Source organism: Vagococcus sp. AM17-17 (assembly GCF_003471765.1).
GTDB lineage: Bacteria > Bacillota > Bacilli > Lactobacillales > Vagococcaceae > Vagococcus > Vagococcus teuberi.
In genome coordinates this window covers 1-81,624 of the sequence record NZ_QRJY01000005.1, presented here as the reverse complement: position 1 = coordinate 81,624, position 81,624 = coordinate 1, and the positions used below count along the sequence as shown (strand labels likewise).

At 34.1% G+C, this 81,624-nt stretch carries 78 protein-coding genes, 1 tRNA gene, 1 pseudogene and 2 riboswitches; of the genes and pseudogenes, 21 read left to right on the top strand and 59 right to left on the bottom strand.

All coding sequences use genetic code 11. The annotated features are described in order from the left end of the window. Positions 1-661, top strand: a 661-nt coding sequence (locus DW196_RS07935; protein WP_147408679.1) for a transposase, incomplete at its 5' end; no start/stop codon positions are given. 158 nt (positions 662-819) lie between these two features. On the opposite strand, the gene DW196_RS07930 is transcribed toward DW196_RS07935, so the two are convergent. From DW196_RS07930 to DW196_RS07895, 8 genes are all read right to left on the bottom strand, one after another. Continuing rightward, positions 820-1,635, bottom strand: coding sequence for an MBL fold metallo-hydrolase (locus DW196_RS07930; protein ID WP_071456173.1), 816 nt, complete (start codon positions 1,633-1,635; stop codon positions 820-822). A gap of 12 nt (positions 1,636-1,647) precedes the next feature. Next, positions 1,648-2,481 (bottom strand): two-component system regulatory protein YycI, encoded by an 834-nt coding sequence (locus DW196_RS07925; protein WP_118250877.1) that lies wholly within the window; start codon positions 2,479-2,481, stop codon positions 1,648-1,650. Further along, entirely contained in the window at positions 2,481-3,776 is a 1,296-nt protein-coding gene (locus DW196_RS07920) for a YycH family regulatory protein (RefSeq protein ID WP_158563548.1), read from the bottom strand. The genes DW196_RS07925 and DW196_RS07920 overlap by 1 nt, the downstream gene beginning before the upstream one ends. Beyond that, on the bottom strand, positions 3,773-5,599 hold the full coding sequence (walK, locus tag DW196_RS07915; protein ID WP_071456170.1) for a cell wall metabolism sensor histidine kinase WalK: 1,827 nt from the start codon (positions 5,597-5,599) through the stop codon (positions 3,773-3,775). The genes DW196_RS07920 and walK overlap by 4 nt, the downstream gene beginning before the upstream one ends. Before the next feature lie 12 nt (positions 5,600-5,611). Next, the gene (gene yycF, locus DW196_RS07910; RefSeq protein ID WP_071456169.1) at positions 5,612-6,316 is read right to left on the bottom strand and encodes a response regulator YycF; all 705 of its coding nucleotides are present in this window, start codon (positions 6,314-6,316) and stop codon (positions 5,612-5,614) included. A gap of 437 nt (positions 6,317-6,753) precedes the next feature. Beyond that, positions 6,754-7,062, bottom strand: a complete 309-nt coding sequence (locus DW196_RS07905) for a hypothetical protein (protein WP_071456168.1) — start codon at positions 7,060-7,062, stop codon at positions 6,754-6,756. Between the two features lie 174 nt (positions 7,063-7,236). Next, a tRNA-Lys gene (locus DW196_RS07900) sits at positions 7,237-7,309 on the bottom strand. A 56-nt stretch (positions 7,310-7,365) separates the two neighbouring features. Continuing rightward, on the bottom strand, positions 7,366-7,953 hold the full coding sequence (locus DW196_RS07895; RefSeq protein WP_071456167.1) for a hypothetical protein: 588 nt from the start codon (positions 7,951-7,953) through the stop codon (positions 7,366-7,368). A gap of 400 nt (positions 7,954-8,353) precedes the next feature. Between DW196_RS07895 and nrdH the strand changes: the two genes are divergently transcribed. The 4 genes from nrdH to nrdF are packed head-to-tail and all read left to right on the top strand — an operon-like array spanning position 8,354 to position 12,095. Further along, on the top strand, positions 8,354-8,587 hold the full coding sequence (nrdH, locus tag DW196_RS07890; RefSeq protein ID WP_071456166.1) for a glutaredoxin-like protein NrdH: 234 nt from the start codon (positions 8,354-8,356) through the stop codon (positions 8,585-8,587). Positions 8,588-8,589: 2 nt separating this feature from the next. Beyond that, entirely contained in the window at positions 8,590-8,970 is a 381-nt protein-coding gene (nrdI, locus tag DW196_RS07885) for a class Ib ribonucleoside-diphosphate reductase assembly flavoprotein NrdI (RefSeq protein ID WP_118250875.1), read from the top strand. Further along, positions 8,948-11,110: a class 1b ribonucleoside-diphosphate reductase subunit alpha gene (gene nrdE, locus DW196_RS07880; RefSeq protein ID WP_071457802.1), complete on the top strand. Its 2,163-nt coding sequence runs from the start codon at positions 8,948-8,950 to the stop codon at positions 11,108-11,110. Before nrdI ends, nrdE begins: the two co-directional genes overlap by 23 nt. Positions 11,111-11,123: 13 nt before the next feature. Continuing rightward, on the top strand, positions 11,124-12,095 hold the full coding sequence (nrdF, locus tag DW196_RS07875) for a class 1b ribonucleoside-diphosphate reductase subunit beta (protein ID WP_118250874.1): 972 nt from the start codon (positions 11,124-11,126) through the stop codon (positions 12,093-12,095). A gap of 43 nt (positions 12,096-12,138) precedes the next feature. Here nrdF and DW196_RS11715 read toward each other — a convergent pair whose 3' ends face one another. From DW196_RS11715 to DW196_RS07865, 3 genes are all read right to left on the bottom strand, one after another. Then, positions 12,139-12,267, bottom strand: coding sequence for a hypothetical protein (locus DW196_RS11715; protein WP_255415115.1), 129 nt, complete (start codon positions 12,265-12,267; stop codon positions 12,139-12,141). A 173-nt stretch (positions 12,268-12,440) separates the two neighbouring features. Then, positions 12,441-13,001, bottom strand: a complete 561-nt coding sequence (gene thiT / locus DW196_RS07870) for an energy-coupled thiamine transporter ThiT (RefSeq protein ID WP_118250873.1) — start codon at positions 12,999-13,001, stop codon at positions 12,441-12,443. Positions 13,002-13,063: 62 nt separating this feature from the next. Further along, a riboswitch (TPP riboswitch) is annotated at positions 13,064-13,165 on the bottom strand. 82 nt (positions 13,166-13,247) lie between these two features. Continuing rightward, positions 13,248-14,147, bottom strand: coding sequence for an Rgg/GadR/MutR family transcriptional regulator (locus tag DW196_RS07865; RefSeq protein ID WP_118250872.1), 900 nt, complete (start codon positions 14,145-14,147; stop codon positions 13,248-13,250). 89 nt (positions 14,148-14,236) lie between these two features. Here DW196_RS07865 and DW196_RS07860 point away from each other — a divergent pair, with 89 nt between their 5' ends. Then, positions 14,237-15,133, top strand: coding sequence for an MFS transporter (locus DW196_RS07860; RefSeq protein WP_118250871.1), 897 nt, complete (start codon positions 14,237-14,239; stop codon positions 15,131-15,133). 126 nt (positions 15,134-15,259) lie between these two features. Here the strand turns inward: DW196_RS07860 and DW196_RS07855 are convergent, their stop codons facing one another. Together DW196_RS07855 and DW196_RS07850 are read right to left on the bottom strand one after the other, a co-directional pair. After that, the gene (locus tag DW196_RS07855) at positions 15,260-15,676 is read right to left on the bottom strand and encodes a cytidine deaminase (RefSeq protein WP_199566566.1); all 417 of its coding nucleotides are present in this window, start codon (positions 15,674-15,676) and stop codon (positions 15,260-15,262) included. Between the two features lie 13 nt (positions 15,677-15,689). Then, positions 15,690-16,349: a CPBP family intramembrane glutamic endopeptidase gene (locus tag DW196_RS07850; protein WP_118250869.1), complete on the bottom strand. Its 660-nt coding sequence runs from the start codon at positions 16,347-16,349 to the stop codon at positions 15,690-15,692. 283 nt (positions 16,350-16,632) lie between these two features. Between DW196_RS07850 and DW196_RS11485 the strand changes: the two genes are divergently transcribed. After that, on the top strand, positions 16,633-18,033 hold the full coding sequence (locus DW196_RS11485) for a DUF6056 family protein (protein WP_187363591.1): 1,401 nt from the start codon (positions 16,633-16,635) through the stop codon (positions 18,031-18,033). 90 nt (positions 18,034-18,123) lie between these two features. Here the strand turns inward: DW196_RS11485 and DW196_RS07840 are convergent, their stop codons facing one another. From DW196_RS07840 to DW196_RS07805, 8 genes are all read right to left on the bottom strand, one after another. Continuing rightward, on the bottom strand, positions 18,124-18,432 hold the full coding sequence (locus DW196_RS07840; protein ID WP_118250868.1) for a PTS sugar transporter subunit IIB: 309 nt from the start codon (positions 18,430-18,432) through the stop codon (positions 18,124-18,126). A 12-nt stretch (positions 18,433-18,444) separates the two neighbouring features. Beyond that, entirely contained in the window at positions 18,445-19,449 is a 1,005-nt protein-coding gene (iolG, locus tag DW196_RS07835) for an inositol 2-dehydrogenase (RefSeq protein WP_118250867.1), read from the bottom strand. A gap of 21 nt (positions 19,450-19,470) precedes the next feature. Continuing rightward, positions 19,471-21,066, bottom strand: coding sequence for a solute:sodium symporter family transporter (locus DW196_RS07830; protein ID WP_118250866.1), 1,596 nt, complete (start codon positions 21,064-21,066; stop codon positions 19,471-19,473). A gap of 15 nt (positions 21,067-21,081) precedes the next feature. After that, positions 21,082-21,969 (bottom strand): myo-inosose-2 dehydratase, encoded by an 888-nt coding sequence (gene iolE / locus DW196_RS07825; protein ID WP_118250865.1) that lies wholly within the window; start codon positions 21,967-21,969, stop codon positions 21,082-21,084. 89 nt (positions 21,970-22,058) lie between these two features. Next, on the bottom strand, positions 22,059-23,972 hold the full coding sequence (gene iolD, locus DW196_RS07820) for a 3D-(3,5/4)-trihydroxycyclohexane-1,2-dione acylhydrolase (decyclizing) (RefSeq protein ID WP_118250864.1): 1,914 nt from the start codon (positions 23,970-23,972) through the stop codon (positions 22,059-22,061). A gap of 14 nt (positions 23,973-23,986) precedes the next feature. Further along, positions 23,987-24,949: a 5-dehydro-2-deoxygluconokinase gene (iolC, locus tag DW196_RS07815; protein ID WP_199500926.1), complete on the bottom strand. Its 963-nt coding sequence runs from the start codon at positions 24,947-24,949 to the stop codon at positions 23,987-23,989. 14 nt (positions 24,950-24,963) lie between these two features. Continuing rightward, positions 24,964-25,782, bottom strand: coding sequence for a 5-deoxy-glucuronate isomerase (iolB, locus tag DW196_RS07810; RefSeq protein WP_118250863.1), 819 nt, complete (start codon positions 25,780-25,782; stop codon positions 24,964-24,966). Positions 25,783-25,796: 14 nt separating this feature from the next. Further along, entirely contained in the window at positions 25,797-27,254 is a 1,458-nt protein-coding gene (locus tag DW196_RS07805; protein WP_199566565.1) for a CoA-acylating methylmalonate-semialdehyde dehydrogenase, read from the bottom strand. Positions 27,255-27,477: 223 nt separating this feature from the next. Between DW196_RS07805 and DW196_RS07800 the strand changes: the two genes are divergently transcribed. Then, a complete protein-coding gene (locus DW196_RS07800) occupies positions 27,478-28,236 on the top strand; it encodes a DeoR/GlpR family DNA-binding transcription regulator (protein ID WP_117973543.1) in 759 nt (252 codons plus the stop codon). Positions 28,237-28,277: 41 nt separating this feature from the next. Here DW196_RS07800 and ftsY read toward each other — a convergent pair whose 3' ends face one another. From ftsY to aspS, 11 genes are all read right to left on the bottom strand, one after another. After that, on the bottom strand, positions 28,278-29,522 hold the full coding sequence (gene ftsY, locus DW196_RS07795; protein ID WP_118250861.1) for a signal recognition particle-docking protein FtsY: 1,245 nt from the start codon (positions 29,520-29,522) through the stop codon (positions 28,278-28,280). Positions 29,523-29,536: 14 nt separating this feature from the next. Beyond that, positions 29,537-30,352 carry a Cof-type HAD-IIB family hydrolase gene (locus DW196_RS07790; protein ID WP_118250860.1) on the bottom strand — a complete coding sequence of 272 codons (816 nt, stop codon included), beginning with the start codon at positions 30,350-30,352 and terminating at the stop codon, positions 29,537-29,539. Between the two features lie 15 nt (positions 30,353-30,367). After that, positions 30,368-33,940 carry a chromosome segregation protein SMC gene (gene smc / locus DW196_RS07785; RefSeq protein ID WP_118250881.1) on the bottom strand — a complete coding sequence of 1,191 codons (3,573 nt, stop codon included), beginning with the start codon at positions 33,938-33,940 and terminating at the stop codon, positions 30,368-30,370. Between the two features lie 18 nt (positions 33,941-33,958). Continuing rightward, on the bottom strand, positions 33,959-34,660 hold the full coding sequence (gene rnc / locus DW196_RS07780; protein WP_071456147.1) for a ribonuclease III: 702 nt from the start codon (positions 34,658-34,660) through the stop codon (positions 33,959-33,961). A gap of 113 nt (positions 34,661-34,773) precedes the next feature. After that, the gene (locus DW196_RS07775) at positions 34,774-36,558 is read right to left on the bottom strand and encodes an oligopeptide ABC transporter substrate-binding protein (protein WP_118250859.1); all 1,785 of its coding nucleotides are present in this window, start codon (positions 36,556-36,558) and stop codon (positions 34,774-34,776) included. A gap of 23 nt (positions 36,559-36,581) precedes the next feature. Continuing rightward, positions 36,582-37,484 (bottom strand): ABC transporter permease, encoded by a 903-nt coding sequence (locus DW196_RS07770; RefSeq protein ID WP_071456145.1) that lies wholly within the window; start codon positions 37,482-37,484, stop codon positions 36,582-36,584. Positions 37,485-37,514: 30 nt separating this feature from the next. Continuing rightward, positions 37,515-38,477, bottom strand: a complete 963-nt coding sequence (gene opp4B, locus DW196_RS07765; RefSeq protein WP_071456144.1) for an oligopeptide ABC transporter permease — start codon at positions 38,475-38,477, stop codon at positions 37,515-37,517. Between the two features lies 1 nt (position 38,478). Further along, positions 38,479-39,429: an ATP-binding cassette domain-containing protein gene (locus DW196_RS07760; protein ID WP_118250858.1), complete on the bottom strand. Its 951-nt coding sequence runs from the start codon at positions 39,427-39,429 to the stop codon at positions 38,479-38,481. Next, positions 39,426-40,430 carry an ABC transporter ATP-binding protein gene (locus tag DW196_RS07755; RefSeq protein WP_071456142.1) on the bottom strand — a complete coding sequence of 335 codons (1,005 nt, stop codon included), beginning with the start codon at positions 40,428-40,430 and terminating at the stop codon, positions 39,426-39,428. The genes DW196_RS07760 and DW196_RS07755 overlap by 4 nt, the downstream gene beginning before the upstream one ends. A gap of 373 nt (positions 40,431-40,803) precedes the next feature. Further along, a complete protein-coding gene (locus DW196_RS07750; RefSeq protein ID WP_118250880.1) occupies positions 40,804-41,658 on the bottom strand; it encodes a YitT family protein in 855 nt (284 codons plus the stop codon). 74 nt (positions 41,659-41,732) lie between these two features. Further along, positions 41,733-43,499: an aspartate--tRNA ligase gene (aspS, locus tag DW196_RS07745; RefSeq protein ID WP_118250857.1), complete on the bottom strand. Its 1,767-nt coding sequence runs from the start codon at positions 43,497-43,499 to the stop codon at positions 41,733-41,735. Positions 43,500-43,872: 373 nt separating this feature from the next. On the opposite strand from aspS, the gene DW196_RS07740 reads away from it, so the two are divergent. Then, on the top strand, positions 43,873-45,189 hold the full coding sequence (locus DW196_RS07740; RefSeq protein WP_118250856.1) for an N-acetylmuramoyl-L-alanine amidase: 1,317 nt from the start codon (positions 43,873-43,875) through the stop codon (positions 45,187-45,189). Between the two features lie 50 nt (positions 45,190-45,239). Here the strand turns inward: DW196_RS07740 and DW196_RS07735 are convergent, their stop codons facing one another. Continuing rightward, positions 45,240-46,322 (bottom strand): 3D domain-containing protein, encoded by a 1,083-nt coding sequence (locus DW196_RS07735; protein WP_147408678.1) that lies wholly within the window; start codon positions 46,320-46,322, stop codon positions 45,240-45,242. A 149-nt stretch (positions 46,323-46,471) separates the two neighbouring features. Between DW196_RS07735 and DW196_RS07730 the strand changes: the two genes are divergently transcribed. The 3 genes from DW196_RS07730 (at position 46,472) to DW196_RS07720 (ending at position 50,476) form a co-directional block, all read left to right on the top strand. Then, a complete protein-coding gene (locus DW196_RS07730; RefSeq protein ID WP_071456137.1) occupies positions 46,472-46,948 on the top strand; it encodes a nucleoside 2-deoxyribosyltransferase in 477 nt (158 codons plus the stop codon). Between the two features lie 84 nt (positions 46,949-47,032). After that, entirely contained in the window at positions 47,033-48,742 is a 1,710-nt protein-coding gene (locus DW196_RS07725; RefSeq protein WP_233541938.1) for an ABC transporter ATP-binding protein, read from the top strand. After that, a complete protein-coding gene (locus tag DW196_RS07720) occupies positions 48,743-50,476 on the top strand; it encodes an ABC transporter ATP-binding protein (protein WP_118250854.1) in 1,734 nt (577 codons plus the stop codon). Between the two features lie 57 nt (positions 50,477-50,533). On the opposite strand, the gene DW196_RS07715 is transcribed toward DW196_RS07720, so the two are convergent. From DW196_RS07715 to mgsA, 4 genes are all read right to left on the bottom strand, one after another. Next, the gene (locus DW196_RS07715) at positions 50,534-51,025 is read right to left on the bottom strand and encodes a hypothetical protein (protein WP_071456134.1); all 492 of its coding nucleotides are present in this window, start codon (positions 51,023-51,025) and stop codon (positions 50,534-50,536) included. Between the two features lie 72 nt (positions 51,026-51,097). Next, positions 51,098-51,778, bottom strand: coding sequence for a YjjG family noncanonical pyrimidine nucleotidase (locus DW196_RS07710; RefSeq protein WP_071456133.1), 681 nt, complete (start codon positions 51,776-51,778; stop codon positions 51,098-51,100). Between the two features lie 88 nt (positions 51,779-51,866). Then, positions 51,867-52,391 (bottom strand): folate family ECF transporter S component, encoded by a 525-nt coding sequence (locus DW196_RS07705; RefSeq protein ID WP_071456132.1) that lies wholly within the window; start codon positions 52,389-52,391, stop codon positions 51,867-51,869. 40 nt (positions 52,392-52,431) lie between these two features. After that, positions 52,432-52,536: riboswitch (THF riboswitch) on the bottom strand. A gap of 61 nt (positions 52,537-52,597) precedes the next feature. Further along, positions 52,598-52,975, bottom strand: a complete 378-nt coding sequence (gene mgsA, locus DW196_RS07700) for a methylglyoxal synthase (RefSeq protein WP_118250853.1) — start codon at positions 52,973-52,975, stop codon at positions 52,598-52,600. A 117-nt stretch (positions 52,976-53,092) separates the two neighbouring features. On the opposite strand from mgsA, the gene DW196_RS07695 reads away from it, so the two are divergent. Continuing rightward, positions 53,093-54,199 (top strand): ABC transporter ATP-binding protein, encoded by a 1,107-nt coding sequence (locus tag DW196_RS07695; protein WP_118250852.1) that lies wholly within the window; start codon positions 53,093-53,095, stop codon positions 54,197-54,199. A 49-nt stretch (positions 54,200-54,248) separates the two neighbouring features. On the opposite strand, the gene DW196_RS07690 is transcribed toward DW196_RS07695, so the two are convergent. From DW196_RS07690 to DW196_RS07665, 6 genes are all read right to left on the bottom strand, one after another. Next, positions 54,249-54,815 carry a hypothetical protein gene (locus DW196_RS07690; RefSeq protein WP_118250851.1) on the bottom strand — a complete coding sequence of 189 codons (567 nt, stop codon included), beginning with the start codon at positions 54,813-54,815 and terminating at the stop codon, positions 54,249-54,251. Between the two features lie 83 nt (positions 54,816-54,898). Next, positions 54,899-55,783, bottom strand: coding sequence for a 16S rRNA (adenine(1518)-N(6)/adenine(1519)-N(6))-dimethyltransferase RsmA (gene rsmA / locus DW196_RS07685; RefSeq protein WP_118250850.1), 885 nt, complete (start codon positions 55,781-55,783; stop codon positions 54,899-54,901). Beyond that, positions 55,776-56,351: a ribonuclease M5 gene (gene rnmV / locus DW196_RS07680; RefSeq protein ID WP_118250849.1), complete on the bottom strand. Its 576-nt coding sequence runs from the start codon at positions 56,349-56,351 to the stop codon at positions 55,776-55,778. Before rnmV ends, rsmA begins: the two co-directional genes overlap by 8 nt. Then, on the bottom strand, positions 56,344-57,120 hold the full coding sequence (locus DW196_RS07675; protein WP_118250848.1) for a TatD family hydrolase: 777 nt from the start codon (positions 57,118-57,120) through the stop codon (positions 56,344-56,346). Before DW196_RS07675 ends, rnmV begins: the two co-directional genes overlap by 8 nt. 78 nt (positions 57,121-57,198) lie before the next feature. Continuing rightward, entirely contained in the window at positions 57,199-59,205 is a 2,007-nt protein-coding gene (metG, locus tag DW196_RS07670) for a methionine--tRNA ligase (protein ID WP_118250847.1), read from the bottom strand. A 126-nt stretch (positions 59,206-59,331) separates the two neighbouring features. Continuing rightward, complete coding sequence (locus tag DW196_RS07665) at positions 59,332-59,952, bottom strand: DUF1054 family protein (RefSeq protein WP_338115229.1); 621 nt, start codon at positions 59,950-59,952, stop codon at positions 59,332-59,334. 869 nt (positions 59,953-60,821) lie between these two features. Here DW196_RS07665 and DW196_RS07660 point away from each other — a divergent pair. The 7 genes from DW196_RS07660 to DW196_RS07630 all read left to right on the top strand — a co-directional run bounded on the left by DW196_RS07660 (position 60,822) and on the right by DW196_RS07630 (position 66,959). Beyond that, entirely contained in the window at positions 60,822-61,418 is a 597-nt protein-coding gene (locus tag DW196_RS07660) for a TetR/AcrR family transcriptional regulator (RefSeq protein ID WP_071456125.1), read from the top strand. Positions 61,419-61,431: 13 nt separating this feature from the next. Then, positions 61,432-61,836 (top strand): DUF2871 domain-containing protein, encoded by a 405-nt coding sequence (locus tag DW196_RS07655; protein ID WP_071456124.1) that lies wholly within the window; start codon positions 61,432-61,434, stop codon positions 61,834-61,836. A gap of 62 nt (positions 61,837-61,898) precedes the next feature. After that, complete coding sequence (locus DW196_RS07650) at positions 61,899-62,966, top strand: ABC transporter permease (RefSeq protein WP_118250846.1); 1,068 nt, start codon at positions 61,899-61,901, stop codon at positions 62,964-62,966. Between the two features lie 5 nt (positions 62,967-62,971). Next, on the top strand, positions 62,972-63,652 hold the full coding sequence (locus DW196_RS07645) for an ABC transporter ATP-binding protein (RefSeq protein ID WP_071456122.1): 681 nt from the start codon (positions 62,972-62,974) through the stop codon (positions 63,650-63,652). 139 nt (positions 63,653-63,791) lie between these two features. Beyond that, positions 63,792-64,745 carry a glycosyltransferase family 2 protein gene (locus tag DW196_RS07640; protein ID WP_118250845.1) on the top strand — a complete coding sequence of 318 codons (954 nt, stop codon included), beginning with the start codon at positions 63,792-63,794 and terminating at the stop codon, positions 64,743-64,745. A gap of 2 nt (positions 64,746-64,747) precedes the next feature. Then, entirely contained in the window at positions 64,748-66,526 is a 1,779-nt protein-coding gene (locus DW196_RS07635) for a hypothetical protein (RefSeq protein ID WP_118250844.1), read from the top strand. Next, on the top strand, positions 66,519-66,959 hold the full coding sequence (locus DW196_RS07630) for a GtrA family protein (RefSeq protein ID WP_118250843.1): 441 nt from the start codon (positions 66,519-66,521) through the stop codon (positions 66,957-66,959). Before DW196_RS07635 ends, DW196_RS07630 begins: the two co-directional genes overlap by 8 nt. A 25-nt stretch (positions 66,960-66,984) precedes the next feature. Here DW196_RS07630 and DW196_RS07625 read toward each other — a convergent pair whose 3' ends face one another. The 13 genes from DW196_RS07625 to DW196_RS07565 all read right to left on the bottom strand — a co-directional run bounded on the left by DW196_RS07625 (position 66,985) and on the right by DW196_RS07565 (position 77,955). Further along, positions 66,985-67,851: a MurR/RpiR family transcriptional regulator gene (locus DW196_RS07625; RefSeq protein ID WP_071456118.1), complete on the bottom strand. Its 867-nt coding sequence runs from the start codon at positions 67,849-67,851 to the stop codon at positions 66,985-66,987. Between the two features lie 31 nt (positions 67,852-67,882). Then, the gene (gene anmK, locus DW196_RS07620; protein ID WP_118250842.1) at positions 67,883-69,001 is read right to left on the bottom strand and encodes an anhydro-N-acetylmuramic acid kinase AnmK; all 1,119 of its coding nucleotides are present in this window, start codon (positions 68,999-69,001) and stop codon (positions 67,883-67,885) included. Next, positions 68,986-69,909, bottom strand: coding sequence for a BadF/BadG/BcrA/BcrD ATPase family protein (locus DW196_RS07615; RefSeq protein ID WP_118250841.1), 924 nt, complete (start codon positions 69,907-69,909; stop codon positions 68,986-68,988). Before DW196_RS07615 ends, anmK begins: the two co-directional genes overlap by 16 nt. A gap of 79 nt (positions 69,910-69,988) precedes the next feature. Further along, positions 69,989-70,303 (bottom strand): PTS lactose/cellobiose transporter subunit IIA, encoded by a 315-nt coding sequence (locus DW196_RS07610; protein WP_118250840.1) that lies wholly within the window; start codon positions 70,301-70,303, stop codon positions 69,989-69,991. Then, positions 70,303-71,034: an alpha/beta hydrolase family protein gene (locus DW196_RS07605; RefSeq protein WP_118250839.1), complete on the bottom strand. Its 732-nt coding sequence runs from the start codon at positions 71,032-71,034 to the stop codon at positions 70,303-70,305. The genes DW196_RS07610 and DW196_RS07605 overlap by 1 nt, the downstream gene beginning before the upstream one ends. Next, a complete protein-coding gene (locus DW196_RS07600; protein ID WP_118250838.1) occupies positions 71,031-72,125 on the bottom strand; it encodes a DUF871 domain-containing protein in 1,095 nt (364 codons plus the stop codon). Before DW196_RS07600 ends, DW196_RS07605 begins: the two co-directional genes overlap by 4 nt. A 14-nt stretch (positions 72,126-72,139) precedes the next feature. Beyond that, the gene (locus DW196_RS07595; RefSeq protein WP_071456112.1) at positions 72,140-72,436 is read right to left on the bottom strand and encodes a hypothetical protein; all 297 of its coding nucleotides are present in this window, start codon (positions 72,434-72,436) and stop codon (positions 72,140-72,142) included. A gap of 66 nt (positions 72,437-72,502) precedes the next feature. Next, the gene (locus tag DW196_RS07590) at positions 72,503-73,801 is read right to left on the bottom strand and encodes a PTS sugar transporter subunit IIC (protein ID WP_118250837.1); all 1,299 of its coding nucleotides are present in this window, start codon (positions 73,799-73,801) and stop codon (positions 72,503-72,505) included. A 21-nt stretch (positions 73,802-73,822) separates the two neighbouring features. Further along, the gene (locus DW196_RS07585) at positions 73,823-74,128 is read right to left on the bottom strand and encodes a PTS sugar transporter subunit IIB (RefSeq protein WP_071456110.1); all 306 of its coding nucleotides are present in this window, start codon (positions 74,126-74,128) and stop codon (positions 73,823-73,825) included. Positions 74,129-74,321: 193 nt separating this feature from the next. Continuing rightward, positions 74,322-75,281, bottom strand: a complete 960-nt coding sequence (locus tag DW196_RS07580; protein ID WP_118250836.1) for a siderophore ABC transporter substrate-binding protein — start codon at positions 75,279-75,281, stop codon at positions 74,322-74,324. Positions 75,282-75,299: 18 nt separating this feature from the next. Beyond that, the gene (locus DW196_RS07575; protein ID WP_118250835.1) at positions 75,300-76,058 is read right to left on the bottom strand and encodes an ABC transporter ATP-binding protein; all 759 of its coding nucleotides are present in this window, start codon (positions 76,056-76,058) and stop codon (positions 75,300-75,302) included. Further along, complete coding sequence (locus tag DW196_RS07570; RefSeq protein WP_118250834.1) at positions 76,055-77,011, bottom strand: iron chelate uptake ABC transporter family permease subunit; 957 nt, start codon at positions 77,009-77,011, stop codon at positions 76,055-76,057. The genes DW196_RS07575 and DW196_RS07570 overlap by 4 nt, the downstream gene beginning before the upstream one ends. Further along, positions 77,008-77,955 carry an ABC transporter permease gene (locus tag DW196_RS07565; protein ID WP_118250833.1) on the bottom strand — a complete coding sequence of 316 codons (948 nt, stop codon included), beginning with the start codon at positions 77,953-77,955 and terminating at the stop codon, positions 77,008-77,010. Before DW196_RS07565 ends, DW196_RS07570 begins: the two co-directional genes overlap by 4 nt. Before the next feature lie 143 nt (positions 77,956-78,098). Here DW196_RS07565 and DW196_RS07560 point away from each other — a divergent pair, with 143 nt between their 5' ends. After that, complete coding sequence (locus DW196_RS07560; RefSeq protein WP_118250832.1) at positions 78,099-78,563, top strand: DUF1694 domain-containing protein; 465 nt, start codon at positions 78,099-78,101, stop codon at positions 78,561-78,563. Positions 78,564-78,595: 32 nt separating this feature from the next. Here the strand turns inward: DW196_RS07560 and DW196_RS07555 are convergent, their stop codons facing one another. From DW196_RS07555 to DW196_RS07545, 3 genes and pseudogenes are all read right to left on the bottom strand, one after another. Further along, a complete protein-coding gene (locus DW196_RS07555; protein ID WP_118250831.1) occupies positions 78,596-79,972 on the bottom strand; it encodes an aldehyde dehydrogenase in 1,377 nt (458 codons plus the stop codon). Between the two features lie 98 nt (positions 79,973-80,070). Next, complete coding sequence (locus DW196_RS07550) at positions 80,071-80,913, bottom strand: Cof-type HAD-IIB family hydrolase (RefSeq protein WP_071456103.1); 843 nt, start codon at positions 80,911-80,913, stop codon at positions 80,071-80,073. Positions 80,914-80,995: 82 nt separating this feature from the next. Then, positions 80,996-81,241, bottom strand: a pseudogene (locus DW196_RS07545) (family 1 glycosylhydrolase); the annotation flags it as partial. Between the last annotated feature and the right edge of the window lie 383 nt (positions 81,242-81,624).

Below are 81,624 nucleotides of genomic sequence, written 5' to 3'. Positions count from 1 at the left end.
TTTGGAGGAACGAAAAAAAGTAAAGTTTTTAGTCACTGATATGAATGCTGCTTATTTTCAATTAACTAAAAGAGTCTTTCCAACTGCTAATATCATCATCGATCTATTCCATGTTATAAAGCATTTAAATACTGCTTTTAATGAATTTAGGGTACGGGAAATGAAAGTATTGATTCGCCAAAAGAAAAAATCAGAGGCTAATAAACTGAAATCAAATTGGAAATTCCTTTTAAAAAATCAACAAAATATCTCTATTTCTAAATTTAAAACCTGGAGAAGTGTCCCTTCTCAAAAGTACCCTCTTTTAACGGAATCAATGATGATTGATCGACTACTCTCATTCTCTGCGAATCTAAAAGAGGCTTATGATATTTTCCAACTACTAACGTATCATTTTAGAAATAAAGACGGTCAATCGTTTTTTGACCTGTTAAAAAACTTACCTAATAACTTAGATAAGCTATTTAAAGACAAATTAGAGTACTTACTTACCTATGAAATAGGTATTCGTAATGCCCTTCTTTATGATTTTTACAATGGAAAAATTAAAGCCAAGAATCCTCATATAAATACACTAAAACGAGTGGCATACGGATTCAAATCATTTCACAATATGAGAATAAGGATTTTCTTGATAAGCGGCCTTATAAAAATAAAATAACTAAAAAAGATGATAAATATGAGATTACTCTCACAATCATCATCTTACCAATTTAACTCATCAGTCCTATTTGATAAAGAGCTAATTAATTCTATTTCATTTTTGAGACTTTTTCATCAATATTATTGTCCATCAACACGATTTGATATAGAGCCTTTTTATATCGCAAACAAATCACATGCTTTATCTGGATCGGTATCCATAATTTTTACTTGTCCGCCCGCATCAATATCATGCTGCTGTAAAATTCCTGTGACTGTCATATTAGCTAATTCTTTCATATTATTCTCTTTACTTAAATGCCCAAGATAAATATGTTTCGTCCGATCACCAATGATTTCTGTAGCAGTTAACGCACCATCTTCATTAGACAAATGCCCTTTATCCCCTAGTATACGCTGCTTAGTATTCCATGGGTATCGGCCCATACGCAACATATTTGGATCATGATTACTTTCTAATAAATACGCGTCTGCATTTTTTATCACACCTTTAACTTGTTCACTACAATAGCCAGTATCTGTTAAAATTACAAATGATTTATTACCTTTGTAAAAACGATAAAACTGTGGAGCTATGGCATCATGTGATACACCAAAACTTTCGATATCCATATCTCCTAAAGTCATGACTTTACCCATATCAAAAATATTTCGTTGTTCAAATGGTACATTCCCAATATTTTTTTCCATTGCTTGCCAAGTTAATTCATTCGCATAAATATCTAGATTATATTTTCTAGCTAATACTCCCACCCCATGAATGTGATCTCTATGTTCATGTGTCACTAGTATCGCATCTAAATCTTCTGGTGAACGGTTTATGGAAGCTAATAAACTGGTGATTTTTTTTCCACTAAGACCTGCATCAACTAAGATTTTTCGTTGAGCAGTCTCAATATATAATGAATTTCCGGTACTCCCACTAGCAAGTACACTGATATTAAAACTTGTTTCTGACACTACGACATGCATCCTTCCTACTGACTACTTATTAATCACCTCAGACACAGATGAAGAAATTATCGCATTCGTAAATGCATTAATTCGTTCTGTTTGTGTCACGTTTTTACTACTTTCAACTGAAACAAACCACGCTGGAATATACACATTTTTCCCTCTAACAGTAAAAATACGCGTGTAACCTAGATGTAGCCACTTCACTTTATCACCTGATTGGATACGGTTATTTGTATACAAACTAATAATCGCATCTCTTTCAGAAATCACACTCTGTACTTCTCTTAATGGTTCAATTCGGCTGATATGAGTTTGTTTATAGCTTGTTATTTGATTACTATCTGACTTTTCTTGTGATATAACAATAGATAACTGGGAAGTTTCATCATAAAATGGAATTCCCTCATATGTTTGATTATAGATATAATTTTTAAAAGGAATGGTTTCTTCTTTATTTAATACATAATCTTTTCCATATAATACATTAGATGATCCTCTAATAAATTGATTAACAGATTCCATATCTTTTGATTTTCTCACAATCGTATCAGGTTGCACTAAGACCTGACTCGTTAATTGATGATTATTCACTTGCCAAGATTGGTCTTTTAATTGTTCACGTGCATCATCAACTAACTCATCTTCTTCAGCTGATAAATAGTACCCCTCTTTCTTTACTTTTGACAAATTATCAGGAACTTCTATGTGATCAGCTTTTAAACGTTCTTCTAAATTTTCGGAAATACTTCCTGTTGAAATATAGTCTTGTGTATCTCTACCTTCTTGGTAAATATAATATAAAAACATATTTAAAAATAAAAATACAATGAAAAAGATGCCTTCAACTCGTCTAAAATCCATTAAGAATGGCCTCCTTTAACCAATATGCTCTCCAACTTTTCTTGTGTCATCCACATATTGTCATAATTCACATACCAAGAAGGGACCAAATCAATGGCTTGCTGTGTTTCTTTATTTTGTTGCCATTTATATCCAATCTGAATATCGGATACTTTTGACATATCCACACCCTTATTAATTAAGCTATCTACCACTTCTTGCGTAGGTACAAGTGTCACAGAATCATCTGAAGGTAGCGGTATCTGTAAAGTATCTTGATTTGCTTTAATAAATACGTTTTTGTTTTGTACCGTCGCAGCCATGCTACCTTTCATATTATCGCCAAATACTGGAAATCCCTCAACATAATTTCGATAGATTACTTCATTCCCTGTATCAGAAAAATATCGCAAATTCCCTAAAGAGGAACCCATATCTTCTACATATTGAAAAGTTTCATAATACAATTCGTTAATACTTTCTGAATGATCTTGTTTTAGTTTACCGAAATAATTCACCTCACCAGTCTTACTATCAATTGTCAAAGACTCGCCCTCACTATTGGATAAACTTAAATTTTCTCCTTCATTTGAAAATAGATCATTAGGTTGATTAAAGAATCCACGAGAAAACGTTGTAAATGACTGAGTTGCGATAATATAACTATACGTTTTAAGTTTCGTACTGTCTGCTAAATAATAAATACCAGCATAATTTAGCTCATCTGTTGGTAAAATAGCAGTAACATAATTATTACTCTCAGCATCTAGTATAGAGGCTATACTTGCTATATTCCCTTTAATATCAAATTCAATACCCGTTTTATTCTTATAATCAACAAAGTACAATTTATTATCATCTAATGACATCACCAACCAATTAAACAGAAAATTCTTACTATCATGGGGTAAAGTCGCTGACACGTTATTCATATTAATAAACAACGATATTGGTATTGGACTAGGATATACCAAATTAAATAAATCCCGTTTTGTTGTCAAATTAGTTATCTCTGCTGTTGATAACACTTTTGATGAGCCAAATCCTAATGAGACAATTTTCTCATGTAAACTCTTCATAGTTGATTCTTTATTAGTATATAGAAAGTGATCACCACTTCCATGATGATAGAATAACTTAGTTGGCATATAGACTTCTGTCATCTCTTTTTTCTGGATAACGGCTTTTACTTTATCTGTTCTGTCTTGAAACTGACGATTAGCAGGTTTTGTCCATATCTTCCAAGACAAAAACAAACTGAGCAGCACCATTAAAATGACACTAATTTTTAACAGATTCTCTCCTAATTTACTCATTCCCATAGATCCTCCTCGTAAGGTTCATAAGGTAGTGAAATAAAGAATGTCGAACCTTTATTCTCTTCACTTTCTGCCCAAATATTTCCACCATGCGCTAGTATTGATTCTTTTGATATAGCCAGTCCTAAACCAGAACCACCCATTGCACGGGAGCGCGCTTTATCAACACGGAAAAAGCGATCAAACACTCTGCCAAGATTTTGTTTTGGAATACCTAATCCTTCATCAGAAATACTTAATACGACATTTTTGTGTGTTTCAAGTAAGCGACAAGTAATCGTTCCCCCATCTGGCGAATATTTCATGGCATTATTTAAAATATTATCTAGTACTTGAATCATTCTATCTGTGTCAATATCTACCCAAATGGCACGCTGAGTAAATTCTCGTTTAATCACATAATTCTTTTCACTATCTTTAATGACCATATCAAAACGATCTAGCACGTAATTAAACATCTCGTTTAAGTTGACTAATTCTTTTTGTAACTCAATTTTGTTAGCATCCATTCGGGATAATTGCAGTAAGTCATTAATCATGCGAATCATGCGGTTTGTCTCTTCTTGTGTGACTTTTAAAAATTGTGGAGCAACTTCTGGCTCTTGCCACGCACCATCTAATAAAGCTTCAATGTAACTCTTCATACTTGTCAATGGTGTTCTTAATTCGTGTGATACATTTGATACAAATTGACGGCGTTCTTCTTCATCTTTTTCTTTTTTGGTTACGTCATGTAGTACACACACCAAACCACTAATGAAACCAGACTCTCGGCGAATCATCGAAAATTCAGCACGTATCAAGGTTGTTTCTTGAAAATCTTCACTAAAGTCTAGTAATACATCTTCTTGAACTTCTAGTAAATCTCTAAAACTATATTCATCACCTAATTTTAAAAGGTCTAAAATGGATTGGTTAATCACATCTTCTGTCCCAATTCGAAGTAAGTTCAGTGCGGTATCATTGATCAAAATGATATTCCCTCGCCTATCAGTCCCAATAACACCATCTGACATATGAGTCAGTACGCTATCTAACCTTCGGCGTTCCGCATCCATCGTTTCTTGCGTTTCTTTAACACGATAAGACAGTTCATTAAAAGTTTCACCTAATTGGCCTAACTCATCTTTCCCATAGACTTCTACTTGACCGGAATAGTCACCATTAGCAATGCGATCTGCTTGCTGTTTCATCTCACCAATTGGCTTTGTAATAGTTCGAGACACAAGTAGTGCGATAATCAAAGTAAAAACTAATGCAATCATGGAAGCATAGAAGAAAATCAACGTGATGTCACTGACTTGTTGATACTTACTTTCAATATTACTTTTGACATAAAGCGAACCAATAACGGTATCTCCAGTCGGCGAGTAAATTTGTTCAATATTAATAAACACTCGTTGCCCTGTTTGAGGATCTGTCCGCTCTTCTTTTTTCTGATTAAATGAATTAAACAATTCGTAATCATTTTTCTTTCCGACATCCCCTTGAAGATTCGGGTCACTTGTTGCAATTACAATCCCTTTGTCATCTACTAAACGAACTTCCAAAATATCATTTTTAGAAAATTCATCCAATATTCGCTTTAAATTTGATTCTTGTTGTGAATCATCTTTTTTGCTGATTTCAGAACTCAGATTCGTCGCTAGAGTCTCCACTTGATTGGTGACATTTTCTTCAAACGTTTGAATGGTTGATGTTTCTAGTACACGAATAAAAATTGCTCCGATAATCTCAATTGAAATCATCAACAAAAGCACAAAAACTAAAGCAATTTTAAAGTGAACAGATGAAAAAAAGGGCGTTCTCTTTTTTTTCATTATACGATTCACCTAATCTTGTTCTGGATTTCTAAGGTAGTAACCAACACCGCGTCGTGTAATCAACCAATTTGGGTGACTTGCATTGTCTTCGATTTTTTCTCTTAAACGTCTCACTGTCACGTCTACTGTACGCACATCACCAAAATAATCATAGCCCCAAACTGTTTGAAGCAAATGTTCACGTGTCATAACTTGACCAATGTGTTTAGCCAAATAATGTAATAATTCAAATTCACGATGAGTCAACTCAATTGTTTCACCACGTTTTGAAACAACATACGCATCTGGATGAATGGTTAATACACCAATCGTCAACTCATTATTTGGCGTATATTCTAATTTAGCTGTCGTGTTGTCATGACGACGTAAATTTGCTTTTACACGTGCCACTAGTTCACGATTAGAAAATGGTTTGGTTACATAATCGTCAGCTCCAAGCTCTAAGCCTAATACTTTATCAATTTCAGAGTCCTTGGCTGTTACCATAATTATCGGCGTATCATATTTTTTACGGACATCACGACATACCTCTAGACCATCTTTTTTAGGTAACATCAAATCTAAAATAATTAAATCAGGTGTCACTTCATCCACCATCTCTACGGCTTCTTCACCATCAAATGCGGTGAATACTTCATATCCTTCTTTTGTTAAATTAAATTTTACTATATCTGAAATTGGCTTCTCATCATCTACAACTAATATTTTTTTCACTATCCGTCACCATCCTTTATTTTTCTTCATTTCTATAAAGTCGTCTTTTTTATTATACAACATTTTGAATACTTAAAAAACATTTGAGATTTTCTGATTTTTTTCATACTTTTATGATTATTTTCAGTAAATATCACTTATTTAATTTCGGTATTTTGCATATGTATAAGAAAAAAATGATAAGTCTAGATTGGTTGATTTATCAATGTTTATAAACATTATAATCTGTGTTATTTATCTATCTTCTCCTTTTTCATTGTTACTTTCCTACATATGACTTAAAATTAATGTATAAATTAATTCATTTAATTTATTCGGCTAACAATTGACGTTAGACTAGGTTTCCCCTTCCCTTACAAAGTCTAGTCTTACTGAAGCAAAAAAAGTTGAGATCATTCTCAACTTTTTTTGTGTTCTCTGTTATTTTAATTGTTTTATTATGATTTGTTATGAGATTTTATTGCATCTATTTTTGATTTTAAGTAAGACTCAATATGACGATCTGTTGGCTCTGTTTCTAAACGTTCGAAGACGTTTACCATTGTTTTTAACTCATCATCATCTAAATCATCTACAATAGCTAAAAGATTTTGATTATCCTGTAATTTATCTTTTACTAGTAATCTATACTTCAAACGATTCACAGACTCTGATGTTTTTTCAATTCCTTTTTTTGTTAATTTAGTTATCACGATAACACTAGCGATACCAGTTGCTGCCATGACACATTTTGTTGATTTCTTCATGCTCATCATCCTCCATCTCTTTACAACCTATTATACCATTAAAGACTTCTTTCACGTACTAAAAACCTTTTTCTATTATTTGTATCTCATTTCCTTACTCTCTTAATAAAATAAAAAAACGCTGATAGACCAGCATTTTAACAAATGCATATATCAACGTTTTTCTTCTAAAAATGGGCTGTAGGGGGTTCGAACCCATGACCCACGGATTAAGAGTCCGTTGCTCTACCAACTGAGCTAACAGCCCTAAGAAATGAACAAAATTATTATATCACTAGTTATTTTTTCTCGCAAGAATTTATACTATATTCTACGTGTCTTTATAGGCACAATGCGTTGAGAACGAGCATCTTTTTCTTGAATAGCCTCAGCTAATTTATATAAGAAATCAATATCATCTAAACTACTTGTATCAAGTCCCAACTCCTCACCTAGTGATAATAAATTCTCTTCTGGTGAATGACGCAATAATGAATCTACTTCTACTAATATCATATCGGACAATCCTTTCGTTTTTTTAGCAAGAGATAATCCTTGAGGGTATTGTTCGTGATAGTGTAAAAATTCAAAAAACTTGACTAATACAATGACAGCTTTCTCAAAAAATTTTGGTCCAGCCACAATTTCATGAGGAAAAATATCTAGTAAAATATCTTGTAAAGCTACTTCATCCCACTCACTAAGTGTCTGAAAATGGTAATCAAACATGTACTCACTAATATACAGTATCGTTTGTCGTGATATCATTTGCTCTGAATAGCTTAATTGTCTATACCAAAATGTCTTTTCAAATGTATTTATTTTATTAGTTGATTCCTTCATCGCTTCTTCAAATAAACGATTTGCTTCTTCTAAATGTTCATTTATCATTGCCCCACCATCTCTTCTCATTTTATTCACTCCTCTTTGTAAAAAATGAGGGATAAACATCTTGTTCATTTAATATAACGTATGTATTTTAAAATGTCTACTATTTATAGAAAACGTTTATCCTATCTAATATTATATAGATAACATAATGTGCCCTGATTATGAGTTTCGTCCGACCACACGACAAAATTGCCATTTTTTCGATGTTTTTCCTATTTACTTTTGTTATGTCTATGTCTATACTAGAGACTGTTGTCGTAGATAGATTGTAGATGAACGAAAAAATATACCCGTCCTAAAACACAATAACTAGTGGCTTTCAATAATTTAAACACAATATCTAGTGTTTAATTATTGACTTTTTTTTATTTCAAGCTATACTTGTATTTATATTATGGGAACAAATTAGGAGGAAATACTCATGAATACAATCACACTGTACACAAAAAATAACTGCCCTCAATGTTTAATGACTAAAAAATTCTTAGCACAAAAAAATGTAGAATTTAACGAAATCAACATTGACAATGAACCCCAATATATTGATTCACTAAAAAAACAAGGATTCCAAAGCGTGCCTGTTTTAAAAACAATGGATGACAACGTGACAATCGTTGGGTTTAGACCTGACCAACTTAGAACGTTGGCGGTTTAATCATGAAGCTAGTCTTTTTTTCTTTAACCGGACAGACAAGACGTTTTATTAATAAGCTAGATTTTCCATTTTATGAAATAGACACAACAAATCCTTTTCATGAGATGAATGAAGATTACCTATTGATCGTTCCTACTTATGACAAAGAAGTCACAGAAGTAGTGAACGATTTTATTGAGTATAAAACTAACCAAGAGCACTTACTAGGTGTCGCTGGTGGTGGCAATCTAAACTTTGGAGACTTATTTGTGTTTACTGCAAAAGATATCGCCAAAGATTACAACATTCCTCTCGTCTTTTCTTTTGAGTTTAGTGGAACTGATGAAGATGTAAAAAATTTTAAGAAAGTAGTGAATGAATTTGAGTCTAAAAGACCTAACTGATGTAACGTATTTCGAACTTAACAACGAAATCAACCGCCCCGTAAACGATCAAATTCCCTTATATAAAGATAAAGAAGCCCTAGATGCATTCTTTAAAGAAAATGTAGAACCAAATACCAAACAGTTTTCTTCTATAGAAGAGAAGTTATCTTTTTTAACTGAACACGATTATTTAGAAGAAGACTTTTTAAGCAATTATTCGATTGAATTTATTGAGTCTTTATACGCTTACTTAGAATCACAAAACTTTACATTTAAGTCATTTATGGCTGCCTATAAATTTTATTCTCAATATGCCTTAAAAACAAATGACGGCACACAATATTTAGAGCGTTATGAAGATCGTGTAGCATTTAATGCTTTGTATTTTGCTGATGGCAATGAAGAATTAGCTATGAGTTTAGCAGATGAAATGATTCATCAACGTTACCAACCAGCGACACCCTCATTTTTAAATGCTGGCCGTAAGCGTCGTGGTGAGTTAGTTTCTTGTTTCTTAGTCCAAGTGACTGACGATATGAACAGTATCGGTCGCTCAATCAATAGTGCGCTACAATTATCACGTATTGGTGGTGGTGTTGGTATCACACTATCAAACTTACGTGAAGCAGGGGCTCCAATCAAAGGATTTGAAGGTGCTGCAAGTGGTGTCGTTCCTGTTATGAAATTATTCGAAGATAGCTTTAGTTATAGTAACCAACTTGGCCAACGTCAAGGTGCTGGTGTGGTTTACTTAAACGTTTTCCATCCAGATATTGAAATGTTCTTATCAACAAAAAAAGAAAATGCGGACGAAAAAATTCGTGTTAAAACATTATCACTGGGATTGTTAGTTCCGGATAAATTTTACGAATTAGCTCGCAACAATGAAGACATGTACTTATTCAGTCCATATAGTGTGGAAAAAGAATACGGCGTACCGTTTTCTTACATTGATATCACTGAGGAATATGACAATTTAGTGGCGAATCCTCGCATTAGAAAGCAAAAAATTGACGCTCGTTACTTAGAAAATGAAATTAGTAAATTACAACAAGAATCTGGTTATCCTTATATCATCAACATTGACACTGCCAACCGTGCGAATCCTGTTGATGGCAAAATCATTATGAGTAACTTGTGTTCTGAAATCTTACAGGTCCAAAGACCATCTGTCATTAATGATCGTCAAGAATATGACGTCCTTGGAACAGATATTTCTTGTAACTTAGGCTCTACAAATATCGTTAACTTAATGGATAGTCCAGACTTTGGAAAATCTGTTAAAACAATGACAAGAGCTTTAACTTATATCACAGACGCTTCTGATATCGAAGTGGTTCCATCAATCCAAAACGGTAATCGACTAAATCATACAATTGGTTTAGGCGCCATGGGATTACATACTTACTTTGCTAAAAATCAAATGGAGTATGGTTCAGAGGAATCATTAGAATTTACAGATGTGTATTTCATGTTATTAAACTATTGGACTTTAGTTGAAAGTAACAATATTGCAAAAGAACGTAATGAATCATTCGATAACTTTGAAAACTCAAAATACGCTACTGGCGAGTACTTTGATCTATATATTAATGAAGAAATTAAACCATCTTCTGATAAAGTTAAAGAATTGTTCGATGGTATTTTTATTCCAACAGCAAAAGACTGGGAAGAATTGAAACAATCTATTAAAGAATTTGGTTTATACCATCAAAACCGTTTAGCTGTAGCACCAAATGGCTCAATTTCTTATATTAATGATACAAGTGCCAGCATCCACCCAATCACTCGTTTGATTGAAGAACGTCAAGAAAAGAAAATTGGTAAAATCTATTACCCAGCACCCTTCTTATCAAATGACACTATGCCTTATTACACGTCTGCTTATGATATGGATATGCGTAAAGTCATTGACGTGTATGCGACAGCTCAAAAACACATCGACCAAGGAATGAGCTTGACTCTATTTATGCGCTCAGATATACCTGAAGGCTTGTATGAATGGAAAACTAATACAACAAAACAAACAACGCGTGACTTAAACATTTTACGTCACTATGCTTTCCATAAAGGTGTTAAATCAATTTACTACGTTCGTACGTATACTGATGACGAGGAAGAAATTGGAAGTAATCAATGTGAAAGCTGTGTTATTTAAGGAGGAGCAATAAATGACTGCGTTAGACAATAGTTATTACCAAGCAATTAACTGGAACGCTGTTGAAGACATTATTGATAAGTCAACTTGGGAAAAATTGACTGAACAATTTTGGTTAGATACACGTATTCCATTATCAAATGATTTAGATGACTGGCGTAATTTTAATGACGCTCAAAAAGAAAATATTGGCTTAGTTTTCGGTGGTTTAACACTACTTGATACGATTCAGTCAGAAAGTGCCATTGAAGCCTTAAGAAAAGATATCCGTACGCCCCATGAAGAAGCAGTCTTAAATAATATTCAGTTCATGGAATCGGTTCACGCAAAAAGTTACTCATCCATCTTCAGTACATTAAATACTAAAGCTGAGATTGAAGAAATTTTTGAGTGGACAAATACCAATGCTCAGCTACAAAAAAAGGCTGAGATTATTAATGAAATTTATTTAAATGGCTCTCCTTTACAAAAAAAAGTAGCAAACGTTTATGCTGAAACATTCCTATTCTACTCTGGTTTTTATGCACCTTTATACTACTTAGGAAACAATAAATTAGCAAACGTAGCTGAAATCATTAAATTGATCATTCGTGACGAGTCAGTTCATGGTACTTACATTGGGTATAAATTCCAATTAGGTTTTAATGAACTACGTCAAGATGAACAAGAAAAAATGAAAGAATGGATGTATGACCTACTATTCACTCTTTATGAAAATGAAGAAGTGTACACTGAATTGTTGTATGACAAATTAGGTTGGACTGAAGAAGTAAAAACATTCCTACGTTATAATGCCAATAAAGCGTTGATGAATTTAGGTATGGACCCACTATTCCCAGATACAGCAAGTGACGTGAATCCAATCGTCATGAATGGTCTATCAACAGGAACAAGCAACCATGACTTTTTCTCTCAAGTAGGAAATGGTTACTTACTTGGTACCGTTGAGGCAATGGATGACAATGATTATTTAATCGGTATGTAAAAAAAGACTGATGAATCAAAATTTGATTCATCAGTCTTTTAAATTATAGAGCCACATTATCCAAACACACAGTACAGTTTAAAACAGTGCTAATAACCGACACAATATAAATCGTACTTCCAAAACTTGAGAATAGTTGACTCGCTAAAAGTTTATTAAATTGTTTTGTCATTATACTTCCTACTTTCACTTAGGTGAATAATTTTCATCACCTTTTTACTTATTTACACTAAGTGAAATGGTCTGAATCCGTCTCATAAAATGCTTCCTCTATAATATTTCGTTTAAGTAAAACACTTTTTCAAACAAAAAAAATATCCTTTAAAAAGAATCTTTTTATCATAGTTAGTTATCTTTTGGCATAAATAAGCTTTTGTTTTTGTTTAATATGAGTAACAACACAATGACTGTTGCTAACCCTGTTAGGAAACCACTAATCCCGTTTGCTACTAATGAGTAAGTCACTGGTGATAATCCCCAAATGGCATATTTACCCCAGAAAATAAATCCGGCAATAAAGTGGAAAATATAGCGTATCAAGGTACCAAAAAATGTACCTGAAACAACGTACTTCCATGCACTTGATGGATTAGTTTTTAAAGCTGTTTGTAGCTTTGTACTAAACACACCTGAAAAACCTGCTGCTGCAAAAGCGAATATGTATTCAATAATAACTTGTGATACTGTCAAGAAGTAAACTTGCCCCATTAAAAAGTGCAATAATCCCCAAATAAGACCAGCGTAAACTCCTGGTACAGTTCCACGGCGTAATGCATAGAGAGTAAGTGGAATCATACCTAAAGAAACAGAAAATCCTGTTCCTATATTTAACGGGATAAACGATAATGCCATAGATAGCGCAGCTACAATCGTCCCCTCTAAAATAATTCGTGACCTTTTCGACATAAAAAAACTCCTCCTATTATTGATTAATACGTGACCAATCAACAAAAGAGCAGTGCTTACTTGCTACCACTTCACACAATTCCTACGCTTGAATTAACAATATCAGGTTCGAGGGTTTAGAGTTTTCACTCATTCTCAGCTTTGAAGCTCCCCTTTGTGACGGCTATGTATTTAATTTATTTCATCTATAAGTATGGCATGTACCCGCTTAAGAGTCAAATGAATGAGACATTTCTTACTAATCAACTAGTTATTTAATTGATTAGATACGATATTCTCACAAAATTCAATGGTATGAGTCATGCCTTGCGCTAAACGATGGTAGTCGCTACCGAGTAAGTAACACATCTCTTCTATCTTTTTTGCATTTAACAAAAACGTCTGATCTTTTGTCATAACATAATCATATAAATTAAAATCAAATACGCATAGTATGCGTTGAAATCCCTCTTCAGTGTTTTTTGTCACCTCATAAAAATCCTGTCTATAATTATTAATGTTAGCCCAATCTTTATTTTCCAAAGCTGTGCTTAAAAAATTAACGAATAAGTAGCTTTTTATCTTAACTACATCTGGATAATTGTTATACTGTCTTAATTGTTTTAATGCAAACTCCGTCAAAATCTGATAAGTCCCATAATCAAAGTGATGCCCATTATTTAGAAAAAAAGCGAATTCTTTTAATGTCCATGATTCGACAGACATCAGATGATTTTTTAGTATATCAACATCTTCTTTTTTATAAACAGCTGGTTCAATATGTTTTTTGCCTGACTCCTCATAAGAATAAATTAACAGATTTAATCTCGCCTTTAATACCTCATCCTCTTTAGTTTTCGGTGTATCATAATAAGCTCGTAGTTTTCTTAGTGTCTCAATGTCCCCTCTATTGGTTGCGACTGCTATTAACACGTTGCTAGTTATTTCTTCTGATGATTGATAACCATTGGCAATAAATTCAAATTCACCAAGTTTCATCTCTAACCTAGCTAAGACATCCATGAACTTTGTAACGGACATATCATGCAGTCCTTTTTCAAAATCTATAGCGTAAGTTTTAGAGACAATCCCAGAATATAAGTATTTTTGTGAGTATCCTTTGTTTAGTCGTATGTCGCGAACTACTTTTCCATAATCTGACTCCATCAAACCCCTCCTTTTTGGTCAACTATACTTTACCATTTATTCGTTCATAAAACGAATCATTCTATACTATAAAAAAGGAGGAATCACTTATGTCTATTATCAAAAAATACCCACTCTATCAAAAGATTATTCTGAACAACTTTATATCAACTCTTGGAGATTCAATGTACTATATTGCTCTTATGACATACGCAGCACAATTTACCAATTCATCTCTTGCCATCACGATTGTGTCATTATCTGAAAGCATTCCCTTTATTTTTGCTTCCCCGTTAGGCAGTTTGGCTGATATGAGCGAAAACAAAGCCACAAAAATATTTTACTCTGGATTAATACGTGGTGTGCTGTACCTATCAGTTGGGTCTTTAATCGGTTTTCAACAAAGTATGATGTTATTAGTTGGCATTAGTTTGATTAATTTTATTTCTGACAATGTTGGAAAATTTTCAAACAGTTTATTTTATCCTTTTGTCCCATTAATTGTAGAACAAGATGATTTAGAAGAAGCTCAAGGTTTAAATGGAGCGATTAGTAATATTGTGGCGATTATTGCGCAATTTGTTGGTGCCTATTTATTAGGACTGTTTTCTTATCAGCTACTTGCTGTCATTAATAGTATGACCTTTTTTGCGACAGCTTTGATTGTTTTATCAATGAAAAAAAGCCTAGATACCTTAGAAAAAGAACATCTAGACAAACATGAGTCAATCTCACTATCTGCTATTTGGAAACAGATGGTATTCGCTATTAAAGAAACAACAAAGAATAAACAATTTTTTAAATTAATTTTAGTTTTTGCTGGATTAAATGGCTTATCTTCTGCTATTTCACCTCTTTTATCAATCATTTTAGCAAAAGACTCAGCTCTCATTATTGATAGTTTTTCATTTACCTTTGCTCTTATTCAAGGTTTAACATCTATTGGGGTGATACTTGGTAGTTTATTTGGAACAAAATTATTTAAAAAGTTAGAATCAGCTAAGTAAAACGTCTGTTTTTTTAATACAACAGGTGTACAATTCAAATGATGACGTAAATAATCTAATTCTATTGGCATTGCACAAATAATTCCTATTTTCATAAAAGCACCTCATCCATCTTTTCTTTAGCTGTTATCCTCTTATATCTCCCCACCATTTTGGTAACAATTCTTCTAATATGACAATCTCTCTTGATTCATAATCAACCATAATTTGAGTTTCTTTGTTTTTAGGAGAAAACTGCATCAATGTTTCACGGCAAATACCACAAGGCATACCTCCATGATTTGTTGGAGGAGTATCTCTAAAAGCAATAATTCTTTTAACTTGAGTTTCTCCACTTGCTTGATACATATTAATTAAAGCCATTCTTTCGGCACACAAATTGATTGTGCCACCTGTTCCTTCAATACAGTACCCTGTAAAAATCTGTCCACTCTTACTTTCTAACGCACATACCACATGATTCGTATAGATAAAACTATTTACTTCTGTAGGGTGATAATACTCTTTCGCTCGTAAATACAATTCTTCCCAAATATCTACCATAATAACCCTCTTTCTACCCATAAAACATAGTATTAATAAGATTCCATGTCATATGTAATAACATTGGCACAAAAATATTTTTACTTTTCATAAACGACCAACTAAATAAAATGCCAAGAATAAACACCTGAATAAATCCACCAGAAGAAATAATACCATTCAACGTTCCTGTATATATCCATGTTGGAAAATGAATAAAAACAAATAAAATAGATGACAGGATCACCGCATTCCACTTTGAAACTTTTGTCAGTAACGAATTAAGTATCCATCCTCTAAAAACCAACTCTTCTGTTATACCGACAAATAAAACAGTATTGATTAAAGAAATAGGTCGGAAACTCGCTCTTATGGCTATATTGCCATATTGTATATAAGACATAATGAGTAGGTAGACAACTATTGCTAAAGCAACAAGGAACCATCTACTCCACTTCGTTTTTTGCTGAAATAAATCAGGGTAGTGTATTGCAATCCCTTCATTCTTTTTAATTAATAGGAAACTTGGAACCGTCCATACTCCTATTTTAATAACTGATTGAATCAATGTACCTATAATTGATGGAAAATTCATCATAATTGGTGGTTTTACCACAAACTCATACACATTCCATACGAAAAAGAAAAAAATAATATAAATAATTAATTGATTAAATGATTTTTTCTGTGACATCGTCGTCTCCTTTCATTTATAGACCTTTATTTACCTAAATTAATCTATTATGTAGTATAATAACAGAAAACGATAAGGAGTGATACATTATGGAATGGATAACTATCATCACAGATTTTATAGCCAATGTATTCACTGATATTAGTTTTAAACATATTGGAAAAAAAGATTAACTGTCATTTTGATAAATATGAAAAAGAAAGCACTGTTTTTAGGTGCTTTCTTTTTATTTTGTAGATTTTTAATTGAAGTCCATATATAATAAAGCAGGGTTGAATTGTTCATGTTAACAACATTAATAAACACAAAAGATTATACGATTATGACAAGAAGAAAACATTCAAAAAAAAAGCACAGCCGTTTAAACAGCAAAAAGGAAAACACATACATAAAATGGCTCGTTTTAATCATCACTTTTATCACAATTTTTACATTAAATCAATTAACATACTATACATCTGATGATTATACTTACCATTATGTCTACAAAGGACATATGCCAACAACTGATATTGAGAAAATAGATGGGATAGGCTCCATCGTTACTTCACAAATCAATCATTACCATTTGTGGAATGGACGATATTTAGCCCATAGTATCGTTCAATTTTTTCTTCAATATGACAAAATTATTTTTAATATATTTAACACATTCGCATTTATCCTATTGATGTATTTAATCTATGCAATTATAGAAACTAGGTCAAGTATTAAGAAACCAGGCATGCTTTTAGCGCAAATAGCGATGTTACTTTGGTTAATGATTCCAAGTTTTGGTCAAACAGTGCTGTGGGTATCTGGGGCAGGAAACTATCTTTGGACCTCACTCTTTTACACTGGTTTTTTATTGCTATATTTAAAAAATCTAGACGATCATCTTTTTGTGATTTTGGGGTCTATCTTCTTAGGATTTTTGACAGGTGTAACAAATGAAAATTCTGGTCCAGCTACGATATTGGTAGCCGTATGCATCTTTTTATTAAATATTATCATCAATAAAAAAATAAAAATTTATCAGATTACAGGTGTTTTATTCTCCGTTTTAGGCTTTATCTCCATGATGTCCTCAGCTGGATCACAAAAACGTGGCCATATTGATTTATCAGTAGAAGTCTTATCACGAAATCTAACTAACATTTTCATCAATAGCATGATTCATTTTTATTTTTTCTATCTATTAATTCTTGTTCTGATACTTATTTTATCATTACAGAAAGCTATAAAAGCAAAAGATATCTACTTCATCATTCTTTTACTTATAGGGCATTTTGCTTGTATTTATAGTCTGATTCTTGTTTCTGAACAACCCTTACGTGTATTATTTGGGGCATCTGTTTATCTCGTAATAGTTACCACATATTTACTCAATCGTTTGCGTAAATTAAAAAAATCCCAATTTATTTTAACTGTTGGGCTATTACTTTTTTCAGCCTATCATTACTATAATGCCATACAAGACAATCGTACAACATATTCTCAAGTAATGGAACAAGTTGCTTTACTAAAAAATGCAAGTCCAGATGAGGATGTCACTTTGCCTATGATTACTTATCCTAAAACTAATTATAATGCCTATAAAGGGACTGCCAATGTGACACAGGATAGGGAAGCTTGGTTCAATAAATGGATGGCTCAGTACTATAATGTGAAATCAATTACCGGCATACCACAACTAAATAAGTAAACAACGAATAAACCGTTAATATGAAAAAACTAGTTACGCCAAACCTTTCTATGATTTGAAATAACTAGTTTTTATTTAGTGTATAAGTTTCTATCTAATTCGCTCTAATATCCGCTCAATATTCATCGTCACAAACTCATCATCTTGAATCCCGCTCACATATGATTCATGTGATTTTTCTTCAAGTAAACTTCTTAATTCTTTTTCATAACGTTTAATTTGTGGTGCAAGTAAAATCACATCATAATGTTGTTGTGACAATTTTGTTTCCACACGTTGAACTGGTGCATAATCCACATCATAATTCAAACCATGTTCTCTTAAACTTTCTAACATTTTTGAAACAAATAGCGAGGCACTAATACCTGACTCACAGATAAATAAAATACTTTTTTCCATGTCATTCACCTTTTATAATTTTTTAACTTTAACAGGCTGACCAGTTTTCAATGATTCATTTGCAGCAAATGCTAAACGTTGTGCCATGATACCATCTTCATATGTCACAACAGTGTCTGTGTCATCTTTAATTGCTGTCAAGAATTCTTCGACTTCTTTAATATACGCATCATTGTAACGTTCTAAGAAAAAGTGAAGTGGTTTTTGGCTATGAACACCGGACTCATCTGATAACACAACTTGATTTACTCGTTCATTTTCTGCTTGAGACGCACCTTTTGAACCAAATGCTTCTAAACGTTGGTCATAACCATACACTGCTTGACGACTGTTACTAATCACACCTAAACAACCATTTTCAAAGGTTAATGTCACAATTGCTGTGTCAACATCGATTCCTTCAAGTTCAGGATTAACCAATGCATCCCCTGTAGCATAAACTTCTTTTACTTCACTACCTGTGATAAAACGGGCCATATCAAAGTCATGTATCATCATATCAAAAAATAGACCGCCTGACGACTTAACATAAGATAAAGGTGGTGCTTCTGGATCACGTGAATCAATACGTAATAATTGGATATCTCCAATTGATCCATCTTGAACATGTTTTTTTACTTGTGCAAAATTACGGTCGAAACGACGGTTAACACCTAGTTGGAATTTCACCCCTGCTTCTTTCACAATATGATAGGTTTCAACTGTTTCTTCATCAGAAAAACTAATTGGTTTTTCACAGAAGATATGTTTTTTCGCTGCCGCTGCTTTTTTGATTAATTCAGCATGTGTGTCCGTTGGTGTACAAATAAATACCACATCAATCTCATCATCATTAAAGATGGCATCAAAATCCGATACTAATGGTACACCATATTCTGCTTCAAATGTTGGCATGTTATCTGCAAAAATATCCGCGACCGCTTTTACTTTAACACCTGGCATTTGTACCAAGTTTTTCGTGTGAAGTTTTCCAATACGTCCGCCGCCAATTACACCTACAACTAATTCTTTTGTCATATCATTCATCCCCTAATTTTTTTATCTAGCAATCCCCACTGGAGAAAACATTAAATATGTTAAAACAACTACTAAAACGGTAATCACACTCACTAATTTTGTATGTTTCCAAGGTGTGATATCTACTTTTGTATTAAAGACTTTCAATTCAAAATCACCATCTGGTTTCAGTTTTGAAACCACAAACATAACAAGCATATCTAAGAAAAATAGCACACTTAACACATATAGAAAATGCACATCTTTTAACACAACTTTTGATAACGCATACAAGATAATATGTAAGTAAATCGTTACTTTTGCTGCAAAGGCTGTTGCTTTTTTAGAGTAAAATGCTAATAGAATAATTACCAATAATGGCATATTATACAATCCATTGAATTCTTGCACGAATTGATACAACCCTGCTGGTGCAAATGAAATCAATGGTGAGATAAAGATAGATAACAACCCGATCGCAACGGTAATCCGTTTACCAAAACGCGTGATATCATGATCGGTTGCTTGTTTATTGAAAACAGGCTTATAAAAATCAAGCGATAATAATGTTGAGGTCGCGTTTAACGCTCCTGAGAATGACGATAAAATCGCCCCAAAAATAACTGCTGCAAACACGCCATAAATCATCTCTGGTAAAACATGTGTCACAAGTGTTGGGTACGCCTCATCAGGCATCCCCATTAATGCATCACCAAAAATATTTCTCGCTACAATTCCTGGAAATACTAAAAATAATGCACCAAATACTTTAAAGAACCCAACAATAAATACGCCTTTTTGCGCTTCAGCTAAGTTTTTTCCAGCTAACGCTTTTTGAACAATCATCTGATTGGTACACCAGAAATATAAATTATTAAACATCATACCTGTTAATAGTGTTGGCCAAGGAACAATCGCTGAATCAATTGAACCAACAGAATTTAGTAACCAAGGTGTGTTATCCACAATGTGATCAATTCCTGCAATGAAACTACCATCACCAAGCATTGTAACGCCAATTGTCGGAATCAGTAGACCACAAGCTAATAAACCAAAGCCATACACTGTATCGCTGTAAGCACTTAGACGTAATCCCCCAATAAGTAGGTACAAAATTCCAATGACACCAATAGCTAGTGAAACGACAATGATTGACGTAATAGGACGAATACCCAACAGTTCATCAATCCGAAAAATCTTATTAAATACTAATGATCCTGAATATAATACCACAGGTAAAAAAGATGTGATGTAAGTAATAATAAATAATGCTGAAATAATTCTCTTAATTTGTGTATCATAACGTATTTCAATAAAATCAGATACGGTATTAATCCCATATTTTAAATACTTTGGTAAGAAAACGGACGCTAACATAACGATTGCGATGGCTGATGTGACTTCCCATGCCATAACTTCCATTCCTGCGACATAACTTTGTCCATTTTGGCCCACAATTTGCTCTGTTGATAAATTCGTCATAATAATCGAACCAGCAATCGGTAGGGCAGTCAAACTTCGACCACCCATAAAGAATCCTTCTGCCCCATCAACATTGACGCCACGTGAGCGTTTATAAGCAAATAACCACACACAACTAATAATGACAACAAAACTTAAAATAGAAAATAGATTCATGACCGTCTCCCTTTATTACAGTTTCGTAACTGATTTGATGTATTCACGAGCATTTTTTGCATAAATAAATGGATTAGCTTTTGCTGGATCTTGTTCTGCTTCTACGACAATCCATCCTTCATAACCATCTTTTTCAATCTCTTCCCAAATTGGTGTAAAATCAATCATGCCATCTCCTGGAACAGTGAACACGCCTTCTTTAACGCCTTTTAAGAAACTAAATGTGTTTGTTTTGACTTCTTCCATTTTTTCTTTACGGATATCTTTAAAGTGAATATGTTTAATACGGTCTTTGTGTGTTTGATACACTTCAATCGGATCTTCACCAGAGAAAACTAAGTGACCAGTATCATATAATAGTGACACTTTTTTAGGATCTGTCTCAGCCATCAAACGATTGATTTCATCAGTTGTTTGGACACCTGTCCCCATATGGTGGTGGTAAACAATAGACATGTCTTTTTCATTTGCCAACTCGCCTAATTTATCTAACCCACTTGTTAATTTTTCCCATTCATCTTCACTGAATTCTGGTTTTTTATCAAAAACAGGTGTCTCCATTTGACCTTGTACACTGTGTCCTTGTTCTGATACAACGATGACTTTTGCACCCATTGCATGTAAAAAGTCACGATGTAACATAAAAGCCTCTTCTGTTTCTTCAAATGGTTTGGTTGTTAAAAAAGCACTAAACCATGCACTAGCTACTGATAACCCACGTGGTTCTAAGTAGCTTTTTAATTCTTCTGGATTTTTCGGATATTTGTTTCCAATTTCTGTTCCTGTGTACCCTGCTAATGCCATTTCACTGATACATTGTTCAAACGTATTTTCCTTACCTAATTCCGGCATATCATCATTTGTCCAAGCGATTGGTGCAATCCCTAACTTAATAATTGTCATAGTATCCTCCTAGCTCAAAAAGAGCGCTTTCTTTGTTTTTAAAAGAAATATAGCTAACACCTTTATTTAGCTAGCTATATTCCCAAACCTTAATACTTCCACGCTTTTTCTAACTTCTGTTCTCTTTGTTTCCATGCTTGTGTCACATTAGGATTATCTGATACTTCTGATACTCCAACATTCCACCAACCACCATATCCATCAGTCATGGTTTTTGGCAATACTTTAATGTCAATCAATGTTGACACTGTTTGTTTTTTTGCATCTTCTAATGCGTCAACAAGTTCCTCACGTGTGTTAACACGATACACTTTTGCTCCATATCCTTTTGCAACCATTGCATAATCAATTGCCATAATCTGATTATCAACATCACGTAATTCACAGTTGAAACTTCCACCACCATTAGACATTTGCAAATTATTGATACAGCCATATCCAGCGTTATCAAACAAACACACATTAATTTTTTGTTTGTACTGAAGTGCTGTCACAAGTTCTGTATGTAACATCAAGAAACTACCATCACCTAATACGGCATATACTTCTTGATTTGGATTAGCTAATTTTGCTCCTAACGCTCCTGCTACTTCATACCCCATACATGAATACCCATACTCTAAATGATATGTATTGACTGTGTCCGTTTCCCATAAACGTTGGACATCACCTGGTAAAGAACCCGCTGAAGCAACGACAACACTGTCATCTGCTACTGTATCATTTAACGTGATGAGTGCATTAGTTTGAGTAAATTCAGTTTGCAGCACATCAGCATAGTCATTCATGATTTCTTGTGAAAAATGATCCGCAATTTCTGCTTTAAATGTTTCTCTATTAAAGACAATATTATGTAAACGTTGGCGTTCTTCTTGCCATTCTTTTTGCCATTCTTCTAACTCATGACCATAACTGGCTTTATAATTACCAAGATGTTGACTAAACCATTCTAAAATAGCCTTCGCATCACCCACTACTTGTAAGGCATCAAATTTATAAGCTTGCACTCGGCTCACATTGATATTAATAAATCGTGTTTTATCATAATCAAATGCTGTCTTTGATGACGTGGTAAAATCGGTATAACGAGTTCCAATTCCTATCACTAAATCAGCAGACTCAATCGCTTTATTAGCAGCTGATGTCCCCAAGATACCTGTACCACCTAAGTTATAAGCAAAACTATTTGGAACAGTTGATTTTCCAGCATGCGTTTCAACTAATGGGATATTATGTTGCGTTGCAATCTGTTGGATTACCTCGCCAGCACCAGAATATCTCGCACCACCACCCACAATCATCACTGGACGTTTGCTTTCTTTGATTCTATCTAGTGCGTCATTCAAGGCTCTTTCAACAGGACTTGTACGATCTAAATAGTGAACACGTTTTTTAAAAAATGACGCATCGAAATCAAATGCTTCCCCTTCAGTATCTTGCGGTAAACAAATCGTTGCTGGTCCAGCTGTTGCCGGATTTGTCATCACTTCAAATGCTCGAATTAACGCTGACATTAACTGTTCAGGACGTGTTACACGGTCCCAATATCGTGATACTGCTTTGAACGCATCATTTGTTGTTAGTGAAATACTAGATTCATGCTCTAGTTGTTGCAACACTGGATCTGGTTGACGTGTCGCAAAAGTATCTGCTGGTAAAAATAAAACAGGAATATTATTTGCATGCGCTGTTGCGGCTGCTGTAATCATGTTTGCTGAACCAGGTCCAGCTGAAGCTGTCACAGCATAAATTTTTTGTCGTTTCATTTGTTTGGCATAAGCAATCGCAGCATGCGCCATCCCTTGTTCGTTTTTACCTTGCATTATCTTTAAATGCCCTGGATTTTCTTCTAGAGCATGACCTAGGCCCAAGACATTACCATGTCCAAAAATATTAAATACTCCCTCAACAAAAGGTGTTTCTACACCATCAACATAGATATATTGTTGATTTAAAAACTTAACTAATGCTTGTGCTGTTGTTAATCGAATTGTTTCTCTCATTAGCTTACTTCCTTTTAGTTTGATTGTTCTTCCATTAACGCTTCAATTTGTTCTACTGTTGGCATGGCTTCAGATGAGCTATGTTTACTTACCACGATGGCTGCTGAGGCACTACCATATTGCAATGCTTCTTGAATTGTTTTCCCTTTAGTTAAGGCATATAAAAAGGCTGCAGCGTAAGAGTCTCCTGCTCCAAATGTTTTTAATACATTTGATTTATACGCTTTACCACGGAATGTTTCGCCCTCTTTTGTATAAGCATATGACCCTTCAACACCATGTTTAATCACGATTAATTCAGGCTCATGTTGGAATAAATACGCGACTGTTTTATCGTTATTTCCTTCTACTACATTCTCCAACATATTAAATTCATCACGTGTTCCAATCACGACATCTGATTGTTCAGCTACGATTGAGTAGTAAACAGATACTTCTTCAGCATTTTTCCATGTATAAGGACGATAGTCTAATTCAAACACCACTTTGACATTATTTTTTCGTGCTAATGCAACTGACTTTAATACGGCTTCACGGCTAGGACTTTGTGCTAAACCTGTTCCTGATACAACTAACATTTTCGCTTGTTTGATGTAGTCTTCACTGACTTCATTTGGCTCTAAATATAAATCAGCCACATCATCACGGTACATTAAAATACTACATTCTGACGGACTAAGAATTTCAGTAAAAGCCAACCCTGCTTTATGTCCATCTTTATCTATTGCCATTTGGCTTGTATCAATTCCAACTTCTGACATGTAATTTGAGATAAATCTTCCGTGTTGATCATCAGGAATTTTCCCAATAAATCCACAAGATAATCCTAATTTTGATGCACCAATTGCAATATTGGCTGGAGATCCTCCAACGTATTTACTAAATGTTTCTGTTTCTTCCATTGGACGATTGTACTCCACTGCATTTAAATCAATACACGCTCGGCCAACAGCAATTAAATCATAAGTTGTCATAATTAAACTCCTTTTTATTAGTCTCTATTTAAAATCCATTCGTGATCTTTGTCATTATGAAACTGCCATTTTTTGATTGGCCCTGCCATAATATTTAAATAATAACCATCGTATCCATCAGGGACTGATACTGGATGATAACCTTTTGGTACTAACACCACATTTTCATGTTCTACAGTCATGGTTTCATCTAATGAACGATCATCTGTGTATACACGTTGGAATACAAAGCCTTTTTTAGGGTTCATTTCATGATAATAAGTTTCTTCCAAGAAGGATTCATGTGGTAAATTATTTTGATCGTGTTTATGAGGGGGATAGCTAGACCAGTTACCACTATCTGTATACACTTCAACCACAATTAATTTATCTGAAATGGGACTTTGATCATCCATAATATTGTGAACAGTACGTTTGTTTTGATATTTTCCACGATGTTCTACTGAATTATCAGATGCTTTAATTAAAGTCGTTGGTAATGTTTTATTACTTGGAGCATAGGCAATTAATACTCTAGCATCCTCATTGGTCGTAATATCGAACGTTTTACCACTTGAAACATAAACACTATCCGTTGGAACTCTATCAAAGACATCTTGACGATTCCCAATTTGTTTAAATGAGTCTTCCCCAACTATTACATCAATTTTCCCTGTCATCACGACAATGCACGCTTCTAAATTCGTTAATTCTTCTGTGTAAATACCACCTTTAGATAGGTTTAACACGCGCATTTCAATATAGCGTAATCCGTCCGCCTCACGCGTCACGTGATGGCATTCCACCACGTGTTCAGAAAGTTCTTTTTTATATGGACGTCGTTTTAGCTCAACCATTTTGTTTCCTCCCTTTACACATCACTACGTGCGTAACGTGCTGTTACGACTTTATTACGTGTATAGAAATCTACTCCAGCTTTCCCATTTGCTGGTAATGTCCCGTAGAATGATGATTTCCATCCTGAAAACGGGAACATTGCCATTGGAGCAGGAACGCCTAAGTTAATACCTAACATTCCAGCATCAATGTTTTCTCTAAAGAAGCGAATAGCCGAAGCATTATTCGTAAAGAGGCAAGCACCGTTAGCAAACTCTGATGCATTTGCAATAGAAATCCCTTCTTGTAAATCCTTAATTTTCATAATAGATAACACTGGAGCAAATAATTCATCTTTCCAAATAGTCATGTCTGTTGTCACACCTTCAAAAATAGTTGGTCCAACAAAGAATCCCGCCTCATCTAGTTGCTCACGACCGTCACAGATTAAATTAGCACCTGCTTCAACGCCTTGCTCGATATAGTTTAGTGTACGATCTAAGTTTTCTTGACGAATAACTGGGCCCAAGAACACGCCATCATCTAATCCATTGCCCATCTTGATATCTTTTGTGGCTTTTGTTAATTCAGCCATGAATTCATCATAGATACCTTCTTCTACTGTTACCACTGCAGCTGCCATACAACGCTCACCAGCTGAACCAAACGCGGCACTTACAATAGCAGGAATACTGTCTTTAAGATTGGCATCATTTAAAACAATCGTGTGGTTTTTAGCTCCTGTTAGTGATTGAACACGTTTTAAGTTTTTAGAACCTTCTGTATAAACATATTGTCCAACTGGTTGTGACCCAACAAATGAAATCGCTTTGATATCTGGGTGTTGTAATAAACCGTTTACAACATCATGTGCTCCAAAAACTACATTAAATACTCCTTTAGGTAAACCAGCTTCTTCTAATAAGCTCACCACTTTTTCCATTAACATTGGCGCTTTTTCAGATGGCTTCAATACTACTGTGTTTCCTGTAGCAATGGCCATGGGGAACATCCAAAACGGTACCATCATCGGAAAGTTGAATGGCGTTATTCCACCAACTACTCCGATTGGGTATTTATAAACACTTGCTTCAACATCTGTTGCGATAGAAGATAAATTATCCCCCATCATTAAAGTTGGTGCTCCAGCAGCAAATTCTACATTTTCAATACCACGTTGAACTTCACCATATGATTCAGATAAAGCCTTTCCATTTTCTAACGTAACTAATTTTGCTAACTCATCTTTGTTTTCAATTAATAATTGATGAAACTTATATAAAATTCGTGCACGTCTTGGTACAGCAACTTCTTTCCATGTTTGAAATGCTTCTTGTGCTACTGTTGCTGCATGATCTAAATCCTCACAGGTTGATAACGGAACCTCACACATTACTTCTTTTGTTGCAGGATTCACTACTGTTTCGTATGTGGTTGTTTGGCTTTCTACCCACTCACCATTTATATAATTTTTTAATTTTCTAATTGACATTCATACCCCTCCATAGATTTACTTAAAACATACCATTTAAATTGTTACATCTTGGTTGTTTTGGTTAACTTTGATTTAATATTACCTTTGATTTAATCAACAGTCAATATTTTTTGTTAATTTTATAAAAATAACTGGTAATTAAAACATAATTTGATTAACTATTGATAAACTTATGTATAGGTGATATGATGAAAAAAATGACAGAAAGTGGAGAATACTTATGAAAGAGAAACGATTTGAATTAATGAAACAATATATTTTAGATCACAGCCATGTGAGCTTAAAAGAATTGGAAGAGGAATTCAACGTATCCATGAATACTATTAGACGAGATGTTAATAAGATACTCAAAGACTCACGTTTTGAAAAAGTTTACGGCGGTGTTAGTGTAAAAGAGGGGACTCTTGTTGATTTTGAGTATCGAAACGTTGAAAATAAGGAAGATAAAAAAGCCATCGCACAAAAAGCGGCTTCTTTTATTGAGTCAGATGACTTAATCTATATTGATTCTGGTACTACAACGAAATATATCCTAGATTATGTAGATGAAAACATTCCTCTTACGATTATTACCAATAGTTTAGATGTTGTATTAAAAGCTGAAAAATTAAGAAAAGCAAATATTTTTCTGATTGGTCATATTTTTAAGAAGCCTACCCGTTCATTTGTTGGAGTAGAAAATGACGAATTATCTGTTAAATACAATATTACAAAAGCATTTATGGCAGCAACAGCTGTTTCTATCAATAGTGGCTTAATGAATTCTGACATTATGGAATACGAGATCAAGCGACAAGTCATTGATAAAGCGGATAAAATCTTTTTACTAGCTGATGAAACAAAATTTGATCATTCGACTTTATTAACTTATGCAGATTTGAGTGCTGTCGATCTATTAATTACAAATAAGAAATTTACTGATCCATACTCTTCTTATTTTGTTGAGCATAATATTGACGTTTTACATTCATATAAATAATAAAAAACGATAAAACCTATCAAGGCTTTATCGTTTTTTATTTACCCATCATAATCTTCCATTAAATCTTTAAACAATCCGTAAACAAATTGATTTGGATTAAAGGCTTCTAAATCAGTGATTTTCTCTCCTAATCCAACTAATTTTACTGGTAAATGTAATTCATTTCTAATAGCTAAGACAATCCCACCTTTAGCTGTTCCATCTAGCTTAGTTAAAACTATCCCTGTCACATCAGTGGTATTTTTGAATTCTTTTGCTTGAATCAACGCATTTTGTCCAGTCGTTGCATCAACAACTAATAACACTTCATGAGGAGCTGAAGGGTATTCACGTTCGATGATACGCTTCATCTTTTCTAATTCTTTCATCAAGTTTACTTTGTTTTGCAAACGTCCTGCTGTATCCACTAATAAAATATCATAATGCTCATTTTTCATTTTCTCAACAGCATCATACACGACTGCAGCTGGATCTCCACCGGCATTATGTCTAACCACATCCACACCAGCACGTTCTCCCCAAACAACCAATTGATCAATTGCTCCGGCTCTAAAGGTATCCGCAGCAGCTAACAAGACTTTCTTACCCTCATCCTTGTAACGTTTGGCTAATTTACCAATACTTGTTGTTTTACCAACACCATTCACACCAACAAATAGCATAATAGTCGGACTATCAGTTTGGATGTTTAACTCATTATTTTCTTCAATACCTTCTGCTTCATAAATTTCAACTAATTTTTCGATAATCGTTGCTTGAACATCTTTTTTCTTCTTCACATTTTTTAATTTAACTTCTTCTTGTAACTCATCAGAAATACGCATTGCCGTTTCAAATCCAACATCGGCAGAAATCAACGCTTCTTCTAAGTCTTCAAAGAACTCATCATCAACCATTCTGAAATTAGCAAATAATTCATTCATATACTGACCAAATGAACGTCTTGATTTCTCTAATCCTTTATCATATTTTTTAATGGTTTCTTCTTTTTTCTCTTCGACTACCGGTGGTTCTGGTACCTTAACTGGCTTTTTAACTTCTGGCACTTCTTCAACTTTTATTTCCTCTTTAGGTTGTTCTGGCTCACTCACTTCAACTAATTCTTCAACAATCGTTTCTTCTTTTTCTTCTGGTTCTTCCGTTACGACAACTGTGTCATGATTTTCTTCTTGAGAGAGTTCTTCGACCGTTTCCTCTAATTCTTCAACTAGTTCTTCTTTTGGTGCTTCTTCAACTTTTTTCTCACCTAAAACGGCTTTTTTTATCTTATCAAAAAATCCCATTTAACTTCCTCCTACTATTTTGTCAGCACAAATGTTTCAACCGCATGTGCGACTCCATCTTCTTCATTACTTTTCGTGATAAATTGGGCGATGTCTTTGACTTCTTGACTTCCATTATCCATCACGACTCCCATTCCTGCATACTCAATCATCGAAAAATCGTTGGCTTCATCACCAATTGCCATCACTTCAGATTGTTTAATGCCTAAATAGTTAGCTAACTCATCAATTCCAGCTGCTTTACTTGCTTCTTTGCGGATGATTTCTAATAGATTCACACGAGACTTCATGATATTAAATTCTTCCAATAACTCTTTTGGTAATTGTGCTATTTTTTCATCAAGATAGCTTGTTTCAACTGCCACCACCATTTTATTAAATAAACGATCCTTATCTAATGTTTCGAGTGTGGCATGTTCTACCTTAAGCAATGGATTCATTGATTCATAGATTGATGTATGAGGTTCTTTAACCGTATCCAGATGAATGACTGTGTCCACAGAAATAATATCTAGTGGTAAATTTAATTTTCTCATCACTTTTGCGACACGACTCACTTCATCAAACGATAATGAATGAGCTAATAATGTCTCTGCCGTATCGTTTTTTTGCACGGAGCTACCATTAAACGTGATGCTATAATCTCCTTCATCTCTTAACTCTAATCTATCTAGATAAGGCTCAATCGCAAATAATGGTCTTCCTGTGCAAATAACGACTTTAACTCCTTGTTCTTTAGCTTTAGTTAATACTTCTTTGTTTCTATCTGAAATTTGTTTATCATCTGTTAACAATGTACCATCTAAATCAATTGCGATTAATCTAATCATACCATTCTCCCCTGTCTATTTTAGTGTATCTTCTAGTTTTTCCATCTCTTCTAAATGTACGGACACGACTTTCGAGATACCCGACTCTTGCATCGTCACCCCATACAACATTTTAGCTGACTCCATCGTTCCTTTACGATGAGTGATTACTATAAATTGCGTGGCATCTCCAAAGTGACGCAAGTAATTTCCAAATCGGGCAACGTTCGCTTCATCTAATGCTGCTTCAACCTCATCTAAAATACAAAACGGAATTGGGCGTGCTTGAATGATAGAAAACAGCAAGGCAATCGCAGTTAACGCCCTTTCTCCACCAGACAATAAACTTAATTGTTGTAATTTTTTACCAGGTGGTTGTGCGACAATATCTATTCCAGTATGAAGTAAATCTGTTTCATCACTTAATATCAAATCAGCATGTCCACCACCAAACATTTTAGGAAACACTTGACGAAACTCTTCACGAATATCACAAAAGACTTCATGGAACTGTTTCATCACTAACATGTCCATCTCATCCATTGTCTCTTGTAACTCATCTTTCGCTTGATTCAAATCATCTCGTTGACTCGTTAAAAAGTCATATCGTTCTAATATTTCATCATGTTGTGTAATGGCTGATATATTGACTGGCCCTAGCTCTGAAATTTTAACTTTCAAATCACGAATGACTTGGCTCACTTGTGATGCATCATGAATATCAAATGATCTTTCTTTTGCTGCTTCAAAAGTTAAACTATATTCTTCTTGTAAATAAGTCAATAAACTATCTAATTGATTATCACAAGTTCCCTGCATGATTTCAAGCTCAGTTTTCTGATTCACAAGTTCACGAATGACTGCATAACTTTTATCGACTATTACGTCGTGTTCTTTGATTGTTTTAGCATAGTGCTCTCGTTGTTTCTTTGCTTTACTAATTTGAGTCAAGACTTCTTCTCTTTTACGAGATGCTTCGCTCATTTGTTTTGCAATGTTTTCTTCGTCTTCTTTATAATGAGAACTGTCTTCCTCATGGGATTGACTTTCCTGTAACATTTCACTCATTTTTTGATCTGCTTCTTGTAACCGAGTATTTCGTTCTAATTGTTTTTCAGCTAACTGATTTAGTTTTTCTTTTGTAACAGCCAAATCGGCCTCTTTTTGAGCGAGTTCTTTTGTTAAAGTTTCTTTTTTCTCAGAATTCGTCGCCTCTAACTGATCCACATCAGCCATTCTTTTATCTAACTCTGCAATCTTTTGAGCAAGTTCTTTTTGTTGTGCTTCATAATGTTCTTTTTCTTGTTGATACTCTGTAAGAAATTGATTTAATTCACTTTGCTCATACTCTAGTATTTTCTTTTCTTTTTCTAACTGTGTCACATCTTGCGTTAAAAGAGATACTTGTGATTGTAGTTTTTGCTCTGTTAGTCTGGCTTCTTCACCCAATTTACGCAGATTTTCAAGTGAGTCATCTATTAAAGAAACTTCTTTTTGCAATTCAGTCACGTCAGTTTCTTTTTGTTTGTATAGAGTGGTCATTTGAGATAATTGCTTTTCAATATCTTGTAACTCTTTTGATTGAGAAAACCAGTGCATCGACTGACCTTTTTTGCTCATCCCACCAGTCATAGAACCACCAGGATTCATCACATCTCCATCCAATGATACCACACGATACTGAAAGTTAATTTGTTTTGCTATATGAGTGGCTGCCTCTAATGAATCCGCCACAATAGTTAAGCCTAATAAGTTCTTAACAATGGCAGAAACCTCTTCATCATAACGAACTAACTCACTAGCTACTCCCACAAACCCTGACATATTTTGTACTTTATCTAAAACATCTTGCCTAATATATCGTGCTTTAACAGTAGTCAATGGCAGAAACGTCGCACGACCTAGTCTTTGTTTCTTCAAATAAGAAATAGCTTCTCTAGCACTTTGGTCATCCTTTGTTACAACATGTTGAACACTTGCTCCAAGTGCTGTTTCAAGGGCTTGTTGATAAGATGATGGTATATCAATTAATTCCGCTACAGCACCGACTATACCTGGAAACTGTTGTTTTTCTTTTAGCACCGCTCGCACACCTTGATAGAAACCTGAATAGTTATCTTGCAATTCTTTCAAGCTTTTTTGCTTAGCTTGGGCTTGTTGTAAGATTCTTAAGGCATCCATTAACTGCGTGTTTAACTTTTTTAATTCCTGACTACGTTGCTCTTTAAGTTGTCTTTTTTGCTGATAGTCTTCTAAATAGGTGACAACATTTTCTTTTTTAACGTCATACACTTTTGTTAATTCATCTAGTTCTTTTTGTTTGTTAGTTATCGTTGCAACAAGCTCTTCATACTGATTCATTTCACGTGAGTTTTTATTTGTTTCTTGGTTAAATTGTTTTTCTAAATGTTTTAACTCGTTGTTCACATGACTTTGTTGTTGCATGTATTCTAGATAATCACTTCGCATATCATCTAATTGCTCTTTAGCTGATTTGCTGTATTGAACTAGTTCTTCTCGAATACGTGAAATCAACTTCGTAAGAGATTTCTTTTCTTCAATTAAACTATTTTCTTCATCTTCTAAAGAACGCACTTCTTTTTTAAGTACTTCTTTTTCCGTATCTAAGTTGCGTAATGTCTTTTGTTGCACTTCTTTTGTTTGAACAGAAAACTTTTGTTTTTCCTCTAACACTCGTTTTTGTGTTTCAAGTTGTTCATATTGTGTGCTACAGTCAAGCAATCGTTGCTGATGACTATCAAGCATTTGCTCAAGAGTTGCTTGCTCAGATTTTAATCGTTCAAGCTTTTCTTCTAGTTCATTTTTTTCAGTTTCTTTCTGATTTATCAACTGATTTTTTTCTTCAAGTTGTTTTTTATTATCATTCCATTTGTTTTTTGTTTCTTCAATCAAATGAGTTGTCATACTCACATCTTGCTCAGATAACTGCTCCTTTAATGCTAAATAGGTCTTCGCATTATCACTTTGTTGTTTCAATGGTGCTAGTTGAATTTCCAGCTCATAAATAATATCTTGCACACGACTAAGGTTATCGTCTGTCTCTCCTAGATGTTTTTCTGCCTGTTTCTTGCGGTTTTTATATTTCAATACTCCAGCAGCTTCTTCAAAAATCGCACGACGTTCTTCAGGTTTACTGTTAAAAATTTCTTCTACTTTTCCTTGAGAAATAATCGAAAAAGAATCTCTACCTAAACCTGAATCCATGAATAAACTAATCACGTCTTTTAGGCGACAACGTTGTTTATTGATGAAAAAATCACTCTCGCCATCACGTGTTAGTCGTCTTGTGACACTGACTTCAGTGTACTCAATCGGTAAAAAATGGTCCTCATTATCTAGTACTAACGTCACTTCTGCTATATTTAACGGTGAACGCGAAGAAGAGCCAGCAAAAATAACGTCTGGCATTTTCCCCCCACGTAAACTTTTTGCTGACTGCTCCCCTAAAACCCATCGAATGGATTCTGTAATATTACTTTTTCCACTTCCATTAGGACCAACTATTGCCGTCAAGCCTTCATTAAATTCAATTACTGTTCGATCTGCAAAGGATTTAAATCCTGCAATTTCAATTCGTTTCAAATACACAAACAATAAGTCCCCTTCCTAGGATTCTTCTGCTAAAATGTTGGCTAATGCTGCTTCTGCCGCTTTTTGTTCTGCCACTTTTTTAGACTTTCCAGACCCCTTACCTAGAGGCGTTCCTCCACCACATACTTCAACATGGAAGATTCTTGCATGGGCAGGTCCTTCTTCTGCTATTAAATGATACTCAATCAAGATATCACCATTTTTTTGTAATACTTCTTGTAGAGTGGTTTTATGATCCATCTCATGTGAAAAAGCACCAGTTTCAATTTTTGCTACGACTACTTGGTAGATAAATTCTTTCGATTTTTTAGCTCCTTGATCCAAATATAGAGCTCCTAAAAAAGCTTCGAATAAATCACACAACAATGATGAACGACTTCTACCATTTGAATTTTCCTCTCCCTTACCAAGTTTAACAAATTGATCAAAACCACATTCTTTAGCAAACATTGCTAAACTATCTTCTCTAACAATTGTCGAACGTAGTTTTGTTAATTTCCCTTCTGGTAAATCTTGAAAATGACGGTATAAATAATCAGATACTTCTAACTCTAAGACAGCATCTCCTAGAAATTCTAATCGTTCATTATCTTGTAGCTCAAAATGTCGATGCTCATTCACATAGGATGAATGGGTAAACGCTTGTTCCAATAACGAGATGTCTTTAAAAATGATGTTATAGTCTGTCTTTAATAACTGTGTTAACGTTTGTTCCATTGAATGTGCCTCTCCCTTTTAACCATAGATACTCTTATTATACGTTTTTTTTGTTTGAAAGAAAACAAAAACTATCAATTTGACCAAATAGCCAAATTGATAGTCATTAATCTTTATTTTTTATCTGTTACACCAACGTGAGACCATGGGTTACTTGTTACATCATAAGCCCAGTCAAATCCAGTTACTTTGTCACTCACTGGCAATACAGCGTCTCTGAATAATGTTGGAATGACAAATGCTTCGTCAGCAACATATTCTTGCCATTCTTTAAATTTATCAGCACGATATTTACCATCAAATGCTTCGTCAGAGTCGATTTCATTTAATAATTTAGTATTTTCATCACTGACAAAACGAGTGTAGTTAAACGCCGTTTTAGGTCCGTATAATCCTGATTGAGATGGATCTGAACTTAATCCCCAAGCTGCTTGGTACACATCAACATCTGGTGAATCATTTTTTAATTTATCATAGAATGATTGGAATTCAATTAAACGACCAGTTGATAATTTAACATCTAAACCAATTTCTTTCCAGCAGTCCATGTAGTATTCAGCTAATGGTTGGGCAGTTTCGCCACCTGACATAGAAGCAAAATTAATTTCTAGTTTTTCACCTTTTGGATCGCGACGGAATTCTTCGCCATCTTTTTTCTTGTATCCAGCTTCATCTAATAATTTGTTTGCTTTATCAATATCTTGTTTAGAGTAACCAACTAAGCTCTTATCACTAAATTCATCAAAGATTGGTGGTACAATCGCATTAGCAGGTTGACGCAAACCATTGTAGAATTTGTTCGCTACAGCTTCGTTATCAATGGCATATCCCATTGCTTGACGTAATGATTTATTTGCCATTTTTGAATCTGGATTGTAAACAGATTCACCTTTAGCATCATCCCATTTACCTAATTTAAATCCTATATAAGTATAAGCTAAATCTTGACGACCTAAGATTTCATATCCTTCTATATCTTTGTAGTTTGGATAGTTATCAGTTGGCATACTGAATACCATATCATACTTTTTAGCTTTTAAAGACTCAACAATTGAGCTAGATGGTGCAACGCGCATTGTTATTTTGCTTAATTTTGGTTTTTCGCCATAGTAGTACTCGTTTGGTGTATACTCTACAGATTCACCTTGATTAATTTTTTCCATTTTGTATGGTCCAAAAGTCACAATATTTTTACGTACGGCATCACTTGATTCCATACCTTTTACTGGAATATCTTTAAAGATATGAGAAGGCATTGCTGAAGTCCATACAGTTTCACTTGTTTGTTTCATACCTGGGTTCATTTCTTTATAAGAAATTTCGACCGTTTTGTCATCTACTTTTTTGATTCCTGAGATAGAATCAGCTTTTCCTTCATGGTATTCATCCATCCCAACGATATTTTGGAAATCTTCACCATAACGGACACCTGAATAATCTTTGTTACCAATGATTAAGTATGGTTGGATAATATCATCTGCTACTAATGGTTTACCATCTGACCATTTGGCATCTTTAATGATTGTGATTGTGATTTTCTTACCATCAACATCGATATCTTTTTTTGCTACCCCATCATCTGTTGATTCAAAGTTAGCATTACTTGTAAACAACGCTTCATGAGATGGTTGCATAAATTGGTTGTCGTAAGCATCCTCATAGAATGTTTCAGAGAACATTCCTTTAAATTGAGTGTCCATTACAACGGCTGCTTCTAACGTTCCGCCTTCTTTGGCTTTTTCTTGATTAGACGTTTTTACTGGGAATTTTGATACATCTTCTGTTTTATCGGCTTTCCCACTAGATTTTTTGTCAGATTTTCCTCCACCACAAGCAGATAACCCGACTGTTACTGCAGCACCAAGTGCTACGACGCTAAATAATTTTTTGTACTTCATTCCTTCATCCCCCTTAGATTTTTTTATCCTAAACGTTGACGTGCATCAGCTGAACGCTTCAATGCTTGACCAACGTAGTTGATACATAACATCATGACAAGAATTAAAATAGACGCTGGCGCCCACACCCATGTCATATCTGATAAAACGACACCATTTGACGCATACCCAATCAATGTACCTAAACTTGGTGTTGATTGTGGTAATCCGAATCCTAAGTATGACAATGTTGTTTCAATCCCGATGTTGCCTGCAAAGTTCATCGTCAAATTTGTAATAATTAATGAGCTTAAGTTTGGCATTAACTCGCCAAACATAATCTTGAAGTCACTTGTTCCCAATGTTTTTGAGGCACTGATGTAATCACGACGTACTTCAGATAATGTCTTTCCTCTAAAGAGACGTGCTTTTGCGACCCAATAGAATGAACTCATAATCATAATAAAAGAAAATACATTATAGCTTGGAACAATTGTAACAAACACAATGATAATCATCATAATTGGTAAAATCATGATAAAATCAACAATTCGCATAATGATACTATCTACCATACCACCATAGTATCCTGCAACAATCCCTAATCCCACACCAATGATTGATGTCAAAATAGTAATTGAAAACCCAATAACAACAGAGTTACGAGCACCAATGATCAATTGTCCAAAAACATCACGCCCACCTTCGTCAGCACCTAGTAGGTAGCCATCTCCTGGAGCCGCGTATTTATCTAAAATACTTACTTTCATTACAGCATCTTTATCTAAAATAAGTGCTCCAATAAAAATAACTGCAAAGATAATAACTAATAACGATAATGAAAATAATGCTAATTTATCTTTTTTAAATTCTCGAGCAATCATTTTAAAACCTGTTGGTGGAACACTAACAGCTTCTACAGTTGCTTCTTTTTTTTCTTTACTCATAGCGAGTCTCCTTTCTTAACTATTGGTTTGTTACTGAATACGAATACGAGGATCGACGATACTCATGACAATATCTGAAATTAGATTCCCGATAATTGTGACAATACCTAGTATTAATACTATGGCTGTAATCACTGAGTAGTCACGTCCATTGATTGCATCAATAAACAATTTACCAATACCTGGATAAGCAAAGGTTTGTTCAATAACAACTGACCCACTAATTAAAGCAGTAATTTCATAACTTAATTGGGCTGCTATTGGTAAAGAGGCATTTCTAAAAATATGATGTGTAAAGACTTTATTAGTCGGTACACCTTTTGCTCTTGCTGTACGAACGAAATCTAATTGTTTGGCATCAATCACTTCATTACGTAAGTATTGAATCGTTACAGCTGTTGCAAGTAAGGCTTGTGTGATGGCTGGTAAAATCATGTGATATAAGCGACTCATCACATATTGTAATGACCCCGGTTCTAATCCTGTTGCCACTGATCCCGTTGTTGGGAACCATTCTAAACGGTAACCAAAGACAAATAGCATCAGTAACGCGAAGATAAAGATTGGAACAGCAAAGCTGACAAAGTTATAAACGACAACTGCTTTATCAAACCAAGAGTTTTGATAACGACCTGAGACTAATCCTAAAGGTAAGGCAATTGCATATGTAATAATAACTGTTAATAATGACAAGTAAATGGTATTCCCAACACGAGAACCAATAATATCACTTACAGGTAGTTTATATAAGAAACTTTGTCCAAAATCACCTTTAAATGCATTGGTTATCCAATCAAAATACTGAATATACCAAGGATTATTTAATCCTGCTGCTTCACGCATTCGATCGATTGTCGCAGGGTCCATATTAGGATTAATTAATCCAGTAAACGGATCTCCCGGCATAGCTTTTGCTAATAAAAAGATAAACAGACTCAACACAAAAATTTGTGGAATCATTAGTAGTACACGTCTTAATATTGTTTTCCACATATCATTGTCCTCCCCCTTCAGTTGTCTTAATTGCTGCCTGATGAGTTGGACTAATAGTTTTCAAGTCATATACACGACCATTTTCATCGTAATACTGGCTGTATAAGTCTTGGAAATCTTTTTCAACTTTACGACGCTCTTCTTTATGCTGTTCACGATTTCCAACATCAATTTTAGGAATGGCAGACAGTAAGCGTTTTGTGTAAATATGTTGTGGGTTATTATAAATGTCTTCTCTTGTTCCTATTTCAACAAAACGACCATGATTCATAATCGCAATGTTATCACACATATGTTTTACCACACCTAAATCATGAGAAATAAATAAATAACTTAAATTGTACTCTTCTTGAATACGTTTCATGAAGTTTAATACTTGCGCTTGAACTGATAAGTCAAGAGCAGATACTGGCTCATCAGCAATGATTAATTTAGGATTTGTCGCAACAGCTCGCGCCACTCCTAAACGTTGTCTTTGCCCACCAGAAAACTCATGTGGATACTTATACAATGCATCTGTTGGCATCCCAACAATATCTAACAAACTTTGAACACGTTTCTTTTCTTCTTGAACAGATAGGTTTTCAAAATTTCGAATAGGTTCAGCAATAATATCCAATACACGTTTTTTAGGATTTAAACTTGACATAGAATCTTGGAAAATCATTTGGACATCTTTATTATAGCCAATTGATTTTCTAGCTCTTTTCGAGATAACATTTGTATTTTCAAATAAAATTTCTCCAGCTGTGGCTTTTTCTAGCCCTACAATTGTTTTACCAATTGTTGATTTTCCAGAACCAGATTCTCCAACTAAACCGTACGTTTTTCCAGCCTCAATTTGAAAATCAACGCCATCAACAGCATAAACATAATCAACTACTTTGTTTAAAAAGCCTCCACGAATTGGGTAATGTACTTTTAAATCTTTTATTTCTATCAATCCCATTATGCGTCACCTTCTTCTCTAAAGTGGAAATGTTTGTAACATGTACATCGAACAAAGTGTCCTGGTTCTATTTCATGCAATGTTGGTTGCTCTTCATGAGCGTCTTCAGGTATCCAAGGAATACGAGCTGCAAACCGACAACCAGTTCTTGGCATATTTTTCAATGAAGGAACCACTCCCTCGATAACATGTAATTCAGAATCGTGCGCATCTTCTTGTGGAATTGAGTTCAGTAACGAGCGTGTATAAGGATGTTGTGGATTAGAGAATAAAACATCAACAGGTGCTTCTTCTACAATTTGACCACCATACATAACAGCAACTCTATCTGCTGTCTCAGCTACTACACCTAAATCGTGAGTAATTAAAATAATACCGGCTTCTGTTTCCTCTTGTAAATCGCCTAATAAGTCTAAAATTTGAGCTTGAATTGTTACATCAAGTGCTGTTGTTGGCTCATCAGCGATAATAATTGGTGGTTTACAAGAAATAGCAATCGCGATAATAACACGTTGCCTCATCCCACCAGACAATTCATGTGGGTATTGCTTTGCCACACGTTCAGGATTAACAATCCCTACTTGGTTTAGCAACTCAATAGCGCGAGCAGTTCGTTGTTTTTCATCTAAATCTGTATGATAGAACAACGCTTCAGCAATTTGGTCTCCAATACGCATCAATGGATTCAACGCTGATAACGGATCTTGGAAAATCATCCCTATATCATTTCCTCTAATCTTGTTATAAAGCGTTTCAGATAGACCTACAAGATTTAAATCGTTGTAGATGATATCTCCTGTAATTCTAGTATTTTTTGGATCTTGTAATCCCATTATGGTCATTGCTAATGTACTTTTACCACAACCAGATTCTCCAACAATTGCTAAAATTTCATTTTTGTCTAATGTAATTGACACGTCATCTACTGCATCATAAAAATTGTCTTTGATTCGAAATCCAGTATGTAAATTTCTCACGTCTAATAATTTGTTGTCAACAAACAATAGAATTCTCCTTTCTTATCTTATTCCCGTACTGATTTTATTTATTCATAAAACTCTTCATTTTTAATAATATCTATATGCTTAACAGATAAAAACTATCAAGATATCTTATAATTATATTAGAAAAGAATCTATTAAGCAATAGTTTTAATAGTAACTAAATTACTTTGAGATTAAAAATAAATGGCATATATCTCATTATAAACTATAACTTCTATAAATTAAAGACATTTTATAAATCTTCGCAAACATTAATTCAATAAAACACTTTTAATATTAGATTTTCTTAATATTATTGCAAAATTTCGTTTATTTTTTTGCAAAAAACACACCTTTATTTAAAAATGTATAATAATAGAGGGGTTATTAATAGTTAATCAATTGTTTCATAAAAGTTCCCCATAATTGTTACGTTCTCAGAAATACTCACAAACGCTTTTGGATCAGCATGCTGCATTGCATGCTGCAACATCGGAATCTGATCACGAGTTAATACCGTTAGTAATACTTTTTGTTCGTTATGAGAAAACGCCCCTTCAGCATCATTTAAAATTGTAATACCTCGACGTATTCTAGACTGTAACTCATCTACTACCTTTTGTGGTTTTGTCGTAATAATCATCACTTGCATTTTCTTTTGTTTAGTATAAACCATATCAACTACTTTACCATTAACAAAAATTGAAAAAGCACTATAAAAAGAGTAAGGCCAACCAAATAAATAACCTGATGTCAAAATAATACACGCATTAAAAATAATATTTAATGAGCCTACATTTCGACCAGTTAATTTTCGAATCGTCATGCTAACGATATCCAATCCCCCTGAAGACAATCCACTACGTAATGCTAAACCAACACCAAGTCCACAAACTCCCCCGCCAAAAATGGCACAGATAATTGGGTCTGTAGATAGAACAGTAGTTGGAATAATTTGGACGAAAAAGGCTGTCATAAAGACGGATACCATAGTAAAGACTGTAAATTTTCGGCTTAGCATCTTCCACGCTAAAATAAATAATGGAATATTTAAGCAGTACAATACAACTCCCATAGGCAACTCAACGCCAGATGCTTTTTCAGCTAACGTGACGATAATTTGTCCTAGCCCTGTGATACCACTGGCATAAATATGTCCTGGTCTCCAAAATAAATTCAGTGCAATAGCTTGTAAAATGCCATTAACAACGGCCATTGAAACCTTTTCCATGTAACCGTTATCCGTCATATACTCTTTACATGTTTTTAGTTTTTCCACTGGTTGCATCTCCTCGATTTTCTTGACTACTTAACAGAAAACGATCAATCTTCTAACTCAACACTTAGCGATAATTCTTCTAATTGCTCTTTTGAAGCTATACTTGGAGCCGAAGTCATCAAATCAGCAGCTTTACTATTTTTAGGGAAAGCAATCACTTCACGGATATTATCTTTTTTCGCAAGCAACATGACTAAACGATCTAACCCTAAGGCAATTCCTCCATGTGGTGGGAATCCATAATCTAATGCATCTAAAAGAAAACCAAATTGAGATTCAGCTGATTCTTTTGTAAATCCTAATGCTTTAAACATCTTCTCCTGTAAATCTCGTTGGTAAATTCTTAAAGAGCCCCCACCAAGCTCATAGCCATTTAATACCACATCATAGGCTTTGGCGTAAACTTTTTCAGGTGATGTTTCTAATAATTCAATGTCACTTTCCTTTGGCATTGTAAATGGATGATGTGCTGCGACAAAACGGTCTTCTTCTTCAGAGTATTCAAATAACGGCCAATCCACTACCCATAAGAAATTAAACTGATCTGAATCAATCAAATCTAATTCTTTTCCTAGACGATTTCTTAATGCTCCGAGTGATGCTGCGACAACTGAATCAGTATCTGCACAGAACAATAATAAATCTCCTACTTCAGCATTTGTTGTCTCAATTATTTTGTCACTTGCATCAACTAAAAACTTCGCGATTGGTCCTTTAAGACCATCTTCTTCTACTTTGACCCAAGCTAATCCTTTTGCACCAAATTGCGCTAACCACTCACCTAGTTTATCTAAATCTTTACGTGAATACTTATCTGCAGCTTGTTTAGCATTTAATGCTTTGACAGCTCCACCTGAACTTAAAGCCTGTTGAAATACTTTAAACTCCACATCTTTTACTGCTTCTTTCATATCAATTAGTTCCATATCAAAACGTGTATCTGGTTTATCACTACCAAATCGAGCCATGGCATCATCATACGTCATACGTGGAAATGGTATCGGAATATCAATTCCCATTACTTCTTTCATCACTTTCGATAACATGTTTTCAGTATACGCTTGGATGTCTTCTTCTGTTAAGAAACTTGTTTCAATATCAACTTGGGTGAATTCCGGTTGGCGATCCCCTCGTAGATCTTCATCTCTAAAACAACGAACTACCTGATAATAACGATCAATTCCAGCTCCCATTAATAATTGCTTAGTTGTTTGAGGTGATTGAGGTAACGCGTAAAAATGTCCTGGATGAACTCGTGAAGGAACCAAATAATCTCTTGCTCCTTCTGGTGTCGATTTATTTAAATAAGGTGTCTCCACATCTAAAAAGCCATTATCATTTAAAAATTCGCGAATGACACGTGTTACATGATGTCTTAATTTTAGATTATTTAACATTGATGGACGTCTAATATCCATGTAACGATATTTCATACGCACATCATCACTAATCGTTTGATCGTCTTCGATGACAAATGGTGGCGTCTTTGCTCCATTGTATACGATGATGTCTTCAGCGATAATTTCAACTTTACCTGTCTTCATTCGAGGGTTAATAGCTGAACCTGTTCTCTCTATTACCTTACCTCTCACACCAATCACGTATTCACTACGACAAGAGTCTGCAATGATTAAAGCTTCTTGTGACACTTCAGGGTTGAAAACTACTTGAACAAGTCCTTCTCTATCTCTTAAATCGATAAAGATTAATCCTCCTAAGTCACGACGCTTTTGCACCCACCCTTTTACTACAACCTCTTGACCTAAATCTTTTTCTGATACTAGACCACAATATGTTGTTCTTTCCTGCATGATATCTATCTCCTTTTAATCATTTATTCATAAAAAAAAGCCCTTGTTAAATTATAACAAGGACGAATAATTTCTTACACGTGGTACCACCTATTTTTAAAAAGTTTCAAAAAACTTTTTCTCTAAACGATATAACGCTCGTTAGCGGGATATATTACTACCCATCTCCAGAGTGTCTGTCCTCTTTAAATGAATGATTTCACCAAATTCATTCTCTCTTTTTTGTAAAAAAGGCACGTCTCCTTCATCGATACTCATCCTTAAAATACTAAAAATTGTACAAAAAGTCAAGATATAATAGGGTAACTCACTACTCAACTTCTAAAATTTTTGCTATAATATCCCTTATCAAGTAATCAATGAGGTAATCCATGTGAAAAACACAAACTCAATAAATCGCACGATAAAAATGTTTATCATTAATATTTTAGTTGTTGCTTTGGTTTTTATCGGCTTTAATTATATGCGAGGGAATAGCCAAATTGCCACTGTGGGAACAATCGCTTTAAATGTCCGTGAAAAACCTGATGCGTATTCTTCTGTTATTACTCAAGTCCATAAAGAAGACAAAGTCACTATTACGGATGAAAAAAATGATTGGTACAAAATACAAACAGCTGATAAAACAGTTGGTTGGGTACCTAACTGGCTATTATTTGATGGTACTAGTGGTCCATATACTAACTTAACTGCTTCTATTGCTAAACGAAATACAGAACTGAAAAAAGATAACTCAGAAAGCAGCAAGGTAATCAAAACGTTAAAAAAGAATGAACACGTGAACGCGACTCTTGAGCTAAACGGTTGGGTACGTGTTTATAGTGACGGAAAATACGGTTGGGTGCCAAGTGATAGCTTAATCATCCAAAAAAACCGGGACAATAAATACAAAGAAAATCAAGTGCTTCATGTTGCCACTACTTCTGCTTACTTAATGAGCAATAACTCAACATCAAGTAATAAAGGTGATTTTTTAAAATATGGTGCTACTTTAACGTATTTATCTGAGACAGAGGATGGGTGGATGAAAGTTAAAACCAAAGATGGTAAAACTGGATTCTTAAATTCTTGGCAAGTCACTTCTCGTAAGATATCTAGTAAGGAAGAAAAACCTGGTATTCCAATGCCTGAATTTACGATTATGTTAGACCCAGGACATGGTGGAGATGACCCTGGTGCTCAAACTATTGATGGAAAAACTTTAGAAAAAGAAGTAACGCTAAAAACAGCCTTAGCAGTTCGAAAAGAACTCCAATCTCATGGGTTTAATGTTTTAATGACACGTGATAAAGATAAATTTGTTTCCTTGACTGATATAGGAAAAATAAGTTCCTCTAGTCAAGCAAATGCTTTTATCAGTTTTCATTATGATTCAAGTGCACAGGCTAATACAGCTTCTGGAACAACCACATTCTACCGAAAAGACAGTGGTAAACCACTTGCTCAAGCTATTAACGATAGTATTGCGAACATTCTGCCTCTAGAAAACAGAGGCTTTGGTAATCAAGATTATCAAGTACTGCGTGAAAATTCAAAGCCTGCTGTTTTATTAGAGTTAGGTTACATCAATAATGATTATGATGCTGCTTACATAAAAAATAAAAATTATCATCAAAAAGTAGCAGATTCTGTCTACGATGGACTAATGGTTTATATAGAAGAGAAAAGTAACAAGGGTGCCGAAAATTAAAAAAGTATCAAACAACTTTAACACTTAGTTGTTTGATACTTTTTGTTTTTTTATTGAATCGTTACTGTTACAGTACGTCTTCCCCAATTTCTACACTCAGTCACTGTATTAAAATGAACATCAATAATATTACCTCTTATAGCTCCACCAGTATCTCCAGCTACCGCAAATCCATAACCAGATACTTCAACTAATGAATTTAAAGGAATCACACTTGGATCAACTGCAATCACGCGAGAATTTTTTCTTAAATCAATTCCTGTTGCTGTGTATGGTGTTAATCCACCCTCTGTATAAGAATAAGCTGTCGATTGCATCGTTAAGGTACGTCCATTACTACTTGCTGCTGGTTTCTCTGTTGAGACAGGCGTACTAACAGTTGATCCACTCGATGCTGATTGAGTGTTATTTGAAGTGTTGCTACTGCCGTTAGATTCTGTTGAAACATGGGCTGTTCCCTCTTTTTTCAATTCTTCTGCTTTTTTTGCCATCTCTTTTTCTTTCGCAGCTTGTGCTTCTTTTATCACTCGCTCTTCAGATAATTTTTTTAAAGTTGCTTCATTATTAGCTAATTCTTTCTTCAAATCACTAACTTGAGATTCTAGAGCGGCTTTATCATTTTCAATTTTAGTTTGTTTTTCAACTAAAATTTGTTGATCCATAACTAATTCTTCTCTTAATCTCTCTAATTTATCTTTATCTGTTTCTAGGGTTTCAATTTTTGATTTTTCCGCTGTTTGTAAAACGGTCATAGCAACCGCACGATTAACAAAATCAGATACACTATTAGCATTTAACAACGTATCAACCATCGTTGTGCTTTGCTCGTTTGTTTGGATTGTTTTCATACGAGAGGCAACCATCTCTTTGCGTTTTTCCATACTGCGTTTTGTTTTTTCGATTTGTTGTTGTGTTGTTAAAATTTTTGATTCAGTATCCAACACATCTGATTTTAAATTTTCTAAATCTCTATAATTTTTATTTACATTATCAAGTGCACTATCGATTTTTTCACTAATCTCAACACTTTGTTTTTTCACGTCTTCTTCTTTCGTTGCTGCAAATAACGAAACTGGCATGCTTGTTAGCATGACAAAGCACAATAGACCAGTTATAGTTTTCCTATAATTCAACAATCGCCAACACCTTTCAATTAATAACGTTCACTTTTTATCTTTCCTAATTATACAAGAATGACTCTTGCTTAATATGACATTCTCTTTACAAATTATTACAAATTAAGGTATTGTATTATATAAATGTAATAGTAAGGAGTGGTTTGATGACAAATATATACTTTGCTAGTCCCTTATTCTCAACAATGGAAAAAAATTACAACGAGTGGCTTGTAAAACAAATCAGAGAATCTTACAAAGAGGTTTCTGTGTATTTACCTCAGGAACAAATGGAGATAAATGATAAAAATAGTTATGCAGACTCAAAAATGATAGCAACTTATGATACAAAAGCTCTATTAGATAGCGATTTAATGATTGCTATTCTTGATGGTCAAAGCATAGATGTTGGTGTAGCAACAGAAATCGGTGTGGCTTATCAAGCTGGCATACCAATAATCGGTTTGTTCACAGACAGTAGACAACAAGGTGCTGATAACCAACAAAAAATAACAGCATTGCAGGATGTAGCGGAGTCTCAATTCCCTTATGTTAACCTTTACACGATTGGGTTAATTAAACTAAATGGCGTCGTGGTTAATTCTGAAGAATTGTTATTAAAAACTGTCGCCACATACATCTAATTTAGCGAGCATCTTTTACCGTATTTAGGTATAGGATGTTCGCTAAAATCATGTTAACCTAATTAAAGAAAGGAAGTGCTTAACTTGTCTGTATTTTCTTATGCTAAAAAATATAAAAAACAATTAATACTTGGTCCTGCTTTTAAATTAATGGAAGCAATCTTCGAATTAACACTCCCACTATTTATGGCTTATTTAATTGATTCAGGGATTCGAGAAAAAAATATATCAGTGGTCTACGCTGCTACTTTATACATGTTAGGTTTGTCTATACTTGGGCTTTTATGCGTCCTAGTTTGCCAATATTATGCAGCTGTTGCGTCTCAAGGTTTTGGAACGGAACTACGTTTAGTTGTTGTAAAAAAAATCACGCAGTTTTCTCATACTGAAATTGATGAATTTGGATCTGACACGTTTTTAACTAGAACCATTAACGACGTCAATCAATTACAACTAGCGTTAGCCATGCTCATTCGTCTAGTTATTCGTGCACCATTTCTTAGTATCGGCTCTATCGTAATGGCCTTTACCATCAATATATCAATGGGGTTTATTTTTTTACTAACTGTTCCTATTTTTTCATTTATTCTATACATTTTAATGAGTAAAACAGTACCAAAATACCAACAAGTGTTATCATCCATCGATGAATTAAATACCATTACTAGTGAACAATTTACCGGCGTCAAAGTTATTCGTGCCTTTGCCAACGAAAAAAAAATGGAGGATAAGTCAGCTGAAGTCAGTGAAAAGTTAGCCAATCGCTACATTGATATGACAAAACTATCTGCTCTTATGTCTCCTCTAACCTTATTTATGACAAATATGATTATTGCTTTAATCTTATGGGTTGGTGATATTAATGTATCTGTCAGACAACTTCAAACAGGAGATATTGTAGCTTTAATCAATTATATGCTACAACTACTAGCTGCCTTAATTGTTGTAGCAAATTTAGTGACCATTTTCGTGCGAGCTTTTTCAGCTAAAAAACGGGTCGAAGAAATACTTAATACAACACCGAAAGTTCAAACACAACCTTTAGATAAAGTATTACCATTTGAATCAGAAAACACGTTATCTTTTCAAGATGTATCCTTTCATTACCCTAGTTCATCTCAAGATGTGTTAAAAAAGATTCAATTCGATTTAAAAAAAGGGACACAACTTGGGATCGTTGGTCCTACTGGAAGTGGTAAGACAGCGTTAATTGAATTAATTCAAAAATTTTATCTTCCAACTGATGGGACAATTTTCTTAGATAATATGAATCTACTTGATTTAACCACAGGAGAAGTCAGACATTCTATCAGTTATGTATCACAAAAAAGTGTCCTTTTTTCAGGAACGATTGAGAGTAACTTAAAAATGGGATTCCAAAATGCAACGGAAAAAGATTGTTGGAGAGCACTAGAGTGGGCTGACTGTTTAGAGTTCGTTGATGACTTAAGTATGTCAACTGCTGAAAACGGGACAAATTTTTCAGGAGGACAAAGACAACGTTTAGCAATTGCCAGAGCGTTGATTTCTCAACCGAGTATTCTGATTTTAGATGATGCTCTAAGTGCTTTAGATTATAAAACGGATTTAGCTATTCGACAAACGTTAGCAAGACTTGATTTTATAAAAAATAGCATTATCGTATCGCAACGCATCTCTTCTGTTAAAGAAGCAGACCATTTAATAGTCTTAAATCAAGGGGAAATTGTCGCTCAAGGAACGCATCAAAACCTGATGAAGCAATCAATATTTTACCAACAAATTGTGACATCTCAAGAAAAGGAGGATAACTAAATGTTTAAACAAACACTTTCAACTTTCTCTCCTTATCTAAAACCTTTCAAAAAAGCGATTATTTTAAATGCTTGTTTGAGTTTTCTATACGGCCTGAGTAGTGTGTTGGTCACCATGTATATTGGTAAAGCGATTGATAGCATGACGCTATCATCTAAGACGGGGTTAGTAACACAGATTTTTCTCATTATCGTTTTGACTTGTCTAGCGGCAAGTAGTTTTTATTTCTTACAGCGAATCAGCCAGCATATCGCCTATACTTCTATGAAGGAAGTAAGAAAAAAAGGATACCATAAGCTAAATAAATTACCGATAAATTATTTTGATACACATTCACATGGCGACACGATGAACCGATTTAGTACGGATTTAGATTATATTTCAGAAGCCCTACTAACTTTATTTAATCAACTATTTCCAAGCATAACGATTATCATCGTGGCACTAGGTATCATGCTATCTTTAAACGTTATATTAACTGGTGTGATCCTCTTGATAACAGCAGGTATGTTTTTAGTTAATGTGATGATAGCAAAAAAAGGACAGAGATATTTCAACGCACAACAACAATTACTAGGAAAAATGTCTGGCTATATCAATGAACAATTTAGCCATTTAAAAACGATTAAGTCATATGGATATGAGGAAACCGTTATTCAACAATTCCAAGACATGAATCTTGAATTGCAACAAACTGGGCAACAAGCACAATTCATTTCTTCTCTGACAAATCCTTTATCTCGTTTTATCGATCACATTGGCTATTTATTAATTGGGTTAGTGAGCGGACTACTTATTGTTAATTTTTCATTACCCTTATCATTAGGAATGTTATCTAGTTTTATTATTTATTCAGGACAGTTTTCAAAACCGTTAATTGAACTATCAAGTATCACAACGCAACTCCAAACAGCTTTTTCGAGTATTAAACGTATCAACGACTTACTAGATGAACCAGAAGAAGATGCATACGTCAAAAAACTAACCCAGCCTTTCATACCTATTGGAGATGTAGCCTTTTCGCATGTTTACTTCTCATATGATCCAGCGTCACCATTAATTGAAGATTTCAATTTAACCGTTAAACAAGGACAAACAGTGGCGATTGTAGGGAAAACAGGAGCAGGTAAATCTACCTTAGTTAATCTTTTAATGAATTTTTATCCGTTAGATAAAGGTGTTATTACGGTTGATTCCGTCCCAATCACTGATATACCAAAAGATGAATTACGACGCTCATTTGGAATGGTGTTACAAGAAACTTGGTTATTCCAAGGTACTATTTGGGACAATCTAACGTTTGGTAACACTCAAGCAACAAAACAAGATGTGATAAAAGCCTGTGAAGAAGCGAATATCTATCACTTTATTCAACAATTGCCTCATGGATTCGATACGATGATTGGGCAATCAGGTGTTTTATTATCTGAAGGACAAAAACAATTATTTACGATAGCAAGAACGATGATCAGTCAGCCTCCTATGCTTATACTAGATGAAGCAACAAGTTCTATTGATACGCTGACAGAACAACATATCCAAATAGCTTTTGATAACATGATGTCAGGAAAAACTAGTTTTATCATCGCTCATCGTCTATCAACAATTAAAAAAGCCGATATTATTCTTGTGATGGATAAAGGAAAAATCATCGAGACAGGAACTCACGACTCCTTATTAAAAAACAAAGATGGTGCTTATTCTAGTCTCTACCACTCACAATTTAGTCATTAAAAAAACTCACTCTAGCTAATTGCTTACTACTTAGCAATTAAACTAGAATGAGTTTTTTTATTTTAGTGTATTAACGTTAGCTTCTACTTTTTTGACTGAATCTAATGCCAGCATTAATCCGATTGTTTCAGCCTCGTTTGATTTTTCAAAAACTGTTACTTCATAAGCATCACCTAAAGCGGTCCATCTATTTCTCACTTTAGACACCTTACGATAACCTGACATCACATCAAAATCCATTGACCACCAATCATCATGTACTTCTAAATCATCACTAATTATTTGAAAAGACATTTTAGAAATTGACTCTGATTGTGCTACCGTAAATATAATACGTTCACCAACGACCACATCTAAGCAAGGTAATGTTGACCCAATGTGTCTTTCCACACGCGCAATTTCTTCTCGTCTATCATCATAAACATTATAACAAGTCAATCCATCGTCTTCAAAACACTCAATGGTATAAATTTTATCCCCGTTTCTAGTGATAATTTCTCTTTTGTTTTCATTAGTATAATCGTCTTTTAACATAAATAGTTGACGCATAAACGTGCACCTCTTTAATAGTTTATTATACCAATCAAACAACTTCCCCAAACACTGTTACTTTTCTTCCAACTACACGAGTGCCAATACATCTTTTAAAGAATCCACTTTATGCGTGTATTTTTTTTCTGATGTTTCTGCCCCATTACTAAACCATATTGAATCAATACCTACTCGACTTGCTCCCTCAATATCTGAGGATAAACTATCACCAATCATAACAACTTGAGATAAATCTTTTAGTTGGGCATCATTAAAAATATAATCAAAAAAACGAACATCTGGTTTTTCAAAGCCAACTTCCTCAGAAATGTATAAGTCATCAAATAAATCAGTCATCCCAGCACTAGCCAAACGTTTTCTTTGTGTTCGACCAACGCCATTGGTTCCTGCAAAAACTGTATATCCATCTGATTTTAGTTGTGTTAATAGATCAATGGCTCCACCCATTACATCATTTCTTTTTTCAAGAAAACCACGATATTGTTTATCAACCAATACGCCGTCAACAACAATGTTATTTGCTAAAAAGAATCGTTTAAAACGCTCCTTTAAAACAACATCCTTACTGATTTTACCATCTTCTAATTGGTCCCACAAGTCATGATTGATTTCTTTATATTGATTAAATGTTTTTTCATTAAAAACTACACCATAAGTAGCGAATACTTTTTGGAGTGCATAATATTCTGATCGACTAAAATCAAGTAATGTATTATCAATATCAAATATAATATACTGATATTTTTTCATGTATACCCTCCTTTTTTCTTACTATTATAATTTATAACATAAAAAAAAGCAGCGTGTCCATATACACTCTGCTTTTTGTATGATTTTTTTATGAAGCAAATTTAACTAATTGCTTTTGTATGACTTTTACATTTGCTAACCAATAAGTCCCTACAACATGAATCACTAATAAAATAAGTGAACTCACAATACGACTTGGAATATTGGCAACAATTCCTGGTCCATACATTAAGTATAACCAAAATGTGTTCATCCCCAAATTCACTACAATTGTCACAATCACATTGACTGTAATAATTCGTTTTAGTGTCATGTCTTTTTTATAATAGAATAACCCATATAAAAAGGCTGACAAAAAGGCTGACAACGTAAATCCTGGGAAAAATCCTGCTGTCACTGGAAATAACGTAATTCCAATAAAATCAGCTAAAGCATTTCCTATCCCTGCCACAAGTGGCGAGAACATCATACACATCAACACAACCGCTACAAACGTAAAACTAATACGAACAAACGGTGTTTGAATCGAAATAAATCGCGTCAATACGATTTGTAATCCCATTAATACCCCCATCAATGCGATCGACTTTGGTGTAAAATCATTTTTGCTCATTCTAGCATCTCCTTTTTCTTTAGAGTTGCTACATCCATTATGCAGCGAATGCAGAAATATGGCCGCAAGCACTCCACTTGTGCTTTTCGTCCACTAGGCAACATCCCATCCTAGTAGCACTTGACGCTATATTTCCTACTCTGTTAATTGTTTTACACATCGTACTATATCATAATGAAAAAAAATTACAATAAAGACTATCGTAGTCAAATTTCCGCCAAATTCTCTAATTCTTTAAAAAGTAACATCGCTGTGCTTTTATTTGTCGCTAGAGGGATTTCATAGACATCGCTTAGACGAATCAACGCAGTTACGTCTGGTTCGTGTGGTTGAGCAGTCAATGGATCACGTAAAAAGATAATCATATCCATCTCTCCTTCCGAAACACGTGCTCCTATTTGTTGGTCGCCTCCTAAAGGGCCTGATTTAAATCGATAAACAGATAAATCTGTTGCTTCTTGAATTCGAAGTCCTGTTGTTCCTGTTGCAAACAATTCGTGTTTACTCAACACCTTTTCAAATTTTTTGGTTAATGCTACCATTTCATCTTTCTTTTTATCGTGAGCTATCAGTGCAATTTTCATTTTTTTCTCTCCTTTTCGTCATATTGCCCAAAAAATCTAGGCAAATTTACATTGTAAGCGTATTACTGAATTCATTATACTGTATTTAATAAAACAAATGAAAGAAGGAAATACACTATGGTAGAAATTGCTTTAAAACACATTTATAAAAAATATGATGGCAACCCTAATTACTCAGTAACTGATTTTAATTTACATATTGAAGACCGTGAATTTATTGTATTTGTCGGACCTTCTGGTTGTGGTAAATCCACTACTTTGCGTATGGTAGCTGGTCTTGAAGATATTTCGGAGGGTGAACTTTGGATTGGTGACAAATTAGTCAATGACGTTGCACCAAAAGACCGTGATATCGCGATGGTTTTCCAAAACTATGCGTTATACCCTCATATGACTGTCTACGATAATATGGCATTTGGTTTAAAACTTCGTGAATATGACAAAGAAGAAATCAGAAAACGTGTAGAAAACGCTGGTGAAATTCTTGGTTTAACAGATTACTTACAACGAAAACCCGCTGCTTTATCAGGCGGACAACGGCAACGTGTGGCATTAGGTCGTGCGATTGTGCGTGATGCGAAAGTATTCTTGATGGATGAGCCATTATCAAACTTAGACGCAAAACTTCGTGTGGCAATGCGTGCAGAAATCGCGAAACTTCATCGTCGTTTGGAAACAACCACTATTTACGTTACCCATGACCAAACTGAAGCGATGACTATGGCTGATCGTATTGTTATTATGAAAGATGGTTTTATCCAACAAATTGGGACACCAAAAGAAGTATATGACACACCAAACAATGTATTTGTCGCTGGATTCATCGGCTCTCCTGCTATGAACATATTTAACGTTGAATTAACAGAAGATGGTCATATCACTGATGGTCATGATTTAAACGTTCAGTTGCCTGAAGGAAAATTCAAAATTTTACGTGAACAAGGATACGTTAACAAACCATTAATTTTTGGTATTCGCCCTGAAGATATCCATGGTGAAATTCTTGCAAAAGAAGCTTCTCCAAATAGTATTGTTAAATCTGAAGTAGTTGTATCAGAATTACTTGGAGCTGAAACAATGCTTTATACAAAAACGGGTGAAACAGAGTTCATATCAAAAGTCGATGCAAGATCGACTTATCGTCCAGGAGAAGTGATTGAATTAGCTTTCAACTTAAACAAGGCTCACTTCTTTGATCCTCAAACAGAACAAGTTATTAGATAAGAAATAACAAAGACCAAATTTTCATTTGATAGAAAATTTGGTCTTTTATTTATTTATTTTTTGCTGCTAAATAAACTGGAAATGAAAATCTTGTCCCTATTTTTTGAGCAATCATATACGCAATAGAAAAATCAATCAAACTATGGACAAAACCACCTACTCCAACCAACAAAATAACTGATTGAAAGAATCCCATTGTATAACTTGCTTCACCTAATCCATCTGTCATAAAGAAGGCTGTGACAATCAATGTTTCAAATAAAGCATGGATTAACCCTAAGACCACATTGAAGACAACCATTTTTTTAGGTGAGTAAATGATATTGGGTCTTTTTTGTAAATAAAGTGCACCGAAAAAGGCAAAAATCACATGCGATAATGCCCTCATCCCAATAATAAATGGCGTTGTCATAAAGAAACCAAAAGCGGTTCCTAACGCAACAAGCACTGCAACTAATGGTGAAACGAACATTGCTAACATAACTGGAACATGACTAGCTAATGTATACGATGCTGGACCAATCACAACTCTCACTGGCATAATCATTGGAATCATAATCCCTAAGGCAATCAAAAACGCTGCATACGTCATCATTTGTACCGAGTTCTTTTTCATTTTTTATTTTCTCTCCGTCTATCATTTATTTATATGATAAACAATGCACAAAGTTTTGTCAATGAACAATCACCACTGTAACTTTATTTTTTATTCGTGATTAATGAGTTTGATAGTTTACCAAATTCTTCGATACTTAGTGTTTCCCCACGACGTTTTGGATCAATCCCACATTCCTCAAGTGATGTTTGCAACCAATGTTTTGTTTCCTCATCTTTTCCAAAACGGCTTGTTAAATTATTCCATAGTGTTTTACGTCGTTGCATAAATGACGCACGTGTTAATTCAAAAAAGAATGTTTCATCTATGACATCAACAATTGGTTTATCTCTTTTTTCTAACTTAATAATCGCTGAATCCACATTTGGCTGTGGCACAAAAGCTGTTTTAGGCACGATAAATGCAAGTTTTGCTTCCATATAAAATTGCACTGCGATTGATAGCGAGCCGTACGCTTTTGTTGACGGTTTTGCTGTCATGCGATCCGCCACCTCTTTTTGCATCATAACAACCATTGTCGTGATATCTAGTGGTGACATCAATAAATGCATCATGATGGGTGTCGTAATATAATAAGGCAAATTGGCAACGACTTTGATTGGTTGCTCTTCATCAAATACTTTTTTTGCTTCGGCCACGACATCAGCTTTTAAAATATCTTCATTAACGACTGTAATATTATCATAAGGTGACAATGTATCTTCTAATACCGGAATTAAACGTTGATCTATTTCAAATGCTAATACTTTTCCAGCATGTCGTGCTAAATGTTCCGTTAAAGCACCAATACCTGGACCGATTTCAATCACACCATCTTCTTTTGATAAATATCCTGCTTCTGCAATTTTTCTTAAAATATTTGGTTCAGTTAAAAAGTTTTGTCCTAAACTCTTTTTAAACGAAAAGCCATGTTTTTTAAGTATTTCTTTCGTTCGACTAGGTGTTGCTATATCCCTATATTCATTCATTCGTTTCACCTTCTATTATCTCTTTCATTGCCACTAAGAATGTTTCTTTGGATATTTGAAACATGCTCAATCGTTTCTTTAGTTGCTTGCCATTTGTATAGCCAATATTCAATTTTTCGCCAAGTTTCTCACGCCTTACTCTTGATCCGTTTCCAGCTATCAGACCAAATTGTATCAAATCTTCTATCGCTATCTCTGATTCAAATGATTCAGTCGTAGGCGTGGACACGTCTTTTAGCGCTTGTATGATGGCTTCATTACTGGCATGTTCCACGCCCAAACTACCATGTTTCTTTTTTGGTGCTCCTTTTTCTCTAGATATAAAAGCATGTTTAGCATCAGGGACGACAACCATAATCTGCTTACGGATTTTTTCACCAGGAAAATCTGGATCAGTAAACACAATCACACCACGCACACGTTGAGCGTGTTTAATTTTATCCAACGTTTCGTTATTTAACGCCGAACCATTCGTTTCTATCGTGTCAACGTCTAACACTTGCTGCAATCGTTTTGTATCGTCTTTTCCTTCTACAACCACTATTTCTGATATTTTTTCTTTAGTCATTTTCTTCTAACCTAAACAATCTATGTGCATTTTTTGTTGTTTCTTTTGCCACTGTTTGATAAGGTAAATTTCTTAATTCGGAAATTTTATCAACGACATAATGTGTATACCCAGGTTCATTACGTTTTCCACGATATGGCACAGGTGCTAAATACGGTGCATCAGTTTCCACTAATAATTTATCCATTGGGACAATTTTTGCTGCTTCTTGAACTTCTAATGTTTTCTTAAATGTGACAACACCACTAAACGAAATATGCATCCCTAAATCTAAAAAACGTTTCGCCCACTCGCTATCGCCACCAAAACTATGCATAATGCCTCCAATATCTTGAATGCCTTCTGATTTTAAAATCTTATAAGTATCTTCCATCGCATCTCTTGTATGGATGCTAATTGGTAGATCCATCTCTTTAGCAATCGCAATTTGGCGACGAAAGACTTTTTCTTGTACATCAGGTTCGTCATTCATCCAATAATAATCCAACCCAATTTCTCCCAACGTCACAACATGTGGATTCGTTAATTTTTCTTGTAAATCTTTTTCAATCTCTTTTGTGTACCTTCCTGTTTCAGTCGGATGCCACCCAATAATACTATGAATAAAAGGGTATAGTTCACTTAACTCTAACGAGCGTTCAATCGTTGGTGTATCAAATCCTACTACTGCCATTTCAGTTACGCCAAGCTGTTTTGCTCGCTCAATGACTTCTTTATAATCGTCATTAAATTGTTCTGCATTTAAATGTGTGTGTGTATCAAAAATCATAGTTTTCACTCCTATCACGATGATTTTAACATAAAAAGAGATTGAAAAAGACCACTTTTCCAATCTCTTTAACATTTTCTATCCAACGATACTACCGTTTTCTGCTCCTTTTGGTGCTTCAACAACGTATAATTTGCCATCTGAATTTTCAGCTGATAAAATCATTCCTTGACTGATATGTCCACGGATTTTTCTTGGTTTCAAGTTAGCGACAATCACTACTTTTTTACCAATTAAATCCATTGGTTCAGGATAAAATTCTGCAATTCCTGATAAAATTTGGCGATTTCCTTTGTCACCAGCATCTAATCTAAATTGCAATAATTTATCTGCCCCTTTAACTTTTTGACAGTCTAAAATTTCAGCAACTTTTAACTCAACTTCATCAAACGTTTCAAATTTTACTTCTTTATCTTTAACAGAAACAAGCTCCACATCTTCTGGTTTCCATTCTTCTTCTGTCTGTTGATTCATACTTTGAGCCATCTGTTCTTTAATATAAGCTACTTCTTCTTCAACATCTAGACGTGGGAAAATAGGCGTTCCTTTGCTGACAACTCTGGTACCAGAAGGGAACTCTCCAAAACGAATATCAATCATAGAGACTGTTTCATCATCCAATCCTAATTGGCTAAAGATTTCTTTTGGTGCTTGCGTCATAATTGGTTGTAGTAAAATAGCAGAAATGCGTAAACTTTCGGCTAAATGAACCATGACACTATTTAATTCTGTTTGTTTTTCTTCATCTTTCGCTAAGTTCCATGGCTCAGTCTCATCAATGTATTTATTCGCACGAGAAATGAGACGCCATACTTCACTTAACGCAATGTTAAACTCTAATTTTTCCATTGCTTTATTATATTTACCAATCACATCTGCAGCAGTTGTTGATAATTCACTATCAAAATCTGTTACCTGAGAGGCGTAGTTTGGTACGACACCATCACAATATTTATTAATCATCGCAATCGTACGATTTAATAAATTACCTAAGTCATTGGCTAAGTCATAATTCACACGAGAAACAAAATCTTCTGGTGTAAACACACCATCTGAACCAAACGGAATTGCACGCATTAAATAGTAACGTAGTGCATCTAATCCGTAACGTCGTACTAACATCTCAGGGTAAACCACATTCCCTTTTGATTTAGACATTTTGCCATCTTGCATCACTAACCAACCATGAGCAAAAATTTGTTTTGGTAATGGCAAATCAAGTGCCATTAACATAATTGGCCAATAAATGGTATGGAAACGGACGATTTCTTTACCAACCATATGAACATCAGCTGGCCAGTATTTTTGGAAGTTGCTGTCGTCGTCTGTACCATAACCTAAGGCTGTAATATAGTTTGATAACGCATCTATCCATACATAGACCACATGTTTTGGATCACTTTCAACAGGAATTCCCCATTTGAAAGATGTACGACTAACAGCTAAGTCTTCTAAACCTGGTTTAATAAAGTTATTAATCATTTCATTTTTACGAGAAACTGGTTCGATAAAATCTGGGTGTTCTTCGTAATATTCTAATAAACGGTCTGCATACTTACTCATTTTAAAGAAGTAGCTTTGTTCTTTAACAAGTTCTACTTCATGGCCACTCGGAGCTAATCCACCAATAACTTTTCCATCTTCATTTCTAAAGACTTCAGCTAATTGATTTTCAGTGAAATATTCTTCATCTGATACTGAGTACCAACCTTCATATTCGCCTAAATAAATATCTCCTTGGTCTAATAAACGCTGGAAAATCTGTTGAACAGATTGTTTATGATCTAAATCTGTTGTACGGATAAATTTGGTATAATCTATATCCAATAATTTCCACAACTTTTTAACGTCCATTGCCATGTCATCCACATATTCTTGTGGTTTTACACCTAATTCTTCGGCCTTTTGTTCAATTTTTTGACCATGTTCATCTAAACCAGTCAAATAAAAGACATCAAACCCTTTCATTCGTTTATAACGAGCCATTGCATCACAGGCTATTGTAGTGTATGAGCTTCCTATATGTAATTTTCCACTTGGGTAATAAATCGGAGTGGTGATATAAAAAGTTTTCTTATCTTCCACTGTTCATCCTCCTTTAAGTCACTTAGAGCAAATCTCTGCGACACATAATCACCGTTCATTATAGCATAATTCACAAAAAAAAATTAGTATTAGTGGAAATTTCAATCTGTCTAGTTTGCTTATTTCCTATTCATTCGTTAGTTTACAACAATCTTGATAAATTGGTATAAGTGACACATAGGTTTCTAATATGTAAGCAAATAATTCTTCTGTCGTTTTAGTGTCAAACGTTTCTTTATGAATTACACGCCCAATTTGAAATTCACCTTTTTTAACTTCTTTCCAACGTGTTAAATCTTTTACTAATTGTTCTGATTCTAAAGCATGATAATTATTTTTCGTGTGATCAGTATTCACCACAAAACCTTTTGGAAGTTGCTCAAACCACTGTATATTATCTAAACACTCTTGAGCCATAAGTGCTTCATTTTGTGGGTTATCAATAAAGGACAACCAAATCACCGCATATTCTGGCGTAATCCCTAATTGAAAATGCGGGTATTTTTTATAGCCACGATTATCTCCACCCATTGCACTCCACGTAAAATCTGGTGCATTTGTTGTACGTCGTCTATGTTGGGCTATATGGATAGGCAATTTTTCACCCAGCAAAGGCTCTAACTCAACAACAACTTTCTCATCAATTGATTGAAAAACAGGTTGAATTTTTTCACGAACACCAATCATTCGACTGTCTAACCCTTCTATATTAAACACATCAAAACATGATTCATCAAACATTAACATATGCTTACTCCTAACAATTATTCTCCACTTAAAAAGTGGTCTTAATAGATTACTTTAAATCTATCAGACCACTTTTGTTCTGTCTATTTATTTGTTGTTGGATATTTAATTTTAGTTAAAATATCAAATAAGTCTTTTGTCGAACTGTTTTCAATATCTTTTGCGACTTCTTTTAATTTTTCAGCCAATATTGGATCAATATATCCTTTTGTTAAACGATCAAATTTATCGACTGAGTCTTTCCAAGTGAATGGTCGACAAGGCTGCTTACCTCATGAGTAGTAACAGTACCATCCATTTGTGTAATGGTAATACGTGCACAAACAAAGAGGGTTTTAAAGACAACATCAAAAATAGATTGAATGATCCTCTTCGATAATGATGTCCTTTGATCGGAGGATGAAATATTTAACTTAATGATTATGGTAGCAAGTGGCACACAAGTATACGTCAGTAATCAAACAAGTAACATAGAAAAAAACTGTGAAAGAATTACGAGCATTTAATTGGTACAATGTAGATAGAAAAGCTTAGCAAGTCGATAACGGTCACTATTATATATTATTTCGTTCTTCTTCGAGAAATATCAAACTAAGCGAAGCCATTCATTTGACATTTGGTACTGACATTTTCGTTCAATGGCAATGATGGGGATTACTGATGAAAAAATTAATGAGTTTCTGAAATTAATTAAGTAAAACTATTAAATATTGATAAATAAAGACTTTCAAAAAAAAGCAAGAGACCATTTTCACCCTCTTTTTGAAAGTTTTTTTAATTTATTTTCATTTTCTGAGCAACAGAAGTGACAACTTGTAACTTTTTGTGATATGATTTTTTTAAGTTAAAAAATGAAAGGAGGATATTGTATGCCAAAGGATACATTCCTGAATCTACCTGTCCCCAAAAAAGAAAAAATAGATATGATTTTGCTTGATACATTTTATAACCAATCTGTCAGCCAAGTAAAGGTGTCACATATCGTCGAGCAGATGGAAATGTCTAGAGGAGCATTTTATAAATACTTTGTTGATTTGAAAGATGCTTACGATTACATTGTTAAACAGCAATCTATTCTAATTCATCAAGATATTATTGATTACATTAATCAGCATAAAAGTAATTTTTTCCACGGAATTGAACAATACCTTGTTTTTTGTTCCCATCTAAAAACGGATAGTGCTTATTGGAAAGGACTATTACTTCTAACTCGAGCTGATTATCAACGAACAATGAAGCGTTTAAATCTAGATGACTCTTCACACATGCTAATGGAATGGATCAAGTTATTGGAAAACAACGAATTCACAATCCATGAAACTCAAGAAGCTGTCAGTTTCCTTTACTTTATTATGGAAATTGTCATGAATTCCTTAACTGATTTCATTATCAATAATTGGACACCAGAGGAGTTAATATTGGATTATCACTATAAAATAAAATGGATTACTAAAGGAATTAAATAGGGGGAGTATTTTCATGCAAAAACTAGCAAGAGCAAGTTTAAGTTATATGATTATTGGATTAATTAGTGGCGTTTATTTCCGTGAAATGACAAAATTCAATGATTTTGAAGGTTGGACACAGTTAAGTGTTATCCATACACATACACTTATTTTAGGAATGTTTTTCTTCTTAATCGTTCTACTACTGGAAAAAAGTTTCAATTTAACTAAGCACAAGAATTTCAAAAAGTTTTATGTCATTTATAACATTGGGTTAGGTATAACGTTGTTGATGATGTTAACACATGGAACAATGACTATCTTAGGTATTGAAAGTTCCGCAGCAATTAGTGGAATCGCTGGTTTGGGACATATTATTTTAACAGTTGGATTGGGTTTCTTTTTTCAAGTGTTATTGCAATCAGTAAAAAATAGTTAATTATTTTTATCACTATCAAGTGACATAATGTTACTTGGTAATCAGAAATGGAGGAAAAATTTATGTTTTTAGCCTTAAAGGAAATGGGTTATTCAAAATTACGATATAGTTTAATTGTTGGTATTATGTTTCTAATTGGATTAGTAGTATTTTTATTATCTGGTCTAGCAGATGGATTGTCACAAGAATTTAGGCAAGTAGTAGATGATTGGGACGCAAAAGAAATTGTCCTATCAGATGATGCCAATAATATTTTAGCTGCATCACAATTAAAAATAGAAGATGAAAAAGATATTTCATCAAATGACAAAGCACCACTGTCACTTTATAGTGGTGCTATCGGTAAAAAAGGCGATAAAGTAAATATCAGCTTGTTTGGGACAGATAAAGATGCTTTCTTTTTACCTGAAATAACAAGTGGTACTACATTAAAAAATGACAACGAGGTCATTATTTCGCAAAATCTTGCAGATAAAGGATTTAAAATAGATGATACAATAAAAGTTGGAAGTAACGATTTGAAAGTTAAAGTCGTTGGGATCTTCCCTTCTACGTCTTATGTTGCGACTCCCGTAATGTACTCAACTGTCAAAACCGCAACTGAAATCAAATTCGGTGAAGATATGGTAAAAAATACAGATAACTATCCAATCAATGCTATATTAAGCAATGATAAAGATACAACATTATCCAGTGATTCATTAACTAAACTATCAACTGATGAATTTATTGATAACTTACCTGGATATACTGAGCAAAGTTTAACGCTTGATTCTATGATTTATGTCTTGTTTGTTATTGCATCAGCTGTTATCGGTATCTTCATGTATGTTATCACACTACAAAAAACTGCTATTTTTGGTGTCATGAAAGTTCAAGGCATTAATTCTTGGTTTATTTCTAAATCAATATTAGCTCAATCATTTTTAGTGGGTGTATTTGGAGTAATACTCTCTGGTGTTGCTACTTATTTCTTAAGCTTAGTATTACCTGACGCGATGCCATTTGCTATTAACATTACACAATGGTGTATCTATGGTGCCATTCTTGTCGTTGTATCAACAATCGGTGGCTTATTCTCAATCGTCACTGTAAATAAAGTTGACCCTATTAACGCAATTGGAGGTTAGGAAAAATGAAAACTATTTTAAATATGTCTCATATCACTAAAAAATTTGGTAAAGGTCATAATGAAGTGACAGCCTTAAATGACTTAAATTTTGAAGTTAAAGAAGGGGAATTTATCAGCGTCATTGGTCCTTCTGGTTCTGGAAAAAGTACTTTCTTAACGATAGCAGGTGGTTTACAAAGTACAACAACAGGTAATATTACTATTAATGATATTGATTTTACAGCTTTACCTGAAAAAAAACGTGCTAAATTACGTTTTGAAGAAATAGGTTTTATTCTACAAAGCTCAAACCTCATTCCTTTCTTAACTATAGAGGATCAATTTACTTTAGTTGGCAAAGTAAAAAAAGAAAAAGTTAATAAAGAAAAACTAGACGACTTACTTAAATCTCTTGATATTGATCACTTAAGAAAAAGTTACCCAAGTGATTTATCCGGTGGTGAACGCCAACGTGTGGCGATTGCTCGCTCTTTATACAATAATCCTAGTCTTATTTTAGCAGATGAACCTACTGCTAGTTTAGATACGGAACATGCTTATAACGTCGTGAAACTACTTGTCAAAGAAGCTCACGACAAGAAAAAAGCAACAGTTATGGTAACCCATGACATTCGTATGATTAAATGGAGTGACCGAGTATTTCAAATGGAAGATGGAACACTTAAAGAAGTACATGACTTTTAATTATAATACCTTAGTCTTATAATAGACTAGGGTATTTTTTGTGTAACTTATTATATAGACTATCTTTTCATACTCATTTCATTTAAAATATATTTATTGCACTTTTAGATAATTATCTACTAATAAAAAGGAGTACATTATGACTAAAAAAATGCTTTCCATTGTGGTCCCTTGTTACAACGAACAAGACACAATCAATCCCTATATTACTCGTATGATGGATATAGAAAAATTATTACCAAATTTAACGTTTGAATACTGGTTTGTCAACGACGGATCAAAAGATAATACATTAGAGGTTTTAAAAAAAGAGACAGCTTCATCTAATAAATACAACTACCTTTCTTTTTCCCGAAACTTTGGAAAAGAATCTGCTCTTTATGCCGGCCTTGAACATACTAGAGGAGATTATATCACTGTCATGGATGTTGATTTGCAAGACCCTCCAGAGCTTTTACCTAAAATGGTTGAACTAATAGAACAAGGAGAACATGACTGCATTGGTACTAGACGTGTTACACGTGCTGGGGAACCTAAAATCAGATCATTTTTCGCAAAACAATTTTATAAAATTATCAATAAAATATCTGATGTTGAAATTGTTGACGGCGCAAGAGATTACCGACTTATGTCTCGTCAAATGGTCGATGCGATACTAGAACTTAAAGAATACAACCGATTTTCAAAAGGAATATTTAGCTGGGTTGGATTTGATACTCATTACTTAGAATTTGAAAATATTGAACGTGTTGAAGGTGAAACATCTTGGTCTTTTTGGGACTTATTACAATACTCTATTGATGGCATCATCTCATTTTCAGAGTTTCCACTAAAACTCTCAACTATTCTTGGATTTATTTCATTTATCGCGTCCATTATCGCTTTGATTTTTATTGTAATACGTGCTCTTATTTTCGGGGATCCAACATCAGGATGGCCATCTCTTGTTTGCATTATACTAGCACTAGGCGGTCTACAACTTCTCTGTTTAGGAGTTGTGGGACAATATTTAGGTAAAACATTCCTTGAAACGAAAAGAAGACCTATTTACATCGTCAAAGATCAAAAGATTTCACCTTTAGAGGAGGATTAGTTGTGCTACGTGCTAAACGTGTTATAAAAAAAAGACTTCCTTTTATAACCATTACCTTAGTAGCTTTATTTATTTTATTACCGCAAATCAATACGCGGTTTATCCCTGTTGGATCTGATATATCATTTCATTATAATCGATTCTATGATTTAGCTGAACAAATCAAATCAGGAAACTATAACTACTATATGGCTTTATATGGCTTTAATAGTAGTGGCAGAATTATCAATGCCCTATATGGGTATGATATCGCCTTCTTGAATGGTTTAATATTATTTTTTACACAGTCATGGTTAAAATTCCAACTCGTCTCATCATTCACGTGCCTTATCATAGCCGGTAGCGGTATGTATGGTCTCATGAGAACACTAGATTGTACAAAAACATTAGCCACGATAGGCGCAGCGATTTACATGGCAAGTGCCCCAGTGATGTATTATGTTCGGGCTTTAGGTTTTTCTAGTTGGGGTGCGGCATTTTTACCATTTATTTTTATTCAAGCCATCCGCTCAGTAAAAAATAGAGATAAACCGATTAACTTTGTCTTTTTAGCCTTATCTATGAGTTTACTAGTTAATGCTCATACACTCAGTGCTGTATTAGCAACTTTAGCGATTATTCCTTTTTTCCTTGTCAGTTTCATTCAATCAGACAGAAAACTTAATTGGATAAAAGATATGATATTAGCTATTTTATTATTTGTCTTCTTATCACTAAATACATTAACGGCTTATTTGGAAGTCTTTTTATCAAATAATATTTTACAACCCTTTATTCCAAAATCATTTGTGACTAATGCTACTTATATCTCTATAACAGAAATGTATGGCAATCGAAATATTGGTATCTTTTTTGGGGCTATATTTATTTTCCAACTCATTTATTTTATTCGTAATATTAAACAGACGTCTTTACTAGAGAGATTAATGACCATTGTTGGTGGAACATTCTTGCTCTTATCAACATCATTATTTCCATGGGATAATATAGTAGCAACACTACCTTTTCTATCTATTATCCAGTTTCCATTTCGTTTTTCTGTAATTTCATATGTGCTACTAATTCCTATGTTTTTAAAAACAATCACAGCATTTGAGAGAAATCTTTCTAGTAAACAATCAAAAATCATGTCGACTTTCCTACTTATCCTAGTCGGCTTCATATTAGTCGAAGCTAACAGCAACATGGTCAAAAATGCGCAACGTTGGCAAGATGATCCTGTCGCTATGGGGAACAATCGATCTAATCTGATTGAAACAGAGCCCGATAATATTAGAAATAACCTTAGATCGCCTGACTTAACGAAAGTATTTGACACAATAGAAAAGGGAACACCAGATTACCTTCCTATATCAAAAAATACAACTAGCCAAGAGCTATATAGTGAAATAGAGCCATATGAAGTTTATGAAAAAGAAATATTTGATAATCAAAAAAACGTTACAACGACTGTACTAGATAATGGAACGATTCAATTAGTTTGGGACAATAAAAAGAATTCATCAAAGAAAAAACAGTTACCACTCATCGTCTATGAACATAGTGTGATTGAGTTGAATAGCAAGATACTTGATAAATCAGAGTACGACACATCTGATATTGGTAGTTTAATCATCCAACCAAAAAATGGTAAAAATACCATCATATTATCTTACAAACCAGTTGTTAATATGACTTATGTGCTAATAATTAAATTGATTGCAACCATGCTGACGATTGGTTATTGTTTCATCAAAGCTTATTCTAAACTGTTTATTAGAAAAGAGAGAGTCTATGAATAAATTCAAACATTTTTTTACTAAAACATTAGGACTATCTGACACACTATTTGAGTTATTTATGTATGTCGTGATGGGCGTTATGACAACAATTATTAATATTGTTGTATTCTATCTCATTGAAGGGGTCCTACAACTTAATTATATTTTCGCAAACGTCGTTGCATGGATTTTTTCAGTGCTATTTGCCTATATATCCAATAAGAAGTATGTTTTCGCTCATGAAGACAATCAAGAGACCATCAACGTAAAAGAAATGATGTCCTTCTTTTCGTTCCGCTTATTATCTTTAGGCATTGATACTGTCGTTTTATTTGTCTTAGTCAAGTGGTTAAATCAACAACCAATGATTGCTAAAATTATCAGTAATGTGGTTGTCTTAATCGCTAACTATGTATTTAGTAAATTTATTATCTTTAAAAAACCATCCAATTAAGTCCTTAGACCCAATTGGATGGTTTTTATTTTTTACTAGTACGACGTTTGTATTCATCTACTAACGTTCTAGATTCTCTAATATTTTCCATGTTTTCATCGTATTCTTTTAAAACATATACATGGAACAATAAATCAATCAAAATAAATTGAGACATCAATGAACTCGTAGCAGCACTTCTTAATTCTGCTTCTTTTGATTTCACCGTTTGAATAGATAAATCAACTTGCTTGCTCAATGTATTCATCCCAAATTGCGAAATACCAATTGTTTTGATGCCATGTTCTCTTGCGATATGATTAATTTCTAGTACTTCTGATGTTTCCCCCGAATTTGAAATACCAATAAAAATAGAACCAGGTACAGCTGAAGTTAGACTGGCTATAAGCAAGTGAACATCTGCAATACAGATACAAACTTTCCCAATTCGATTCCACTTTTGAGCGATATTTTCTGCGACAAGGTAAGATGAGCCTATCCCGTAAACATAGACAAATGGCGCTGAAGAAATCATCTGTACCGCATCATCTAACACATCTTCACTAACTAATTGAATCGTTTCTTGCATAGATTGATAAGCATTGCCTAAAAGTTTTGCTTTCACATCCGATATTTTCTCATTTGGTAATATGTCTGAATACTCTTTGGGAACATCCCACTGTCTTTCAGCTGATAATGCTATTTTTAATTCTGGAAAACTCGGAATATTTATTGATTTACAAAAACGAATGACTGAAGCTGGACTAGTTTGTGACTCTTTTGCTAACTCACTTGCAGTCATTTTCATCACATCTTCCGGTCTTTCTAATACCAAATTGGCTATTTTTTGTTCCGAATGTGTTAAATCATTATAAAGACTCTCCACCCTTTGATGAATATGTTTACTTTTCATATTTACCCTTCCCTTTTAACTTATTTACCTATCATGTTATTTTCCCCAAAATAACTTCTTTAGTCGCACCAGTAGCACTTGGCACGTTACTTGTTTTTCCTAGAAGCGTTCGATGTCCCAACACAACCATGGCAACTGCTTCTTTTGCCTCTGATGATTGGCCTAAATCTTCTTGTGTTTTAACTGATACAAAAGACGGCACTTCTTCATGAATCATCGAAAGTAACGTTGGATTATAACTTCCACCCCCACCAATGATTAAGTCAGTATCGTCTACGAAAAACGAGTCCAATGATAACGCAATCGCTTTTGCAGTAAATTTTGTTGCTGTTGCAATCCAATCATTAGCTGATAATTCATAAGTATCAAGCAGTGCGTTGACATAGTGCTGTCCAAAATCTTCTCTACCTGTTGTCCGTGGCATAGGGCGACTAAAAAAAGAATGTAACATCATATGTTCTAAAACTGTTTCTGACACATGACCTTGCTTAGCATATTGGCCATTATCATCATACTCTTCCTGATAAAAATGGCGCACTAATTCATCAATTATCATATTGCCTGGCCCTGTATCAAAAGCTGTTACCTCCTGTATTGTAGCATTTTTCGGAATAATTGTGGCGTTTGAAATACCGCCAATATTTTGTAAAATTCGCTGTTTTTCTCTGTCGTTGTACAAAATAAATTCTGAGTAAGGAACAATCGGTGCCCCTTGTCCGCCAACAGCCATGTCCCGGTATCTAAAATCAGATACCACTTTAACTCCAGTCACCTCAGTAATCACACTTGACTCCCCTACTTGCAAGGTGGATGCGACTAAATTATCTTCTGAAATAGGTTGATGGTATAAAGTTTGCCCGTGAGACGCAACAAAGTCTATTTTTTTCCCTAATCTTTGATGTTTTTCTATCATTTTTTTAGCTGCTTCACCAAAAAAATAACCTAACTCGATATTTAAGCTGCAAATTAAGGAAACATTTGATTGATTTATATCAATAGCATCTGTGACTTTTTTCTTTAACTCATCAGAAAAAGGTATGGTAAAAAAATCCTCTAACTCATAACTAGACATACATTCATCATATTTAACTAGCGCTACATCTACACCATCAAGTGATGTGCCTGACATCAATCCTATTGCATATCCCACGGTAACCCCTCCAACTCTCGCATTTTATAATAATAATAAGCTCCTTTAGCACAGGATGACTGTTTATGACAATAAGTCACATTTATTTCACTGGCTTCTAAATAGTTATGAAAACTAGAAAAAACTTGCGCATTTTTTTCTATGACACTTCCATTTAATCCAATTTCTAATGATTCTTTAGATAACTTACTCTTTCTGAGCATTTGTTCTACTGCTATTCCTAATTGTATACCTGCTTGTTTCAATAAAAGAGTGGCTTCTTGATTTCCTTCTTCGTTCATCTGTGCAACAATGGTTGTCAGTGAAGCAATATCTGTTTTAGACAACGTGTAAAGGTATTTAGTTAAAGAAAACACACCTTTTACATCAAAAAATTTAAATATAGCAAGCGTTAAATCACTTGGCTGAAAACTATTATCTTCGTCACTCAACGCTAATTTTATTGCTTGTTTAGCTATCCAATAAGCACTACCTTCATCACCAAATAAATGCCCCCATCCACCAACTCTGTACCATTTATGTTGATGTAAACCTAACACCACAGAGCCAGTTCCAGCAGTCACACAAATGCCATCTCTTCCTTTTAATATAGAAAAATGAGCTAATTGTCCGTCATTAAAAATATAAATAGTTGGATGTATTATCATCAAATCATTGGATACTTTTTCTTTTAGCCCACCTGCATCAACTCCTGCAATACCTAGAACAATCCCCTTACAATGACTTTCTTCAAGTAACTCAAAAATAGATACTATGCTTGACGTGATGTGGCTCATACCTAAATCATAATCCACTACCAGATTACCAAAACCAGAAATCGCACTTGCTACTTCCTCACCTGTTTTTACATTATAAGCAAAAGCTTCTGTTTTTGTTCCACCGCAATCTAAACCAATGATATACTCCATTATTTCACCTAATTTCTACTCACATTTTATTTATGAAAAAACAAACGATTGTCGTGTTGGACGAATCGTTTGCCTCTTACTATTTCCCTCGTAACTCGTTAATTTCTTTTTGCATGATAATCATTTGTTCAATCAATGTCTGTTCTGACATAGTAGTCATCAATTGGTCTTGTGCGTGAATCATTAGTAAGCTAATTTCTACACTTTCTCCTCGAACATCCTTTTGAACTAATTCCGTTTGAGTATTATGCGCTAGCACCATTTCGTCTTTAGATTGTTTCAACAGCTCGTCTACTTTTTCGTATTCTCCCTTGCGGCATGCTTCAAGTGCTTCATAAGCAAAACCTCTAGCATTTCCACCGTGTACAATAATATTAAAAATTTGTTCTTCCATTAGTTGTTCCTTCTTTCAATTAATTGATTAAATTCGTTTATAATTTGACTTAACTGTCCATCCCAATAATCCCAATTATGTTCTCCTTCAGACACATAAAAAGAATAGTTAGGTAAAAAACTGCCTATTTTATTAGAGAAATCCAAGCTATCCTCAATCATAAAATCATCTTTCCCACAACAGTGAATGAGATGCGTTTCTAATTCAAGATGATGTAAATCTGATTGGACTAGATTAGGCCATGCCTCTTTTTGAAAAACAGTTCCCAATTCTTTTTTAGTTTGAGGAATGTGGTTGACTAATGTATCCATTACTAATAGTGGAGATAACATCGCTGATCCTCTATATCTATCAGGATATTTCTCTAATAATTTGAGTACGCCGTATCCACCCATTGATATACCAATGATAAACTCATTTTTAATATTAAAGGGATGAATTCGTTGCATCATAATAGGAAATTCCTGACTCACAAAAGTTAAGACATCACCAAACGCATCAGAGTTAGCATAATAGGAATTCCCCACATCCACAGAAAAAGCGATGAAAGACGTTCCTTGAATAAACCGTTCGATTGTTGTCTGATTTAAAAAACTTTTAGCATTACCACCTCGCCCATGAAGCAAATAAATGACCGAAAACTCTTTTCCTAATTCATTAGGAAAAAAACCACAATAAGTCACATTTTTGGCTAGTACAGTTGAGTAACTATCTCCTACTACTATACTCATTGTGAGACTTCGTTAAACCCAAATTTTTGCCAAGGTTGAATGTATGATAACAATACTCTATCATTTGGTGTAATATAGCCTACAACATTTGATTTACCTGAATTTTCCATTGGTAATAGAGCAATTTGCAGTTCACCTGCATAATGAGCATATAAAGATGTTTCAATAATAATATCGCCCTCAGCCATATCTTCTGTATTAAATGGTTTAAAGTCATGTCCTTTATATTTCACACGACTTTGTGTCGAACGAATCACATAATCAGACACATCTCCACGATTAAAATGAAACTCTTCTAAAATTATTTTTCTCTCTAACGCAGGTGTGTCTTCTCTTATCACACAATCTAATGTTAATTTATAAGGATTAATCTCACTTAATGCTTTCAATTCTTCCTTTGAGGCAAAAGCATTGGCGATAATCACATCATCAATCAAATCCGTTGCCCAAAGATGTTTTGTTTGTGTCGTAATTGGCCATTCCCGATGCATTTCTAACGTACATAATCCCTCTTCCACGGGCCATGGACCTGTTTTTGCTGTTGGTGAATTAACAAATGCAGCTGTTCTAATGCCATTTTCTTTATAAACCTTTGTTGTTTCAATAAAATGATCATAGCTCAGTCCTGTATAACGATGCGGATAAAAATTATGACACCCTAAGAGTTTATTATCATTGGCTTGATAACTTAGAATATTTTCTAAATAACGTGTTCCTGAACTAATGTTTAACTCAATATCTAGATTTTGAGGATTAAATGTCATGATTGATTCTTCATTCCCTGTAAATCCCATATCTAAACGAATCCCATCAGCACCAATCTCTTTAAAAAATTCTAAATTATCATAACTAATACCCAACTCACCAAATACTTTAGGACTAACATCAGCCACTACTTTCATGCCTAGTGACTTAGCAAAAAAAATGGTCTCAGAAAAATCACTCACGATTTTTTCCTTTTCTTCTGGATTCACTGATAACAAACAAGTGAATACACGTTTAAAACCATATTTTGCTGCTAATTTCATATACTCTTTAATGTCTTCAACCGATTGATGATTCGGGTAAACCGAAATACCTAATGTTCTCATAAATATGCTCCTATCTATTTCTTTTTAGTAGAGGGTGGTTTCACCATTCCTCTATGTTGGCCTCTTTCGACCATCAAACGAGATGTTTCAAAAAACATAATGGCAAATAATCCACACAATCCATATAAAATATTCAACACAAAGGGTGGAATATTAGAAAATATCATTAAAGGAATCAAGATAATAAAAAATGAAATAAATCCTGAAATCCATCGATTCGGTAATTTATTTTTCTTATCTAACCATCTAGTGATTCCAACACAAGCTAATACATAAGCTATAACGAATACAATATAAATCATTTTTATCATCTTTTTCTCTCCCTTAATACCAAAAGCTGACTAGATGAACTAATCAGCTTTTAACTATCAAACCTTTTAACCTTCTGTCGCCATCTCTTCTTGTTCTTGTTTAATTAAAGTATTGTCATATGCTTTAACAAATGGATAATATAATGCTAGAGCAATTAAAATATTAATTACTACCAATACAACCGCACGCCAGTCATTTCCTGTTGATAAAAATGCCCCAATTGGTGCGGGTAGTGTCCATGTTACATTCAATACAAAACCATTTACTAATCCAAATTTCACAGCAAAATAGCTAATTGTTGTTGTAATGAGTGGGATACAAATGAATGGTAATGCTAAAACTGGGTTCATAATTAACGGAACACCAAAAATAAGTGGCTCATTAATATTGAAAATCCCTGGGATAAACGAGAATTTCCCAACTTCTTTTAAATACGTTGATTTTGTAGCAAACATTAATAATAAACAAAGTGATAATGTCGCTCCTGCCCCACCAATCGTCACTGTCCATTGATAAAATTGTTCTGGTGCAATATATGGTAGTTTTGTTGCTGAGACGCCAGCAGATAATGCTTGTGCATTAGCATCTAACATTAATAACCACATTGGTCTAACAATTGACCCAATCACACTCATACCATGTACACCCGCTGCCCATAATACGTGAATTAAGAACATCGGTAATAAAACACCTAATAAATTATTTCCTAAAACTTCTGTAATAGGAGAGAAAATACCTAATAATAGCTCATTAATATCCAATCCTAAAAGAACGCGTAAAATCCATGTTGTTGTGATAATAACAGCACCTGGTATCAATGCTTCAAAACTTCGTGATACAGATTCGGGTACTTGTTCTGGCATTTTAATCATTAAATTCTTTTCTTTAAATAATCTCAGCACTTCCACAGCAAAAATCATCGCAAGAATTGCTGAGAACATTCCAGCTCCACCAAGGTACCCCATTGGCATAACCCAACCGATTCCTTGACCTTCAGGAAGTAGTTGATCGACATTTAATGGTACCGTTAACATTAAGAATGTCGCTAAAGAAAGGACACCACCACTAATACCATCCAACTTGTATGATTTCGCTAAACTATACCCCATACCATACGCTGCATAGATACTCATAAGTCCCATTGTAATACGGAAAGGCACAACAATTTGTGCTGAATATGGCGCAATCGCTGCTGCCCATGATGGCACCGGCGGATTTGCAATAACTAAAAAGAAACTACCAATAAGAATTAACGATAATGTTGAAATAACTCCATCTCTAATAGCTTTCAAATGCCTTTGTTCAGCTAATTTTGCCATTGGAGGCATAAATTTTGTTTCTACCCAATTTAAAAATTTCTCCATTGTCTTCTCCTTGTACTCAACCTATTTATGTTTTTTTATTTGTTCTAATGTTTTTGGTGCACCAATTGGTGTGTAACCTGTAGGAGCAACTAATTCAATTGGAATATTTTTTTCTTTTGCCAACTCTTCATAACGACTAAATTGATGTTTTACTTGAGGTGCAACTAATAGTAACTCATAATCTCCTTGATTTAATGTTTCTTCTACTTCACCTGAACCCACTGCAATCATATCTAAGTCAAATCCTTGTTTCTCTGCTTCTTTAAGAATTGCTTTAACCACTATTGCACTTGACATTCCACCTGAACATACCATTACTACTTTCATACTTATTGCCTCCTATAATGTTGTCTATTGTTTTCGTAAAACAATTCGACTATATTTTAGTTAACTCAACTTCGTTACTTTGAAATCAAATTACATTTTTATTATACAGTTATCGAAATAAAATTTCAATAGATTATAAATGTTATTTTTATGAATAAAAAAAAGAGGGCTTTATGCCCCCTATACATACTGACTATTTATAAGCTGATTCGACATCTTCCATCATCATTTGCGTAGCTTTAATCCCTCCACCTGCTAAGTACCATACATCAGGTGTTAAACTAATTACTTTTCCTTCTTTACCAGCTGTTGTTTCTTTTACTAAAGCATTATCTGCTACATTATTTTTACTGTCATCTCCACCAATTGCTTTGGTACGGTCAACAACAAATAAAATATCAGGATTTTTCTCTAATACATACTCATAAGATACTTCTTGCCCATGTGGTGATGGTTCAATTGCTTCATCTGCAGGTATTACACCAAATCCTTCATAGATGATACCAAAACGTGATTCTGGACCAAATACTGATAATGATCCTTCATTCACTAAGCTCATCAATCCTTTTTTACCACTGTCTTTGGTAGTTTTTTCTAATGCTTCACGTTTTGTTGTCAGTTCATCGACTTTTTCTTTTGCCACATCTTCTTTATCAAAAACTGTTCCCAATGTTTCAATATTTTCTACTGTCGATTCCCACGCTTTTTTGTTATCTACTGATAAGTAAAGCGTTGGTGCAATGTTTTCTAACTCTTTTTTCATGTCTTCTTGACGACCTGATATGATGATTAAATCAGGTTGCATCGCATTAATTTTTTCCATATCTGGCTCTTTAATTCCACCAGCTGATTCTAAATTTTTAAAGCTAGATAAATAACTTGGTAATGTTTTTGTTGGTGCACCAACAACTTTATCTGCTTCACCTAATTCTTTAATCGTATCAAGAGCTCCCATATCAAATACCACGACTTTTTTAGGATGTGATTTTAACTCTACAGTCTCTCCATTACTATCAGTTACCTTCACTGCTTCTTGTGGCTCACTTGATGATTTTTCTGTGTCTTTTGTCGCACTTGATGAGCCACATGCCCCCAACATCATAACTCCTGCAACAACTAAACTTGCTAGACTCCATTTTTTTACTCGTTTCATCTATCTCTCTCCTTTTTACTATTCATTAAAATATAAACAAAATCGCTTTCCTTCTAATTCGCATACGCGCATGTTCATGTCATACAACTCGTCTAGTACCTCTTTGGTAATAATGTCATCGGTAGGTCCTGCTTTAAATATCTCGCCAGATTTCATCGCGACGATATTATCAGCGTAGCTTGCTGCAAAATTTATATCATGTAAGACAATCACGACTGTTTTTTTTGCCTCATCCACCAAACGACGAATAGTTTTCATCAACAGAACCGCATGATTCATATCTAAATTATTTAGCGGCTCATCCAAAAAGATATATTCTGTATCTTGTGCTAGTACCATCGCAATATATGCTCGTTGTAATTGTCCGCCTGACAATGTATCAATGGTTTCTTCTGCCAAATCATCTAAACCTAGATAAGCAAGAGACTCATTAATCTTTTCTTGATCACGTTTTGTTAACCGTCCCTTACTATGTGGAAACCGACCGAATGCGACTAATTCCCTTACAGTTAGACGTAATTGAACCCCATTGGCTTGCTTTAAAATTGATAATTTTTTAGCAAGTTCATGTTGGTTCCAAGCTTTCACCTCCTGCCCTTCTAAATAAATTCCCCCTTGATCTTTATCTAACAAACGACTCATCATACCAAGAAGCGTGCTTTTACCGGCACCATTTGGCCCAATAAATGCAGTAAGTGTGTGCGGAACCACATCATAATCCACCGTATCGACAACTTTTTTGCTTCCATACTGTTTAACTACTTTTTCGATGTTCATTGAAGTGTTTTCCCCCTTTCAGAGAGTAATTTCCAAATAAAGTACACACCACCACTAAATTCAATCACGACACTTAATGTCGTATTCATGTGGAATATATGTTCCACTAAAAATTGACCTAATACTAGCATCAAAATACTTAATAAAGCACTAGAAACAAATAAATAACGATGCTTATACACAGGTAATATTTGATACGTTATGTTGGCTACAATAAATCCTAAAAACGTAATCGGACCAATTAGCGCCGTCGAGAGTGCCACGCTTAAACTGATTAAAAATAAAATGAACCAACGAAATCGTTGTACATTAATTCCTAAGTTAATCGCCTGACATGTTCCTAAATGAAACACATCCAGTGTCGGTGACACAATCCAGAATAATAAAATAATCCCTATCACAATTGGTATAACCATATAAAGAAGGGATACATCCACATTTGAAAAACTCGCAAATAGTTTTCCTTGTAACTTATCGTATTCATTTGGATCCATCAGAACTTGTAAAAAAGTACTAACACTTCTAAAAAATGTTCCGAGAACCATCCCTATCATCAATAATAAAAATAAATCTTGTGACTCTTTTCTAAGTAAAAAACCAAATAATATCACACTAAATATCACCATTAACCCAACGTTTAAACCAAACATCATCATGGGATGAGTGGGTGTTTGACCAAAATAAAAGAATAACGTGGTCTGAACTAAAACGTAAAGTGAATCAAATCCTAAAATACTTGGTGTTAAAAAATGACTTTGAGTAATAGTCTGAAAGCTAATTGTTGAAAAGCTTGTTAACAAACCCACAATTACAAACGCTAATAGTTTTTTCCCTCTAAGCGTCAAAGCAAATTGCCAATTGCCATAAGTTTGATATGTCATGAATAATCCAATGCTGATTAATACGAGCAATATTAACGTTACTAATCTAAAATAAATTTGTTTATTTTTCATTTCTTTGCCCCCTTAACAAGTAAAATGACAAAGATAAAACTTCCTAAAGCTCCTACGATTAAACTAACTGGTAACTCATATGGCGGATAAATCACACGAGATAAAATATCGGCTATGACTAAAAAAATACTACCTGCGACAGCCGTCATCCAAAGCGTATCTTTCATATGATCACCTAACATCAACGACACAACATTTGGAATAATCACACCAAGAAATGGTAGTCCACCAATCGTGACTAACACCACACTACTAGCAACTGAAATTAGTAATAGACCGATTAAATGAACAATTTTATAATTCATCCCAACAGAAATAGAAAATTCCTCTCCCATTCCTACTATTGTAAATTGATAAGCGTATAGGTAACAAATTATCAATACAGGTACCGTCACATAAATCAGCTCGTAATTTCCTTTTGAAATAGTGGAAAAACTTCCCTGTAACCAAGAAGTCATGTTTTGAATCAATTGATATTGATAAGCAAAAAATGTGACAATCGACCCCACAATATTCCCAAACATCACCCCTACAAGAGGCACCATCAATTGATTTTTACCTGGTAACACACGTATCAACTGAATAAATAATACTGTACCTAAAAAAGCAAAGATAAAGGCAACTAACGATTTTACTAGAATAGTGCCACTTGGAAAAAACAGCATAGCCACAAGCATACCAAGCCTTGCACTATCCATTGTTCCAGCCGTTGTCGGTGAAACAAATTTATTTTGTGTCAGATGTTGCATGATGAGTCCTGACACACTAATTGTTGCACCTGCAATAACTAAACTAATCGTTCTTGGTACTCTTGTTGTCCACAGCACAAGAGATTGTGTCTCATTAAGCTGAAAGATATCTTGAATAGGAATGCTTTGAACGCCAATAAATAAAGATAAAATAGTTAATAATACTAAGCTTATTATCGGGATACTCTTTTTCATCAAAACTCTCCTAATTGATAATGATTTTCATTTAAAGTTAATTTTATCCAAGTTTTACTCTTATTGCAACGTTTTTTCACAAATTTTTTCTAATGAATTATATGTTATACTTAAAATGATTGAGCTATAAAGGAGTGGTCAACATGGCGAAAGATATTCAAGACTATCTAGACAAAGGGATGTACGGCACCCCTCAACTAAAGCCTGACGAACAAAAAAAATATCTCGGAACATTTAGAGAACGCGTTGTATTTATTTTGTTCTTATCCGAATTAAGTTTGAATTCGTTTGAGGAGTTTGCAGTCAATCAATTCAAACAATATCCAGGTGGAACTTTACTTGTTAATGCATTAGTGAAACCAACGATTCAGAAAAAATTGATTCATCTAACTCAAGAGAACGAAGTGTTGCTAAAATTAGTCGATACTGAACATACGACACTAGCTGATGATTCTATCGCAGTTGTTTATTCTCTTAATCACGCTATTAATAAAGAGGAGATTGAGATGCCTTTTAAAAAAAGAACACCTAGTACTTCTACTGCTAAAAATACCAACCAAACTCATTCAAGTGGAGGATTTTTTAGTAGCTTATTCTCAAAAAAATAGTACCCTAAATCGAAAAAATTTAGGGTACTATTTTATTTTAATACGCGTTTAATCCATTTAAGATGTTTATCTGTATATGGTGGATAAATAAACGGTGTATCTAGTTTAGTTGAGGCTAATACTGCTCGTTTATGAGAAAAAGTATCAAAACTATATTTTCCATGATAATTTCCAATACCTGATGTTCCGACTCCTCCAAAAGGCAAGTGGCTCGAGACTAAATGAAAAATAGTATTATTGATGCTAACTCCACCTGAAGACGTTTGGTTTAATATCGTTTCTTGTTCTTTCTTATCACGACTAAAAATATAGAGAGCGAGTGGTTTTGGTCGCTCATTAATATGATGTATCACATCATCTAATGACTGATAAGATATAATTGGCAACAAAGGACCAAATAGTTCATCTTTCATCAATGGTGATTCCCAACTGGCATCATATAATGTTGGGGCAACATAACAAGAAGAAACATCGTATTCTCCACCACTAATTAATTCTGATGCTGATTCATTCATTAAATGAACCAATCGCTTAGTGTGACGCTCATTCACAATACGTGAAAAACTGGGACTTTTTTTAATATCTTTCCCATAAAAACGATACAACGTTTTTTGACATTCTTCTATAAATTCTTTTTTTACTGCTTCTTCTATGACAACGTAATCTGGAGCGACACATGTTTGACCGGCATTCATCATCTTGCCATATATCACGCGTCTAGCTGCTAAAGATATATCTGCTTGAGATGTAATAATTGTGGGACTTTTTCCTCCAAGTTCCAGCGTGACTGGTGTTAAGTGTTCTGATGCTGCTTTCATCACACTTTTTCCAACAGTTGTACTCCCTGTAAAGAAAATATAATCAAACGGCTGTTCTAGTAATTCCATCGTGGTTTCTTTCTCTCCTAAAAAAATATTCACATAAGATGAAGGAAACAAATGATGAATCATTTTTTCTATCACTTTCGAAAAAGTTGGTACCAGTTCAGATGGTTTTAAAATAGCTGTATTACCTGCAGCTATTGCCCCAACTAGTGGTTCAATTAATAATTGAAATGGGTAATTGAATGGTCCAATAATCAATATGACACCATATGGTTCACTGACAACACGACTTTTAGAGGGTTGTAAAAATAATGGTGTTCGTTTTTTTTCATCCTTCATCCATTTACGCAGTGATTTTTGTGTCATGCGAATACTATTTAGAACAAAACCAATTTCTGTCGCATATGTTTCTAATGGGTGTTTTCCTAAGTCTATTCTTAACGCATCGATAATTTCTTGTTCGTATGATATAATTCCTAATCTCAGCTTTTCAAGTTGTTCTAAACGAAAGGTTAACGTCTTTGTTTGTTGGGAATAAAAGAACTCACGTTGCTTTTTATATGCTGATGGAATTGTGCCTGTCATGAAATATCGTCTCCTTGCTTTCAATAGTTGTTACTCATAGTGTAGCAAATAAAAAAGAAAAAAACTGTTTTTCGTTTTTTTCTTTAAAAGTTATTTAATTAAACCCAACCATTTCTCTTTAAGCTCTTCGCAATGCCATCATCATCAGCACTATCTGTTATTTCAGAAGCGATTTTTTTCAAATTATCTGTGGCATTGTCCATTGCAATACTGTAATCAACCGCCTCAAACATGACTATATCATTATCTCCATCACCAAATGCGATGGTTTGTTCTTTAGTCATGCCAAGTTTATTTAACACATACTCGATAGCTAGCTTTTTATCGACACCTTTCACCGCAATTTCTCCGCTTTCAGGTCCAAATAATTCAACCGTTGAATGATACATGTAACACTCATCACCGAATTTATCCGCAACGTCAGAAAATGATACGGTGTTATTGATAAAGGAGATTTTATTGACATTAGTATAGTCTACTTCATCATTTTTATGTTCTTCTAATACTGCTTCAAACCAACTGACTTTTTCTGCTAATCCATCATAATCCTGATTTGTCTTCTCAGCAATCGTTTTTATTTCTTCTCGAATTTTACGAACACAATTATCACTGCCATACAAACCGTCATTTGTTTCTAAGTAATAACCAATGTCATGCTCTTTAAAGTATGACAGAACTTCTCTGACAATCCTTTCATCCATTGTTTGATGTTTGACCACTTCATCATTAATCACAATGTAGCCGCCACCAGCACCAATAATGCCATCAAATCCGACTTCTAAAATACTATCCAAAATTTCTGGTTTAGAACGACCTGTACAAATATATGTTAAATTCCCTTTATCTCTAAATGCTTGTATACTCTCTTTACTTGACGGTAAGACTTGTCCGCTACTATCACACAATGTGCCATCAATATCAAAAAAAGCTATTTTCTTCATATTTATCTCCCCTTATTTAATCTCTTGTGAAAAAATCAAGTCTAGATAAATTATCTAGACTTGTTTCATTTATTATACCATCTTATAAGTTTTCACCATTAGATTCAATGACTTCTTTATACCAGTAGAATGAATCCTTACGATATCTTTCTAAACTCCCATTTCCTTCATCGTCTTGATCAACGTAGATAAAGCCATAACGTTTACTCATTTGTGATGTTCCACAACTGATTAAATCAATACATCCCCAAGTTGTATAACCCATCAAATCAACACCATCTTTAATGGCTTCTTTCATTTGTTCAACGTGTTGACGAATATAATCAATATCGGTAGAATTTAAATCACCTCATTTAAGGAACAAAAAAACACCAAATCAAAGTAGTCCTTCTACAATGGATTTGGTGGTGCCTGATCGTATCAGTTACACTCCGTCTATTATATAAATAAACTATAACACCATTAGAAAGCGGTGTCAACTATAAAAGATAAAAAAATCTAGGCTTGAATCTAGATTTTTTTAATAGAGGCTGTACACTAAATCGTGTTGATAGATTAAATTCTATCAATGCGATTTTTTGTTTTAGGCATAGAAAAAGGGGCATTCTTATTGGTAAAATTAAGTCGACTATAACTAACATTACAAAGGAGAACACCCCTATGGATAATAATACAAGAAAACTACTCAATTTAACAGATGATTCTCTTATT

Excerpts from the sequence above, each read along its gene's own strand:
- DW196_RS07930 (WP_071456173.1), bottom strand. The coding sequence starts at position 1,635 with ATGCATGTCGTAGTGTCAGAAACAAGTTTTAATATCAGTGTACTTGCT.
- DW196_RS07925 (WP_118250877.1), bottom strand. The coding sequence starts at position 2,481 with ATGGATTTTAGACGAGTTGAAGGCATCTTTTTCATTGTATTTTTATTT.
- DW196_RS07920 (WP_158563548.1), bottom strand. The coding sequence starts at position 3,776 with ATGAGTAAATTAGGAGAGAATCTGTTAAAAATTAGTGTCATTTTAATG.
- walK (WP_071456170.1), bottom strand. The coding sequence starts at position 5,599 with ATGAAAAAAAAGAGAACGCCCTTTTTTTCATCTGTTCACTTTAAAATT.
- DW196_RS07905 (WP_071456168.1), bottom strand. The coding sequence starts at position 7,062 with ATGAAGAAATCAACAAAATGTGTCATGGCAGCAACTGGTATCGCTAGT.
- DW196_RS07895 (WP_071456167.1), bottom strand. The coding sequence starts at position 7,953 with ATGAGAAGAGATGGTGGGGCAATGATAAATGAACATTTAGAAGAAGCA.
- nrdH (WP_071456166.1), top strand. The coding sequence starts at position 8,354 with ATGAATACAATCACACTGTACACAAAAAATAACTGCCCTCAATGTTTA.
- nrdI (WP_118250875.1), top strand. The coding sequence starts at position 8,590 with ATGAAGCTAGTCTTTTTTTCTTTAACCGGACAGACAAGACGTTTTATT.
- nrdF (WP_118250874.1), top strand. The coding sequence starts at position 11,124 with ATGACTGCGTTAGACAATAGTTATTACCAAGCAATTAACTGGAACGCT.
- DW196_RS11715 (WP_255415115.1), bottom strand. The coding sequence starts at position 12,267 with ATGACAAAACAATTTAATAAACTTTTAGCGAGTCAACTATTCTCAAGT.
- thiT (WP_118250873.1), bottom strand. The coding sequence starts at position 13,001 with ATGTCGAAAAGGTCACGAATTATTTTAGAGGGGACGATTGTAGCTGCG.
- DW196_RS07865 (WP_118250872.1), bottom strand. The coding sequence starts at position 14,147 with ATGGAGTCAGATTATGGAAAAGTAGTTCGCGACATACGACTAAACAAA.
- DW196_RS07860 (WP_118250871.1), top strand. The coding sequence starts at position 14,237 with ATGTCTATTATCAAAAAATACCCACTCTATCAAAAGATTATTCTGAAC.
- DW196_RS07855 (WP_199566566.1), bottom strand. The coding sequence starts at position 15,676 with ATGGTAGATATTTGGGAAGAATTGTATTTACGAGCGAAAGAGTATTAT.
- DW196_RS07850 (WP_118250869.1), bottom strand. The coding sequence starts at position 16,349 with ATGTCACAGAAAAAATCATTTAATCAATTAATTATTTATATTATTTTT.
- DW196_RS11485 (WP_187363591.1), top strand. The coding sequence starts at position 16,633 with ATGTTAACAACATTAATAAACACAAAAGATTATACGATTATGACAAGA.
- DW196_RS07840 (WP_118250868.1), bottom strand. The coding sequence starts at position 18,432 with ATGGAAAAAAGTATTTTATTTATCTGTGAGTCAGGTATTAGTGCCTCG.
- iolG (WP_118250867.1), bottom strand. The coding sequence starts at position 19,449 with ATGACAAAAGAATTAGTTGTAGGTGTAATTGGCGGCGGACGTATTGGA.
- DW196_RS07830 (WP_118250866.1), bottom strand. The coding sequence starts at position 21,066 with ATGAATCTATTTTCTATTTTAAGTTTTGTTGTCATTATTAGTTGTGTG.
- iolE (WP_118250865.1), bottom strand. The coding sequence starts at position 21,969 with ATGACAATTATTAAGTTAGGGATTGCACCAATCGCTTGGACAAATGAT.
- iolD (WP_118250864.1), bottom strand. The coding sequence starts at position 23,972 with ATGAGAGAAACAATTCGATTAACAACAGCACAAGCATTAGTTAAGTTT.
- iolB (WP_118250863.1), bottom strand. The coding sequence starts at position 25,782 with ATGGTTGAGCTAAAACGACGTCCATATAAAAAAGAACTTTCTGAACAC.
- DW196_RS07805 (WP_199566565.1), bottom strand. The coding sequence starts at position 27,254 with ATGTCAATTAGAAAATTAAAAAATTATATAAATGGTGAGTGGGTAGAA.
- DW196_RS07800 (WP_117973543.1), top strand. The coding sequence starts at position 27,478 with ATGAAAGAGAAACGATTTGAATTAATGAAACAATATATTTTAGATCAC.
- ftsY (WP_118250861.1), bottom strand. The coding sequence starts at position 29,522 with ATGGGATTTTTTGATAAGATAAAAAAAGCCGTTTTAGGTGAGAAAAAA.
- DW196_RS07790 (WP_118250860.1), bottom strand. The coding sequence starts at position 30,352 with ATGATTAGATTAATCGCAATTGATTTAGATGGTACATTGTTAACAGAT.
- rnc (WP_071456147.1), bottom strand. The coding sequence starts at position 34,660 with ATGGAACAAACGTTAACACAGTTATTAAAGACAGACTATAACATCATT.
- DW196_RS07775 (WP_118250859.1), bottom strand. The coding sequence starts at position 36,558 with ATGAAGTACAAAAAATTATTTAGCGTCGTAGCACTTGGTGCTGCAGTA.
- DW196_RS07770 (WP_071456145.1), bottom strand. The coding sequence starts at position 37,484 with ATGAGTAAAGAAAAAAAAGAAGCAACTGTAGAAGCTGTTAGTGTTCCA.
- opp4B (WP_071456144.1), bottom strand. The coding sequence starts at position 38,477 with ATGTGGAAAACAATATTAAGACGTGTACTACTAATGATTCCACAAATT.
- DW196_RS07750 (WP_118250880.1), bottom strand. The coding sequence starts at position 41,658 with ATGACGGATAACGGTTACATGGAAAAGGTTTCAATGGCCGTTGTTAAT.
- aspS (WP_118250857.1), bottom strand. The coding sequence starts at position 43,499 with ATGCAGGAAAGAACAACATATTGTGGTCTAGTATCAGAAAAAGATTTA.
- DW196_RS07730 (WP_071456137.1), top strand. The coding sequence starts at position 46,472 with ATGACAAATATATACTTTGCTAGTCCCTTATTCTCAACAATGGAAAAA.
- DW196_RS07720 (WP_118250854.1), top strand. The coding sequence starts at position 48,743 with ATGTTTAAACAAACACTTTCAACTTTCTCTCCTTATCTAAAACCTTTC.
- DW196_RS07715 (WP_071456134.1), bottom strand. The coding sequence starts at position 51,025 with ATGCGTCAACTATTTATGTTAAAAGACGATTATACTAATGAAAACAAA.
- DW196_RS07710 (WP_071456133.1), bottom strand. The coding sequence starts at position 51,778 with ATGAAAAAATATCAGTATATTATATTTGATATTGATAATACATTACTT.
- DW196_RS07705 (WP_071456132.1), bottom strand. The coding sequence starts at position 52,391 with ATGAGCAAAAATGATTTTACACCAAAGTCGATCGCATTGATGGGGGTA.
- mgsA (WP_118250853.1), bottom strand. The coding sequence starts at position 52,975 with ATGAAAATTGCACTGATAGCTCACGATAAAAAGAAAGATGAAATGGTA.
- DW196_RS07695 (WP_118250852.1), top strand. The coding sequence starts at position 53,093 with ATGGTAGAAATTGCTTTAAAACACATTTATAAAAAATATGATGGCAAC.
- DW196_RS07690 (WP_118250851.1), bottom strand. The coding sequence starts at position 54,815 with ATGAAAAAGAACTCGGTACAAATGATGACGTATGCAGCGTTTTTGATT.
- rsmA (WP_118250850.1), bottom strand. The coding sequence starts at position 55,783 with ATGAATGAATATAGGGATATAGCAACACCTAGTCGAACGAAAGAAATA.
- rnmV (WP_118250849.1), bottom strand. The coding sequence starts at position 56,351 with ATGACTAAAGAAAAAATATCAGAAATAGTGGTTGTAGAAGGAAAAGAC.
- DW196_RS07675 (WP_118250848.1), bottom strand. The coding sequence starts at position 57,120 with ATGATTTTTGATACACACACACATTTAAATGCAGAACAATTTAATGAC.
- DW196_RS07665 (WP_338115229.1), bottom strand. The coding sequence starts at position 59,952 with ATGTTAATGTTTGATGAATCATGTTTTGATGTGTTTAATATAGAAGGG.
- DW196_RS07660 (WP_071456125.1), top strand. The coding sequence starts at position 60,822 with ATGCCAAAGGATACATTCCTGAATCTACCTGTCCCCAAAAAAGAAAAA.
- DW196_RS07655 (WP_071456124.1), top strand. The coding sequence starts at position 61,432 with ATGCAAAAACTAGCAAGAGCAAGTTTAAGTTATATGATTATTGGATTA.
- DW196_RS07650 (WP_118250846.1), top strand. The coding sequence starts at position 61,899 with ATGTTTTTAGCCTTAAAGGAAATGGGTTATTCAAAATTACGATATAGT.
- DW196_RS07645 (WP_071456122.1), top strand. The coding sequence starts at position 62,972 with ATGAAAACTATTTTAAATATGTCTCATATCACTAAAAAATTTGGTAAA.
- DW196_RS07640 (WP_118250845.1), top strand. The coding sequence starts at position 63,792 with ATGACTAAAAAAATGCTTTCCATTGTGGTCCCTTGTTACAACGAACAA.
- DW196_RS07630 (WP_118250843.1), top strand. The coding sequence starts at position 66,519 with ATGAATAAATTCAAACATTTTTTTACTAAAACATTAGGACTATCTGAC.
- DW196_RS07625 (WP_071456118.1), bottom strand. The coding sequence starts at position 67,851 with ATGAAAAGTAAACATATTCATCAAAGGGTGGAGAGTCTTTATAATGAT.
- DW196_RS07615 (WP_118250841.1), bottom strand. The coding sequence starts at position 69,909 with ATGGAGTATATCATTGGTTTAGATTGCGGTGGAACAAAAACAGAAGCT.
- DW196_RS07610 (WP_118250840.1), bottom strand. The coding sequence starts at position 70,303 with ATGGAAGAACAAATTTTTAATATTATTGTACACGGTGGAAATGCTAGA.
- DW196_RS07605 (WP_118250839.1), bottom strand. The coding sequence starts at position 71,034 with ATGAGTATAGTAGTAGGAGATAGTTACTCAACTGTACTAGCCAAAAAT.
- DW196_RS07600 (WP_118250838.1), bottom strand. The coding sequence starts at position 72,125 with ATGAGAACATTAGGTATTTCGGTTTACCCGAATCATCAATCGGTTGAA.
- DW196_RS07595 (WP_071456112.1), bottom strand. The coding sequence starts at position 72,436 with ATGATAAAAATGATTTATATTGTATTCGTTATAGCTTATGTATTAGCT.
- DW196_RS07590 (WP_118250837.1), bottom strand. The coding sequence starts at position 73,801 with ATGGAGAAATTTTTAAATTGGGTAGAAACAAAATTTATGCCTCCAATG.
- DW196_RS07585 (WP_071456110.1), bottom strand. The coding sequence starts at position 74,128 with ATGAAAGTAGTAATGGTATGTTCAGGTGGAATGTCAAGTGCAATAGTG.
- DW196_RS07580 (WP_118250836.1), bottom strand. The coding sequence starts at position 75,281 with ATGAAACGAGTAAAAAAATGGAGTCTAGCAAGTTTAGTTGTTGCAGGA.
- DW196_RS07575 (WP_118250835.1), bottom strand. The coding sequence starts at position 76,058 with ATGAACATCGAAAAAGTAGTTAAACAGTATGGAAGCAAAAAAGTTGTC.
- DW196_RS07570 (WP_118250834.1), bottom strand. The coding sequence starts at position 77,011 with ATGAAAAATAAACAAATTTATTTTAGATTAGTAACGTTAATATTGCTC.
- DW196_RS07565 (WP_118250833.1), bottom strand. The coding sequence starts at position 77,955 with ATGAAAAAGAGTATCCCGATAATAAGCTTAGTATTATTAACTATTTTA.
- DW196_RS07560 (WP_118250832.1), top strand. The coding sequence starts at position 78,099 with ATGGCGAAAGATATTCAAGACTATCTAGACAAAGGGATGTACGGCACC.
- DW196_RS07555 (WP_118250831.1), bottom strand. The coding sequence starts at position 79,972 with ATGACAGGCACAATTCCATCAGCATATAAAAAGCAACGTGAGTTCTTT.
- DW196_RS07550 (WP_071456103.1), bottom strand. The coding sequence starts at position 80,913 with ATGAAGAAAATAGCTTTTTTTGATATTGATGGCACATTGTGTGATAGT.